General features: G+C 68.1%; 87 protein-coding genes and 3 pseudogenes (2 of these 90 cut by a window edge). 32 read left to right on the forward strand and 58 right to left on the reverse strand.

What is annotated here, in order from left to right:
* The 12 genes from hypF to AB0H50_RS13995 form a co-directional block, all read right to left on the reverse strand.
* Positions 1 to 1,737, reverse strand: the 5' portion of a protein-coding gene (hypF, locus tag AB0H50_RS13940) for a carbamoyltransferase HypF (RefSeq protein ID WP_357451195.1). It extends 576 nt beyond the left edge of the window; 1,737 of the gene's 2,313 nt are visible here — the first part of the coding sequence; its start codon is at positions 1,735 to 1,737; its stop codon lies off the left edge, out of view.
* A complete protein-coding gene (locus AB0H50_RS13945) occupies positions 1,737 to 1,979 on the reverse strand; it encodes a HypC/HybG/HupF family hydrogenase formation chaperone (protein ID WP_068067265.1) in 243 nt (80 codons plus the stop codon). The genes hypF and AB0H50_RS13945 overlap by 1 nt, the downstream gene beginning before the upstream one ends.
* Positions 1,980 to 1,982: 3 nt before the next feature.
* Positions 1,983 to 2,498, reverse strand: coding sequence for a hydrogenase maturation protease (locus tag AB0H50_RS13950; RefSeq protein WP_357451197.1), 516 nt, complete (start codon positions 2,496 to 2,498; stop codon positions 1,983 to 1,985).
* Positions 2,458 to 2,775 (reverse strand): hypothetical protein, encoded by a 318-nt coding sequence (locus tag AB0H50_RS13955; RefSeq protein ID WP_357451200.1) that lies wholly within the window; start codon positions 2,773 to 2,775, stop codon positions 2,458 to 2,460. Before AB0H50_RS13955 ends, AB0H50_RS13950 begins: the two co-directional genes overlap by 41 nt.
* A 153-nt stretch (positions 2,776 to 2,928) precedes the next feature.
* Positions 2,929 to 4,281 carry a hypothetical protein gene (locus AB0H50_RS13960; protein ID WP_357451203.1) on the reverse strand — a complete coding sequence of 451 codons (1,353 nt, stop codon included), beginning with the start codon at positions 4,279 to 4,281 and terminating at the stop codon, positions 2,929 to 2,931.
* Positions 4,278 to 4,925 carry a DUF6084 family protein gene (locus AB0H50_RS13965; protein ID WP_357451206.1) on the reverse strand — a complete coding sequence of 216 codons (648 nt, stop codon included), beginning with the start codon at positions 4,923 to 4,925 and terminating at the stop codon, positions 4,278 to 4,280. Before AB0H50_RS13965 ends, AB0H50_RS13960 begins: the two co-directional genes overlap by 4 nt.
* Positions 4,922 to 5,554 carry a DUF5947 family protein gene (locus AB0H50_RS13970; protein WP_357451208.1) on the reverse strand — a complete coding sequence of 211 codons (633 nt, stop codon included), beginning with the start codon at positions 5,552 to 5,554 and terminating at the stop codon, positions 4,922 to 4,924. The genes AB0H50_RS13965 and AB0H50_RS13970 overlap by 4 nt, the downstream gene beginning before the upstream one ends.
* On the reverse strand, positions 5,551 to 6,459 hold the full coding sequence (locus tag AB0H50_RS13975; RefSeq protein WP_357451578.1) for a NifU family protein: 909 nt from the start codon (positions 6,457 to 6,459) through the stop codon (positions 5,551 to 5,553). Before AB0H50_RS13975 ends, AB0H50_RS13970 begins: the two co-directional genes overlap by 4 nt.
* Before the next feature lie 24 nt (positions 6,460 to 6,483).
* A complete protein-coding gene (locus AB0H50_RS13980; protein WP_357451211.1) occupies positions 6,484 to 8,280 on the reverse strand; it encodes a nickel-dependent hydrogenase large subunit in 1,797 nt (598 codons plus the stop codon).
* 10 nt (positions 8,281 to 8,290) lie between these two features.
* On the reverse strand, positions 8,291 to 9,346 hold the full coding sequence (locus AB0H50_RS13985; protein ID WP_357451214.1) for a hydrogenase expression protein HypE: 1,056 nt from the start codon (positions 9,344 to 9,346) through the stop codon (positions 8,291 to 8,293).
* Between the two features lie 82 nt (positions 9,347 to 9,428).
* Positions 9,429 to 10,286 carry a hydrogenase nickel incorporation protein HypB gene (hypB, locus tag AB0H50_RS13990; protein ID WP_357451217.1) on the reverse strand — a complete coding sequence of 286 codons (858 nt, stop codon included), beginning with the start codon at positions 10,284 to 10,286 and terminating at the stop codon, positions 9,429 to 9,431.
* On the reverse strand, positions 10,247 to 10,618 hold the full coding sequence (locus AB0H50_RS13995) for a hydrogenase maturation nickel metallochaperone HypA (protein ID WP_357451220.1): 372 nt from the start codon (positions 10,616 to 10,618) through the stop codon (positions 10,247 to 10,249). Before AB0H50_RS13995 ends, hypB begins: the two co-directional genes overlap by 40 nt.
* Positions 10,619 to 10,835: 217 nt before the next feature.
* On the opposite strand from AB0H50_RS13995, the gene adh reads away from it, so the two are divergent.
* From adh to AB0H50_RS14010, 3 genes are all read left to right on the forward strand, one after another.
* Positions 10,836 to 12,353, forward strand: a complete 1,518-nt coding sequence (gene adh, locus AB0H50_RS14000) for an aldehyde dehydrogenase (protein WP_357451223.1) — start codon at positions 10,836 to 10,838, stop codon at positions 12,351 to 12,353.
* On the forward strand, positions 12,353 to 12,775 hold the full coding sequence (locus AB0H50_RS14005; RefSeq protein ID WP_357451226.1) for a DUF779 domain-containing protein: 423 nt from the start codon (positions 12,353 to 12,355) through the stop codon (positions 12,773 to 12,775). The genes adh and AB0H50_RS14005 overlap by 1 nt, the downstream gene beginning before the upstream one ends.
* 198 nt (positions 12,776 to 12,973) lie before the next feature.
* Positions 12,974 to 14,185 carry a transcriptional regulator gene (locus tag AB0H50_RS14010; RefSeq protein ID WP_357451228.1) on the forward strand — a complete coding sequence of 404 codons (1,212 nt, stop codon included), beginning with the start codon at positions 12,974 to 12,976 and terminating at the stop codon, positions 14,183 to 14,185.
* 62 nt (positions 14,186 to 14,247) lie between these two features.
* Here AB0H50_RS14010 and AB0H50_RS14015 read toward each other — a convergent pair whose 3' ends face one another.
* Entirely contained in the window at positions 14,248 to 14,478 is a 231-nt protein-coding gene (locus AB0H50_RS14015; protein WP_357451231.1) for a hypothetical protein, read from the reverse strand.
* A gap of 129 nt (positions 14,479 to 14,607) precedes the next feature.
* Here AB0H50_RS14015 and AB0H50_RS14020 point away from each other — a divergent pair, with 129 nt between their 5' ends.
* Positions 14,608 to 17,583 (forward strand): tetratricopeptide repeat protein, encoded by a 2,976-nt coding sequence (locus AB0H50_RS14020; RefSeq protein ID WP_357451233.1) that lies wholly within the window; start codon positions 14,608 to 14,610, stop codon positions 17,581 to 17,583.
* A 780-nt stretch (positions 17,584 to 18,363) separates the two neighbouring features.
* On the opposite strand, the gene AB0H50_RS14025 is transcribed toward AB0H50_RS14020, so the two are convergent.
* The 3 genes from AB0H50_RS14025 to AB0H50_RS14035 form a co-directional block, all read right to left on the reverse strand.
* The gene (locus AB0H50_RS14025) at positions 18,364 to 18,756 is read right to left on the reverse strand and encodes a hypothetical protein (protein WP_357451236.1); all 393 of its coding nucleotides are present in this window, start codon (positions 18,754 to 18,756) and stop codon (positions 18,364 to 18,366) included.
* A gap of 333 nt (positions 18,757 to 19,089) precedes the next feature.
* Complete coding sequence (locus AB0H50_RS14030) at positions 19,090 to 19,893, reverse strand: class I SAM-dependent methyltransferase (RefSeq protein ID WP_357451239.1); 804 nt, start codon at positions 19,891 to 19,893, stop codon at positions 19,090 to 19,092.
* Between the two features lie 118 nt (positions 19,894 to 20,011).
* Complete coding sequence (locus AB0H50_RS14035) at positions 20,012 to 20,947, reverse strand: MerR family transcriptional regulator (protein WP_357451242.1); 936 nt, start codon at positions 20,945 to 20,947, stop codon at positions 20,012 to 20,014.
* Positions 20,948 to 21,018: 71 nt separating this feature from the next.
* On the opposite strand from AB0H50_RS14035, the gene AB0H50_RS14040 reads away from it, so the two are divergent.
* Positions 21,019 to 21,672: a maleylpyruvate isomerase family mycothiol-dependent enzyme gene (locus tag AB0H50_RS14040; RefSeq protein ID WP_357451245.1), complete on the forward strand. Its 654-nt coding sequence runs from the start codon at positions 21,019 to 21,021 to the stop codon at positions 21,670 to 21,672.
* A 159-nt stretch (positions 21,673 to 21,831) separates the two neighbouring features.
* Here AB0H50_RS14040 and AB0H50_RS14045 read toward each other — a convergent pair whose 3' ends face one another.
* Entirely contained in the window at positions 21,832 to 23,082 is a 1,251-nt protein-coding gene (locus AB0H50_RS14045; RefSeq protein WP_357451248.1) for a helix-turn-helix domain-containing protein, read from the reverse strand.
* Positions 23,083 to 23,205: 123 nt separating this feature from the next.
* Between AB0H50_RS14045 and AB0H50_RS14050 the strand changes: the two genes are divergently transcribed.
* Positions 23,206 to 24,378 carry an alpha/beta hydrolase gene (locus tag AB0H50_RS14050; protein ID WP_357451251.1) on the forward strand — a complete coding sequence of 391 codons (1,173 nt, stop codon included), beginning with the start codon at positions 23,206 to 23,208 and terminating at the stop codon, positions 24,376 to 24,378.
* Here the strand turns inward: AB0H50_RS14050 and AB0H50_RS14055 are convergent.
* A pseudogene (locus tag AB0H50_RS14055) lies at positions 24,375 to 24,677 on the reverse strand (SDR family oxidoreductase); the annotation flags it as partial. The gene AB0H50_RS14050 and the pseudogene AB0H50_RS14055 sit on opposite strands and share 4 nt — an antisense overlap.
* A 57-nt stretch (positions 24,678 to 24,734) precedes the next feature.
* Positions 24,735 to 24,869, reverse strand: coding sequence for an SDR family NAD(P)-dependent oxidoreductase (locus tag AB0H50_RS14060; protein ID WP_357451254.1), 135 nt, complete (start codon positions 24,867 to 24,869; stop codon positions 24,735 to 24,737).
* A gap of 589 nt (positions 24,870 to 25,458) precedes the next feature.
* Here AB0H50_RS14060 and AB0H50_RS14065 point away from each other — a divergent pair.
* Entirely contained in the window at positions 25,459 to 26,130 is a 672-nt protein-coding gene (locus tag AB0H50_RS14065) for a hypothetical protein (protein WP_357451257.1), read from the forward strand.
* A gap of 363 nt (positions 26,131 to 26,493) precedes the next feature.
* The gene (locus AB0H50_RS14070; protein WP_357451260.1) at positions 26,494 to 27,516 is read left to right on the forward strand and encodes a hypothetical protein; all 1,023 of its coding nucleotides are present in this window, start codon (positions 26,494 to 26,496) and stop codon (positions 27,514 to 27,516) included.
* 157 nt (positions 27,517 to 27,673) lie between these two features.
* Here the strand turns inward: AB0H50_RS14070 and AB0H50_RS14075 are convergent, their stop codons facing one another.
* Together AB0H50_RS14075 and AB0H50_RS14080 are read right to left on the reverse strand one after the other, a co-directional pair.
* Positions 27,674 to 28,597, reverse strand: a complete 924-nt coding sequence (locus tag AB0H50_RS14075; protein ID WP_357451263.1) for an NADP-dependent oxidoreductase — start codon at positions 28,595 to 28,597, stop codon at positions 27,674 to 27,676.
* A 73-nt stretch (positions 28,598 to 28,670) separates the two neighbouring features.
* Positions 28,671 to 29,408, reverse strand: a complete 738-nt coding sequence (locus tag AB0H50_RS14080) for an SDR family oxidoreductase (RefSeq protein WP_357451265.1) — start codon at positions 29,406 to 29,408, stop codon at positions 28,671 to 28,673.
* A 105-nt stretch (positions 29,409 to 29,513) separates the two neighbouring features.
* Between AB0H50_RS14080 and AB0H50_RS14085 the strand changes: the two genes are divergently transcribed.
* Entirely contained in the window at positions 29,514 to 30,353 is an 840-nt protein-coding gene (locus tag AB0H50_RS14085; RefSeq protein ID WP_357451268.1) for a LysR family transcriptional regulator, read from the forward strand.
* A gap of 192 nt (positions 30,354 to 30,545) precedes the next feature.
* Here AB0H50_RS14085 and AB0H50_RS14090 read toward each other — a convergent pair whose 3' ends face one another.
* The 3 genes from AB0H50_RS14090 to AB0H50_RS14100 all read right to left on the reverse strand — a co-directional run bounded on the left by AB0H50_RS14090 (position 30,546) and on the right by AB0H50_RS14100 (position 32,923).
* Positions 30,546 to 31,469: an NADP-dependent oxidoreductase gene (locus AB0H50_RS14090; RefSeq protein ID WP_357451271.1), complete on the reverse strand. Its 924-nt coding sequence runs from the start codon at positions 31,467 to 31,469 to the stop codon at positions 30,546 to 30,548.
* A 104-nt stretch (positions 31,470 to 31,573) separates the two neighbouring features.
* On the reverse strand, positions 31,574 to 31,960 hold the full coding sequence (locus tag AB0H50_RS14095; protein WP_357451274.1) for a MerR family transcriptional regulator: 387 nt from the start codon (positions 31,958 to 31,960) through the stop codon (positions 31,574 to 31,576).
* 564 nt (positions 31,961 to 32,524) lie between these two features.
* Positions 32,525 to 32,923 (reverse strand): VOC family protein, encoded by a 399-nt coding sequence (locus AB0H50_RS14100; RefSeq protein WP_357400931.1) that lies wholly within the window; start codon positions 32,921 to 32,923, stop codon positions 32,525 to 32,527.
* Between the two features lie 103 nt (positions 32,924 to 33,026).
* Here AB0H50_RS14100 and AB0H50_RS14105 point away from each other — a divergent pair, with 103 nt between their 5' ends.
* Positions 33,027 to 34,022 carry a YafY family protein gene (locus AB0H50_RS14105; protein WP_357451277.1) on the forward strand — a complete coding sequence of 332 codons (996 nt, stop codon included), beginning with the start codon at positions 33,027 to 33,029 and terminating at the stop codon, positions 34,020 to 34,022.
* Positions 34,023 to 34,384: 362 nt separating this feature from the next.
* Here AB0H50_RS14105 and AB0H50_RS14110 read toward each other — a convergent pair whose 3' ends face one another.
* Positions 34,385 to 34,984 (reverse strand): TetR/AcrR family transcriptional regulator, encoded by a 600-nt coding sequence (locus tag AB0H50_RS14110; RefSeq protein ID WP_357451280.1) that lies wholly within the window; start codon positions 34,982 to 34,984, stop codon positions 34,385 to 34,387.
* Between the two features lie 84 nt (positions 34,985 to 35,068).
* On the opposite strand from AB0H50_RS14110, the gene AB0H50_RS14115 reads away from it, so the two are divergent.
* Positions 35,069 to 35,806: an SDR family oxidoreductase gene (locus tag AB0H50_RS14115; RefSeq protein WP_357451283.1), complete on the forward strand. Its 738-nt coding sequence runs from the start codon at positions 35,069 to 35,071 to the stop codon at positions 35,804 to 35,806.
* Here AB0H50_RS14115 and AB0H50_RS14120 read toward each other — a convergent pair.
* Positions 35,803 to 36,018, reverse strand: a complete 216-nt coding sequence (locus AB0H50_RS14120) for a hypothetical protein (RefSeq protein ID WP_357451286.1) — start codon at positions 36,016 to 36,018, stop codon at positions 35,803 to 35,805. The genes AB0H50_RS14115 and AB0H50_RS14120 overlap by 4 nt on opposite strands.
* 140 nt (positions 36,019 to 36,158) lie before the next feature.
* Positions 36,159 to 36,650 (reverse strand): DUF6326 family protein, encoded by a 492-nt coding sequence (locus AB0H50_RS14125; protein ID WP_357451288.1) that lies wholly within the window; start codon positions 36,648 to 36,650, stop codon positions 36,159 to 36,161.
* A 162-nt stretch (positions 36,651 to 36,812) separates the two neighbouring features.
* On the opposite strand from AB0H50_RS14125, the gene AB0H50_RS14130 reads away from it, so the two are divergent.
* Both AB0H50_RS14130 and AB0H50_RS14135 read left to right on the forward strand, forming a co-directional pair.
* Positions 36,813 to 37,952: a sensor histidine kinase gene (locus tag AB0H50_RS14130; protein ID WP_357451291.1), complete on the forward strand. Its 1,140-nt coding sequence runs from the start codon at positions 36,813 to 36,815 to the stop codon at positions 37,950 to 37,952.
* Entirely contained in the window at positions 37,949 to 38,605 is a 657-nt protein-coding gene (locus tag AB0H50_RS14135) for a response regulator transcription factor (protein ID WP_357451294.1), read from the forward strand. The genes AB0H50_RS14130 and AB0H50_RS14135 overlap by 4 nt, the downstream gene beginning before the upstream one ends.
* Here AB0H50_RS14135 and AB0H50_RS14140 read toward each other — a convergent pair.
* Positions 38,602 to 39,092: pseudogene (locus tag AB0H50_RS14140) on the reverse strand (integrase core domain-containing protein); the annotation flags it as partial. The gene AB0H50_RS14135 and the pseudogene AB0H50_RS14140 sit on opposite strands and share 4 nt — an antisense overlap.
* A 580-nt stretch (positions 39,093 to 39,672) precedes the next feature.
* Here AB0H50_RS14140 and AB0H50_RS14145 point away from each other — a divergent pair.
* Positions 39,673 to 40,221 (forward strand): ferredoxin, encoded by a 549-nt coding sequence (locus AB0H50_RS14145; protein WP_357451297.1) that lies wholly within the window; start codon positions 39,673 to 39,675, stop codon positions 40,219 to 40,221.
* A 55-nt stretch (positions 40,222 to 40,276) separates the two neighbouring features.
* On the opposite strand, the gene AB0H50_RS14150 is transcribed toward AB0H50_RS14145, so the two are convergent.
* On the reverse strand, positions 40,277 to 40,636 hold the full coding sequence (locus AB0H50_RS14150) for a hypothetical protein (protein ID WP_357451300.1): 360 nt from the start codon (positions 40,634 to 40,636) through the stop codon (positions 40,277 to 40,279).
* Between the two features lie 53 nt (positions 40,637 to 40,689).
* Positions 40,690 to 41,688: a hypothetical protein gene (locus AB0H50_RS14155; protein WP_357451303.1), complete on the reverse strand. Its 999-nt coding sequence runs from the start codon at positions 41,686 to 41,688 to the stop codon at positions 40,690 to 40,692.
* A 287-nt stretch (positions 41,689 to 41,975) separates the two neighbouring features.
* Here AB0H50_RS14155 and AB0H50_RS14160 point away from each other — a divergent pair.
* The 15 genes and pseudogenes from AB0H50_RS14160 to AB0H50_RS14230 form a co-directional block, all read left to right on the forward strand.
* Positions 41,976 to 42,080 (forward strand): annotated as a pseudogene (locus AB0H50_RS14160) (transcriptional regulator); the annotation flags it as partial.
* A 42-nt stretch (positions 42,081 to 42,122) separates the two neighbouring features.
* A complete protein-coding gene (locus tag AB0H50_RS14165) occupies positions 42,123 to 42,950 on the forward strand; it encodes a hypothetical protein (protein WP_357451581.1) in 828 nt (275 codons plus the stop codon).
* Positions 42,951 to 42,972: 22 nt separating this feature from the next.
* Positions 42,973 to 43,647 (forward strand): SnoaL-like polyketide cyclase, encoded by a 675-nt coding sequence (locus AB0H50_RS14170; RefSeq protein ID WP_357451306.1) that lies wholly within the window; start codon positions 42,973 to 42,975, stop codon positions 43,645 to 43,647.
* A 329-nt stretch (positions 43,648 to 43,976) separates the two neighbouring features.
* Positions 43,977 to 44,255 (forward strand): acyl carrier protein, encoded by a 279-nt coding sequence (locus AB0H50_RS14175; protein WP_357451308.1) that lies wholly within the window; start codon positions 43,977 to 43,979, stop codon positions 44,253 to 44,255.
* On the forward strand, positions 44,252 to 45,382 hold the full coding sequence (locus AB0H50_RS14180; protein WP_357451311.1) for an acyl-CoA dehydrogenase family protein: 1,131 nt from the start codon (positions 44,252 to 44,254) through the stop codon (positions 45,380 to 45,382). The genes AB0H50_RS14175 and AB0H50_RS14180 overlap by 4 nt, the downstream gene beginning before the upstream one ends.
* 5 nt (positions 45,383 to 45,387) lie before the next feature.
* Positions 45,388 to 46,395 (forward strand): 3-oxoacyl-ACP synthase, encoded by a 1,008-nt coding sequence (locus AB0H50_RS14185; RefSeq protein WP_357451314.1) that lies wholly within the window; start codon positions 45,388 to 45,390, stop codon positions 46,393 to 46,395.
* Positions 46,392 to 49,238 carry an amino acid adenylation domain-containing protein gene (locus tag AB0H50_RS14190; protein WP_357451317.1) on the forward strand — a complete coding sequence of 949 codons (2,847 nt, stop codon included), beginning with the start codon at positions 46,392 to 46,394 and terminating at the stop codon, positions 49,236 to 49,238. Before AB0H50_RS14185 ends, AB0H50_RS14190 begins: the two co-directional genes overlap by 4 nt.
* Positions 49,235 to 53,608 carry a condensation domain-containing protein gene (locus AB0H50_RS14195; protein WP_357451320.1) on the forward strand — a complete coding sequence of 1,458 codons (4,374 nt, stop codon included), beginning with the start codon at positions 49,235 to 49,237 and terminating at the stop codon, positions 53,606 to 53,608. Before AB0H50_RS14190 ends, AB0H50_RS14195 begins: the two co-directional genes overlap by 4 nt.
* A complete protein-coding gene (locus tag AB0H50_RS14200) occupies positions 53,605 to 54,459 on the forward strand; it encodes a 3-hydroxyacyl-CoA dehydrogenase family protein (RefSeq protein ID WP_357451323.1) in 855 nt (284 codons plus the stop codon). The genes AB0H50_RS14195 and AB0H50_RS14200 overlap by 4 nt, the downstream gene beginning before the upstream one ends.
* Complete coding sequence (locus tag AB0H50_RS14205) at positions 54,446 to 59,431, forward strand: amino acid adenylation domain-containing protein (RefSeq protein ID WP_357451326.1); 4,986 nt, start codon at positions 54,446 to 54,448, stop codon at positions 59,429 to 59,431. The genes AB0H50_RS14200 and AB0H50_RS14205 overlap by 14 nt, the downstream gene beginning before the upstream one ends.
* A complete protein-coding gene (locus tag AB0H50_RS14210; protein ID WP_357451329.1) occupies positions 59,428 to 63,837 on the forward strand; it encodes an amino acid adenylation domain-containing protein in 4,410 nt (1,469 codons plus the stop codon). The genes AB0H50_RS14205 and AB0H50_RS14210 overlap by 4 nt, the downstream gene beginning before the upstream one ends.
* A 434-nt stretch (positions 63,838 to 64,271) precedes the next feature.
* Positions 64,272 to 65,789: a hypothetical protein gene (locus AB0H50_RS14215; RefSeq protein WP_357451332.1), complete on the forward strand. Its 1,518-nt coding sequence runs from the start codon at positions 64,272 to 64,274 to the stop codon at positions 65,787 to 65,789.
* Positions 65,790 to 66,184: 395 nt separating this feature from the next.
* Positions 66,185 to 67,129: an RNA polymerase sigma-70 factor gene (locus AB0H50_RS14220; RefSeq protein ID WP_357451335.1), complete on the forward strand. Its 945-nt coding sequence runs from the start codon at positions 66,185 to 66,187 to the stop codon at positions 67,127 to 67,129.
* Between the two features lie 81 nt (positions 67,130 to 67,210).
* The gene (locus tag AB0H50_RS14225) at positions 67,211 to 68,470 is read left to right on the forward strand and encodes an FAD-dependent oxidoreductase (RefSeq protein ID WP_357451338.1); all 1,260 of its coding nucleotides are present in this window, start codon (positions 67,211 to 67,213) and stop codon (positions 68,468 to 68,470) included.
* Positions 68,471 to 68,673: 203 nt separating this feature from the next.
* Complete coding sequence (locus tag AB0H50_RS14230) at positions 68,674 to 69,216, forward strand: hypothetical protein (protein WP_357451341.1); 543 nt, start codon at positions 68,674 to 68,676, stop codon at positions 69,214 to 69,216.
* 19 nt (positions 69,217 to 69,235) lie between these two features.
* Here the strand turns inward: AB0H50_RS14230 and AB0H50_RS14235 are convergent, their stop codons facing one another.
* The 19 genes from AB0H50_RS14235 to AB0H50_RS14325 form a co-directional block, all read right to left on the reverse strand.
* A complete protein-coding gene (locus tag AB0H50_RS14235) occupies positions 69,236 to 70,843 on the reverse strand; it encodes an AMP-binding protein (RefSeq protein WP_357451344.1) in 1,608 nt (535 codons plus the stop codon).
* Between the two features lie 212 nt (positions 70,844 to 71,055).
* Complete coding sequence (locus AB0H50_RS14240) at positions 71,056 to 73,407, reverse strand: arylsulfatase (RefSeq protein WP_357451347.1); 2,352 nt, start codon at positions 73,405 to 73,407, stop codon at positions 71,056 to 71,058.
* A gap of 112 nt (positions 73,408 to 73,519) precedes the next feature.
* Positions 73,520 to 74,044 (reverse strand): hypothetical protein, encoded by a 525-nt coding sequence (locus AB0H50_RS14245; RefSeq protein ID WP_357451350.1) that lies wholly within the window; start codon positions 74,042 to 74,044, stop codon positions 73,520 to 73,522.
* A gap of 122 nt (positions 74,045 to 74,166) precedes the next feature.
* Positions 74,167 to 76,584 carry an excinuclease ABC subunit UvrA gene (locus AB0H50_RS14250; RefSeq protein WP_357451352.1) on the reverse strand — a complete coding sequence of 806 codons (2,418 nt, stop codon included), beginning with the start codon at positions 76,582 to 76,584 and terminating at the stop codon, positions 74,167 to 74,169.
* Between the two features lie 216 nt (positions 76,585 to 76,800).
* Complete coding sequence (locus tag AB0H50_RS14255; protein ID WP_357451355.1) at positions 76,801 to 77,211, reverse strand: VOC family protein; 411 nt, start codon at positions 77,209 to 77,211, stop codon at positions 76,801 to 76,803.
* Positions 77,212 to 77,216: 5 nt separating this feature from the next.
* Positions 77,217 to 77,663 carry a helix-turn-helix transcriptional regulator gene (locus AB0H50_RS14260; protein WP_357451358.1) on the reverse strand — a complete coding sequence of 149 codons (447 nt, stop codon included), beginning with the start codon at positions 77,661 to 77,663 and terminating at the stop codon, positions 77,217 to 77,219.
* An 87-nt stretch (positions 77,664 to 77,750) separates the two neighbouring features.
* A complete protein-coding gene (locus AB0H50_RS14265) occupies positions 77,751 to 78,530 on the reverse strand; it encodes an SDR family NAD(P)-dependent oxidoreductase (RefSeq protein ID WP_357451361.1) in 780 nt (259 codons plus the stop codon).
* A complete protein-coding gene (locus AB0H50_RS14270; RefSeq protein WP_357451364.1) occupies positions 78,527 to 79,480 on the reverse strand; it encodes a diacylglycerol kinase family protein in 954 nt (317 codons plus the stop codon). The genes AB0H50_RS14265 and AB0H50_RS14270 overlap by 4 nt, the downstream gene beginning before the upstream one ends.
* Entirely contained in the window at positions 79,465 to 80,202 is a 738-nt protein-coding gene (locus AB0H50_RS14275) for an HAD family hydrolase (RefSeq protein ID WP_357451367.1), read from the reverse strand. Before AB0H50_RS14275 ends, AB0H50_RS14270 begins: the two co-directional genes overlap by 16 nt.
* Positions 80,199 to 81,599, reverse strand: a complete 1,401-nt coding sequence (locus tag AB0H50_RS14280) for a nucleotidyltransferase family protein (protein ID WP_357451370.1) — start codon at positions 81,597 to 81,599, stop codon at positions 80,199 to 80,201. Before AB0H50_RS14280 ends, AB0H50_RS14275 begins: the two co-directional genes overlap by 4 nt.
* Positions 81,596 to 82,897, reverse strand: coding sequence for a pyridoxal phosphate-dependent aminotransferase family protein (locus AB0H50_RS14285; protein ID WP_357451373.1), 1,302 nt, complete (start codon positions 82,895 to 82,897; stop codon positions 81,596 to 81,598). Before AB0H50_RS14285 ends, AB0H50_RS14280 begins: the two co-directional genes overlap by 4 nt.
* Positions 82,894 to 85,635, reverse strand: a complete 2,742-nt coding sequence (locus tag AB0H50_RS14290; protein WP_357451376.1) for a PEP/pyruvate-binding domain-containing protein — start codon at positions 85,633 to 85,635, stop codon at positions 82,894 to 82,896. The genes AB0H50_RS14285 and AB0H50_RS14290 overlap by 4 nt, the downstream gene beginning before the upstream one ends.
* 61 nt (positions 85,636 to 85,696) lie before the next feature.
* A complete protein-coding gene (locus AB0H50_RS14295; RefSeq protein WP_357451379.1) occupies positions 85,697 to 87,082 on the reverse strand; it encodes a cytochrome P450 in 1,386 nt (461 codons plus the stop codon).
* Positions 87,079 to 88,800 (reverse strand): fatty acyl-AMP ligase, encoded by a 1,722-nt coding sequence (locus tag AB0H50_RS14300; protein WP_357451382.1) that lies wholly within the window; start codon positions 88,798 to 88,800, stop codon positions 87,079 to 87,081. The genes AB0H50_RS14295 and AB0H50_RS14300 overlap by 4 nt, the downstream gene beginning before the upstream one ends.
* Entirely contained in the window at positions 88,797 to 89,048 is a 252-nt protein-coding gene (locus tag AB0H50_RS14305) for a phosphopantetheine-binding protein (RefSeq protein WP_357451384.1), read from the reverse strand. Before AB0H50_RS14305 ends, AB0H50_RS14300 begins: the two co-directional genes overlap by 4 nt.
* Positions 89,045 to 89,890, reverse strand: a complete 846-nt coding sequence (locus AB0H50_RS14310; protein ID WP_357451387.1) for a hypothetical protein — start codon at positions 89,888 to 89,890, stop codon at positions 89,045 to 89,047. Before AB0H50_RS14310 ends, AB0H50_RS14305 begins: the two co-directional genes overlap by 4 nt.
* A complete protein-coding gene (locus AB0H50_RS14315; RefSeq protein WP_357451390.1) occupies positions 89,887 to 95,895 on the reverse strand; it encodes an aminotransferase class III-fold pyridoxal phosphate-dependent enzyme in 6,009 nt (2,002 codons plus the stop codon). The genes AB0H50_RS14310 and AB0H50_RS14315 overlap by 4 nt, the downstream gene beginning before the upstream one ends.
* 4 nt (positions 95,896 to 95,899) lie before the next feature.
* Entirely contained in the window at positions 95,900 to 96,139 is a 240-nt protein-coding gene (locus AB0H50_RS14320) for an acyl carrier protein (RefSeq protein ID WP_357451393.1), read from the reverse strand.
* Between the two features lie 999 nt (positions 96,140 to 97,138).
* Entirely contained in the window at positions 97,139 to 97,621 is a 483-nt protein-coding gene (locus AB0H50_RS14325; protein WP_357451396.1) for a hypothetical protein, read from the reverse strand.
* Positions 97,622 to 97,797: 176 nt separating this feature from the next.
* On the opposite strand from AB0H50_RS14325, the gene AB0H50_RS14330 reads away from it, so the two are divergent.
* A complete protein-coding gene (locus tag AB0H50_RS14330; protein ID WP_357451399.1) occupies positions 97,798 to 98,619 on the forward strand; it encodes a helix-turn-helix transcriptional regulator in 822 nt (273 codons plus the stop codon).
* 138 nt (positions 98,620 to 98,757) lie between these two features.
* On the opposite strand, the gene AB0H50_RS14335 is transcribed toward AB0H50_RS14330, so the two are convergent.
* The 6 genes from AB0H50_RS14335 to AB0H50_RS14360 form a co-directional block, all read right to left on the reverse strand.
* On the reverse strand, positions 98,758 to 99,903 hold the full coding sequence (locus AB0H50_RS14335) for an FAD-dependent oxidoreductase (protein WP_357451402.1): 1,146 nt from the start codon (positions 99,901 to 99,903) through the stop codon (positions 98,758 to 98,760).
* Positions 99,904 to 100,340: 437 nt separating this feature from the next.
* Positions 100,341 to 100,973, reverse strand: coding sequence for an HAD family acid phosphatase (locus AB0H50_RS14340; protein ID WP_357451405.1), 633 nt, complete (start codon positions 100,971 to 100,973; stop codon positions 100,341 to 100,343).
* Between the two features lie 397 nt (positions 100,974 to 101,370).
* Positions 101,371 to 106,098 carry a tetratricopeptide repeat protein gene (locus AB0H50_RS14345; RefSeq protein ID WP_357451407.1) on the reverse strand — a complete coding sequence of 1,576 codons (4,728 nt, stop codon included), beginning with the start codon at positions 106,096 to 106,098 and terminating at the stop codon, positions 101,371 to 101,373.
* Complete coding sequence (locus AB0H50_RS14350) at positions 106,095 to 106,412, reverse strand: CU044_2847 family protein (RefSeq protein WP_357451410.1); 318 nt, start codon at positions 106,410 to 106,412, stop codon at positions 106,095 to 106,097. Before AB0H50_RS14350 ends, AB0H50_RS14345 begins: the two co-directional genes overlap by 4 nt.
* Positions 106,413 to 106,794: 382 nt before the next feature.
* Complete coding sequence (locus AB0H50_RS14355; protein WP_357451413.1) at positions 106,795 to 107,520, reverse strand: helix-turn-helix domain-containing protein; 726 nt, start codon at positions 107,518 to 107,520, stop codon at positions 106,795 to 106,797.
* Positions 107,521 to 107,553: 33 nt separating this feature from the next.
* Positions 107,554 to 108,774 carry a helix-turn-helix domain-containing protein gene (locus AB0H50_RS14360; RefSeq protein ID WP_357451416.1) on the reverse strand — a complete coding sequence of 407 codons (1,221 nt, stop codon included), beginning with the start codon at positions 108,772 to 108,774 and terminating at the stop codon, positions 107,554 to 107,556.
* An 891-nt stretch (positions 108,775 to 109,665) separates the two neighbouring features.
* On the opposite strand from AB0H50_RS14360, the gene AB0H50_RS14365 reads away from it, so the two are divergent.
* A complete protein-coding gene (locus AB0H50_RS14365) occupies positions 109,666 to 110,142 on the forward strand; it encodes an HAD-IIIC family phosphatase (RefSeq protein WP_357451419.1) in 477 nt (158 codons plus the stop codon).
* A gap of 51 nt (positions 110,143 to 110,193) precedes the next feature.
* Here the strand turns inward: AB0H50_RS14365 and AB0H50_RS14370 are convergent, their stop codons facing one another.
* Both AB0H50_RS14370 and AB0H50_RS14375 read right to left on the reverse strand, forming a co-directional pair.
* Positions 110,194 to 111,783: a GMC family oxidoreductase N-terminal domain-containing protein gene (locus tag AB0H50_RS14370; RefSeq protein WP_357451422.1), complete on the reverse strand. Its 1,590-nt coding sequence runs from the start codon at positions 111,781 to 111,783 to the stop codon at positions 110,194 to 110,196.
* 101 nt (positions 111,784 to 111,884) lie between these two features.
* Positions 111,885 to 113,309 (reverse strand): MFS transporter, encoded by a 1,425-nt coding sequence (locus AB0H50_RS14375; RefSeq protein WP_357451425.1) that lies wholly within the window; start codon positions 113,307 to 113,309, stop codon positions 111,885 to 111,887.
* 102 nt (positions 113,310 to 113,411) lie between these two features.
* Between AB0H50_RS14375 and AB0H50_RS14380 the strand changes: the two genes are divergently transcribed.
* Entirely contained in the window at positions 113,412 to 114,314 is a 903-nt protein-coding gene (locus AB0H50_RS14380) for a helix-turn-helix transcriptional regulator (RefSeq protein WP_357451428.1), read from the forward strand.
* Positions 114,315 to 114,490: 176 nt separating this feature from the next.
* Here AB0H50_RS14380 and AB0H50_RS14385 read toward each other — a convergent pair whose 3' ends face one another.
* A protein-coding gene (locus tag AB0H50_RS14385) for an NAD(P)/FAD-dependent oxidoreductase (RefSeq protein WP_357451431.1) crosses the window boundary here: on the reverse strand, positions 114,491 to 115,343 show its 3' portion. The gene runs 611 nt beyond the window's last position; the window shows 853 of its 1,464 coding nt (coding positions 612-1,464); its start codon lies off the right edge, out of view — the gene reads right to left on this strand; it ends in the stop codon at positions 114,491 to 114,493.

Genomic DNA, 115,343 nt, shown 5'->3' on the forward strand with positions numbered 1-115,343 from the left:
GGTCCAGTCGATGCCGGCGGCGCGCAGGTGCGCCAGTGCCATGCGATAGGGCCGCCGCACGCTCAGGTCGCCTCCGGCGAGGGGGACGTAGCGCAGATGCGCAAGCCGCCGGTAGCCCTTGTACCCGGCGGCGAGGATCTCGGCGCCCCAGATCGCGCCGTCCGGCCCGAAACCGGTGCCGTCGAAGGCGATTCCGAGCACCGTCGCGGCGGGGTCGAGACCGTTCTCGCCCATCACCGCGGCGATGTGGGCGTGATGGTGTTGCACCGTCCGGATCGGACGCCCGTCCGCGTGCTGCTCGGCCCACGCGGTGGACCGATACCGTGGATGGGCGTCGGCGGCCAGCTGGATCGGCCGCACGGAGGTGAGCTCCTCGAGATGGCGCTCGGCCTCGGTGAACGCGCGCAGCGTCGCCAGATCGTCCATGTCGCCGATGTGCTGGCTCAGCCACGCGTAGCGCCCGTCGGCCACCGCGCAGGTGTTCTTCAGGTCGGCGCCGACCGCGAGCGTCGGCGGCATCGGCGCGGGCAACGCCAGGGGCAAGGGCGCGTATCCGCGCGAGCGGCGCACCGGCAGTTCGACGCCGTCGACCAGCCGCACCACCGAATCGTCACAGGGCACGACGATGCGCCGGTTGTGCGAGAGCCACGCGTCGGCGAGGCAGGCCAGTCGCTCACGTGCGTCGGCGTCGTCGTAGCAGATCGGTTCGCCGCCGAGGTTTCCCGAGGTCATCACCAACGCCCGCGGCCCAGGTGGATCGCCGGGCAGCCCGAACAACAGCAGATGCAGCGGTGAGTACGCGATCATCACGCCGAGGTCGGGATTGCGCGGGGCCACCGAGGGCGCCGGGGCCGGGATTTCCTCGGAGACAGGTGATTTCGAATCGGCCCCGCGACGCGGCAGCAAGACGATCGGCCGGGCGGGGCCGGTCAGCAGGTCGGCGGCGGCGTCGTCGACCTCGACGATCGCGCGCGCGGTCGCCAAGTCCGGCGCCATGATCGCGAACGGTTTGTCACCGCGCCGTTTCCGGCGACGCAGCTCGGCGACGGCGTCCTCGTTCGCCGCGTCGCAGGCCAGGTGATACCCACCGATGCCTTTGACGGCGAGAATTCCGCCGCGGCGCAACAACTCTCGTGCCGCCGCGATCGGGTCCCCCGCGCCGGGACCGGTGTAGCCGAGGGTCGGGCCGCAGGCGGGACAGGCGATCGGCTGCGCGTGGAAACGGCGATCGGCGGGATCGGCGTACTCGCGAGCGCACGCGTCGCACATCGGAAACTCGGCCATCGACGTGCGGTCGCGGTCGTAGGGCAGGCTCGCGATGATAGTGAACCGGGGGCCGCAGTTGGTGCAGTTGACGAACGGGTGCCGGTAACGGCGGTTGGCCGGATCGCGGAGTTCGCAGGCGCACTCGGCGCAGATCGCCACATCCGGTGAGGCCAGCGTGCGTCCGCCGCCGTCGCGGGTGGTGTCGGCGATGTGGAATCCGGTGCCGCCGCGCACCGGCGTCTCGGTCGATTCCAGGGATTCGACGACGGCCAGCGGCGGCGGTTGGCAGCGGACGCGGCGCTCGAACTCGTCCAGCGCCCTCGCGGCGCCCTCTACCTCGATGACGACCCCGGAGCTGTCGTTGGACACCCGGCCGGTCAGCGACAGCTCGGCCGCGGTCGTATAGACGAACGGCCGGAAGCCGACGCCCTGCACCACGCCGCGGACGAGGATCCGGCGCCGGGTCCGCATCACGGCTCCTCCCCGCGCCCGAGCAGCTTCAGACCGGTGAGCGCCTCGGCCGCGCCCGCCTCGTCGGTCTTCTCGACCGCGAAACCCATGTGGATGATCACCCAATCGCCGGGGCCGACCGAGCCCTCGTCGAGCATGCCGATGTTCACTTTGCGCGTCTCACCCGAGACGTCGACCAGCGCGATCTGATCGTGGTAGCCCTCGGCCAGCTCCACGACCCGGCCCGGAATGCCGAGGCACATCGGTCACACCTCCTGTCGATCGAGCAGCTCCGCCACGACCGAATCGACCGCGTCGGCCGCGGCCGCGAGCGCCGCCTCGACCGGATCGGTGAGCCCGATCCCCTCGGCCACCGACCCGATCTGGCAGCCGACGACCACCATCGGCGGCATCGTGCCGCCGAGCGTTCTGACCATCGAGAACACCGCCTCGGGATTCATGGCGTGCGCGTCGAGCTGGGTGATGGGGTCGTTCGTCTCGTTGGTGTGGAACACCTCGACCCGGCCGGGAGCGCCCCGATCGGGCAGCGCGTCGACGAGCACCAGCGCGTCCCAGCCGTCGAGCAGGTCGTAGGCGAGGTGCATGCCTCGGATTCCGTAGTCGGTGATGCGCACGCTCGGCTCACGGTGGGGCGGCAGTCGCCGCACCACCGCGGGGCCGAATCCGTCGTCGCTCAGGAAGATGTTCCCGATTCCGGCGACCAGCACCTTCTTCGTAGTCTCACCCCTGTCCCTCGGTCGGCGTCGTCGCGCCGCCGACATCGGCGCCGCCCACCTCGCCGGTGGCCGTCTCGTCCGGTCGGTTCGCGGTCTCCTTGCGCCCTTCGTAGGGCGGCACCGCCGCCTCGGTATCGCTGGGCGGCTCGGTGGTGAAGCGCTTTTCGCGCTCGGTACGCACCTCGTCGGCGGAGGTCTGCTCCTCGTGCCCGATATCGCCGGGCTCGCGGTCCGCGGGACCGCCTGCGACGGCTTCCGACCCGGTATCGCGCGAACCGGGTTCGCCGCGTGCGGATTGTGACTCTTCGTTCTTGTCACCCATGACTCGTCCTCCCGATCGCTACATGTGGCGGATCTTCAGATAGCGGCGGATGTCCGGTATCGACCGCAGCCCGATGAGGGCGAACACCGCGGCGATCGCCGCCAGGATGACCACCGCGATCACTCCTACCGTTTCCATGGCCGACCCTTCCTTTCATTTCCTTCGGTCTTCGTCGGATGGTCTGTCGAGCGGCTCGATCTCGTCGGGCGCGAAGTAGAGGTAACGGCCGTACCACTCGTGCAGGTCGGCGGCGGGGTCGTTGTCGATGACCACCCCGACGTGCACGTCGCCGTCGACGTCTTCGTGCACCGACACCACCCGCGCCCGCTCGCCGTCGTAGAACAGATCGTGGGCGTCGGCGCGCCGGGATGGATGCAAACGGACCCGGCTGCCGCGGCGCACCAGCACCCCGGCGACCACGATCGCGTCGGATTCGGGTCGCACGGCGTTATCGGCCGCGGGATCCCACCAGTCGAGATCGTCCGGAACCTCGGGAAGCACGCGCGGCCGGTCCGCCGGTTCCCGCAGCTTGCCGTGCAGCCGGTCCAGCTGCTCGGGGGTGGTGGCGTCGCAGCGGTCGACGATCCGCGCCGCCAGCGGATCGGTGGCGCGCGCCTGGTCCTTCTCCTCGTCGGTCAAGGTCATCACGCGCAGGGTCAGGATCTCGTCGATCTCCGTCGAGTCGAACAGCGGACCCTCGCTCTGCTCGGCGATCTCCGGGTGGTCGTAGAGGATGATCGGTGAGACGAGCAGCAGGGTACGGTTGCCCGCCGGTCCGGCCAGGACGGGGAAGCATCGGTGGTGGGTGCATTGCTCGGCGGCCGCGGCCGCTTCCTGTGGCGGCTCCAGCAGGGACGCGAACTCGCCGCCCTCGACCTCGGCGATCACATGCGCGCCGAGCATCGAGCACGCGAGCGCGTCCTGCTTGTCGCGCGGCGCGGCGGCGGCGTTGCGGACCGTGACCGTCACGCGGCGGCAGCCCGCCACGTGGTCGACCGACAGCTCCAACCGGCCGTCGATCGGCTCGCGGGTCCGAACGAGCCTGCCCGCGACAGTGCCCGCGGCGTCGTGCACGTCCTCGACGTCGACGCCGCCCGGGACGTGTACACGAAACACCGTGTGTTCCAGCGGCATCGGCCCGTAGTCGATCTCGTGCTCGACAGCCTCGTCCCAGCTGACCGAGGTGCGGCCGTCGACGTCGAGCTCGGCGACTTGCCTGCCCTGCGGGTCTTCGACCGTGCGCCGCTGTAGTTGCAGGAACCGCACGGCGAGGCCGAGTGTGGCATCGTCGCCCGCGACGATCGGGAACTGTGCGCGCAGCTCCGGTTCCTCGCCGATCCCGGCCTCGGCGGCGCCTTCCGGGCCGAGCACGCCGAATTGCCAGCGGCACTGATTCTTCCGGGTATTCGCCCGGTACGGGTACAGCAGGTACCCCTCGTACAGCACCGCGTCGGCGACCGCGCGGGCCCTGGCGCGCGCGGACCGGACCGATCGTCCCGTGGTCATGTCGCTTCCCGGCCTGCCGCGAGAAGTTTGGTCACCGCGTCGTCGTAGCCGAGCAGGCCGCGTTCGGATTTGAACGCCGACAAGGCGTCGAGCGTCTCGCGGGACAGGCGGATCCAGCCGGAATTGGGGAAGTGCGCGGCCATCAGGTCGCGCCACACCGAGACCGGCATGTCGAAGGTGTCCTCGCGATCCCACGGCACCTGCTGCACCGCGAAACCGCCCTCCCCCCTGATGAATACCGTTCCGCTGAACAGAAACCGCAGCGGCACCGTGCCATCGCGCAACGCGTGCAGGTACTTCGATCCCGCCACCTCGAAGTCGTAGGTGCACTGCATCGGCAGATCCACCTCCGCGCCGCCGGTGAACCCGGGAATCGTTGTCGCGCAGTGCATCCAGAGGAAGGTGCGCTGCGTGTCCTGCCATCGTTCGCGCGCGCCGAAGAGGTCGGTCAGCCCCGCCGCTTCCTCGTCGGTGTAGGACCGGCGACGCGGTTCGATCCTGACCTGCGCCCGCAGCGCGATGGCGTGCACGGGCTCCTCGGCCAGCGCCGCGATGCCGACGCGCGCCGACAGAATCGGCGTCACCGCGTACGGCTCGGGCTTGATGCCGAGCACGGCGAAGGTGATCGAATAGGCCGGACTCATCGCGCACCGCCCGGCCGCGCCCGCGTCGTCATCGCCGCGAAGAAGTCCTCGATGTACCGGTGCGCCTCTTGGCCGCCGTCGAAGCCGTGCCACAGCAGCCGCATCCGGCCGACGAACTCGTAGCAGGCGTCGATGGGCAGCAGCAGGCAGGCGCCGGGACCGCCGCGGTGCGGCATCCGGATCAGCAACGCCTCGACATCGTCGGCCGCGACGTCGAGCTGTGGATGGCGCTCGAGAATCGCGTGCCAGCTCGGCAACGGGAGCTCGGACTCGGTCGCGCCCGCCGGGCCGGGATAGAAGGCGACGGTGCGCCCGAGCGTGGAGTTGCGGAAGAAGAAGGCCAGTCCGACCGGGATCTCGAGCGCGTCCCACTCCGCCTGGTCGACGACCACGTCCGGAAACGCCAGGTAGCGATTCGGCACCGCCCGGTACCGCAGGTCGGCCGCGCTATCGGTGAACAGCAGATAGCAGGCGCGGCATACGCACATGAGCTGCCTGCCCTCGATGCTCACCACGTGCTGGTGCTGCTCACCGATGGGTTCGGCGCACATTTCGCAACGCTCACCGGCCGGGGCCGGAGCCGGTCGCGGCGCGGTGAGACGTCGCAGCACGCCGAACGGTGACGTCATCCGGCCACCTCCGCCGGAATCGCCACCGACAGCTCGCCCGATCGCACCAGCACCGGCAACGGTTCGAGGTGACCGTCGCCGTCGACGCGCGCACCGGCGTGGACCGCGTCGAAATGCGCCCCGCACGACGGACATCGCAGCACGGCGTCGCCCACCGGGAAGCCGAGGCGACGGTGCAGCGCCGCGCCCGCCATGGAACCGCCGCAGGCCGCGCACCGGTCGCGGTAGACGAACAGCTCGTCGCCGACCCGGCAGGCCAGCACCGCGATCCCGGCCACCGCGAATCCGCCGACTTCGCCGGACCCGATCTCGTCGAGCTCGGGCACCGCGATCCAGCTGCCCTGGTGCTCAGCGTGCACGCGCGCGAACAACGACTCCGCCGCGATCACGCCCGAGCCGGACGCGGGCTCGGCCGCGACCACTTCGATCGCCGTGATCTCCGGCGCGGCGGCGTGCACCGCGTCCTCCACGGCCAGCTCCAACGTCACCGACGACGACGGGCAGCTGCGGCAGCTGCCCGCGAACTCGAGCCGCACGACACCGTCCTCGATGCCGCGCAGCTCGACGTCGCCGCCGTGCGAGCCGAGGTAGGGCCGCACGCTGTCCAGCGCGGCACGCACCCGCGTCGTCAGGTCGTGCGGGTGCAGTCCGTGCACCAACAGCAGACTCGCGACCAGGTCGTCACTCGCCAGACGTTCGATCGCCGCGTCGTCGAGCAGGCCGACGATGCGCTCCAGGCCCGCGCCGTAGAGGTCGGCGACCTCGCGGACCAGCTGCTCGGCCCGCTCCCTTGCCGCGACGCCGCCCACGGAACTCGATTCGAGCAGGGTCTCGATGCGATCGCCCGCGTCACGCCAGCGATCGCCGTCGAGTGCTGCCTCGTCGTGTCCGTTCACAGTGCCCATCTCTTCTCGCGGGCGCGTCATCGGCTACTCCGCGGTGAGCGACTGGGTGGGGGAGTGCAGCGTCTCCAGCGTCTTTCCTTTGCCGAGGTACATGTGCACGCCGCACGGCAGGCACGGATCGAAACTGCGCACGGTGCGCATGATGTCGATGCCCTTGAAATGCTCCCGGTCGTTCTCCTCGAAGATCGCCTGTCCCTGCACCGCGTCCTCGTAGGGCCCCGGCGTGCCGAAGCTGTCCCGAGGGCTGGCGTTCCACGGCGTCGGCGGATACGGGTGGTAGTTGGCGATCTTGCCGTCCCTGATCACCATGTGATGGGAGAGGACGCCGCGCACGGCCTCGGTGAAACCGCAGCCGATGCTCTGGTCGGGAACCTCGAACGTCTCCCAGGTCTTGGTGTGCCCGGCACGGATCTCCTCGATCGCCTTCTCGCAGAAGTGCACCGCGCACGCCGCAGCGTAAGCCTGGAAGTAGGTCCGGGCGCGGTCGCGTTCGATGGTATTGCTACCGGCAGCCGGGATCTTCCATTCGAGCTCGACCGGTCCCTTCAGGGCGGTCTTGGGCAGGTTGATCTGCACGCTGTGCCCGGTCGACTTCACGTAGCCGATGTCGACCAGCCCGGCCAGCGCCGTCGACCACAGCCTCGCCAGCGGGCCGCCGCCGGTGTCCAGCGCCAGATGGTCGGTGCCGTCGAACCAGCGCGGCGACATCACCCAGCTGTACTTGTCCTCCAGGTCGCGCTTCTGCGGCTTGGGGTTGGTGTGCTGGTTCCACGGGTGGCGCCGATCCACCGGGTTGCCGAGCGGATCGGTCTGCACGAAGGTCTCCTGGTCGGTCCAGTCGTCGTAATACGAACTGCCCAACAGGATTCGGATACCGAGGTTGATGTCGACCAGGCTGGTCGTGATCAGCTTGCCGTCCAGCACGATGCCGGGGGTCACGAACATCTTGCGACCCCAGTCCTCCATGTCCTTGTACTCGAAGTTGCAGACCTCAGGGTCCTGGAACGAACCCCAGCACCCGAGCATCGTGCGGCGCAGGCCAACCTTGTCGTAACCGGGCAGCGCTTCGTAGAAGAAGTCGAACAGATCGTCGTGCATCGGCACGGTCTTCTTCATGAACTCCACGTAGCGCATCAGGCGCGTCATGTAGTCGGTCATCAGCTGGATGGTGGCGACCGTGCCGACGCCGCCGGGATACAGCGTCGACGGATGCACGTGCCTGCCTTCCATCAGGCAGAACATCTCCCGCGTGTAGCGGCTGACCTGGAGGGCCTCGCGGTAGAAATCGCCGCTGAACGGGTTGAGCGCCCGCATGATGTCGGCGATCGTCCGGTATCCGTGCGCGTCGGCGTGCGGGGCTTCGGTGCGCTCGGCCCTGGCCAGCACGCCGGGATTGGTCTCGGAGACCATCTTCTCGCAGAAGTCCACGCCGACCAGGTTCTCCTGGAAGATGTTGTGGTCGAACATGTATTCGGCGGCCTCGCCGAGGTTGACGATCCACTCGCCCAGGTGCGGCGGCTTCACCCCGTAGGCCATGTTCTGGCAGTAGCACGAGCAGGTGGCGTGGTTGTCACCGCAGATGCCGCAGATGCGACTGGTGATGAAGTGGGCGTCGCGCGGATCCTTGCCCTTCATGAAGATGGAGTAGCCGCGGAAGATCGACGACGTGCTGTGGCACTCGACGACCTCCCGATTCTCGAAATCGATCTTGGTGTAGATACCAAGGCTGCCGACGATCCGGGTGATCGGATCCCACGCCATCTCGACGAGGGCGTTCGGGTCGATCTTGCGGTGCGACGGCTCCGGAATGATCTGAGTCATCGAAGTCCTCCTACCACGTACGGGTCGCGCCGGATTCCAGCTTTTCGCCGCGGTGCCGCCAGCGCGGCTCCTTGTCCACGGTGCGGCCGGTGACGTTGCGCAGGCTCCGGATCACCGACCCGTACAGGCCCGAGGCCACCGACGAGAACTTGCCACCGGGTGGCTCGTCCATGAACGGCATGAACTTGTCCGGGAAACCCGGCATGGTGCAGCCGATGCAGATGCCGCCGACGTTGGGGCATCCGCCGATGCCGCTCATCCAACCTCGTTTGGGCACATTGCATTTCACGACCGGACCCCAGCAGCCGAGTTTCACGATGCACTTCGGCGATCCGTACTCGGTGGCGAAATCGCCCTGCTCGTAGTACCCGGCGCGATCGCATCCCTCGTGGACGGTCGCGCCGAACAGCCACTTGGGCCGCAGCGCTTCGTCCAGCGGGATCATCGGCGCCTGGCCCGTCGCCATGTAGAGCAGGTAGGTCAGGGTCTCGGAAAGGTTGTCCGGCTGGATCGGGCATCCCGGCACGCACACGATCGGAATACCGGCCTTGCTCTTCCAGTCCCACCCGAGATAGTCCGGCACACCCATCGCCCCGGTCGGATTTCCGGCCATCGCGTGGATGCCGCCATAGGTGGCGCAGGTGCCCGCGGCGACGATCGCGGTGGCCTTCGGTGCGAGACGATCCACCCATTCGCTGGTCGTCATCGGCTGGGCGGTCTCCGGGTTGTTGCCGAACCCGCACCAGTAGCCTTCGGTGTGGAGCTTCTCGTTGGGAATCGATCCCTCGACGACCAGGACGAACGGTTCGAGTTCGCCGCGGTCGGCCTTGAAGAACCATTCGAGGAAATCGTCGGCCCCACCATTCGGGCCGCTTTCGAAATCGATCAGAGGCCAATGGACGGCAACCTTGGGGAGACCGGGGAGTGAACCCAGGGCGATCTCCTCGATGCTGGGCTGGGAGGCGGCAGTCAGCGCCACCGAGTCACCGTCACAACTGAGGCCGGCATTGATCCAGAGAACGTGGATCAACGTATCTTCGGCTTTGACTGCTTCCTGAGTAGGCATCAAATGCCACCTTTCGAAGCTGGAGCGCCGTACAGACGTCTCTGTGAAAGACCGTACGGAATGTGACACTCGTCACGACAGTCTATGCGGGGGTTGTAGCTTCCTCAAGGGAGGTGGACGGCGAGGACTTGTGCCCCGAAATCCACGTGTACCAGCTAGGCAAGCCCTCGCCCGTGATCGCGGACACCGGCAGAATCGGCACGCCGGGATTGATCGAGTGCGCGTACTCGGCGCACCGATCGAGATCGAAATCGACGTAGGGAAGCAGGTCGATCTTGTTGACGACCACCAAGTCGGCGGCCGCGAACATGTGCGGATACTTCAGCGGCTTGTCGGTGCCCTCGGTCACCGAGAACACCACGACTTTGGCGAGTTCTCCCAAGTCGAAGAGCGCGGGGCAGACCAGGTTCCCGACATTCTCGATGAACAGCAGGGTGCCCGGCGCGGGGTCGAGCTCGTCCAGCGCGTGGCGCAACATTTCGGCATCCAAATGGCAACCGGAGCCCGTATTGATCTGCACGACCCGGCATCCGGTCGCCTTGATGCGCTCGGCGTCGAGCAGCGTCTCCTGATCGCCCTCGATCACCGCGACGGGTCGAGCGTCCAGATTGCGGATGGTGCGCTCGAGCAGCGTCGTCTTCCCCGCACCCGGCGAGCTGGTGATGTTCAGGGCCACGATGCCGCTGCGGCGCAGTCGCTCTCTGTTGTGCTGTGCCAGCCGGTCGTTCTTGGCCAGCACCTTCTCCTCCAGGGTCACCGTCTCGGTGACCGGAACGTGCACGTGATCCGCGTGGTCGTGGTCGTCGTGCCCGTGCTCATGGGAGTGGTAGTGGCCTTGGTGGTCGTGGTCGTTCTCGTGGTGGTGGTCGCGCTCGTTCGGCTGGTCGCGCAGGACCGTGATCATGGCCGCCGAATCGCCGCATCCGCAGGTTGCGCACATGGTTCGCTCACCTCCATCGTTCGGATTCGAAGCTCCCGCCCGGATCTGATCTCGACGTCGGCACTGCCGCACGGGCAGAGCAGGATCAGATCGGCGAGGGCGAAATCGGCGCCGCAAGAGCGGCAGACCGCGGTGCCGGGCACCGTCTGGATGACGAGCGCCGCACCCTCCGCATCGGTCCCTTCGGTCGCCAGCTCGAAGCAGAACCGCATCGCCTCGGGCACAATCGCGCACAGCGCGCCGACCTCCACGGTCACGCTGTGCACCCGCCGGCCGGCCGCATGCTCACACACGGTGTCGACGACACTCTGAGTTATCGCCATTTCGTGCATCGTGGCCTCGGCTTTTCGGAGATGACCCCTTTCGAGGCTACTCCGCAGCACATCGCGCTTGCGCCGTAACGGAGAATCCTCCGCGTGGCCGCGGGCGCCGAGGTTCGACTGGCGGCGGGCGCGAGGTTCAACCTTGTCTCAACCCTCGCGCGCGAGAGTGATCCGCACCACGACATGTCGTGTGATCCGAACCGTGACCCAGCGAGGAGTAACAGCCATGACCTACGCCAAGCCCGGTGCCGAAGGCAGCGTCGTCGACTACGCGCGCCGCTACGACAACTTCATCGGTGGTGAATGGACCGCGCCGGTGGAGGGCCGCTATTTCGAGAACCCGTCACCGGTGGACGGCGAGGTGTTCTGCGAGGTGGCGCGTTCGACCGCGCCCGATGTCGAACTGGCCCTCGACGCCGCGCACCGTGCCGCCGACGCCTGGGGCGCGACCTCGACCACTCAGCGCGCCAAGCTCCTCAACAAGATCGCCGATCGGATCGAGGAGAATCTCGAGGCGCTCGCGGTCGCCGAGACCTGGGACAACGGCAAGCCGGTCCGCGAAACCCTGGCCGCCGATCTGCCTTTGGCGGTCGATCACTTCCGGTATTTCGCCGGAGCGATCCGCGCCCAGGAGGGCAGCATCTCCGAAATCGACGCCGACACAATCGCTTACCACTTCCAGGAGCCGCTCGGTGTGGTCGGTCAGATCATCCCGTGGAACTTCCCGATCCTGATGGCGGTGTGGAAGCTCGCGCCCGCGCTGGCGGCGGGTAACGCCGTGGTGCTCAAGCCCGCCGAACAGACGCCCGCGTCGATCATGAAGGTCGTCGAGCTCATCGCGGACCTGCTGCCGCCGGGTGTCGTCAACGTGGTCAACGGTTTCGGCGTCGAGGCGGGCAAGCCGCTGGCGTCCAGTGCGCGGGTGGCCAAGGTGGCGTTCACCGGTGAGACCACCACCGGCCGCCTGATCATGCAGTACGCGAGCGAGAACATCATTCCCGTCACGCTCGAGCTGGGCGGCAAGAGCCCCAACATCTTCCTGCCCGACGTGGCCGCCGCGGACGACGAGTTCCTGGACAAGGCGGTCGAGGGTTTCGTGATGTTCGCGCTCAACCAGGGCGAGGTGTGCACCTGCCCGTCGCGGGCGCTGGTGCACCGCTCGATCTTCGACGAGTTCATGGGCCGCTGCGTGGCGCGCACCAAGGCCATCAAGGGCGGCAACCCACTCGACGAGAGCACCATGATCGGCGCGCAGGCCAGCAACGACCAGTACGAGAAGATCCTGTCCTACATCGACATCGGCAAGAAGGAAGGCGCCGAACTGCTCACCGGCGGCGGGCCGCGCAAGGTGGAGGAATTCGCCGGCGGTTACTACATCGAGCCGACGATCTTCCAGGGCCGCAACGACATGCGGATCTTCCAGGAGGAGATCTTCGGTCCCGTGGTGTCGGTGACCGCGTTCGACTCCGTCGACGAGGCGCTCACCATCGCCAACGACACCCTGTACGGCCTCGGCGCAGGCGTGTGGACGCGCGACGGCAACACCGCCTACCGGCTCGGACGCGGCATCAAGGCGGGCCGGGTGTGGACCAACTGCTACCACGCCTACCCCGCGCACGCCGCGTTCGGCGGCTACAAGAAGTCCGGCATCGGCCGCGAGAACCATCGGATGATGCTCGACCACTATCAGCAGACGAAGAACCTGCTGGTCAGCTACTCGCCGAAGAAGCTCGGATTCTTCTGATGGCCGACGGCGTCGAGCGGGTCGCGCTGACCGAACGCGCGGAAGCGTTGCTGCGCACGCTGATCGAGCGGCACGGCCCGGTCATGTTCCACCAGTCGGGCGGATGCTGCGACGGCAGCGCGCCGATGTGCTACCCGCGCGGCGACTTTCGCGTCGGAGCGTCGGACGTGCTGCTCGGCGTCCTCCCGCAGGAGACGCCGTTCTGGATGAGCGCCGATCAGTTCCGGTATTGGCGTCACACCCATCTCACCGTGGACGTGGTGAGCGGGCGCGGCAGCGGGTTCTCGCTGGAAGCGCCCGAGGGAGTGCGGTTTTTGATCCGCTCGCGGTTGTTCACCGACGCCGAGACCGCGGCGCTGGAGGCGCAGCCGCCACCGCCGTGCGGTGCGGATCCGGCGGCGACGGACGCCGCGAACTCCTAGCGAAGGGAACACGCTCGGTTCCGGCATCGGCCTCGCGACCGGTGCCGGCACCGAGCGCGCGACCACCTTTCTCCGACCTCCGGTATTCGCGGCGCGCGCGAGTTACCCTCGGTGCAGCGAGGATCGCGCCTTCCTGCGTGCGACGACGAACGCAGCGAGGACCGTCGACGATCGAGGACGGAGGGAAGCAGTCGCGACATGGCAGGACACGACTTCCTCTCACAGCGACGCGCCGCGCTGGAGAAGGAATGGGCGCGTTGGGTTCCCACCCGCGCGGCTGCCGCGGGGATCGACAGCTCCAAGCTGCGCGGCGAAGTCGCCCAGTCCTGGATGAGATCTCGGCACACCGTCGATCCCGAGCGGGACTGCGCTCCGGCCGCCGCTGACGACGTAGGCGTGCGCTGGTCCGAGTCGCCGCTGCGGGCGCCGATGTCGGACCTGTCCGACCACCTGCACGCCATCACCCACGACTCCGATTTCGTCGCCGCCGTCACCGACGAGGACGGCACCATTCTGTGGTCGCACGGCGGGGCCGTCATGCGCAGGCGCGCCGAACGCGTCGGTTTCGCGCCGGGTGGTCGATGGGACGAGACGCACATGGGCACCAACGCGCTGTCGCTCACGCTGCGCACCGGGCGGCCGAGCAGTGTGTTCGCCGCGGAGCATCTGGTGGCCGCGCTGCACGAATGGGTCTGCTACTGCGCGCCGATCCGCGGCGCGGACGGGCGACAGCTCGGGGTGCTCGACCTGTCCACCACGTGGGACCGGTCCCATCCGCTCGCCATGTCGACCGTGCGGACCCTGGCCACCGCCATCGAGGCCAAACTGACCCAGAGCACGCGGGCGCCCGGTCCCCGGCTCACCTGCCTCGGCGGCGCCGAACTGATCCGCGAAAACGAGCGAATTCCATTGCGGCGCAGGCATTTCGAGATTCTGACCTTGCTCGCGCTCGAGCCCGACGGTTTCACGCCTGAGCGGCTACAGCTGGCGATCTACGGCGACCGCGCGTCCGCGGCGAGCACCGTGAAGGCCGACGTTTCCCATCTGCGCCGGACAGCGGTCGGCGACATCACCAGCCGCATCTACCGTTTGGCCACCCCGCTCTCCTGCGATGCGGCCGACGTCCTCGCCGCACTGGCAGCGGGGGACACCGCCACCGCTGTCCGCTTGTATCGCGGTCCCTTGCTTCCCGGTTCGCAGACGCCCGGCATCGTCGAATGGCGCGAGTACCTCGAGGTCGGCGTCCGCACCGCGGTCCTGGCCTCCGACGACCCCTCGCTCGCGCTGCGATACGGCGCGAAAGCACTCGAGGACAGCATGATTCACGAGCACGCCTGCCGTCTGCTCCCCACCGCCGACGCGCGGCGAGCGATCGCGACCGCCCGCCTGCGCGCGGCGTCCCGCAGCTGAGACGCACCGGCGTGGCAGCGGGGAATGTCGACCCGCACCGTCGCCATCGTATGCGACTCTGTTCATAGAACCGCGTAGGTGGTGATGGTGAGCATGAGGAGAGTCAGGGTGGCGCCGAAGCCGATGCCTCCGGCGCGGATCGCCGCCCACACGGTGGCGCCGTCCGCCTTGTCGAGGAGGGCGGCGACGACACCCGCGAGGAGGGCGATCGATACGGCGGTGGTCAGCAGCAGGGCTTTCGTGATGAGCGACATGGCTTTCCGTTCGGGAGAGGTGACGTTGCCGGTCTCCATACAGCCCGCGAATCTCGACGCCTACCAGTCGCCGGATCGGATTTCGTGCGACTGTGCCCAGGTCGGCGGGTGTTTCCCGGCTTCGCGACTCGTACCGAGCCGGGCCGAGCCGAGGCGGACGCGGCGCCGGTGAGCGACAGGGATTCTGCGCGGGCGGTATTCCTCGCCGGATGGCGCGAATTGCACAGGGCGGCAGGGTCGCCGTCACCGACCGCGGTGGCGCGGGCGATCGGCGGCGCGGTCCCGATCAACACCTTGTCGGGCTGGTTCCACGCGGACGACGACGCGGTGGTCGTGCCGCGCGACGAACGCGGATTCGAGACTGTCTTGCGCTACCTCTACCGCAGGTCGGGGCGCGTGCCCGCCGGGCGTGCCGTGGACGGGCGGACGATGTCGAGCTGGCAGAAGCTGCGCCGCGATGCCCGCAAGCGCGCTCGCACGCCGGAGCCGGTCGAACCGGAGGCCGTGCGCTCGGTGGCGCCGACGTCGCGTCCCGTCGTGACGAGCGCGTTGCGCAGGGATGTCGCGGCGCTGCTCGGCCGAGACGACGTGCTGGAGCGGATTCTGCGCCTCGCGGATCCGGAGAGCCCGTCGCGGATCGTCACCGTCGACGGAATGGCGGGCGTCGGCAAGACGGCATTGGCCACGCGCGCCGCGCATCGGTTGGCGCCCGCGTTTCCCGACGGCCGATACTTCGTGGAACTGCACGCCCACACGCCGGGCCACGGCACGGTCGACCCCGACGACGTGCTGGCACGGCTGCTGATCGGTGTGGGCATGGATCCGCGGACCATTCCGGAGACCTTGCCTGGTCGACGCGACCTGTGGCGAGATCGGTCCAGCGGCAAGCGGATTCTGCTCGTGCTCGACGACGCACGAGACGTTCACCAGATCGAACCCCTGCTGCCGTCCGGTGGCGGCTGCTTCACACTGGTGACCAGTCGCAGGCGGCTGGTCGCACTCGACGGAGCGACGCCCCTTCCCCTGCCCATGCTCGAACCGGAGCCCGCGGCGAAACTGTTCGCGGCGATCGCGGGCCGGGAGCAGCATCGCGCTGCCGACGACGCCGCGGTGCGGCGGATCGTGGCACTGTGCGGGTACTTGCCGCTGGCCATCGTGTTGCTGGCGGGTCGCGTCGCACACCATCCCGCCTGGAGCATCGCCGAACTGGCCGAGGAGTTCGCGGCGTTCGACAACGACCGATTGGACGAACTCGATGTCGGCGACCGCGCCGTGCGCATCGCGTTCACCATGTCGTACGAGCGGCTGCCCGCTCGACGGCAGCAGTTGTTCCGATGGCTCGGGCTGCACCCCGGAAGCGAGGTCGACGTCGCCGCAGCGTCAGCGCTGTGGGACTGCGCGCAAGGCCGGGCGCGGCGCGAATTGGAAGCCCTGTATGCCGACCACCTGCTCGAGGAGACAGTTCGCGGCCGCTACCAATCTCATGACCTGCTCAGGGAATACGCGCGCACACTGTGCGCCTCGGACCCGGCCGAGGCGGTCGACCGAGCCTTGTCCAGGCTGCTCGACCACTTCGAGTCTCGATCGGCCGCCGCGAGCCGGCTACTGACCCGCCTGCACCAACCCACGACGACACCCGCCGACCCCGCGCCGCGCGCCGAACCGGGCCCGGAATTCGACGACGAGCGCGCCGCCCTCGCGTGGATGCGCCTCGAACGCGCGAACCTGCTGGCCTGTCTCGACCTCGCCGCGTCGAAGCACCCGCGGCGGGTCGCGATACTGGCCGCGTCCCTGGCGAGTCTGGTCGAACGGGACGGCCCGTGGGGCGAAGCTGTTCGGCTGCACCGATTGGCGGCGGAAACAGCGCGGCGGCTGCACGATCGGTCCGCGGAAGCCGATGCATTGGACAGCCTCGGCGTCGTCTACCGATTCACCGGCAGATACCCCGAGTCAGCGGACGCGCACCGAGCGGCGCTCGCGATCTATCGCGAGCTGGGGCATCGTCACGGTGAAGCCAACGCGCTCAACCACTTAGGGGCGACGCGCTGGTTCTCGGACGATCAGGACTTCGCGGAGGCGGCCGATCTACACGGTCGAGCATTGGCGATCTATCGCGAAACAGGCCACCGCTGCGGTGAAGCGCTCGCACTCAACAGCCTCGCCATCGTGCATCGGTTCGGAGGCCGGCACGCCGAAGCTTCGAAGTTGCATGAAGGAGCCCTCGCGATCTACTCGCAACTCGGCGACCGCCGGGGAATGGCGAACGTTCTGGAAGGCATCGGCATCGTGGCGAGACTGACCGGGGATCACGCCGAAGCGTCGCGCTCGCACGAACAGGCATTGGCCTATTACCGCCTGCTCGGCGATCGTTACGGCGAAGCCAGCGCACTGAGCAATCTCGGAGTCGCAGGCAGACTGACCGGCGACGCGACCTCGGCCGTCGAGTTGCACAGGCAGAGCAGATCGCTGTGCCGAGAGGTCGGTGTGCGTCTCGGCGAGGCTTACGCCGTCCTGCAGCTCGGGGCGGACTACGCTGCGCTCGGCGATCACCGTGCGGCGAACCGGTATCTCGGCCAAGCCGCCGAGCTCTATCGCGACTTGGACCATCCGGAAGGTCGAGCCGAAGCGGCGAACTATCTCGGAGTCGTCGCGCGGTCCAGCGGAAACTACGGTGCGGCAAGGGATCTCCACGAGCAGGCGCTGCGGATATGCCGCGATCTCGGCCATCGGCACGCCGAGGCCGAAGCGCTGGCCGAGCTCGGCTCGGTGCACGTGGCGACAGCGGAGTACGCCGACGCGGCCGCTTGTTTCGACGAATCGCTGCGCATCTACGCCGAACTCGGCGACGTGTTCGGCCACGCTACGGTCTCGAACAAGCTCGGCGCGCTCTGCGCCGCCACCGGTGAGCACGAACAAGCCTCGTCGCACTACGCCGAAGCACTCGAGCTCGGCCGCCGAACCGGCGGACGCGTGGAGGAGGCTCGCGCGCTGGAAGGCCTCGCCCGCAGCCGATTCGCCCTCGGCGATCGAGAACAGGCTGTGAACGATCTACGGGCTGCCGTCGAAATCTACCGTCGCGCCGGTGTTCCCGAAGCCGCCTCGGCGACAACCTTTCTCGCGACCATCACCGGCGGCGCAGAGTAATCCGTCGGGATATCCTCCAGCGTGCTGCGATCGGTGATCGGTAATTCGGACCGAAACCGCCGAGCAGTGCCACATAGTGTCATAGAAGTGCGCCAACCGGACCACGGTCGGTTGGCGCACTTCGCGGTGTTGAGACTGGCGGCCTTTCGCTCAGCGGCCTATCGCCGCAGTCCTCGGACAAACGTGCGGTCGTCGGATACGCAAGTGTCGGGCAATGCCCCGAGCACGACCGCGTAAGCGAGCGCTAGCTGTTGCTGCTGCCAGTGCCGGCGCCGACCGATTGGCCGGTGATGATCGACCTGAGAAGCGTCAAGATCCACGCCATAGGGTCGAAACTCATAGGTACCCCTTTCTGTTTCTTCGAGGAGGTGGACCCGTCGAGGCAGAAGGCTTCCGCCCTGTGTCTCGGCGTCCCAGCTTTGAACCCTGAATAGACCCACCCATCTCGCTGCGGCATCCCTCCGAGTGCGGTGGGTCTGTGATTCATTCGGAACTGCGCCGTTGCTGGATGAGCGATCATCTCTCGCCCTCACAGCCAGCCTCGCCGGTTACCGGACAACTACGGTTATCGGGCAGTACCTTGCAGCCCTCTGGCCGTCGAGGGGGGCCGAGCGCCACGGTCTGCCCGTTCCGGGCTACAGGGCAGACCTCGGCGTCCTCCGGAACCGAAACCATCGATTTACGCAGACCAGACGGGCGTCGAGAGCGATCCGTCCTACGACACTGTGTGGAGCTGGAAGCGATGTCATCTCCGCCGGCTACTCGTGGAGCGCGCCGCCGTCAGGGCGCATCCAGCACACTTACCGGAACCCCATAGGGCAGAAACCGCACCCGACGGCGGGCATCGGTGTTGTCGCGATGCGCGCGCAGGGCCTCGAGCTCGCTCGGGAAGACCTGGTCAACCCTGGCCTCGCCGTTGTCATCGATGCTGTAGATCGCCCACACCCCGCTGCCGGTCTCACCGGTGGTCTCGCCCTCGGATTCCGGTGGACGTGGCCGTTGCGGTTGGACGAACTGACCGAGCAGCGACGCCAGTGAGCTGACGCTCGCGTGATCTACGCGATCCAGGTATATGCCGGCTTTCCCGAGCAGGTCGCGGAGCTCGGTTCCCGCCTCACGCAGTGCGCGTTCGAAATCTTCCGGATCGATGCCGAAAGGCCCGTTGGTTGGCATCGCATGTGCTCCTCGGGACGAGTTGGGCGCTACGTACGTCCTCAGTGTCCTCGCGAAACGCTGACTTCGCCACGCTGACCTCGCCCGTCCTCGACGCCGTCACGCTTCCCAATGTGCGGGCGATCTCACCGGTGGGTCCCGACCTAGGTGATATCTCGGCGCTTCGTCGGAGAGAACGCCCATCGGTGCGCTGACAGGTCGTTCGGGCTACTGCGCGTGTCGGCTTCTGCGGATTCGGTGGACGACCGAGTTCATGGCGAAGGCCGTCGACAACCATCAGGTGTACGAGGGAGCAGCAGCCGGCTCGAATCCACGTGGTGATCGGCCGCGCCTTCACCGCGGGCTTCTGGTCGCTGTCAGCACTTCGAGACTGACCGGTTCGACGAACTGTCCGCTGGGATCGATCGCCAGCAGGGCGGCGGTGACCTCTTCTTCGAAGGCATCGCGCCGGTCGCCGAGCAGGCGGCGCAGCGGTAGTGAGGTCGAGTAGAGGTAGCCGATGGCCTGATCGATCGTCCATGGACGGTCGAATTCGTACACCCGTCGCCGGACGTACGGGAACGGTGAGCGAGCCAGGATCTGCTCGTGCGATTCGCGGGCGTCGGCCACGGTCGGGGTGCCGGATCGCTGGTCCGGTGGGAGGAAGCGGTGCTGGACCTCTTCGATGGCCAGTTGCCATGCGGTGACCGGCCGCACGAGGCAATGGTCGTTGGCGATCACCAAGCCGTCCTCGACCATGCTATCGAGGGCCGCCAGGACCTGTTCGCGGTCCATCCAATGGAAGGCGCGGCCGATGGTCACCAATCTGAAGCGCCCGAACTCGCCCGGAAGATCCGACGAACTACCTTGGGCCCACGTCACATTCGTGACGTCGGCTGCCCGGGCCTGCCGGTCGGCCTCGATGAGCATCTCGGGCTCGGGGTCCACGCCGACCGCTGCGCCGACGTGTTGGGCGAGCGGAAGGGTCAATTGGCCGGTGCCGCAGCCGAGATCGAGCAGACGCCCCGTGCCGTCGAGGCCGAAGGACTGGATCACGTCGCCGATGAACGCGTCCGGATAGCCGGGCCGATAGCGGGCGTAGTGCCAGGCGGTTCCGGTGAACGGGCCGCCATTCGGGTTTTCGAGTGAATCGGTCATGGTGAACTCCCACGAGAGTCGGTGAGCTGCTTGCGAGTTCGGGAATTCGATGGCCGTCGGTGACTTTTCCGGCGGGCGTCTCGCCGTGCCTGTCGATCCCGGGCGAGGTGCCGAGAATTCACGGCACCGGTGCCGCAGGCCTGGTTGCTCGCTCGAGCGCCCGGTACAGCCAGTACTGGGCGGCTCCGGCGGTGGTTTCTCCGGTGATCTCGGTGGTGAGCTTCCAGTACCGGTGGATGCGCGGGTCGGTGTCGTTGCCGCCGTGCAGAATTCGTTGCCGGAAGCGCGGTGTGTCGCCTTCGCGGCGGGCGGCGGCGTGGGCGGCGAGGAATTGGTCGAGCTCGATTCCCGGCCGCGGTTCGACGCGGGCGACGACCAGCGGCCCCGCGATCCCACACGCTTCGGCGACTCCGGTGAGGAGTACCCGTTTGTCGTGGATGCCGACGGGATCGGGCCGCCATAGCTGGCGTGACATCGCGGGAGCCGACGCCGGATCGGCTGTGACGGTGACGAGTTCGGCGTAGGCGACGACTTGCCGCGCAGTGGGGTCGGCGGGCGGTTCCGGGATGTTCATGGCGACGAACCCGTCGAACATGTCCGAGGGCAGGGGAGCGAGCAGTCGTCGCCAGAACGTGACGAGGCTGTCGTAGGCGGCGTGGCGGTCGTGCACTGCGGCGAGCAATGCCAGGCGCGCGGCTCGCCGGGACGGCGGTGCGTCTTCGACCGCGACCAGCGAGGCCCGCCGCCAGGTAAGCGTGCCCAATTCGGTGTCGAGCGCGGCCCGTTCGATGGCCACCGCCTCGGAGATCGACACCCTGGCGGTGAGAACGTCGACGATCGCGGTCAGGCTCAGACCGAGCCCACGGAGCCGGCGCACCAACAGCACCTGGTCGACCGTGGTGACGGGATCGAACAGCCGATGACCGCCCGAGCTGCGCCGCGGCTCGAGTATGCCCTCGTCGCAGTAGAAGCGCAGCGTGCGGACGGGCACGCCGGTCTGCCGGGACAACTCTCCGATGCCCACCAAGCCGTCACGGCGCGTGTTCTCGGTCACAATCGCTGGAACCTCCACCCCACTGGAATTCCTACCGTACTGGAACATCCACCGGGAGAAGGAGAATGCGAATGGCCGCCAACGAACCGATGACCACCGAGCAGATCTGGCGGGCTGTCGCCACCGAGCGCGTGACCCTGGTCGAACTGCTGGCGTCCCTGCCCGAAGCGGCATGGGACCATGCCTCCCTGTGCGCGGACTGGCGGGTGCGTGATGTGGTCGCGCACGTGATCCTCTCCGCCCGGCCGAATCTCGGCTCGATCCTGGTCGATCTGATTCGCGCCCGCGGTGATCTGCACCGGCTGATCCGCGACACCGCCGTCCGCCACGCGCAGCGCCGCACGACCCGGCAGCTGCTCGCCGAGCTGCGCGACAGCATCGACGCACAGGTCGCGGCGCTCGGCACCACGCCGACCGACCGGCTGATGGATGTGCTCGTGCACGGCCAGGACATCGCCGTCCCCCTCGGCGTCGAGAGGGAGATGCCGGTCGCCGCTGCGCGATCCGCCCTCCAACGCGTCTGGGATATGGGGTCCCCGTTTCACGCTCGCGAGAAGCTCGGTGGCTACCGGCTCGTGGCGACCGACGACGAGTGGGCCGTCGGTGACGGACCGGTGATCGAGGGATCGCTGACTGCGTTGCTACTGCTGACGACCGGTCGCGACGCTGCGCTGGATCAGCTCACGGGGGATGGGGTGGCACGGTTGATCTCGGAGCGGCGGTAGTCGGCGCAGGTCGTTCGGCGTGGCGGCGGCCGGTCGGTCGGCGTCGCGACCGAGTCGCCGCCCCGGCAGTACGGTCTCGCGCGGTCGGGCCGTCGTCGTCTCGGCGCGGCTCGACCACTCCGCCCCGCGCCTTCAGGTCGGCGTGGACACCGGAAACCGTTAGCGGGGTTGTCCTTTCGTCTCACCGGGCGGCGGCATCCCGCGCCAGTGCAGGACTTCGAGTGCGGCGGCGACCGCGATCGGATTGGTCGCGAGCGGGCGTGGGAGGAGGGCTTTGGCGTGGTCCAGTCGCCGGATGACAGTGTTGCGGTGGGTGAAGAGGCGTTCGGCGGTGCGCGAGGTGTTGCATTGTTCGCGCAGGTACGTCGCGAGCGTGCGACGGGTTTCGGGATCGGCGTGCAGGAGAGCGCCGAGCGTGTCACGGACGAATTCGTCTGCGCGAGTGGGGTCGCCGGTCATGAGGGCGACGAGCGCGACGTCGTCGTAGTGGGCGACCCGTTGCGGCGAGGTGAGTCTGGCGAGCATGCGTTGCGTGGTCAGCGCGTCGAGGTGGCTCCGGCGGAAGCCGTCTACGTCGCGGCCTGGGCGCCCGATCGCGACGTAAACTGCCGCGTCGGGGTCGAGCCGTTCCGTCACGCGCTCCGTGGTCACGGCCGTGCCGACCGGCAACCACACCCAGAGAGCCGCGGACGCGGCGACGATCGTCAGCCTGCGTGTCGCGTCGCTCACGCGGGTGAGCGCTTCGGCGGCGGACTCGAGCGCACCCGCGTCGGCGCCTGTGCTGCTCCAGACGATCGCGGCGGTTTGCGGCCCGGTGAGGTTGTAGCCGAGCTGCATCTCGGCGCGCGCCCGGTGGATGGGCGCGCCCTCTAGCAGCAGCGTCACCGCGGACAGGCGATCGACGGTGCCCCCGAGCCGGACGAGTTCGCGGTCGAGCTGCTGCCCGATGGCGTCGATGGTGTCATCGATGTAGGTCGAAATGGATCGTTCGGAGACGTCGAGCAATTCGGCGAGTTCGGCTCGGTCGTCGGTGAGGTCGAAACACAGTCGCATCCAGCGGCGCCAGGCCACGCTCTGCCCGAGGCGGTAGGCGTCGAGCGCGCCCGGATCCATGCCGCGCCTGGCCAGGTCGCGGGCGATGTGCAGCGTTTCCGGGGCGAGGTTCGGCGGGACGCGGCGACCCGGGTTGCGCACGTTGAATTCGGCCCAGTGGCGCAGGATGGCCGCGCTTCCGGTGCGCATGCTGGCGGCGAGCGCGGGGTCGTCGACAGGGGCATGCGCTTGGAGGCGGTCGAGCGTGGCGGTGTACAGCTCCTCGAGCCAGTCCGCGCTGGGGTCGAGCATGATTTCCGCACCGCGCCGGATCAGCTCTCGCACCGCAGTCGACGGAGACGGCAAAGGCGCGGTCATGGTGAACACTATGCACCGAATTCCGGGCGAATGAGAGGCGGATTGTTCTAGCGATAGGCCGGGCTCGAGGTGCATCGTTGAACGTACGGGATTCGAGTCGCCAGGTACCAAGGAAGGTTCTTCGTGAGCAGCAGTGAGAGCGAAGCGGTGATCGGGTCTGCGCGGGCCACTCCAGGGCCTGCGCGCATCGAGGAGCTGCCGCCGCTGCCCGCGGAGGCCGTATCTGTCGCCGACCGGTTCGTAGCACGGATCGGCAGGCGGCTGTTACACGCGCCGTCCTGGTTTCGGCTGTGCCTGTCGGGAAGACCGCAGGTCCGGATCGACGGTCACAAGCTCGATCCCGGAATCCAGCTGGCGCTGCGACTCTTGCGGCTTCGTGGTGCCGCGACGCTTGTTCCCGATTCGCGGCGCGGAAGTCCCGATGTCGCGGACACGCGCGCGAGGGTGCGGCGTACGGCGGCGGCGTTCACACTCGACAAAACCGAGGTAGGCGGCGTTCGGGATATCGAGATCGCGGGTGCGCACGGCCCGTTGCGCGCTCGGCACTACCGGCCGCTCCCGTCGAGTACCTCCGACACACCGCCCCTGCTGGTGTTCTTCCACGGTGGCGGGTACGTGCTGGGCGACGTGAACACCCACGACGAACCGTGCCGCATGCTGTGCCGCTACGCCGAGGTGCAGGTCCTGTCCGTCGACTATCGGCTCGCGCCCGAGCATCCGTTCCCGGCCGGAGTCGACGACGCGCTGGCCGCGTTCCGGTGGGGCGTCGCGCACGCGTCGGCACTCGGCGCCGACGCGGACCGGGTCGCGGTCGGCGGAGACAGCGCCGGTGCGACCCTGAGCGCCGCGGTCGCCCAGATCACCACGCGCGTGGGCGGTCCGGTCCCCGCGCTTCAACTCTTGCTATATCCCTCGGCCGATCTCACGGAGGCCAGGACCACCTCGGACGAACTGTTCGCCGAAGGCTTCTATCTGACCGAGAACGATCGGCAGTGGTGCCGTGGGCACTACCTGTCGGGGGCGGTGAACTCCGACGGCACCGACCCGCGCACCTCACCCGCGCTGGCCGAGGACCTCTCCGGTCTGCCGCCGACCATCCTCATCTCCGCCGCCTTCGACCCGTTGCGCGACGAGGACGAAGCCTATGCCGACGCACTGCGCGCAGCCGGGAATCGGGTTGTGCTGCAACGCATGCCGGGATTGATTCACGGCTTCCTCAACATGACGGTGGTGCCGAGCGCACGCGACGCCGTCTTGCAGATCACCGGAATGCTCCGCGCGGGACTCGCCGTTTAGAGCGGATTTCTCTCAGTACGGCATGTCCGCAGCACGGCGAGCTGGGCGATATTGACCGCCGATCGCCTGCTGGCGATGAAGGCGACGATCTCGGCGATATCCTCCGGCGACATCATCGTCACCGTGCCCGCCATCTCGGTCAGTTGCGCGGCGAAGTCCGGGTCCGCGACATGACCCCCGATCTCGGTGCCGGTCATCCCCGGTTCCACCGCGCTGACGCGAATTCCCTTCGGCCCCAGGTCGGTACGCAGGTTGCGTACCAGGTGGCTGACGGCCGCCTTGGTGGCGAAATACACGCTGTAGCCGGGTGGGCGACCTGCACGCCCAGCGAGGAGATCGCGACGAGGTCCACCGGGTTACCCCGCTCGGCCGCGGTGAGCAGGGCGGGCCGAGGCGCCGACTGCGGCCAGCTCGCGTGCCGTCGCGGCGCCGATGCCCGAGGACGCACCGGTGACGACGGCGACGCGTCCGGCGAGAGGCTGAGTGGTCATAGTTCGCACCGTTTCGATTCGGCCCGGCCGGTGCCGGTGACACCGCCATCGTGTCGCCGGGTGACCAGGGCGAACCAGGTCCGCCGTGAACGAGGGTCGGGTGCGCCTGGGTCTGGCAGTACCAGAAAGGCAGGCCGGGTGGGAGTCGGGCTTTCTGCGCCGTCCAACCGGCTCGTAGCTCGTGCCGGGAGTCTGCTGGGCCGATGCGATCCTGCCCGACCGCGCCTCTCACGATCACATTTAGAGCAACTGGGAGTGATAGAGCGGCGCATCCACGACAATGAGCTAGGGCCGCTTGCCGGGCCTCATAGGATCCACAGCGCTCGGCCTCGGCCCTCCTGCGAGGCCGGTACCGAAATTGCCGCCGTAACCGCCTCACCGAGTGCGATCTCTGCGCGCCCCGAATCAATGGCCGAGCGTTCTCGGAATCCCCTGCAGGACAGGATGCGGGGGTAAGGGGTGGTTCGGAACAGCCATTCTGCGAACGAGGACGTCATCCAGCTGAAGCTGCTGCGATGGCAACGAGAAATATGGGCATCGTCGAATGCCCTCATCGGATCCGTTTTCATGGAAAGGGAGTGAGCGATAGATGGCCCAAAAGGGAGCGGTACTGGAGAAGATCGGGTTCGAGTACGGTGTCGACGCCGTGGCGCAAAGCGGCTATGACGGGCACTGGTGGTTGTTCAGAGGAAAATGGACGGTCAAGTACGGCAACAGCGGGGTCGAGAAGGGGCCGATGCTCATCACAGCAGAAGAAGCATGGCCTGGGCTCAAGGACACAATCTTTGAAAACGGTATCGATGCCGCGGTGCAAAGCGGTAACGGTGGCCACTGGTGGTTCTTCAAAGGCGACCAGACAGTGAAGCACGGCATGAACGGGATCGAAGAAGGGCCGATGCCCCTCACGGCAGCACCGGCATGGCCCGGCCTCGCGGGTACGATTTTCGAGGTTGGTGTGGACGCCGCCACCGAGAGTGGCAGCGACGGCCACTGGTGGTTCTTCAAGAGGGACCAGACAGTGAAGCACGGCATGAACGGGCTCGAGAAAGGGCCGATGTTGATCACAGCGGCCGAAGCATGGCCCGGACTCAGGGGGACGGTGTTCGAGGATGGTGTGGATGCCGCAACTCAAAGCGGCAAATCTGGCCACTGGTGGCTCTTCCGAGGGGACCAGACAGTGAAGCACGGCAACAGTGGGATCGAGGAAGGGCCGATGCCCATCACCGCACAACCAGCGTGGCCGGGTCTGAAGGGAATCTAGCCGTTCGGTGATTCGGGTCGGTGATCCTGCTCCCGATTCCGGCATGGGCGCAGGATCACTGGACTCGTACGGCCATGCGCGTGATCAGGGTTGCAGGTATAGTGCCGCGTCCAGAAAGGTTGATGCCGTAACTGCCCGAATTGGCGGGCGGGTTGATCCGTGGCCGGTGACCGGTGATACCGTTGACGCAACGGGATTTTTCGCCGTATCGCGCTGCGACGCAGACGTACTCACGTGCCGATTGCAGCAGAGCCGAAGGCTTCGCGCACCTAGAGCTCTTGGGCCAGAACCGCCGCACAAGGACATTCGAGACTTCCTTCCTCAGCCACCTGGCACACGTCGGCTGCTGGCAGGATGAACGCTATGCGCTTCACCGTCCCCACCGTGATATCGATGATGGTGGCAGTCCTGGTGACTGGATGTTCTTTACCGGCACAAGGGCCCGACCAGGCCGAGCGTGACAGCTGGTCGCGGGTGATCGAGACGGCCATCCAGGCTCTTCCCGGGGTGGTCGATGCGTCACATTGGTTCGATTACGAGGGCAAGTCCCGCACGTACGCATCCCGGCTCGATGTGCAGCTCGAGGATGGCGCCACGCCGGACGAGGCCGCGTCCGTGGTGCGTGCCATGGGCGCCCAGCAGCTTCCGCCGCGCTACCAAGGCGACTACACCGATGTCAATCTCGACCGGATGACGGACTCCTATTCTGCGCGTTGGGCGTTCGGTCGGGACGTGAGCAGGGAAGCGAACTCGGCACACACCTGGGCGAGAGTCTCGGCCCCCGGCACACAGGTGCACTGGTCGTCACGCGGCTTCGACGTAGACCAGATGAGCAACGCCATCGGCGTCGGAGCGGGCTCCGAGGCGGAACCCCACCGTGCCACCGCGGCGATGCGCCGAATCATCCAGGACTTTCCCGAACTGGCGCCCAACCATTGGACGGTGTCCACCGTTCCTGTGGAGAGCGGGTTCAAGAATCGCTCGAGACTGGAACCCGGGTGGCTCAACACGGACTGGCCCCCCTTCCCTCCCGGCCGACCCCGCTTCCCGTCCAATAGCGAACTCGAGCTCTGGGAGTGGTTCCTGACCGATCAACCCACCCCATTCTTCGTCGAGATATCCGTATACGACCCGCCCGGCAAAGCAGGCCGCACCCTGGACGTCGCGATACACCCTCCTGTCGGAAAGCAACTCACCGCTGCGCAGGCAACACAACTCGCCGAACGGCATCTTCCCTACTTGGCCCAGCCCGGTGCCGTGGTCGATTACACAATCGAGACACGCAACGGCCCCGCTTTCGCGGTCTTCATCGGCGGTTGCCAGCCGTCCTGGCGCGATGTTTCACCGGAGTCGAAGGCCTACGCGAGTCAGTATGAACGCTGCTAGTGCAAGCCCACCCACCAGTCTCGAGTAGCCGAATATCGGATGTGTCGTCCGGGGTTGTAGCAATCCCTAGGGTGGTGGCCGACCGGGCCGTGTTGTCGGGATTTATCGTGTAGTGGAGCAGTGCCGCTGGGAGCGGGCTGCATTGTGTTGGTGCGGGTTAGGGCTCGAGCACGATTTTGCCGTGGGTGTGTCGGCGTTCGAGTTCGGTGTAGGCCTGGCGGACGTCTGTCAACGGGTAGACGTTGGCGATCGGGACTTCGAGGTGTCCCTCGGCTATCAGGGCGGCCAGTTCGGCGAGTACCTCGGCGCCCGGCCTGGCGTTGGTTCCGGGTTCGGTCATGACTCCGTACTTCGCGGCTGCTGCGAAATCGGCGATGGTGTCGATCCGCTCGACCGCGACGCCAAGAGCAAGGGCCAGTTCGACGTACCCGCCGCCGTGGGTGTCGATGAAGGCATCGATGCCGCCCGGTGCGGCGGCCTCGAGCCGGTCGATGACGCCGTCACCGTACACGACTGGGATCACGCCGTGGCTTTGCAGCCACTCGTGGTTGTGCTGGCTCGCCAGGCCGATGACCGTGGCTCCGGCACGGCGCGCGAGCTGAACAGCGAGCGAGCCGACTCCTCCTGCTGCGGCGGAGACGACAACGGTCTCCCCCTTGTCGAGTTGCACGGAATGTACTGCCCCCCATGCCGTCACGCCGGCGACGTACAGGCCGCCCGCCACCTCCCATGAGACGTTGCGTGGTTTGGGTGTGAGGTTGTCGACGTCGACCAGGACCAACTCGGCCTGGGCGGCCCGCTTCTCGGAGAACCCGATCACCTCGTCGCCGATCGAGAATCGGTCGACTCCGACGCCGACCTCCGCGACAACCCCGGCGAGATCGCTGCCCTGCCCGGACGGAAAGGTCGAGGGAAAGATGTCAGCCATCGCGCCGGTTCGGATGGCTGCCTCACCGGGGTTGATGCCTGCCGCTTCGACCCGCACGAGGACCTGCTCGTCCCCGGGCACAGGGCGGTCGATCTCATCGACCCGCAAGACCTCGATTCCGCCGAACTCGTCGTATCTGACTGCCTTTGTCATTGTCGTGCTTCTCCTCCGACGCGCGATGCGCGGCTGACTTCGAGAACGGGAATGGTGGCCACCGGTGCGCCCGTCACCAGGGCACCGTTCCCGCATCGTCGAAGAATCCTCCGGTCGGGCCGTCGTCGGGCAGGGTCGCGAGGCGAATCGCGATGGCCGCACCCTGTTGCGGTGTACGGACGCCGCGAAAACCGTTGAGGTCGGTGGCGGTGAAACCCGGGCAACCGCTGTTGATCAAGATATTGGTGTCGCTGAGCTCTTTGACGTATTGGATCGTGACGGCGTTGAGAAACGTCTTCGATGCCATGTATGCGGTGATGGCAAAAGAACCGATCTCGGTACCGGGCAGACCGGGCGTCGTTTGCAGGGTGAGAGAACCGACGCTACTGGACATGTTTACGATGCGCGGAGATGCGGAATCGCGCAGCATCGGCAACATCGCGTTGGTAACGCGAAGGACACCGATCACATTGGTTTCCACGACGGTCCGCAGGGTCGCGGGATCTACCGTGGTGGGTGTCTGTGGATGATCGCCGACGATTGCCGCGTTATTGACCAGGACGTCCAGACCTCCGGCGTGGTCGGCGATAAAATCGGCCGCCTCGGTCACACTCGTATCGTCGGTCACGTCGAGCGGCACACCGAACGCATCGGTCCCAGCGGCGCGCAGCTTCTCCACCGCGGTGTCGCGGCGTTGCCGATCACGCGCACCCACACCGATTCGCCAGCCGAGCGCGCCAAGGCCAGCGGCGATCTCGTATCCGATTCCCTTGTTCGCGCCGGTCACCAGCGCAATCGTCTGTTCACTCACACCGCCGATCCTGCTGCGATTCCGGGTGCAGCGTCCAAGACCGATCGGGTGGGCGGCGATACCGCACGGGTATTGGTCGTGGTCATCGCCGGATACCATGACCTGGTGGAGACGCGGGAGATGCGATACTTCGTCGCCGTCGCCGAGGAGTTGCACTTCGGGCGGGCGGCACAACGGCTCACGATCGCGCAACCACCACTATCGCGAGCCATCCAGCAGCTCGAACGGCGGCTCGGAGTCGTCCTGCTGCACCGCACCGCTCGCGCAATCACTTTGACCGAGGCCGGGTCGGTGCTTCTGCAGGAGGCCCGGCTCGCCCTCGAAGCGGTCGAAGCCGCCGAGCGCCGCACCCGGCGCGCCGCTGCCGACCGGCCCGGTGTGGTGCTGGCCACCAAGGCAGGAGCGTCCAGAGAACTGTTGTCGAAGCTGCTGGACGCCTACGCCGCCGACCCCTCCGCTGTCGCAGTCGAGGTGATGCTCTGCGGGCCCGGCGAACCGGAAAGCCTGCTACGCAACGGGCGTGCCGACGTTGCTCTGCTCCACCGGCCCTACGACACGACGGCCGGATTGGACACCGAGGACCTGCACACCGAACAGCAGGTCGTGGTCCTGCCCGCGGGGCATCCCCTCGCCAGCCGACCCCACATGTCGATGGCCGAGGTCAACGCCCTGACGGACCTGCCCCTGCCACGCTGGCCTCGACGGGATGGGAGTTATCCCGACGGGCCCGGCCCGCAGGTTCGCGACCATACCCAGTTGACCCAGCTGATCACGCTCGGACGGGCCTGCGCGCTCATGCCCGAGTCGCTCCGAGCCCAGCTACGCGACGATCACGCCATCGTGCCCGTGCCGGACGCACCGGCCGTCACGACCGTCATCGCCTGGCCACCACACAGCAGATCCAAAGCCGTCGCCGACCTTGTCCGTACGGCGATACACCTCTAGCCGATAACATCCGCACATGCCGCCTATCGCGCGGTCGGACAGCCTGTCTGGCACTCGAGGAGACGACGATGTCACCTCTCCCTACCGCAGCCCCGTGATCGGCGCGGCGAGAGCACGAATCCGCGCATGCCGAATATCGCCTGTTCGGAGGCAGAGTGCGGCCCGCTCTCGAAGTCGGTCCGCAGACTCTTCTCATGCCACCTTGATGACGACCTTGCCTGAACTGTGACCGTTCTCGACGGTGGCGAGGGCGGCCGGGGCGTCGGAGAGCGGATGGACCGAGGTGATCATGGGTGCGAGGATTCCGTCGAGGGCCAGCCGGGCAGACCGCGCCAGGTTTTCGCGGTCGAGGCGTCGCTCGACGAAACGCCCACCGAGATCGGGTACGGACGAATCACCCACCGCGATGACGTTGCGGGGATCGCGGGCCAGCGGAGCGACCGTCCGCAGGGAGGTACCTCCGACCAGGTCGACGATCCCGTCGAAGCCGCCAGGGACCAGCTCGCGTGCCGCGGCGGCGACGTCCCCGGCGGCGTAATCGATGAACCGTACCCCGAGGGCCTCGGCGTGCTCGCGCTTGGCATTACTCCCGGTGCCGATCACCCGCACCGCGCGTCCGACGGCCAGCCGGGCGACTGCGAGGCCGACCCCGCCCCCGACCCCGTTGACCAAGACCATGGCACCGGCCGGGAGATCGAGCTGGTCGAGTACATCGACCGCGGTCGTCCCGGCCACTGGCAGGGTCGCCGCCACGGTCGCGGACAGACCCTCCGGGATGCGCGCGGTGTTCGCTGCGGACAGCACCGTCGTCTCGGCGTAGGTGCCGCCGCCAGTGAGCGCGAGACCGAAGACCGCGTCGCCCACCTCGAGTCCGTCGACGTCCTCGCCAAGGGCGAGAACGATTCCCGCTGCCTCCATGCCCAACACGCGGGGAAACGGACGCCCGCCGTCGAGTCCGGAGACCAGACCCGAGCGCAGCATGTGGTCGAGGGGATTCACGCCTGCGACGTCGACCCGGATCAGCACCTCGCCGCCGCGAGGGTCGGGATCGGGACGATCGAAGAACTCCTGCACTTCGGGTCCGCCATACCTGCCGAAACCCCACGCCTGCCCCATTTTTCGCTGCCTCCTGTGATCGACCCGGTGGTTCCGGGCCCTCTAGGCATCCTCACCGCTTACACCGATGTAAGGGGCAACCGACTGAGGCGCAGGTCACAACATCAGATCGACGATTCCGAGGCGGCAGCCAGGTCCGCCCGGTGTTGACTGTTGGCCTTGATCAGCACGTCAAGCGCGTTTCGAGTCTCGATCAGGTGCGCGATAACGGCATCGATCCTGTCGCGCTCGCGCGTCATCGTCGCGAACGCGAGCTCGACGACGCCTGGGTCGCTGGGGGTCTCCACACACGGCAGCACCGTCGCGATCACCCGGCTGGACATACCCGCGTCGAACAGTTGTCGGATGAGCGACACACGCTGGACCTCGGCATCGGAGTAGTGACGCTGCCCGGCGTCGGAGCGTGCGCTGGTCAGCAAACCCTGGTCTTCGTAGTACCGCAGTGAGCGCGGACTCACGCCCGTGCGCTTGGACAGCTCGCCGATCCGCATCCCTGGGAGACTACGCCTCACATGCTCGATGCTCCGACCATCGACGACGGTGGCGACGCGGGCGCGGATCGGCGGTGGCGTTCGGCCACAAAGTCGTTGTGGCCGCGATGGCCGTCGGCGTGGGCGGCGTAACGCCGATGATGTCGCCAGGGCCCGAGAGGTGCTGAAGCTGTCCTGGCGCCGTTGGCCGCGATCTCCATTTGGCTCCAGACCCTGTCCTGCTGACTTTGGTCAACGCGAGTGCGCTCTCATGCCGCTGATCGCGCGGGCTGCTCCGGGCCATGGGAGTGCAGAGTCGGCCCCGCTCGCCGGGGTGACATGTTGGTTACGCACTCCTCAAATGCCCGCTTGCGGGAGGGAGACGACGATGTCGCCTCTCCCTACAGCAGCCCCGTGATTCGGGGTGGCGAGAGCACGAATCCTGATGGATCGGTTAGGCAGTGGTGGAACCGCTGCCGCCGGTCCGCGGACCCGGGACAGGCGCGGACGGATGTCTCCAGATCGGTCTTCGACCACATCGCTACCACCAAGTCGGCAAGCATCCTGAAATGCCGATGAGCGATGTCAACCGGCGAATTTTGCGACGGCCTGCACGGTGACCGGGGTGAAGAGGTTGATCAGGTTGCCGTCGGGATCGCGAAACAGCAACGACCGGTTCCCCCACGGCATCGTCGTGGGCTCGTTGACGAAATCCTCGACCGTATCCCGCAACCGCCGGTAATCGGCATCGACGTCGGGGACCAGGAATTCGATGATCGCGGTGTGATTGTCGGCTGGGCGGGCGCTGCCCGCCGCGAACAGCGCCACGGTACGGGCGCTTCCGATCGCGAGTGCACCGGCGGGTGTGGCGATTTCGGCGAAATCCGGTGTAGCCCAGATTGCTTCGACGCCGGTCACGTGCTGATAGAAGCTGACCAGCCGTTGGATGTCGTCGGTGATCAGACGGATCGAGACGAGCTTCATTGTGTGCTCCTGCTGTCGGATGAGGCGGAGGTTCCGCCGCCGCATGCCACGTTAGAGTCGATACCGGACAGTTTCCGCCCGGTATAGATGCGAGAATTTCCCGATGACGCGCCCCACCGCCCGAGTGCTGGCCTTGCTCGAGCTGCTGCAGACCGGCGGTACGCATACCGTCGGCGAACTCGCCGGACGGCTCGGCGTCGATGAACGCACCGTCAGGCGATACGTCACCCATCTCACCGACCTGGACATCCCGGTCCGATCGGTGCGAGGCCGCTATGGTGGGTACCGGCTCGCCCCCAGCTACCGGATGCCGCCGCTGATGCTGACCGACGACGAGGCGGTGGCCGTGTTACTCGGGCTCCTCACCAGCCGCGGCGCAGACCGGTCGACAGCTTCTGCCCGCGCAGCCGACAGCGTGACGGCCAAACTTCGCCGCGTCCTGCCCCCACGTCTGACGGCCCGGCTCGACGCACTGATCAACACCGTCGAATTCACAGCCGACACGCACCCGGAAGTCGCTGTCGAGACCGCCGTCCTCCTCCGGATCGCCGAGGCCACACGCGAGCACCGACCGGTCGCGATCGGTTACACCGACCGAAACGGGCGACCCAGCGAGCGGACCGTGCACCCCTATGGGCTCGTCGACCACTCCGGCCGGTGGTACCTGACAGGGAAGGACAGCAACAGCGACGAACTACGCCAGTTCCGGCTGGACCGCATCACGACAGTGATCACACTGCCCGGAACATTCGCTCCGCCCACAGGATTCGAGCCAGCCGCTCATCTGCTGTCCGCACTTGCCACGGCGCCCTATCGGCACGAGGTATCGATCCGAGTTCAGGGCACGCTCACCCAGGTCCGCCCGCTGCTCCCCGAGACGATCGCGACCATGCACGAGATTGACTCGCCGCCCCCTGACACCCGCCCGTGGGTCCGGGTCCGAATCCGGGCCGAACAACTCGACTGGATTCCCCCCGTCCTCGCCGGCCTGAACCGTCCATTCGTAATCGAACACCCCGACGTACTCAATGACGCCGTACGCGCCCTGGCTCGCCGACTTACCGCGGCCGCCAACGGCCGATTCCAAACCCACAGGTAGACCCACACCGCCACATGGCGCGAACGCACGGTAATGCCGCTGATCGCGCGGGCTGCTCCGGGTGTCAGCGCTCTTCGGAAACCCGGCCACTGGCGCTCTTTGAAAAGAGAGTGTGTTCAGCCAGCCGGTGACGACGCGTTTGGATCCGGCGAGTATGGCCGCAAGCTCACGACTGATGTTGGGTATCTACCGCTATATCCACGTACAGTTGCTACCTTGGCCGGACGCCGCTTCCCAGCGCCTTGCGACACAAACCACTACTGAGACACGGCCTAGACTAGGCACTGTCCGGCGGATCACGTGACCGTGATGGCACCGAGTTAGTTCTCGCGGGCCGGACTGTGCCCGGTTGCGAGGCGTTTCTACGCCTCGGGCATGGGCAGGACCGCCAGTGCGGTGTCTGCAATGTTCCGCAGCGTCTCCGGGTCCAGGCCGGCCTTGCCTACCGCCTCGATACCGCGGACCACCGTTAGCAGCAGTGCCGCCAACCGCTCCGGATCCGCGGCGCTGTCGATGGCGCCGTGGCGCTGGGCGGCGCTGATCTCCGTCCGCAGCAGGATCAGCAGCGCCGTCATGGTCTCGGCCGACCGCCCGGCGACCGTCGGATCGTGCTGGGCCAGTTCCGCCGCGCCCTTGGCCAACAGGCACCCGCGGCGCTCGGTGTCGGAAGCGGTGTTCTCCGCCATTAGGTGCACGTATCCCGACAGCCGGGCCAAGGCCTCTGCGTCCGGGCCACCTGCCAGCCGCCCTTCCGCCACCTCGACGACTGCGGTGCACCAGTCGCCGAACACACGGTGGAACAGCTTGCCCTTGTCGCCGAAGGCGCCGTACAGGCTGCCCTTGCCCAGGCCGGTCGCCTGGGCGATGTCGTCCATCCGTGTCCCTGCGAAGCCGGTCGCCCAGAACTGCTCCCGTGCCCGCTCCAGGACTTGGCGTTCGTCGAATGCGCGTGGTCTCGGCATGGTGTCAGCGTACTGATTCTTGACTCGTTCGTCCATTACTGGCTATATTCTGGACGATCCATTCCATAACTGAAAGGGTTGTCCATGCCAGGCGTACTGCAGGAGAAGGTAGCCGTGGTCACCGGAGGGACCAGCGGGATCGGGCTGGCCATCGCCCACCGCTTCATCCAGGAGGGCGCACGGGTCTTCGTGACAGGCCGGGATGCTGACCGCCTCGAAGCGGCGGTGAAGGAGATGGGCCCGGCGGCAACCGGCGTACGGTCCGACGTCTCGGTCCTGGCCGACCTCGACGCGCTCTACGCGCAAGTTCGCGAGGAGGCCGGGTGCATCGACGTGCTGGTGGCCAACGCGGGAGTCGTCGCGGACGCGGCGCTCGGCGCCCACACCGAGGCGAACGTCGACCTGACGCTCGCCGTCAACGTCAAGGGCCCCCTGTTCACCGTCCAAAAGGCGCTCCCGCTGCTGGCAAAGGGCGCCTCCGTCGTGGTCATCGGTTCGAGCAACAGCGTGCGCCCCAACGAGCACCTCGAGGTCTACAGCGCCTCGAAGGCGGCGGTGAGCAACCTCGTGCACAACTGGGCTCGGCAGTCGCGGGAGCGTCAGTTCCGGGTCAACGTGCTCAGCCCGGGGCCCACGCGGACCCCCGGCCTGCTGGGCGCCGCGGGGCCGGACGTCGATCAGTTCGCCGAGGCAGTCGTGCCCCTGGGGCGGCTGGCCGATGCCGAGGAGATCGCCGAGGCGGCCCTCTTCCTGGCCTCGGACACCTCGTCGTTCGTCACCGGCGCCGAACTCTTCGCCGACGGCGGCTACACCCGGGCCTAAACGACGGCCGGTGGTGCGCATCCGGTTCCCTCGAAGCGATCAGGCGCACTACCGGCCGCGGTGTGGTGATCATGACCGGGGACCTCCTGGGTGTTCGGTAGGGACTGGCGGACCTGATACCTCGGCTCGTCGTGGCGGGTGCCAGTGACGCGGACGACGACGTTGCCGCGCTTGAGGTCGGTGTCGACGATGCGGTAAGCCTGTGTGCGCATCCGATGACCTGACCTGCCGGTAGGGGCCTTGGAAGGCCCCTACGCGACGTCCCAGTGGTAGTTGGTGTCCCACCGCCAGGAGGCCCACACCGCGGCACCGAGGCAGATGGCTCCGAACAGGACGGGGACTGCTCTTGGGTTCACGCTTGCTGTTGGGCGCGAACGGTTTCACGGTCCGGGCTGGTCGCCATGGTCGCCGACGGTGCGGTGCGGGGCCAGGTCCAGGCGTACCGCACGATGAGGGCGAGCAGGATCAATTCCAGTACGATGCCGAGGCCGTAGAAGTACAGCCAGGACTCGCCCACCGCGTTGAATGCCGTGACGGGGACGTAGAGCGAGGCCACGATGAGGTTCGTGATGCGGTTCGCCCGGGCGGGCAGCGTCATCGACAGCACGACCATGAGGATCGGGATGGCCATGAGGGTCAGCGCCGTGGTCGAAAAGGTCTGGGAGAGGTCGAACTCGAAGACCTTGCCGTCGAGGATATCTTCGATGACGCCGGGCGTGAAGAAGTTGAGAATGTCCACGTAGGCGTATAGGAACATGAAGCTTGTCCAGGTTGCGGCGAGCTTGGCTCTCACCGGGATCGGCTGGTCTTCCAGTGTGGCGGTGGTGGGTTGACCTGTTCTCATCATGGGCTCCGTTGTTGTGGTGAGGATCGGTAGGTCTACGATCGCTGAGCCCGGCGGCGGGCGCCTCGGCCCGGAGGCTGGGGTTCGCCTGGCCGATGGCATGGTCTCTCTCTCGTTCTTTCGGCGGGTACGCCGAGGCGCGCCGACCCCTAGGCTGGAGCCGTGGTCACTGTCCGGCGCTCCATCTGGCATGAGCCGCGGCCTGCTGACGCCCCACCCATCGGTCGGCTCGACTGGCTGCTGGTGGGCGTGTTCGCGGCCGCCGCCTTGGTCGAGGGCATCGCTCGGCCGGGCTTGGCCTGGCGACCCCTTGTGACGGTGCTCGCCCTGGCGCTGCTGCCTGCCCTGCTCTGGCGGCGGGGTCGCCCCCTGATGGCCGCCCTGGTCGGGTGGGGCGTCGCCGGGCTGCTCTCGGTCCTCCAGCTGACTGCGCACGCCGGGGACCTCGGCCTCTACTCCACGATGGCCGTCCTGATCCTGCTCTACTCCCTGGTGCGGTGGGGCTCGGGCCGGGAGATGGTCTTGGGGACGGCGTTCGTGACGGTCGTCGTCGCGCTGGGGATGTACGTCTCCTCCGCGGGCTGGGCCGACGTTTTCGGCGGGAGCGTCCTCTTGCTGTTGTTCGTCGCCCTCGCGGCGGTGTTCCGCTATCGCGCGGACCTCTGGCATCGCCAACAGCGCGAGATCCGCAATCAGGAGCGGGTGAGGCTGGCTCGCGAGCTGCACGACACCGTGGCCCACCACGTCTCGGCCATCGCGGTGCAGGCGCAGGCCGGTGGCGTGGTTGCCGGCGTCGAGCCTGAGAAGGCTGCCGAGATCCTGGCCGCGATCGAGTCCGAAGCGTCGCGAACCCTGGCGGAGATGAGATCCATGGTGCGGGTGCTGCGTGAGGAGGAAGCCGTCGCCTACTCACCGCAGCTGGGTGTCGCGGACCTGCCTGCTCTGGCGCGCGCCGACGCGACGCCCACCGTCGAGGTCTCGCTGGACGGTTCGTTGACCCGGCTGGCACGACCCGTGGATGCCGCGCTCTACCGGCTCGCGCAGGAGTCGCTGACCAACGCCGTACGGCACGCCCGGAGCGCGACCCGCGTCGGGATCGACGTACGCCGGGAGGGCGACGCCGTCAGGCTGCGTGTCAGCGACGATGGACAGACCGAGCCGGGGCCGGCCCCGGAGCCTGGGTTCGGCCTGCTGGGCATGGCCGAACGCGCCCAGCTCCTTGGCGGATCGCTCTCCGCGGGGCCGGGGCCCGAGGGTGGCTGGGTGGTCGAGGCCGTGCTGCCGGTGGAGGCGCTGGCATGAGCATCCGTGTTGTCGTAGCCGACGACCAGGACTTGGTCCGGACCGGGCTGGTGATGATCCTCGGCGCGCAACCCGACCTCGAGGTCGTGGGGGAGGCAGCAGACGGGCTCGCAGCGCTCGACCTGGCGACCCGGCTGCGTCCCGATGTCCTCCTCGTCGACATCCGGATGCCTGGGCTCAACGGCGTCGAGGTGACGCGGCGCCTGGCCGGGCCAGACGTGACGGACCCGATGGCGGTCGTCGTGATCACCACCTTCGACCTCGATGAGTACGTCCTCGGCGCCCTACGCGCCGGCGCCCGCGGCTTCCTGCTCAAGGACGCCGGGCCGGAGCTCCTCGTGCAGGCTATCCACGCGGCGGCCAACGGGGACGCGCTGATCGCCCCCAACGTCACCCGCCGTCTGCTGGCGACCTTCGCCGGCCAGGCGCCGGTGGTACCGGTCCAGCCCATCGACCCGCTCACCGAGCGCGAGAAGGAGGTGCTCGCGCTGGTGGCACGGGGCCGGACCAACGCCGAGATCGCCACCGAGCTCTTCGTCGGCCTGAGCACGGTCAAGACCCACGTCGCATCGTTGATGACCAAGCTCGGCGCCCGCAACCGCGTCGAGATCGCGATGTGGGCATACGACACCAGACGCGTGAGAGCCGATTAGTGGGTACAGATCGCAGCGTAGGCCCGTGGGGTTCGGTAGCCCAGCGATGAGTGCGGCCGGTCGTGGTTGTACTCCTCCTTCCAGTCGCTGATGGTGACCTTGGCTTGGGTCAGGGACAACAGGTGGATGTCGAGGCATTCGTCGCGCAGGCGACCGTTGAAGGACTCGATGAAGGGGTTGCGCCACGGCTCCCCGGGTGGGACGAACAGCATCCCGGTCTTCGTGCCAGCCCAGTCGGTCAGCGCAGCAGCGATCATCTCCGGACCGTTGTCCAACCGCAGCACCGCCGGGCCACCACCAAGAGTGGCCGTGATCCGGTTCAGTTCGGTGGCGAGCACTTCGCCGGTGATGGAGCGCTCGACCAGCCGCCGAGACATTCACGGGTGTGCTCGTCAACCACCGACAGGATCTTGACCGGCCGACCGTCGGTGGTGGAGTCGAACTGGAAGTCGATGGCCCACACCATGTTCGGGCTTGTCGCGGACGGCACCGGATGGCCAACAGATCGGCACTGTTGGCACCAGTCGCAACTCCACCCGCCGTCACCGGCGTTTCGAAGTGCATCCCGGCGGCAGCAACGCGATCGACCCCCAGTCCTGGCTGGCCGCACGAGGAATCAACTGCGGCAGCAACTGATGCGCGGTGCAAAGCCCGGCCCGCTCGTTTGATCTTGTGGCCCTGCTTCTTTGCCATCCCGATGGCGCGGCGGCAAAATGCGGAGTGTGTAAGTCGTCGCGCTGGCCGGGATGACATGTCGGTTACGCACTCCTCAAATGCCCGCTTGCGGGAGGGAGACGACGATGTCGCCTCTCCCTACCGCAGCCCCGTGATTCGGGGTGGCGAGAGCACGAATCCTGATGGATCGGTTAGGCAGTGGTGGAACCGCTGCCGCCGGTCCGCGGACCCGGGACAGGCGCGGACGGATGTCTCCAGATCGGTCTTCGACCACATCGCTACCACCAAGTCGGCAAGCATCCTGAAATGCCGATGAGCGCATTCGGACCGTAGGGCCGGAAAGTCGACACACTCGTCAGCGGCATGCCGTGTGGCTGGGGAATGCTGGCACTATGAGCGACCTACCGCGACGCTGGGATCCGATGATGTCGGTTCCGCACGATCTCGACGACTTCGCCCACGGCGGCGAGAAATGGGAGGGCAGGCACTGGATGAACGTGCCAGGCCCCTTCTACACGGGTCAGACCGATAACTGTTGGACCGGAAGGGTTTACGCGCCTCGGAACGTTCTCTACGGTGGTGAGTACTACAACGAGTTCGTGTACCGCCAGCCGACCTCGCCGGCCGAGGTCGAAGGTCTGCTGGAGGCAGCAAACGATGACCCCTACGGCGGCTATGCCTGTGATGGGGACTCGCGTTGGACACCCGCAGCCGTTCGCGCGTGGTGGAGCAGTCGCAGCAAGGTCGAGGAGCACCTCGCCGAGTTGCTGGCCAAGTACACCAAGGAAGGCGCTGACGCCCAGGAAGCCGATGCGGCAGAAGGTGTACGGGACTTCCTCACTTACCTGGCCACGGATCTCGAGAACGATCTGCGGGCGTATGTGTTCAGGTTGGAAAATGGTCGATACCCGGCCGTGAATGACCCGCTGCCGAACCTATGAGCAGAGGCTCTTTCGAAGATCCGCCAGCCGACGAGCCGCAGATCATCGCGGCGTGTCAGGTAGCCACGTTGAGCTTGGAGAGCACGCCGTCCGGGTCGCTGATGTAGGGGTATCCCTCGACCGGCGGATTGAACTGGCCGAGCAGGTTGGCCACGAGGTCGCGCTCGACCGGCGTGATCTTGATCTGGCGCTTGACGAGAATCGCGCACAGCTCGTCGACCAAGTTTGCCCACTCCCCAGCGTCGCTATCGCTCCGGCAGGAGGCGACCAGGTCCAACGGCAACCGGTCGGCGACGCTTTCAAGGAGCTCGCGCGAGTCCTTGTTCAACTTGTTGAGCCGCTGATTACGGGCTTCGACGGCTTGGGGATCCCCGTGTCGCCTCCGGGCCTCTCGCGCTGCTCTGTTCGAATTCATTTGAAGTCCTGCCCAATTGATCGGTTGAGGGTTGCCTTGCGCGTCGTTCCGGGTTACCCCCTTACCTCCGAGCGGGTAGGCGGTGATGACGTTGCCGTTGTGCTCATCGCCGTGATCGGGGTGCCGTGGACGGTTTCGAGGAGCCTCCCGGCGTTGGCTATGGCCCAGGCTCTGATCGCGGCCGATTGCTGGGCCCGAACTCCGCGCCGCATACTTGCAGCGTGCAGGCCGTGTCTTTCGAGGAGCCGGGAGAGCTCTTCGAACTGGGTCGGTGTCACGAAGACCAGGTAGTAGTCTTGCCCGGTCAACGACGCCAGTACAGCTCCGAGGGCGAACGCGTGCTCACCGATCTCCTCGAGGAACTCGGCCAGGTAGCCGGCTCGATCGTCGTCGGAATGGGCGATGTCGAAGGCGGCGACCCAATCCCAGGACAGCGCCGCGGGATAGGACCTCAGCGACGCCAACTGCTCGCGAACAGACTGGGGATCGGCCTCGCGGGAGATGACCGCCATACCCGCCATCTCGTCCGCAGATTCGGCGTCGCGCAGCGGTTCGGCCAGACCCGGGGTGCGATATGCCAGTAGTTCCGCCATGACGGATCGCACGCTGAACTCGAAATCGGATTCTCTCGCAACCGCTTCCCCGCGGTAGATGCCGTCCGCTCCTACCCTGCTCGTGTAGTCCTCCCAGCTCAGGTTCGAGTGGTTGATGTTGTTCTCCACGCTCCACAGCTGGGCGGACGCGACCCGGAACGGCTTGTAGTGGTCTTGATCGTCATCCTGGGATGGCAGGACCCAAACTGCGAGGATGGGATGGTCGGGGTGGGTGAGGGTGGTCTCGTCGGCGAGGAAGGACACGACCGCTCCGCCCGGTTGCTTCGCCGCAAGTGCCTCGGGGCTCAGGTCCTCGAACTCCGGGTCGTTCACCAGGGTCACATAGGCCAGGAACCCTTCTTTGCTGGGCGTCAGGGTCTCTCGGACCAGAGACCACCACGCGCGGTCGTCACCGAACCAGGTGCGAACGAGGGCTGTATTGCTTGGTAGGTCTGCCATGTCCGAACCGTAACGGCAGGGGCCGACACACTTTGGTGTCAGTTCCTGTCGATACCAACCCGATCGGACCCGCCCTGTCAGAGCGGTAGCGGTGAGACCGGACGCGGCGCAGAAGCATCCGCTATTGCCGCCTATCGCGCGGTCGGACAGCCTGTCTGGCACTCGAAATGCCTCCTGGGCGCTGAATGAATCGGCTGACCCGGTTGGTGGTGGAACTGAGAGAGGAATTCTGAGCTGTTCTTCGCGCTGTTCAGGCGACATGGAGTACGTAGTGCGCACATCTCGCTGGCATGAGCGTCGACTACTACGTGCGGCTCGAACAGGGCCGGATCGGCGCCGTGTCCGAAGAAGTGCTCGACGCTGTCGCCAGCGCCCTGCGCCTCACCGATACCGAACGCGCACATCCGTTTCGGCTGGCCGCCCGTCGGCGGTCCGTGCCGGGCCGGGAACACCGCGCCCGGATCGATCCCGGTCTGCAACGACTGCTCGACTCGTGGCCGACCACGCCCGCGCACATCCTCGACCACCGAATGAACGTGGTGGCCGCCAACGGCCTGTGTATCGGACTGTTCGCCGGTGTGGGCTGGGACCTGGCCGGTGAATCCAACGGCGCGCGACTGGTATTCCTCGATCCGGTCGCGCGCGAGTTCTATCTCGAACGGGCTGAGAAGGCGGAGTTGATCGTCACCTACCTGCGGCTGGCCGCGGGCCGTCATCCCGGCGACACCGAATTATCCTCTCTCGTGGGCGAACTCGCCGTCGCCAGCCCCGAGTTCGCGATATTGTGGGCGGCGCACCGGGTGGCGGAGAAGGGCCCTGGGACGATGCGGGTGCGCCACCCCATGGTCGGGGTGATCACGCTGCTGTTCAACGGTTTCCCGGTGCCCGGCGACACCGATCTCACCCTGGTCACCTTCACCCCGGCCGCGGCTGCCGACGAAGAGGCGATCCGCCTGCTCGGCAGCTGGACCGCACCGGAGCCCTCACTGGACGAGAGGGAATCGGCTGTTGCGGAAGGTGATCCGGCCATGCGGCGCGACATCGGATATGGCTCGGTCGAACAGTGCGGGTGCCGGTCTGTCCGGGCCACGCCGACGTGGTCGGTGGATTCTACGCAACCCTGCACGATGATGCCCCGCTACGCCGCCTTGCATGAACTGGCACACGAATATCGCAGGTGCCCAACAGTATTCGAGCTCCATGGCGCTTCGCCATGCCGCGACAACATATCGACCGACTGTTACGGTCTTCGCGTCCAATAGCTTCAACGGGATGAGAACCGAAATGACAGTTGACGCAACTGATTCGACACCCACGGACGAAACGCCGCTGTGGTTGCAGGGCCGGGATGCCGTGGTCGCGGCCGCCGCCGACGAGGACTGGCGCAACGGCGCACCGGACTACCGGCTGACCGATGAGATCGTGCCGCGCGAGCGCATCACCGAACACGCGCCGGGATCGCTGGAAGCGATCGTCGAGGATCTGGTGCGGGTCTTCGAGATGGAGGTCTCGCACAAGAAGGATCCGGCGACATGGGTGTCGCTGGTGGCCGAGCACTACCGCGGCCGCGTGAACGGCGGACCCTGGCAGGATGCGGAGGAATTCGCGCGGATCGGCAGCTACAACATCCTGATCGGCGACAACCCCTACTACGAGGCCGCGGCCGAGACCTTCGAAAGCTCACACAAGATCTTCCACACCGCCTTCCCGAACGGTTTCTTCTGGGAGGTGCTGGAGGTGCTGTCCGGCCCGCCCACCGTCAGCTTCCGCTGGCGGCACTGGGGCAGCTACGACGGCCCGTACCGGGAGCACCAGCCCACCGGAGCGACGATCGAGATGTTCGGCGTCACGATTGCCAGGGTCAGTGAGGATCTGCGCATCCTCGAGCTCGAGCATTTCTACGACAACAACCAGCTGCTCGGCCCGCTGGCCCACGGCTGCCCGGTTTCCAGGTCCTGACCTCGCCTTCCGGATCGGGCGTGACGCTGAGCCCGTTCCGGGAGTTCAGGATTCGCGGCGGCAGTTCCGCCGCCGCGAATGTCGGCACCCGGCACACGTTGCCGGCGCTGTCGCAGCTCGCGGTGATCCGACACGGACAGCCGGGCGTCGCGGTCGAAAGCCTTTGGTCTCCAGCGTAAGACAGGCTTCAGAATGCTACGTGCGCGCCGCGGGAAGACCGATCCCGAAGCGCCGGTGGCAGACGAATTGGGGGCATTCGCGACTTACCGCCAGCCGGTAGCTTTCCGACGGGATATCCGGCGGTGATATCCGGCGAGGACGGGCAATAGATGAGCGACGAAGGCACCCCACCACATCCGGAGCTGGTGGAGCGGCTGGTACGGCATTTCAGCGTGGTCACGGCTACCCAGCTCGGACCGGACGACGACTATTTCGGTATGGGCCTGGTGAATTCGCTGCGGGCACTGGAGATCGTCGCCTATCTCGAGCGCACCTTCGACTTCGAGATCGATATCGACGACCTGGATCTGGACAATTTCCGGACCGCGCGGCGGGCCGCCGCCTTCGTCACCCGCAAGGGCGCCGCCGACCTCGGGGCAGGCAGGTGAGCGAGCTGGAGTCCTTGCTGCGCCGCGCCGCCTGGGGTGCGGCCGAATGGGACAGCGCGGGGATGCCGCGTGAAATGGTCGCCGCCGCAGCGGAGGCGGGCGTGCTCGGCATGGATCGACCGGCCCGCTCCGGCGGTCGCGGCGCGGATGCGCTGGCAACCGGCCGGACGGCCGCCGAATTGGGTGCGGTGTGCACGTCGCTGCGCTCGTTGTTCACGGTGCAGGGCATGGTCGCCGCGACGATCGATCGCTGGGGCACCGCCGAGCAGCGCACGCGCTGGTTGCCCGCGTTGACGGGCGGCGAGCTGGTCGCGGGCCTGGCGGCGACGGAATCCGGTGCTGGCAGCGACCTTTCGGGAATTTCGACTCGATTCACCGGTGCCGGACCGGAGCTCCGCGTGTCGGGCCGCAAGATGTGGGTCACCTTCGGGGCGCTGGCCGATGTGGTGCTGGTGGCGGGACGATCCGACGACGGCCCGGTCGCCGCGCTGGTGGAGACGGATCAGTCCGGCGTGCTGGTGGAACCGGTGACCGATCAGCTGGGCATGCGCGGCGCGCGCATCGCGCACCTGACCTTCGATGCGGCACGAGTGCCCGCCGAGAACATCGTCGCCCGAGCTGGTTTCGGTCTGTCGCACGTGCTGGGAACCGCACTCGACCACGGCAGGTACACGATCGCGTGGGGCTGCACCGGAATGGCGCGAGCGTGCCTGACCGATGCCGCGGCGCACGCGCACGACCGGATCCAGCGCGATGTCCGGCTTGCCGACCACCAATCGGTGCGCGCCATGCTCGGGCGCAGCTGGGTGGACGTCGCGGGTGCGGAGGCGCTGTGCACCCGCGCGGCCCGCGACCGCGACGAGCGCGAGCCGACCGCGCAGCTCACCACCATCGCCGCGAAATACGCGGCGGCGGCGGCAGCGGCCGCGGCGAGTGAGCGCGCGGTGCAGATACTGGGCGCGGCGGGCTGTGCCCCCGGCAATCGGGCGGGCCGCTTCTACCGCGACGCCAAGATCATGCAGATCATCGAAGGCGCCCGCGAGATCGCCGAGCAGGATCTGGGTGAGTTCGTGCTGCGGTCCGTCGGGGAATCCCGCGCCGCGTCGGCCGTCGCGGCAGGGAGGTGACGGCGATGCCCGCGATCTCCCTCGGTCCGGTGTCGACCGCGTTTCCTGAATCCACTGTCGCGGTGGCCGATCTCGCCGAGCTGTCGGAATTGCCGCCCGCTCGTCGCGCGCACGCACTGTCGCTCGGCATCACCACCGTGCGCTGCGCCGAGGACGCCGCGGAACACGACCTCGCCGCCGGGGCGGCCCGCGAGGCCCTCGAACGCGCGGGACTGGCAGCACGCGAACTCGACGCACTGCTGGTCGTCGGCGGGCGCGCACCGCGCTACCTGCTCGCCTCCGAGGCCACGCGCCTGCAGCAGCGCCTCGGCGCGGATCGCGCGTTCGTCGCGGGGATCGGCGAGCTCGGCTGCGTGTCGATCTCGGCAGCGTTCACCCTCGCGGCGGCGCTGCTCCGCGGCGACACACGCTGCCGCACAGTCCTTGTCGTGGCTGCGGCGACCGCGCCGACCCGATTCCGCTATCGCGCGCCGATGACGATCCTCGGCGACGGAGCCGCCGCCGTGGTGCTCAGCGCCGGACGCGGCGGCCGGTATCAGTTGGTCGACCACGAGGTGCGCAGCGACGGCCGCTACGCGGACCTGTTCCGGATCGACTACCGCGATGTGCGTTCGGATCAGTGGCGCGAAACCTGCGCCGACGAAGCCACCTACAGCTTCCGGCTCGCGGTCGAGAGCCGCAAACGTCTCGCGGCGATGAACGACGACGTGCTGTCCCGCAACGGATTACGGCTCGTCGATATGGGTTCGGTGCTGATGCAGAACCTGTCGGCCGGGGCGTTCGCCTTCTGGGAGGAGGCGCTCGGCGTCGGCATCGATCCGGCCTGCCAGCGCAACCTCGCGGGATTCGGTCACCTCGGCTCGGTGGACATGCTCGTCAACCTCGACCTCGCGGCGCGGACGCGTGCGCCGGGGGATCACGTGTTGTTGCTGAACAGCAGTCCGGTCGCGGCGTGGAGCACCAGCCTGCTGCGCCGTCTGCCGGACGGCGATCTGGGAGGGGCGTCATCGTGAACGCGATCGTGAAATGCCTGGTGTGGGATCTGGACGACACGCTGTGGGACGGTGTGGTGCTGGAGGACGACGCCCGCGCGCCGCGTCCGGAAGCGCGCAGGACGCTGCGGCTGCTGGACGAGCGCGGTATCGTGCACGCGATCGCGAGCCGCGGCGAGCCCGCTCCGGCGCTGGCGCATCTGTCGGCGCACGGTGTCGAGGAGATGTTCTGTGCGACGCAGATCGGCTGGGACGCGAAATCCGAAGCGGTGCGCCGGATCTCCGAGTCGCTGAACATCGGCCTCGACGCCATCGCCTTCGTCGACAACGACCCGGTCGAACGCGCCGAGGTGGCGTCCGCGCTGCCGCAGGTCCGCTGCTATGCCGCCGAGGACGTGGCGGGTTTGCCGGATCTCGCGGAGTTCAGCCCGGCGGTCGTCACCAGGGACGCGCGCGAACGCAGGCAGCGCTACCGCGCCGAAGTGCGCCGGCGGACCAGCGAGGAGTCCTTCGCCGGTTCGAACGCCGAATTTCTGCTCGGCCTCGGTCTGGTGATGACCGTTCGCCGGGCCTGCGAGGCGGATCTCGAACGCGCGCACGAACTCACGGTGCGCACCCACCAGCTCAACACGACCGGCCGCACCTTCGATATCGAGCAGCTGCGCGAGCTGAGCGCCTCCGCCACGCACGAAGTGCTGATCGCGACCCTGCGCGACCGGTTCGGCGAGTACGGCGCGATCGGGCTCGTGGTCACCGAATTCCGCGGCACGGATTCGGTGCTGCTGCTGATGCTCATGTCCTGCCGGGTGATGTCGCGCGGGGTCGGCGGCGCGCTGCTGGCGCACCTGATCGACCGGGCGAGCGCGCGCGGACAGCGCTGCGTCGCGGAATTCGTGCCGACCGAGGTCAACCGGGTCATGCTCGTCACGCTGCGCTTCGCCGGATTCGTTGTGCTGGAACAAGATCCGGAGGGTGTGCGGCTCGGTCACGACGGACGAACCGCGGTGCCGAACACCGCCCACGTGCTCGTGCGGTCGGCCGATGCGCCGACGCCGCCCGGCGATCTGATCAGCGGTCTGCTGCGCCGGGTCGCCGAGTTCCCGGACAGGAGCGCGCTGATCTCCGGTGGGGAGACTCTCACCTATCGCGCACTCGACAGCCGCACAGCCGTTCTCGCTGGTCGACTGGTCGGGGCGGGCGTGCGTCCTGGCGACGTGGTGCTGTGCCTGCTGCGGCAGGACGCGTGGACGATGGTGGCGATGCTGGCCGCGCTGCGCGCCGGGGCGGCATGGTGCCTGGTCGAGCCGGGGCGGGCGAGCGCGCAGGTGCGCGCCCTGGTCGGCGACTTACCGTGCACCGCAGTGGTATTCGACGAGCACGCGCCGCACACCTCGATCGACGAGGTGGCGGCACTGCTCGCGCCGGCCCAGCCCGCCCTGGTTCCGCTTGGCGCGATCTCGCCGACCGGCCCGTTGCCAGCGCCCCCGCCCGCGACGGCGCCCGCCTACGTCATCACCACTTCGGGATCGACCGGCGCCCCCAAAGCCGTCGTGGTCAGCCGCGGCAATCTCGCCGCGATGATCTCCGGACGCGATTATCCGTGCGCCGACGGCGAATTGGTCACCCTGTCGACCTGCCCGCTCACCGCCGACGCCGCACTGCTGTTCGGACCGTGGGCGCTCACCCGTGGCGGCACCGTGGTGGTGCCGACCCACCGGGAACTGCCCGACGCCGCCGCGGTCGGCGCGCTCGCGGCCCGGTCGCGGGTCAGCCATCTCGTCGCCACGCCGTCGTACTACCGGCTGCTGCTGCCCAGGCTGGCCGAGACGGCGACCGCGCCGACGGTGGTCGCCCTCGCGGGCGAGACGCTGTCCCCGTCGCTGGCAGCCCGGCATCGCGAATCGCTCCCCGGCACCGTGCTGATGAACGAGTACGGCCCCACCGAGGCGACCGTCACCTGTGTGTGGCACGTCGTCACCGATACCGGGACGGTGCCCATCGGCAGGCCGCTGCCGGGCAATACCGCGCGGGTGCTCGGGCCGAAGCTGACGGTGATGACCGACGGGGACGTCGGCGAACTGTACGTCGGCGGAGATCAGATCACCCTGGGCTACGCTGCCCGTCCCGGACTGACCGCCGCCCGTTTCGTCGCCGACCCGTTCGCCGACGAACCTGGCGCGCGGATGTATCGCACCGGCGATCTCGCTCGGCTCACCGCCGCTGGGGACATCGACTACCTCGGCCGCGCCGACGGTCAGGTGCAGATCCGCGGCGCGCGGGTGGAGCGTCATGCGGTGGAGTCGGTGCTGGAGACCCATCCCGGCGTCGGGCACGCGGTGACGGTGGTGCGCACCGGTCGCGACGAGATCGACGAACTGGTGGCGTTCATCGTGCCCGCCGCAGGCACCGCGCCTCCCGGTCGCCGGGAGCTGGCTCGGCACTGCGCCGAACGGCTGTCGCCGCTGGAGGTGCCGAGCCGGTTCGTGCCGATCGACACGATTCCGATCGCCGCGGCGGGCAAGCTCGACGAAGCCGCCCTGCTGGCCAGGGCCGACGATCCGCCGCTGCCGGGGCCGTCGCGCCACGACTGGACAGCTGAGCAACGCGAGATCGCCGAATTGTGGTCCGCCGCACTCGAACACGACGACTTCGATCTCGACGACTCGTTCTTCGAGATCGGCGGCAACTCGCACCGGGTGGTCGTGCTGCATCTGCTGCTCGAGCAGCACCGGCCGGGCGCGGTGCGCGTCGGGCAGCTGTTCGATCTGCGCACGATCCGCGACCAGGCCGACGCGCTCGCGGCGAGCGCCGCCGTGGCGGCCGAATCTTCCGTACCCGTCTCCACTCGAGCCTTCGAGCTGTGACCCCTCAGGAGCACGCCTTGCCGGACCCCGGCATCCATGACATCGCCTACGCGCGTGACACCGACATCGCGATCGTCGGTATCGGCGCGCGTTTCCCGGACGCCGCCGACCTCGCGGAATTCCGGGCCAACCTGGCCGCAGGGCGCGATTCGGTGGGGCCGATGCCGCCCGAACGAATCGCCGCCACCGGCCTGGACGACGCCGTCACGTACCTGCCGATGGGGCACCTCGCCGAGATCGACGGATTCGACTACCGCTTCTTCGGTCTGTCCCGCCGGGAGGCGTGCGTCACCGATCCGCAGCAGCGGCTCGCCCTGGTACTGGCCCAGCGTGCGATCGAGAACGCCGGATACACCACGGACCGGCTGGCCAGGGCGGTCACCGCCGTCGCGCTCAGCGCCGCGCAGTCGAGCTATCACTCCGCCGCGGTGGACCCGGGCCCGTTGAGCCTGCTCGGCAACGCCACCTTCGCGGGCCCGGCGCGAATCGCGCACCGGTTCGGATTCACCGGCGCCTGCTTCGGCGTCGACAGCGGATGCAACAGCGCGCTCGTCGCGGTGCACCAGGCCTGCCGCGAATTGCGCAGCGGTGACGCCGATTACGCGCTGGCGGGCGGTGTGATCGTGCGGGTGCACGGCTCCCCGTCGTGGGGCGGGGCGAGCTTCTCCGAGATCATGTCGCCCAGCGGCGTCTGCCGCGCCTTCGACGCCGACGCCGACGGCACCGTGAACGGCGAGGGCGGCGCGATCCTGCTGCTCACCACGGTGGGCCGGGCACTGGCCGACGGCGCACCGATCCACGCGGTGATCCGCGGCAGCGCGACCCGGCACAACGGAGCGGCCGCCGCCACCATCAGCACACCGAGCGCCGCCGCCCAGAGCGCCGTCATCGCCAAGGCATGGGAGGCTGCCGGACTCGACCCGCGCACGGCCGGTTATCTCGAAACCCACGGGTCCGGCACACGGCTCGGTGACGCGGTGGAGCTGGAATCGATCGGCACCGTCTTCGGCGGCGGCCCCGGCCTGCCCATCGGCTCGGTGAAGACGAACATCGGTCACCTCGATCACGCGTCTGGCATCGCCGGTCTGGTCAAGGCGGTGCTGAGCGTATCGGAGGCGCAGCTGTTCCCTTCGCTGCACTTCACCCGTGCGACCGGCGGCTTCGACCTGGCGGCGGCCGGTATCGACGTGCTGACCGAGAGTCGTCCGTGGACCGGTGACGCGGTGCGCGCCGCCGGAGTCAGCTCGTTCAGCCTCGGCGGCAGTATCGCGCACTGCGTGGTGTCGCAGGCTCCGCCGGTCCCCGCCGCGCCGCCGTCGCACCACGCGCGCCTGATCGGCGTCTCCGCGCGCACGCCCGAAGCGCTGAGCGAGCTGTGCGCCCGCCTCGCCGAGGCGGTGCGCGGCACCGACGCTTCGCTGGACGAAGTGGCCGCGACGCTCACCCTCGGCCGCGACCAGTACGAGCACCGCGTCGCCGTGATCGCCTCGGACACAGCACAACTCGCCGAGGCGCTGGACAAGGCCACGGTGCGCGCGCACCGCGTGCCGACCGCGCCGCGCGTGGTGCTGCTGATGTCTCCCGACGCCGTCCCGGTCGCATCGGGACAGGCCGGCACCGCCGCGGCGCAGCCGCCAGGACTGCCCGCCGAGTTGCCCGCCACCGGCGCGACGGCGACGGTGCTGGCCGGGCAGATCGCGGTGCACGAACGGCTCACCGCGTGCGGAGTCCCGCTCGCGGCGCTGCTGAGCGCGGGATCGTCACGCTACGCCGCCCGGTACCTGCTCGGCTCCCGCGACCGGGTCGACCCGGCCGAACTCGCCGACGCGCCGCCCACCATCGACAGCGACCGGCTCCTCGGCGCGGTACGCACCCTCATGGCCGAGGGGCCGGTGGTGTTCGTGGAGCCGAGCCAGGACGGCAGGCTGGCCGCGCTCATCGCCGAAGCGGTGCCGGAGGCCGAGATAGTCTCCGCCGCAACCGATACCGCCGACTTGGACGAACTGCTCGGCCGGTTGTACGAATACGGTGTCGACCTCGACTGGTCGGCCGTCGCGCCCGTTCGCGCCCGGCGGGTACGGCTGCCGGGCCATCCGATGCGCGAATCCCGCTGCTGGGTCGACCTGCCCCGCACCACGGCGCCCGTGCTCGTGCCGTCCGCCGCGCCTGCCGCACCGCACGACCACTCCGATCCGGTGCGCTGGCTGCGCCGCACCCTCGCCGAACTCCTGTACACCGACGACGAGATCGACGAGGACGCCGACTATTTCGCCCTCGGCGGCAATTCGCTGATCGCGGTGCAACTGGTGGACCGGATCGAGGAGACCTACGGCTTCCGGCCGAAGCTGCTCGACGTCTACGAGCGCCCGCGGCTGGCCGACTTCGCCGAACTTCTCGCCACCGGGCGCGCGGGCGGCGCCGAGCGCGCACCGATTCCGGCGCTGGTCGCGCACGACGAACCGGTCATGTCCTCGGGACAGGAACGGATGTGGTTCCACCACCAGTTCGATCCGCGGACGACCCTGTACAACTACCCAGTCGTCCAGTTGTTGCGCGGACCGATCGACCCGGACGCGCTGCACGGCACCTTCGACGACCTCGTCGAGCGTCACGAGACCCTGCGATACAACTTCGCCGAAGTGGACGGCGTCGCGGTGCTGCGCATCCGGGATCGGCTGGACGACTACGTCCGCCGCGTCGACGTCTCCGCCGAACCCGATCCGCTCGCCGCGGCCCGCGCCCTCGTGCACGTCGCCGCCACCGAACCGTTCGACCTCGCCGAAGACGCCTTGCTGCGGGTTCTGCTCATCACCGTGGGACCGGATACCCATGTGCTGCAATTGACCTGCCATCACGCCGTCACCGACGGCGCGACGCCCACGATCCTCGGTCGCGAGCTGCCGGAGCTGTACGCCGCACGGCGCGAGGGCCGTCCGCACCGCCTGCCGCCGCTGCCGATCCGATACCGCGACTACGCGGCCTGGCATCGCGCGCTGCTGGCGAGTTCGGCGCTCGACCACGAACTCGACTACTGGCGTGACACGCTGGCCGACGCGCCGGTGCTGCGGCTGCCCACGGATTTCCCACGACCCGATCGCAAAACCTATGTCGGCGACCTGCATCCGTTCACCATCCCCGCGGCGCTGCTCACCGACCTGCGTGCGCTGGCGGGCCGCGAATCGGTCTCGCTGTTCGTGGTTCTGCTCAGTGCCTTCTATCTGACCCTCGCGCGGCACAGCGGCCAGCGCGACATCGTCGTCGGCACGCCGACCACCGGACGCGGCCGACGCGAATTCCAGGATCTGATCGGCTATTTCAACAGCACGGTCGCCTTGCGCACCGACTTCACCGCCGACACGGCGCTGCCGGACCTGCTGACCCGGGTGCGCTCGGTCGTCTTCGGTGCGCTCGAACACCAGGAGATCCCGTTCGACCGGGTGGTCAACGCCCTGGCGCCGCAGCGCGACCTGTCGCGGACCCCGCTGTTCGATGTGCTCTACATCCACCAGGTGACACCACGGATGGAGCGAATCGACGAGGCGGGCGCGGAACTGTTCGACCTCGATCACGCGGCGGGCAACGAGTTCGGCGGATTGCCCACCGGCACCGCGAAATTCGACCTCACCCTGGTGACCTTCGAGTACACCGACGACGTCCCGCGCGATATCGGCGCGTGCCTCGAGTTCAGCACCGAGCTGTTCACCACGCAGACGGTGGCCGCGATCGGCGACGCGTTCCTGGAGATCCTGACGACGATGGCGTCGGACACCGGCGCGCCGCCGATCGAGGCGCTGATCGCCGGACCGCGGCGGGAATCGGACGCGACGACGTCGATCCCCACCGACCATCCGCACACAGGGAACACCGTCTTCGACCACGAAATCATCACGCGCTCAGTAGATCTGGAGAGCTCCGAGCTCGAGCGCTACGACGCCGCGCTGTTCGATGCCTACGCAGTGCTGCTCGGTTGGTACAGCGGCGGTGACCGGGTGCGCATCGGCCTGCCAGACGGACCCGATGGCGCGCGGGATGTCATCGTGACCGTCCGCCCGGACACCACATGGCGAAAGTTGCGCGACAACCCGCCCACATCGGCCACGAGCACGGGCGTGACGCCACTGCGGTACCTCGGTCACACACGGGTTCCGTTGGGGGACACCGCGACCGAAATCGCTCTCTCGTGGACGCACCACCCCGCCGAGTTGCGTCTGCATTACGCGACCGAGCTGTTCGACCGGTCCTCGGTCGAAGCCATCGCCGACGAACTGGTCGCGCTGGCGCGGGCGGCGCTCGACCGGCCGGACGAGCCGGTGCGCGACACCGTGCTCGGCATCGAAACCTTCATGGACGAACAGGAGATCCACCCGTGACCGCACAGCACCGGGTCGGCGTGGTCGGCGCGGGCACGATGGGCGCGGGAATCGCCCAGTGCGTGGCCGAGGCAGGCATGCCCGTCACCGTGGTCGATACCGACCCCGCAGCCGCCGAACGCGCGCGGCGCAGCATTCGCGCGTCGCTGCGTTCCAGCGTGCTGCTCGGCCGGGGGCCGCGCCCCGGCGAGATCGCCGAGATCACCGACCGCATCCGGTGGTCGCAGCGCGTCGAGGACCTGTGCGATGCCACCTTCGTCATCGAATCCGTCACGGAGCGAGTCGAACTCAAGTACCGCGTGTTCGCCGAACTCGACCGCGCGTGCGCACCGTCGGCCGTGTTCGCCTCGGGCACTTCGGCCATCCCCATCGCGGACATGGCCGCCCGCACGGGCAGGCCGGAGCGGATGCTCGGACTGCATTTCATGAATCCCGCGCCGCTGACCGAGGCGGTGGAGGTGATCACCACCGCACACACCGCGCCCGGCACCCTGGCCACCGCGCTCGACTTCCTCGGCGCACTCGGCAAGCGCGGCATCGTGGTCGGCGACGGTCCCGGATTCGTCGTCAACCGGGTGCTCATGCTCGCCATCGCGGAGGCCGCCGCGATCACCGAATCCGGCACCGACGCCGCCACGGTCGACGCCTTGTTCGAGGGCTGCCTCGGCCATCGGATGGGGCCACTGCGCACCGCGGATCTGATCGGCCTCGACAACGTGGCCGACACCCTCGCCGTCCTGCGCGATGCCACCGGCGACGGCCGCTATCGGGTGCCGGACGCGCTGGCCGGGCTGGTCAGGGACGGACACCTGGGCCGCAAGTCGGGAAGGGGATTCCATGCCTACCCGTGAGACGAGCACACTCGACTACCCGCTGGAGCAGACGCCGGGACTTGGTCCGCTGGCTCGGCGCAGCGGGGGAGGGACAGCGGCGGTCGTGCTGGCCGCGCTGGCGGTGTACACGCATCGCCGGACGGGCGCGGCCGAGGTGACCGTCGGCTACCGGTCCGGTGCCACGGCGGTCGAGATCCGCGTGACAGTGGCGGCGCGGCACGACTTCCGCGCCGTCGCCGCACAGGTCGGGGCGCTGCTGCGGCAGCGTGCAACCGGCGCGGCCGGAGGGGAATGTCCGACCGCCGTTCACGACGACGACGGCTGGCGGATCGGCGTGCCCGACGCCGAGTTGCCGGTGTTCACAGGACTTTTCGCCCGGCTCGTCGCCGCGCCCGCAACTCCGATCGCCCGCGTCGATCTCACCACCGAGGAGGAACGCGCGCGCATCCTGCGCCGCGGCGGCCCGGCGCGCGCCAGGGACCCGCACGCCACCGCACTGACCGGTTTCGAGTCGGTCGCTCGCCGGTCGCCCGATGCGATCGCGCTGGTGTACGGCGCGGAGTCGGTCACCTACGGTGAGCTGGACGCTCGCGCGAATCGACTGGCGCGCAGTGTGATTCGGCGCGGCGTCGGGCCCGACACCGTGGTCGGCGTGGCGATCGGTCGTTCGATCGAGGCGATCGTCGCGGTGTACGCGGTGCTGAAGGCGGGCGGTGCGTATCTGCCGCTGGAACCGGGCCATCCAGCCGGGCGGCTGAACCGCATCCTGACAGTGGCCAAGCCGGTGTTGGTGCTGAGCACGCGAAACGACGGATTCACCACCGATGCCGCGCCCGTCCACTACCTCGGCGAACCGGGTGATATGGACGACGACGGCACACCGCTGCACGACGCCGACCGACCCGCGCCACTGCGTCCCGGCAATCTCGCCTATCTCATGTTCACCTCCGGCTCGACCGGCGTGCCCAAGGGCGTCGCGGTGCCGCATGCGGCGGTGGTGGACCACCTGCGGTGGATGAGCGAGCACATCGGCCTCGACGAGACCGACACCGTCCTGCAGAAGACGCCGGTCACCTTCGACGTCTCGATCTGGGAGCTGTTCTGGCCCTCGAGTATCGGGGCGACCCTTGCCATCGCGCCGCCGTCGGCGCACACCGACCCGGCCGAACTGACCCGGCTGATCGCCGCGCACGCGGTGACCACCCTCCAGTTCGTGCCCTCGACGCTGAGCAACCACCTCAACGTGGTGTCCAGCTTCCCGGCCTGCGTTCGCCGCGTGCTGACCATCGGGGAGACTCTCACACCCGCGCTGGCACAGCGGTTCGGTGCGGCGGCGCCTGCGCGCCTGCACAACCTCTACGGGCCGACCGAGGCCACCGGCGCGGTCACGGGATATCCGGTGAGCGTGCGGGATTCGGCGTCGATACCGATCGGTTCGGTCGCGTCGAACACGCGGGCGTACGTGCTCGACGCCCGGCTGCGCCTCGTTCCCGACGGGTTGCCCGGCGAACTGTATCTGGCGGGAGCGCAATTGGCGCGGTGCTATCAGGGCGATCCCGCGCGCACCGCCGAGCGTTTCGTCGCGGACCCTTTCGAGTCCGGCGCGCGGCTGTACCGCACCGGCGACATCGTGCGCTGGAATGCGGCGACCGAACTGCTGGAGTACCAGGGCCGAGCCGATTTCCAGGTCAAACGCCACGGCGTGCGCATCGAACTCGGGGAGGTGGAGGCCGCGCTCTCGGCGTGCGCAACGGTCGCGCAGGCGGCGGCGACGCTGCGACCCGACGGAAGGCTCCTCGGTTATGTCGTGCCAGTGGCCGAAGCCGTCTGCGCCCCGGACCCACTGCGCACGGAGTTGTCCCGCACCCTCCCCGCGGCCATGATCCCCGATGACATCGTCGTGCTCGACGGGTTCCCCGCCACGGCGGCGGGCAAGGTGGACCGGGCGGCGCTGCCCGAACCGGCGCCGCGGCACACGCCGTATCGTGCGCCGTCGACACCGGTGGAGCAGAACTTGGCCGAGGTGTTCGCGCAGGTGCTCGGCCGGGATCGGGTCGGTGTCGATGAATCTTTCTTCGCTATGGGCGGCGACAGCGTCATGTCGATTCTCCTTGTCTCCCGGGCGAAGTCGCGGGGCGTCTACTTCACCCCGGCGCAGGTCTTCGAACAGCGCACCGTCGCGGGACTGGCCGCGGTCGCCACGACGGGAGCGCCCGAGCGGCGCGTGCTCGCCGAACTACCCGGTGCCGGTGTGGGGGAGATGCCGCCGACTCCCGCCGTCCTCGCGCTGATCGAGCGCGCCGAACACGGTGGCGTGCGGTTCGACCGCTATGCCCAGCACATGGTGCTCGACCTGCCCGCGGGCATCACCGCGACCACGCTGCGGGGGGTGATCGGTGCGGTGGTCGAACAGCACGACATGCTGCGCGCACGGCTCTACCGCGACGCGGGCGGTGAGTGGCGGCTGTTCGCCGACGCCCCCGAATCCTTCGACCCCGCTTCGGTTCTCAGCCGCGTCGACGTCTCGGCCGCGGATGATCTCGAAGAGGCCGAGATCCTCGCCCGCGAGACGGAAGCCGCGACCGACCGTCTCGATCCGGCGAACGGCGCTGTGCTGCGGTGTGTCTGGCTCGATCGGGGTGCGGGAGAACGCGGTGGGCTCCTCGTTGTCGTGATCCACCACATCGCGGTGGACGGCGTCTCCTGGCGCATCCTGATCCCGGACTTCGTCGCGGCGTGGGCGCAGCTCGAGTCGGGCCGGTCGCCGCGGCTGCCCGCCGGGGGCACCTCCGTGCGGCGGTGGGCGCACGCGCTGCGCGAAAAGGCGTACGGCGCTGAGCTTCTCGCCCAAGACGACCAGTGGCGAGGGCTGCTGCGCGGGCCCGATCCGCTGTTCACCGATCGTCCGCTCGACCCGCGCATCGACGTGTCGTCCACGATGCGCCGCATCGTCCTCGAATTCGACGAGGCGACGACCTTCGCCGTCGTGACCGCATTGCCCCCGCGCTACGGCACCGACACCAACACCATCCTGCTGACCGCGGTGGCCGTGGCGATGGTCGCGTGGCGCGGCGGTCACAGCTCGGTGGTCCCGGTCCGGATGGAATCCCACGGCAGGCATGACGATCTCGTCCCCGGCGCCGAGCTCTCACGCACGGTCGGCTGGTTCACCGCCGCCTACCCGTGCCGCTTCGATCTGGAAGGAATCGACATCACGGACGCGATCGAGGGCGGGAACGGCCTTGCCGGCGCAGTGAAAACCGTGAAGGAACAACTACTTTCGGTACCGGATGGCGGCATCGGTTACGGACTGCTGCGCTACTTCGGCGCCGGCATCGATCTGCCCGCCGAGACCACTCAACTGTCGTTCACCTATCTGGGCGCGATCTCCGCGGCGAACGGCCCGTGGCTGCCCGCGGCTCTCACGAACACGCCGCCCCCCGTCGACTCCGGCCTACCCGCCGACGCGTCCCTCGCGATCGACACCGCGGTGATCGGTGATCGGCTCACCGCGGGCTTCTCGTTTCCCGAAACCCTCATCGGACCCGACCGCGTCCGCGCCTTCACCGAGCTGTTCGGAACGGTCCTGGGCGCCCTCGCGCGCCACGCGGCCGATCCCGCCGCGGGTGGGTGGACACCCTCGGATTTCGCGCCCGCCGGTCTGCGCCAATCGGAGATCGACCGCTGGGAGCGCCGCTACGGCAGGTTGTGCGATATCCGGGCGCTCACACCGATCCAGGAGAAGTTCGCCGACCTCGCACCCACGGACCAGGACGCACCGGAGATCCACACCCTCCAGGTCGTGCTGACCTGCGAAGGAACTCCCGATCTCGCACGGTTACGCACGGCCGCCCAGCACGTCGTGGACCGGCATTCCTCGCTGCGGGCAGCCTTCGTCCGCGACGGCGGCGGCCGGTGGCGTCAGCTCGTCATCGCGACCGCGCCGATCGACGTCAGGGAAGTCGACCTCCGCGAGCGCGGTACGGAACTGGACGACATCCTGGCCGAGGAACAGGTGCGCCCGTTCGACCTGGAGAGGCCGCCGCTCATCCGGTTCCTGCTGATCCGGACAGACGAGCGCCGCTGGGTGCTGTCGGTGACCAACCATCGGCTCATCCTCGACGGCTGGTCCGCGCCGATCCTGATGCGAAACCTACTGAGCGCCTTCGCACTCGGCGTGGACGCCCCCGGCGACGTGGACGACGGATTCGCCACCTTTCTGCGCTGGCGGGCCGCGCAAGACCGCGAACCCGCCGCCGCGGCATGGCGCGATGCCCTGCACGACCTCGCCGCGCCGACCCTCGTCGCCGCGCCGGGCGCCGCGCCGCGCGATCCGGCGCGGTCGCACACCGAACACGTCGTGACGCTGACGGCGGCGCGGACCGCCGCGCTGTCGGGCTTCGCCGCCGCGTGCGGCGTCACGCTGAACACCGTTCTGCAGTATGCGTGGGCGTCGGTGCTGGGGGACATCACCGGGAACGACGACATCGTGTTCGGCACGGTGGTCTCCGGACGGCCCGCGAGCATCCCGGGCATCGACGCCATGGTGGGCTCGTTCATCAACACCGTGCCGGTGCGTGTGCGTCGCCGCGACGACCAGCCGATCGGCGCGCGATTGCGCGCGGTGCAGGCCGAACAGGCGGCGCTGCTCGACCACCACCATCTCGGTCTTGCCGAGATCGAGGACGCGGCAGGCGTTCCCGTGCGCGACTACTTCGACACCCTGCTGGTCTTCGAGTCGTATCCGGTCGACGTCGCGCAGACCCCCATCACCGTGGGTGACCTGGTATTGACCGACCTGTCGTCGCGGGAGATCACCCTGTTCCCGCTGACCGCGACGGTATGGCCGCGCGAACAGCTGACGGTGGCATTGAACTGGCACCGCGATCTGCTCGACGACGAGCTGCCGCGCCGGGTGATCACCCGGCTGGAAACCGAACTCGAACGGCTCGCGACCATGCCCGCCGACGACGCGAACGGAGTGAGATGACCCAGACACCGCATCGCCGGACCGACTACCCGCTGACCCTCGCGCAGCAGGAGATCTGGGCCTACACCAGCCTGTACGGCGCGGATCATCGCTACCTCATCGATGGTTACGTCCACCTGCGCGGCCGCATCGATCCCGGCCTGTTCGAACGCGCGCTGCGCGGTGTCGTCGCGGCCGCCGAGACGTTGCGCGTCCGGCTCGACAACGACGGACCCGAGCCACGTCAGGTGGTCGAGGAATGTGCCGAATGGCCGTTGCGCCGTGGCGATTTCGGTGACGAATCCGACCCGGTCGAGGCGGCGCTCGCCTACCTGCGCGCCGCGCCGCCAGCCTTCGACCAAAACGTCGCACCGCTTTTCGAACATCATCTGCTGGATCTCGGTGCGGCGGGCCATCTCTGGGCGATCCGCGCCCACCACATCGTCCTCGACGGCGGCGCGTCGCTGGCTTTCATCCGGGCGGTTGCACGCGCCTACACCGCGTTGCTCGCCGGTGAGCCCGCGCCGGAAGTCGCCGATACCGTCGCGGGATACGTCGAGCAGGATCAGCGGTATCGCGCCTCGCGCCGGTTCACCGACGACCGCGCGTTCTGGTCCGGACGGCTGGCCGGGCTGCCCGACGCTCCGATGTTCGCCCATCCGCCTGTCACGGCCGGTGCGTCCGGGCCGATCCGGCACTCCGGTCGTCCAAGCGACGAAGACTGGCGGGAGTTTCTCGGTGCCGCAGCACGATTCGGTGTCGACTGGCCAGCACTGCTGGCTGCGACGACGGCGCTCCTGCTGCACGCCGACTCGGGTGCGCGGACCGTGGTCCTCGGTCTGCCGGTACCGGCCAAACGATCCTGGCGCGCGCTCGGCATGACCTCGAACGTCGTCGGACTGCGAGTCGAGGTCGACCCCGGCGCGTCCATCGGCGCGCTCGCCATGGCGACGCAGGCGGAGCTGCGAACGGTGCTGCGCCACCAGCACTATCGGCGATTCGACCTGCTCGCCGACGGCACGTCCCCGGGCGGCGAGCACCGGATCACCGGCCCGATGATCAACATCCTGCCCGTTCCGCCCGATATCCACTTCGGTGACGTGGTCGCCACACTGATCCCGGTATCCACCGGATACACCGAGGCATTCGGCATCGGCGTCTATCTCGGCGACGGTCCGCCGCGCATCGATATGGACACCACCGCCGATCGGTGCGACCCCGCGGCGCTGGCGAGTCTGCACAGCCGCTTCCTGACAGCAATGAACGAAGTGGCGGCGGCTTCCGCGGACATGCCCGCCGGGCGGCTCACCCGCGTGCCCGCTGTGACAGCGGCGCGCAGCCCGCACGAGGATCCGACGGGCGCGACCGATCGCGGTATCGCGGAGGTCTTCGATTCGGTCGCGCGCCGGTTCCCCGAATGCCATGCGCTCTGGTATGAGGGCGAGCACGTCAGCTATCGCGAATTGCAGGTTCGCGCCGAACGATTCGCCTACCATCTCGCTTCTCGGCATGGTGTCCGACTCGGGACGCCGGTGGGTCTGCGCCTGCCGCGCACCCCGGAGTTGGTCGTCGCGGCGCTGGCGCTGATGCGGCTCGGCGCGATCTGCGTCCCGCTGCACGAGCAGGATCCGCCCGACCGCGTCGCCTGGATGCTGGCCCACACCGGCACCGAACTCGTTCTCGACGACATCGCGCTGGTGCGCGCCGTCGCGCTGTCCGACGAGCCGGTCCTGACCACACCGGCCGACTCGGTGCCCGCCGACGCGGCGGCCTGGCTGATGTTCACCTCGGGGTCGACCGGCGCGCCGAAAGGCGTGCTCGCCACGCATCGCGCGATGGTGACGCGCGCGATCGACCGGATCGCCGCGGGCCCGGAATACGCACGGATGCTGATGCATTCGCCGTACGCCTGGGACATGGTCGTCTGGGAACTCTGGATGCCGCTGTTGCAGGGGCACACCGCGGTGATCGCGACACCGGACCGCCTCGGGGCCGAGGACTTCCGCCACGTCCTGCGGGCCGGGGAGGTGACCGCGATGCTGTTGGCGGCCGGGCTGTTTCAGGTGCTGGTCAACGACATCCCGGAAAGTCTCGCCCAGCTGCGCACGCTGTCGAGCGCCGGTGACATCCTGCCGCTCGATACCGTGCGGGCGATGCGCGCGGCGGCGCCAGGCATCTCCATCGTCAACATCTACGGTCCGGTGGAGGCGACCGCGTACGCCACCGCGTACTCGATTCCGACCGGACCGCTGCCCGACGAGGCGATTCCGGTGGGCCGAGCCGTGGACCACACCGAGGTACTCGTCCTCGACGCGTTGCTGCGCCCGGTGCCGCCCGGGATGGTCGGCGAGATCTACCTGACCGGTGCGGGCCTCGCGCGGGGGTATCACCGGATGCCCGGCCGCACCGCGACGGTTTTCACGGCCAACCCCTTCGGCGCCCCGGGGTCACGGATGTACCGCACCGGCGATCACGGCAGCTGGGGCGCCGACGGCACCGTGCGGTTCCTCGGCCGCGGTGACCGGCAGGTCAAGGTCAACGGCATCCGCGTGGAGCCCGGCGAGATCGAACACGCGATCCGGAGCATGCCGGGGGTCACCGCGGCGGTCGTCACGGCGCATCGGATGGCGGCGGGCAAGACCTTGGTCGCCCACGTGGTCGCCGCCGAGCCGATCGACACGGCGGACATGCGGACCCGGCTCGCCCGAGTCCTGCCCGCCTATCTGCTGCCCGCCGTGATCGCGCAGATTCCCGCGCTGCCGCTCACCGCCAACGGCAAGGTCGACCGCGCAGCGCTGACCATGCCCGCCTCGGCGGCCGCGGATCCGCCACGGACACCGCGCCAGCAGATTCTGGCCGGGCTGTTCGCCGATGCCATCGGACTGCAGCGGGTCGGCGTGCAGGACGATTTCTTCCGTATCGGCGGGAACTCGCTGGCGGCCATCCGGCTCGCGGCGTCGGCGAGCCGGACCTTCGGGGTCGTCGTGAGCCTGCGCGATCTGCTCGACGCGCCCACCGTCGCCGCGCTGGAACGGCGCATCGCCGATCGCGGCGGTGATCCCACCGCCGTCGGCCGGGACCCCGTTGGCATCGCGTATCGGGAGAGCGACGGCAACGCCTCCCTTTCGGACGACGCGATTCCGCTCGCGCCGAGCCAGCAGCGACTGTGGACGGTCAACTATCTCAGCGAAGGCGCCGCCGACTATTTGATGCCCGCCGCTGTAGACCTGATCGGCCCCCTCGACGCGGCGGTCGTGCGGGCGGCGGTCGGCGATGTGGTGCGTAGGCACGAGATATTGCGGACCACACTGCCTTTCACCGCTGCGGGGCCGGTCCAGCGGATCGAGGCGTTCGACCAGGACGCCGTCGACTACCGCGAGATCACCGACGTCGAGGATCTGAACCGGTTGCTGGAACAGGAGATGGACCGCGGTTTCACGCTGCTCACCGAGGCGCCTCTGCGGGTTCGGCTGTATCGGCTGACGCCCGATCATCACGTTCTGCTCGTGGTCCTGCATCACTGCGCGGGTGACGCCGAGTCACTGGCGCTGCTGCTGCGCGAACTCGAATTCGCTTACCTGGCACGCGCCGAAGGCGCGGCGCCCAACTGGCCGACGCCCCCGGTCCAGTTCGCCGATTACGCCCGGTGGCTGCGCGGGCACGGCGGCGAGCCAGCCCAAGCCCGGTACTGGGGCGACATGCTGTCCGGACTGGAATACGCCCCGCCGCTGGCCGTCGACCACCCGCGGTCCGCCGCCGGTGGATACCCGGCGGCGCTGCTGCCGTTCACCCTCGACGCGGCCACCCACGCCCGTCTGCGGGACACCGCCCGTCGCTGCGGCGCGACCACCTACGCCGTCCTGCACGCGGCCCTTGTCCACGCCCTCACCGACCTGGGCGCCGGACCCGATCTGGTCATCGGCACGGCACTGAGCGGACGCGATCGCCTCGAATTCGACACCATGCTCGGCTGCGCGGCCGACATCGTGCTGATCCGCACCGACCGCACCGCCGCACCGACCGCCGGACAACTGATCGGCCAGATCCGCGACCGGGTCCTGGAGGCCCACGAGAACAAGCGCTATCCGTTCGAGCGGTCCGTCGCCGCCCACACCGGACCGGACCGTCCGCTGCCTCAGATCGTCACCACGTTCTTCCGCGATATCCCGGTCGCGGGCGGCGCAGGCGACATCGAGGTCCGACTACGCGAATTGCCGCCCCAGCGAGCAGAATTCGAGATTCTCATCCAGCTCAGAGAATCCGTCGGCCCAGATGGCGAACCGGACGGCATCCACGGCGAGATCCGCTATGCCGCACCCCTGTGGGATGCCGCGACGATCACCGCGCTCGCACACGGCCTGCAATCCGCGATCACCGCACTGCGCACCGACCTCGACGCCGACCTGTTGGTGCCGATGCGTCCATGAATGCTGTAGCAGGACACGCTCTCTCAGAGCTGAGCCCGAGGCGGAACTCGAAAGCCGCTGCGGCACAGTGGACAAGATGGCCGTGCCGACAGGCGCGGCCGATGCCTATCCATGCGTGGCAACGCTTCTCATCGACGAACCAACTCCTCGGATGCAGGAGGAGATGAAATCCGTTGTTTTCGAGAGTAATTGTTCCCGAGACGTCGAGGCGATGGTTCTGGTTCGAATGTGAAGGTGAGGACATATACCGCGGTGTGCATCGAACCCGGATAGAAGACACTTCAATATTGCATTACAACCTACTTTGCGCTTCTCGCGACGGACCGTAGTTGTGGTGCGTTCGAGTGCGCTACCTTTGTTATGGGACTACTGGCCACATCCGCATGGCGTAATCACTCATCTCACGGCACATCCAGCCCGAGGAGGATTCGACTATGACGACGTATGCACCAGCACCAGTCACCATCCAGCAGGCACAGTTCCCGATCGTTGAATCGTTCACTCACGAGACCGTGACCAACCCGCACTGGCAACTGCTGGGCAGCGCGCGGCTGAACGCAGGCAGCCTGGAGCTCACCCCCAACGCCAATTCCAAGGCCGGGACGGCGTTCCTCGATCAGCCGTTCTCGTCCAGGCTCGGCGTGACCATCGACTTCGACTACTCCTGCGAGGGAGGGGCCACGCTCGGCGACGGCTTCAGCGTCTACGTGATCGACGGCGCGCGCACGACGCAGCCCGGCGGCATCGGCGCCGCACTCGGCTACTCCGTTACGAAAACGGATTCGGGGCAAATCGTCGTACCGGGAGTCACAGCCGGATTCGTGGGAGTCGGCTTCGACAATCACGGAAACTTCGGCACGCCACTCGCCGGTATCGGAGGCGGCGCGCAACGGCCCAATACCGTCGGAGTACGCGGATCCGGCAGTCTGCAGGAGGGGTTCCGCTGGCTCACCGGCGTTCAGGTGCCGGGCGGATTCCACGCCGCGTGGGAGCGCGGTGCGCACATCCAGGTCTCCATCATCGGCGGCCGACTGACCGTGCGCCACGCCGACAAAGCCAACCCGAACGGCACCCTGCTGATCGACAATTTCGATCTCGCAGGCGCCGACGGCCAGCCACCGGTGCCCGAGACCTTCAAGCTGGGTTTCGCGGCCGGAACAGGCGCCGCGACCGCGTCGCACCGGATCAGGAACCTCAAGGTGACCCTGCCAGCGGAGATGCCGCTGGAGATGAGCGGCCCGCGGACGGCGCAGTCGGGACAGCGGATCACCTACACCATCGGCGTGCAGAATCTCGGCCCCAACGACGCCCCTGACGCGGTGCTGGAGGGTTCGATTCCGACGGAACTGACCGACGTGGAGGTGTCCTGCCAGGCCGAGAATGGGGCCGTCTGCGGCATCGCTGCCGTCCGGGACGGCTTGCACCTGCCGATCGACCTGCCCAAGGGCGGCAGGGCGACCATCAACTTGGCGGGCACCATCGACCCGCAGTACGAGGGCAGGCTCACCTGCGCCAGCATGATCACGTCGCCGACACGCGCCAATACCGCCGAGCGGCACTCCGGCGGGGTCACCACCGACGTCGAACGGCCTCCCGTCACAGTCACCCCCGTGATCGTCGGACAGTGGCCCCAGACATGGCCCGAGGACGCGAGGGGGTGGGTCATCAGCTACGAACTGACCCTGGCCGCCCACCAGCAGCGGGTGGTGTGGTGGGAGATCCGCTTCGACGTGCCCGCGCGAACCCGCATCAATCCTCAGCAGAGTCAGTGGTACAACGTGATCGAGGACGGCACCGGCGGATCCGTTGTCATCGCTACGCCGGACGACACCCACACCATCGAGCCCGGCACGCCCCTGACCGTGGCCGTACAGGTGCTCTATCCGTCCCAGTACGAGGCGGGTGACGGCACTCTGCGCAACCTCCGCGCCACCGAGGTGGCGCGCCCATAGCCCCCGGCGCGTGCCGCTTCCCGAGAACCTGGTCGCCCGCCGGGGTGGAAAGAACCAACCCGGCGGGCGTTCCAGCGCCCGGCGATGGGCCGTGCTCCGGGCCGATACGGCGGCCACCTGCCAACTCCCGCGCCGAGGACGCTCGCCCGGCCTCGTACAATGCGATGAGCGCGGCCGAAGCCGTCGCGATGTCAGCGTGAAGCATTGTGCCGCTGGTTTTCAGCGCGGCGGTGATCCGCCCGTGGTAGTCCGAGCCTCGATCGGTCCAGCCAGCACTTGTCGTGGCTGCGATCGGCGGGCCGGACCACTCGGCGGACGCGATGTTCAGTCGATCGCGCGTGGGCCGAGGGTGGGGCGGGTGGACGAGGCACGCGCGGATGGCCGACGATGGGGCGATGCCACTCAGTACGTACGAAGCCGACCTGTTCGAGCGTTGCCGGGGTCGCTTGGAGGCGATCGCGTACCGGCTGCTGGGATCGGCCGGTGATGCCGAGGACGCGGTGCAGGACACCTATCTGCGGTGGCACGCGGCGGATAGGGAGCTGATCGAGACGCCCGAGGCGTGGCTGACGAAGGTGCTCACCAATGTCTGCCTCAATCAGCTCACCTCGGCGCGGGTCAAGCGGGAAACCTATGTGGGGCAGTGGCTTCCGGAGCCGGTGCTGACCGGCGACCCGATGCTCGGTCCGGCCGACACCGTCGAGCAGCGCGAGTCGGTGTCGCTCGCGATGCTCACCCTCATGGAGCGGCTGTCGGCCAACGAGCGCGTGGTGTACGTGCTGCGCGAGGCGTTCGGGTACTCGCACCGCGAGATCGCGGAGATCCTCGATCTCACCGAGTCGAACTGTCAGCAGGTCTACCGGCGTGCCAAGCAGCACGTCAGCACCGGCCGTTCCCGGACCGAGGTCGGCGCGGACGCCGCGCGGAAGCTCGTCGAGGAATTCCTCGCCGCGACCCTCAGCGGCGACACCGAGCCGCTGATTCGGCTGCTCGCCGACGACGCGGTCAGCATCGCCGACGGCGGTGGCCGGGTCACGGCCCGCAAGACCCCGCTCGTGGGTGCGCTCGGCATCGCGCGATACCTGCGCGGGGTGTTCCGGCCGACCGAGGCCAAACGAGCCCTCGTCGGCGGCCGCCCAGTCGTGTACGCCGCCGTCGTCAATGGCGGTCCCGCCGCGCTGGTCGAATTCGACGGGCGGGTTATCGGCGTCGTCTGCCTCGAGGTGACCGCCGACGGCATCGCGGCGATCCATCTCCAGGTCAACCCCGACAAATTGGCACGCGTCACGCGCCAGTGGGCGGCCGCGGGCCCGCACCGCCCCCTCTTGCAGCTCTGGTGACCCACATCACAGCCTTTTCCTGTCAGGGATCGCGCGGCTGTCCGGTTCAGGAGGTGAGCGCAACCCAGATAGGAGCAAGCCATGAAGCACCGCATTGTCGTCCTCGGAGCCGGGTACGGCGGAGCCAACGCTGCCGGTCGGCTCGCTAGGCGACTGCACCGCGACGACTTCGAGATCACTCTGGTCAACGGCGACCCCGAGTTCGTGGAACGGGTGCGTATGCACCAGCTCGCGAGCGGGCAGGATCTGCCGCACCGTCCGTTGCGTGATGTCTTCGCCGGCACGGGCGTGCAGGTCAGGACCGCGTGGGTCACCGCGGTCGACGTGGACCGCCAGACCGTCGATCTCACCGGCGAGCACGGCGCCGAGACCCTCGGCTACGACACCCTCGTGTACGCCCTCGGCAGCGCCGCCGCCGACCACGGCGTCCCCGGTGCTTCGGAGTACGCCTACAACGTCGCGGGGAAGCAATCCGCGCTGCGATTGCGGGAGCGCTTGCGCGAATTGGCGCCGGGCGGGACAGTTCTGGTCGTCGGCGGCGGCCTGACCGGTATCGAGGCGGCCACCGAGATCGCCGAGGCCCACCCGGACTTGGATGTCGCGATCGCGGCCCGCGGCGGCGTCGGCGGCTGGCTCAGCGAGAAAGCTCAGCGTCACCTGCGCGTCGTCTTCGACCGGCTCGGCATCACGGTCCACGAGCACGCCGAGATTTCACGGGTCGAAGCGAGCGGTGTGGTCACCGCGGCGCGAACGTCGGACCCGAAGGACGCGGCCGGCGTGAAGGGCCAGAGGGCGGCGCGAATCGAACATGGTGCGGTAGGGGAGATTCCGGCCCAGTTGACCGTGTGGACAGCGGGTTTCACCGTGCATCCGATCGCGGCCGCCACGACCCTGGCCGTGTCCGACACGGGGCGGATCGTCGTCGACGGCACCATGCGCTCGATCTCGCACCCCGATGTGTACGCGGTCGGCGACGCCGCGTTCGCCGAAGGAGCGGGCGGTAAGCCACTGCGGATGTCCTGCGCCATGGCGACCCCGATGGCATGGCAGGCCGCCGACGCCCTCGCCGCGCGCCTGACCGGCCGCAAGGTTCCCGAGACCACCATCGGCTACCTCGCCCAGTGCATCAGCCTCGGACGTCGCGACGCCATCTTCCAGCGCGTGACCCCGGACGATCAGGTCACCTCCACTGTCATCACCGGCCGGACCGCCGCTCGCATCAAGGAATTCATCTGCGCGGGCGCGGCTTGGGGCGTCTCCCACCCGACCATGCTGCTGCCGACCCGCCGCCGCCACCTCGCGACAACCGGCGCGGCGGAGACCACGTTCGTCACCGCATGATGCGGACCGACTCCCGGCGTGCCGAACTTCCTGAGTCCGGCACGCCGGGCACGCGCGCAGCAGTTGCCGCTGGGGTCGGACACGTTCCATACACCGAGCTGGTGATGCGGCGGTGGTGTGAGTTGCTGAGCCACGCGGCCTGAAGGCGGCGGTAGCGAATCGTCCGGTGGCCGAGGCGCAGCCGCGCCGGTATCGTGCGGGGCGTGGCGGATCGGGGGATCGAATTCAAGCCGGATGCGGAGGACCCCAAGCGGGTGAAGCTGACGAGGGGCTTGCCGAAAGGGGTTTCGCGGGCGGAGATCACATTTCGGGTCGAAGGTGGGCTCAGAGGTACGCGGGTGGTGCGGCGGTCCGAAGCGCACTTCGCCGCTCTGCGGTCCGCCGTCGACGCTGTGTACGAGGGCCCGTGGAGCGAGCCGAAGCGACTGTCGCTTGCCGAAGCCGGACACTACATCGACCAAGCGCGGCAGCGGATAGCGCTGGTGGAGAACGAGATTCGCCGTCGGCGCGAGGCCGTCGATCTGACCTGCCAGTGGTGTGCGCGGCAGCGGACTTACGTCGGCGTCCTCGGCTTCGTCACCGGACACAGCGGGCTGTTGACCGATCATCCGAGCGAGCTGGGTCAACAGGTCGTCAAGCAGCACGCCTATCGGTGCGGTCAGTGCGGGTCGATGATGTTCTTCGCCGACGGGTTCATGGAACATCCGCTGCCCGGCCGGCCAACCGACGCGGAAACACCGGACTGATGCCCGCGGCCGCGTGTTCCTATCCCGCCGCGACCTCGGCCGCCCACCGGTAGTCGGCCTTGCCAGCGGGCGTCCGCTTGACCTCGTCCACCACGACGATCGCGCGCGGTATCTTGTACCCGGCCAGCGACTTTCGGCAATGGTGCTGAACTTCGTCCAGTTCCAGCGCGGGCGCGTCCGGATAGGTCGCGATGACGGCGGCGACCTTCTGTCCCATGCGCTCGTCGGGCACGGGGACCACGAGGGCGTCGGCGATCGACGGGTGGGCGTGCAGGGCGGCCTCGACCTCTTCGGCGAACACCTTCTCGCCGCCGGTGTTGATGCATTGCGAACCGCGCCCGAGAAACACGATGGTGCCGTCGGCCTCGACGCGCCCCATGTCACCGAGCACCGACATGCGCGTGCCGTCGGCCCGGGTGCGGAAGGTGCGGGCGGATTTCTCCTCGTCCTTGTAGTACCCGAGCGGGACGTTGCCGACGCGGGCGATATAGCCGATCTGGTCGCTGCCCGGCGGGATGTCGGCGAGGTCCTCGTCGACGAGCAGCATGCCCGGTGCGGGCGGCATGCGCAGGTTGCCCTGTTCGTCGACGGTGAAGGCGCCGTCGTTGCCGGATTCCGAGGCCCCGAAGTTGTCCCGCAGCAACAGATCCGGCTTGACCGCGAGCATGCGTTCGCGCACACCGACCGACCAGATCGCGCCACCCGAGGTGATCGAGAACAGCGAGCCGAAGTCGATCTCGCCCTTGCGGCGCTCCATCTCGTCGACCAGCGGCAGGCCCATGCCGTCGCCGACGATGAGGATCACCTGAAGTTTCTCCTGCTCGATCGCCTCGACGACGCGCCGCGAGTCGAAGTCACGCATGAGCACGACACGGGCCCCGAGGGTGAAGAAGGTGAACAGCGAGTACAGCGCGGCCCCGTGCATCAGCGGCGCGGCGATCAGGAAGGACAGTTCGGGGAATTCTTTTGCGGCTGTGGCGATCTCGGCAAGATCCTTGCGAGGACTGTCACCGTAGGGGTTGCCGCCGGAGAGGGGCTTGCGGAAGAAGTCGTCGTGCCGCCACATCACGCCCTTCGGATACCCGGTGGTGCCACCGGTGTAGAGCACGTACAGCTCGTCTCCGGTGCGGGGGGCGAACTCGGCTGCGGGGGAGACAGTTTCGGCATCGGCGAAGGACGCCACGGCGATCGAGCGGGCGGCCGCGGCGGAGCGCAGCTCGCCGTCGATCTCGCCGACCACGATCACGGTCCGCAGCAGCGGGCACGCCGCGAGGAGCCCGGCCAGTGTGCGCTGGTGCTCGGGCAGTTCGACGACGACGGCGACGGAGTCCGAGTTGGTGAAGATGTACTCGAGCTCGGCGGGCGTGTAGCGGTAGTTGACATTGATCGGCACCGCGCGAATCTTGATCAGGCCGAGCAGGGAGGTGACGTGCTCGACGCTGTTCTTCAGGAACAGCGACACGTGTTCTCCCGCGCGGATGTCCGCGTCCGACAGCAGCGCCGCCACCTTGTCGGCTTCGGTGTCGAGCCGGGCGTAGGTGATGTGCTCGCCCTCGTAGGTCAGCGCGACACGGTCTGGGACGGTGGCCGCGACCGTCTCGAAGACATCGGCCAGATTGAACTGCACAACCACTCCTCGCAGACCGTCGGCATGGTCCACGCGCACCCTGTGAACGCGTTCTACTCCCACGTCGGCTGCGTCGTCGGCGAAGCTGGATCGACCAAGCTTCGGCGACGCGAGCCGACGAAGGAACTGTAGAACATGTTCTAAATATTCGGAAGATTCTCGGATTGCTCGACGTGACAGCCGCCCCGACGCCGGGGTCGACGTGGCGATCGTCAGTCTCTGGAGAACGCCGCCGCGAGCTCCCGCTCGACATCGATATACGGGGTCCCCGACGTGTCGACGACGACCTTGGTCACCGCGCCGCCGGTGAACGGGTACGGCGCCGTGTACGCACTCGCCACCGCCTGTCCGCCGTTGCGCCCCACGGCGATTCCGCCGCCTGCCAATCCGAATGTTCCGGGATGGGTGCGCATGTCCGGCAGCGACGCGACGACGGCGTCATCGACGAACAGCGAGAGCTCGCCGAGCGGCGTGTGGCTGCCGTCGACGGTGCCGTTGCGCTGGTAACGGACACCGAAGACGTGGCTGCCCAGCGGCACCGGCTCCGGCGCGGATACCCGCTGTTCGTCTTCTCCCATGAAGTTGTAGATGTAGTGCAACCGGCCGCCTTGGACGAACAGGACGTGGCCGCCGTGACCCGCGCCCTGTTTGAACAGCACGCCCTCGGCCGAAGAGGAGTGGATGGCGACTTCGGCCAGCACCGAATACGACTGGCCGCGCATCTCGACACCCGCCCCGATGCCGACCTCGGCGGTGTCCGGGTAGTACGTGAAATTCGTCCGGTCCACCACCAGGTAGGGCCGCCATCGGCCCAACATCTCCATGATGTTGAGATCGGCCAGCGGCAGCCCGTTGTACTTCGCGGCCTCGGAGAACCACAGCGCCTTCAGGTCTTCCAGCTTCTCCGGGTTCTCGGCGGCCAGGTCGTGGTTCTGGCTGCGGTCCCGCTCGATGTGGTACAGCTCCCAGCGGTCCTGGTCGAAGTGACTCCAGCCGGACGGGGTTGCGGCGTGCACGGTGTTGGCGAACCAGCCGCGATGCCAGATGCCCCTGGTGCCGAGCATCGTGTAGAACTGGGTGTCCTTGCCCGTCTGCGCCTGCGGATCGGTAAGCGCCGCTGCGAAACTCACGCCTTCCAGCGGCTGCTGCGGGATGCCCTTGACGGTGTCGGGCGGGGTGATGCCGAGCAGCTCGTAGACGGTCGGTGTCACGTCGCAGACGTTGATGTAGGTGTCGCATACCGTGCCGTGAGCGCGAATTTCCTTGGGCCAAGAGATAATCGCGGGATCGGCGATGCCGCCTTCGTGCGAGGCGTAGCGCTTGTAGAGCTTGTAGGGCGTGTTGAACGCCATCGCCCAGCCGATCGGATAGTGGTTGTAGGTCTGCGGGCCGCCGAGCTGGTCGTAGAACCGCATGCTCTCTTCGACGGTATCGATGTAGCCGTTGAAGAACTTCACCTCGTTGACCGAGCCGTTGGGCCCGCCTTCGCCGCTCGCGCCGTTGTCGGAGATCACCACGACGATCGTGTTGTCCAACTGCCCCGACTCTTCGAGGTAGTCGAGAATCCGCCCGATCTGGTCGTCGGTGTAGCTCTGGAAACCGGCGAACACCTCGGCCATTCGGGTGAACAGCCGCTTCTCCTCCGTGTTCAGCGAATCCCACGGGCGCACGGTGTCCAGCAGCGGCCACGGTTCGCCGTTGGGGCCTTTGGCGCTGAGATACGGGTTCACCGGCGACATCTCGGTATCTGCCGGGACGATGCCCATCCGTTTCTGGTTCTCCAGCACGATGTCGCGGTACGCCTCGTAGCCCATGTCGAAGCGACCGGTGTAGCGGTCGGCCCACTCGGCGAATACGTGGTGCGGTGCGTGGCCCGCACCCGGGCAGACGTAGGAGAACCATGGCTTGTCGGGCGCGATGACCTTGGCGTCGCGGATGAACTCGATGGTCTTGTCCGCGATGTCCTTCGACAGGTGGTAGCCGTCCTCAGGGGTGGCGGGCGGCGCGGTGGTGTGGTTGTCGTAGACCAGCTCCGGGTACCACTGGTCGGTCTCGCCGCCCATGAATCCGTAGAAGCGTTCGAAGCCCCGGCTCAGCGGCCAATGTCGTTTGGTGGACGCCAGATTCGACTCCTCCAGCGGCGTCAGGTGCCATTTGCCGACGCAGTAGGTGTTCCAGCCCCGTTCGGCCAGCACCTCCGAGAGCAACGCGGTCTCGAACGGAATCCGGCCGCTGCAATTGGGGAAGCCGTCGGTGAACTCCTCGATCGTCGCCATGCCGACGGAGGTGGCGTTGCGCCCGGTGAGCAGCGACGCGCGTGTGGGCGAACACAGCGCAGTGGTGTGGAACTGCGACAGGCGCACGCCGCGCTCGGCGATCCGCGTCATGTTCGGCATGTCGACCAGGCCGCCGAAGCAGTCCCAGGTGGCGATGCCCACGTCGTCCCAGACGATGTAGAGCACATTGGGCGCCCCCTCCGGCGCGGTCGGCGCCGCGAACGGGCCCCAATCCGGGGTGGAGTCGCGGATGTCCAGCTCGATCTTGCCCTTGAAATCGGTCGCCATTGCGCACCCCGATCGTGGTTGGGAGATTGCTGCCGACATGCTGGGTTGGAGAATATCTCGCACAACGCCGTGTTCGAGGCGGAAAAGCGCCGAATCGATGCGGTATTGGCAACTATTCAGTTACGGGCTCGTCGGCGTCGCTGCGGGCGAGTGAGGCGCGGCGCTGCCGTCCGACGACGATCGCGTAACCGATGACCGCGGCGAGCAGCGCCGCGAACGCCGTGCCCAAGGCCGGCATGGCGAACTCCTGTGCCCGATTCAGGTACTCGGGAGTCGAGCTGTTGTACCCGTCCACCCCGAGCACCCGCCCGGCCGGTGATTGCCAATCGTCGGCGTCCCCGCCGTCCGACATGAACCAGCAGAAGAACGTCAACCCCACCAGGTACACCCACAGCAACCCCAGCACGATCGCCCGGTGCGCCTGCGGTGCGGCGGCGAAAGCGCTGTCCCGCGACAGCATGCCGGACGCCATCCAGACCAACGCGACGAAACTGATCAGCCATATCGGCGCGCCGAGATAGAACACGAAGACGAAGATCCACCCCGGCGTCCCCAGAAATCGGGCCACCACATCCAGTGCCGGAATCACCAGCAGTGCGGCTCCGGTGACCGCTGTCCACGTCCTCGTCCCACCCATCGCCGCGCCCCTCCCGCGCTCGGATCTTCTCCGGCTCCGAGTATTCGCCGATGGGGCGATCGGATCATGAGTATTCCTACGCAGGCGCGCAACGGTGCTTCCACCGTGCGCGCCCGCGAGGGTCAGGCGCCGACGTACTCGGCGAGGTGTTCGCCGGTGAGGGTGGCGCGGGTGCCGACGAGGTCGGCGGGCGTGCCCTCGAAGACGATCTTGCCGCCGTCGTGGCCCGCGCCGGGGCCGAGGTCGATGATCCAGTCGGCGTGCGCCATGACCGCCTGGTGGTGCTCGATGACGATGACCGACTTGCCGGAGTCGACGAGGCGGTCCAGCAGGCCGAGCAGGTTCTCGACATCGGCGAGGTGCAGGCCGGTCGTCGGTTCGTCGAGGACATAGACGCCGCCCTTGTCGGCCATGTGGGTGGCCAGCTTGAGCCGCTGCCGCTCGCCGCCCGAGAGCGTCGTGAGCGGCTGGCCAAGGCTCAGGTAGCCGAGCCCGACGTCGGCGAGCCGGTCGAGGATGGCGTGCGCGGCCGGGATCCGGGCCTCGCCCGAGCCGAAGAACTCCTCGGCCTCGGCCACCGACATGGCGAGCACCTCGCTGATGTCGCGGCCGCCGAGGCGGTACTCCAGCACCGCAGGCTGGAAGCGCTTGCCCTCGCAGTCCTCACAGGGCGTCTCGACACCGGCCATCATGCCCAGATCGGTGTAGATGACGCCTGCGCCGTTGCAGGTCGGGCACGCCCCTTCGGAATTGGCGCTGAACAGCGCGGGCTTCACCCCGTTGGCCTTGGCGAACGCCTTGCGGATCGGTTCGAGCAGTCCGGTGTAGGTCGCCGGATTGCTGCGCCGCGAGCCGCGGATCGGCGCTTGGTCGACCGACACGACGCCCTCCGACGCGGGGATGGATCCGTGGATCAGCGAGCTCTTGCCGGAACCGGCGACGCCGGTGACGACGACGAGCACGCCGAGCGGGATGTCGACGTCGACGTTCCGCAGGTTGTTCGCGATGGCGCCGCGGACGGCCAGCGTGCCGGTGTGTTCGCGCACCTCCGGCTTGAGCGAGGCGCGGTCGTCGAGATGGCGACCGGTGACCGTGTCGCTGGACCGCAGCCCTTCGAGGGTGCCTTCGTAGCAAATGGTGCCGCCCGCCGAACCGGCGCCGGGGCCCAGATCGACGACGTGGTCGGCGATCGCGATCGCCTCCGGCTTGTGCTCGACGACCAAGACGGTGTTGCCCTTGTCCCGCAGCCGCAGCAGCAGGTCGTTCATCCGCCGGATGTCGTGCGGATGCAGGCCGATGGTCGGCTCGTCGAAGACGTAGGTGACATCGGTGAGGGACGAGCCGAGGTGGCGAATCATCTTGACGCGCTGCGCTTCTCCGCCCGACAGCGTGCCGGCGGGACGGTTCAGCGAGAGATAGCCGAGCCCGATCTCCACGAAGGAGTCGAGGGTGTGCCCCAGCGCATCGAGCAGCGGCGCGACCGACGGCTCGTCCAGCCCGCGGACCCATTCGGCGAGGTCGCGGATCTCCATCGCGCACGCGTCGGCGATATTGATGCCGTTGATCTTCGAGGCGCGGGCTCCCTCGGCGAGCCGAGTGCCATCGCATTCGGGGCAGGTGGTGAAGGTGACCGCCCGCTCGACGAACGCCCGGATGTGCGGCTGCAGCGATTCGGGATCCTTGGACAGGAACGACTTCTGCACCTTGGGAATCAGCCCCTCGTAGGTGAGGTTGACGCCGTCGACCTTCACCTTGACCGGTTCCTTGTAGAGGAAGTCGCGCATCTCCTTCTTGGTGTACTTGCGGATCGGCTTGTCGGGGTCGACGAAGCCCGACTCGGCGTAGACCCGCACCGTCCAGAAACTGTCCGACTTCCAGCCGGGGATGGTGAACGCGCCCTCGGCGAGCGACTTGGAATCGTCGTAGAGCTGGGTGAGGTCGATGTCGGAGACCGAGCCCCGGCCTTCGCAGCGCGTGCACATGCCGCCGGTGCGGGTGAACGTGACCTTCTCGGTCTTGGTCTTGCCCTCGCCGCGGTCGACCGTGAAGCCGCCGCTCGCCCGGACCGAGGGGACGTTGAAGGCGAACGCGCTCGGCGGGCCGATGTGCGGATCACCGAGCCTGCTGAACAGGATGCGCAGCATCGCGTTGGCGTCGGTGGCGGTGCCGACGGTGGAGCGCGTATCGCCGCCCATCCGCTGCTGGTCGACCGAGATCGCGGTGGTCAGCCCTTCGAGGACGTCGACCTCGGGCCGCGCCAGCGTCGGCATGAAGCCCTGCACGAAGGCGCTGTAGGTCTCGTTGATCAGCCGCTGCGACTCCGCGGCGATCGTGCCGAACACCAGCGAGCTCTTACCGGAGCCGGAAACGCCGGTGAACACCGTGAGCCTGCGCTTCGGGATCTCGATGCTCACGTCCCTGAGGTTGTTCACCCGCGCGCCGTGCACACGGATCAGATCGTGGCTGTCGGCCGCGGGCAACGCGGGCGACGCGCCCTTCGCCGTGGCGTTTCTGCCGTTCTTCCTCGTGGCCGTGGTCATCGTGTCTCCCTCTGGTGCGGGGTTGCTGTCGCGGTCTGCCGTCGACGCGGACCGATCTCGATCCAAGCAGCTTCGACGTCGGTTCTGTTCGGCGCGGCCGCATCGGAAGCAGGCGCGGCACTCGCCGAGGGCGGCCGTGTGGTGACGGCCGCCCTCGGCGAGCGGGACTGGTTCACGTCTCGTTCGGGCGGATCAGGGCGTTGATCGCCGGAAGGATCAGGCGACCTGCTGGATGCGGACCATGTTGCCCGCGGGATCGCGGAAGGCGCAATCGCGAACGCCGTACGGCTGGTCGGTCGGCTCTTGGACGACCTCGGCGTCGGTGGCCTGCAGCCGGTCGAAAGTGCCGTCGACGTCCTTGGAAGCCAGCAGAATGCTGGCAAAGGTGCCCTTGGCCATCATCTCTTCGATGGCACGGCGCTCGTCGTCGGTGATGCCGGGGGAGGCCTCGGGCGGGTACAGGACGATGTTCGTGGCGGGCTGGTCGGCAGGACCGACCGTGATCCAGCGCATCCCCTGGTATCCGACGTCCTTGCGGACCTCGAAGCCGAGGGCGTCGCGGTAGAAGGCCAGCGCGGCGTCCGGGTCGTTCTGCGGCAGGAAGCTCGAGTGAATGGTGATATCCATGCTGATCAGGCTAATTGCGTCCCGGTGGCCGATGCTTCTCGATTCCTGATCGGTCTGGTGACCTGTTTCGCCACGCACGACGGGATGCCCTCGGTCGACTGCGCCGCCTCCCGCCGATAGACGCTGGGCGGCACACCGACCAGCTCGGTGAAGCGGGTGCTGAAGGTGCCCAGCGACGAGCAGCCGACCGCGAAACAGACCTCGGTGACGCTGAGGTCGCCGCGCCGCAGCAGCGCCATCGCGCGCTCGATGCGGCGTGTCATCAGATAGGAGTACGGCGATTCGCCGTAGGCGAGACGGAACTGGCGACTGAGATGGCCCGCCGACATGTGCGCGTCGCGGGCGAGCGCCTCGACGTCCAGCGGCTGCGCGTACTCGCGGTCGATCCGGTCGCGGACGCGCCGCAACCGCGCGAGGTCACTGAGGTGCGGCGTGGCTGGTTTGCTGGTCACCTACGCGATCGTCCCACGTCACGCCGACACTGCCTAAAGGGGCCCGGACGCCGCGTCGCCCGGGCCCCGCGATCGAGGAAGACGCCGTCACAGTCCGTAATAGTCGCGGACCAGACGTTCGTACACCTTGGCCGGGACCAGCCGCCTGGTCCAGAAGGACAGCCGGACGTCGTTGCCGCAGAGATAGGTCTGGCGCGGCCGTCGGGTCTCGAGAATTGCCTGCACCTTGCCGGCGACCGCGTCGGCCGGTTGGCCGTCGGCCAGATATCCGCTGACCCGCTCCAGCACCGCCCGCCGATCGGCGTCGTATTCCGGCAGCGGAGCCGCTACACGCACGGCCGAGTCGATGATCGGAGTGACCGTCCACCCGGGCGCAAGCACGGACACAGCGATGCCGAATCGGGCCGCCTCCATCCGCATCGCCTCGCCGATCCGCTCCACCGCGGCCTTGGTCGCGGAGTACCAGCCGCCGTACGGTTCGGCGATCGCGCCCGCGCCGGAGCTGACCACGATCGCCCGCCCGCGGCCTTGCGCGCGCATGATCGGCAGGACCGCGCGCAGCACCCGGTGGGTGCCGAGGACATTGGCGTCGAACAGCGCAGCGGCCTCGTCCGGGCCGGTCTCTTCGACCGACCCGACCACGCCGTAGGCGGCGAAGGTGACCACGGCGTCGATGCGGCCGTGCCGCGCCGCCATCTCCTTCACCCAGGCGTCCACGGACTCGGTATCGCGAACGTCCACCGTCGCGTGCGTCGGTCCAGGGACGAGGTCGCAGCCCTCCACGGTGTAGCCGGCTCGCGCCAGATGCCGCACGGTCGCCGCGCCCATGCCGTTGGCCGCGCCGGTGATCAGGACGACTCCGGTCATGCCGCACACACCTTCAGCGCGCGGGGCAGCACCTCGAGACGCGCGGATTCGACCAGCGTGATCTCGCCGTCCAACTCCAGCGGGGCCGGCCGTTCCGGGCGCAGTTCGACGGTGGTGTCGCGGTGGCAGATCGCGAGCGGCGAGCTCGCGAACGTGCCGCGGTAGAGCCCGGCGATCAGCCCGAGGATGCGCAGTCGTCCCGAGGACGCCCAGATGTTCACGTCGAACCTGCCGTCGGTGCGAGTGACCGGCGTGTCGTAGTACATCCCGCCCGCGAAGTGCACGCTCTTGAGCACACCGATATTGGTGATCGGCGTCGTGTGCACCCAGTCGGTGCCGCGCACCTCGAGCCGCAAGGGCCGGTGGGTGGCGATATTGCGCAGCGCGGTGGCCACGATGGCGGCCTCCACGTCCCGTGACTTGAGCCAGGCCAGCGCGCCGGTCGCGTGATTGAACGAATCATTGCCCGCCGCAACAAGTCCCATGCTCGCGTTGAGCAGGAAGTAGCGCACCACGCGGGTGCCGTCGGGCAGCAGCATCGTCGCCTTGCCGACGTCGACGGTCTCCGCGCCCGCCGCGTCGACCCGGACCGCGACGCCCGCGATCGCCGCCGCCGGGCGCAGCGGCTTGTGGAAGTCGTTGGAGCTGCCGAGCCCGATGGCCCCGAGTGCGATGCGTTCCGCGCCGCGGCGCGGCCGATCCGTCTCCGGATCCATGATCGCGTTGAGCACCAGATTCACCATGCCGTCGCCGCCCGCCGCCACGATCACCTCCGGCGCGCTGCCATCCTGCGTTTCGATCTGGGCGCGCACCAGTTTCACGGCTTGGTCGGCGTCGGCGGGCAGTTCGACCGTCAGGCCGGGGTGCCGCTCCCGCAGCGCGCGCTCCACCGGCTGCCAGCGTTGCAGGGCGGTCCCCGCGTTCGATTGCGGATTCAAGATGACGAGCATGACTTCTCCTCGATGCCCAGCCACTCGCGCAGCCGGGTCCACTCTCCCGTGGTGACCAGTCCGGTCCGCGCGCACTCCGGCGGCACAGCGGATTCCGCGGCGCCGAGCAGGAAGACCGGGATGCCCGCGCGGGCGGCGGGCGCGTCGTTGGCCGCGTCGTTGCCGATCATCACGCAGTCCGGCGCCGCGAGACCGAGCCGATCGAGCAGTTCGTGATAGAACTCGACGCGCGGCTTCGACCGTCGCATGGTCTCGCCGCTGGTGATGAACGCGAAGACGCCGGGATCGTGCCCGCCCCAGCGCAATCGGGTGGTGGCGGTGCTCGACGGCCACAGCGGGTTGGTCGCGACGACCTGCGTCACCCCCGCCGCGCGCAGCTCGCGCACCGTCGACACCGCCTCGGGCAACGCAGGGAAACAGCGGCGCAGCCGGACGAAATCACGGTCGGCCAACCGCTGCAACCGTTTACCCACCAGCTCCGGTGCGATGTCCAAGCGATCGGCGAGCAGGCCGACCATGAATTCGGTATTGGTGCGGTCGGTTTCGTTGCGGCGCACCTCCGGAAGGACGCCGGAGAGCGCTCGCAGGAATCGGTGCGGTGGCGTCAGGTCGCGGAACGCCAGCGCCGCCGTCAGCGGCATCAGCGTCTGGAAACTGCGCTTGCGCAGACCGACCAGCGTGCCGTCCAGATCCCACAACACGGTGCGATGCGCCGCCGTCATTCCTGACTGTCCAGCACTGCTTGCAGGTCGGCGCGGGTCAACCCCAGCCCCGCGGCGAACTCGTCGATCCCGGGCCGGGCGGCCACCGCGCGCACGCCTGCGCGCTGCGCCAGTTCCGTGCCGTAGGCCGCACCCAGGTCGAAGACCGTCTTGGCCAGCGCCGCCGGGAAAAGCCAGCGGCCTAGATCGCGCTGGAACACCCGCGTCAACCGATAGGGCGCGGCGACGCGGGCGCCGAGCGCCGAGAGCGCCGACGGTTCCCGCAGCGAGCTCATTCGCGCCGCCTCCGTGGCGGGCACCAGCAGCAGATCCGACCAGAGCCGACCGAAGCTGGCGCGCTTCTCGTCGGCCAGTGCGGTCATGTTGAACTCGGTGTAGGCCTTCTCGATCCGCGAGGTGTGCGTCGACCGGCTGCGCAGCAGCGCGTGAATATCGGCGGTCTTGCGGGTGGTGTCGTAACGGGTGAAGCGGTTGATCCTCGGCCGCACCCGGTCGGTCAGCGCGGCGAACGCCGGGTTCGGCACCAGGCGGTCCGCCAGCGAAAGGGCGTGATACATCAGGTTTTCGGTGCCCGCCTTCGTGATCTCGCCCGCGAGCAGGTCGTAGTCGAGATCGGTGGCGTGGCGCGCGAGATTCCAGATGTCGCCGAGCTCACGCACCCCCGTCTTGTAGTACGGCAGATGCACGCCCAGGTGGTGCAGATTGTCCTCGTGCGCCATGGCCCACGCGGGCACGCCGTAGAAGTCGATGCGGCGCACCCGATCCCAGATCGCGCGGTAGTCGATGGTGTACGGGGCCAGCGGGGTGATCAGGCCCCAGTGGGTGCCGACGACCAGCGCGCCGTCGCGCGAGACGAACGAGGGCAGGTGATGCGACCGCTCGGCTCGCACCTTCGGCGCTTTGCCGAGCAACTCCGAGGTGGCGAAAAGGCCGAGTTCCCGATAGATCTCGATGGCCGTCTCGACCTGATCCAGCTCGATCAGGATGTCCAGGTCGTTCATCCGCTTGTAGCGCGGATCGTGGTAGATCTCGGTCGAGAACAGCATCCCCTTGAGCACCACGCACCGCACGCCGCGTTCGTCGAAGCGCCGCAGCAACTCCAGCACCCCGGCCAGGCGCCGGTCGTTGACCGCGCCGATGTGCTCGGTGACGGCGGCGAAGTCCGCGCGGACGGCGTCCGGCACGAGATCGTAGAGTTCCTCGGCCTCCAGCCTGCGCTGCACCAGCGGCACTGTCGCGTTGAGCTTTGCCAGCGCGAAGAATTCGGCCCAGTCGGTGACGTCGTGGGCCAGCTTCGCCGTCTCGGCGCGTTCGTCCGCGCTCGGCGCGGCAAGCGACGCGTGCACCAGCAGCCGTTCGGCCGCGGAACCGCCCGCGGCGATCTGGGTTCCGGTCATGCCGCACCCTCCTGTTCTGGATGGAATCCGAAGCTCCTGGCGACGGTCGAGATCTGTTCGAGCGCGAAGTCCAGCTGGTCGCGGGTCAGCGTGGCCATCATCGACACCCGCAAGCGCTGCTGTTCCCTTGGCACCGCGGGGAATTCGACGCCGTTGACGAAGACGCCCGCGCGGTGCAGCGCGGCCACCACCTCCGCGACGGCCAGTCGCTGCGGAACCAGAATCGGGATGATGGCGGTCTGCGGGTCGACCGCGAAGCCCATCCGGCGCAGTTCCCGCGCGAAATAGGCGGTGTTGTCGTGCAACTGGCGGACTCGTTCGGGGTGGGCGTCGATGAAATCGATCGAGGCGAGCACCGCGGCGACCACCGCGGGAGACAGCGAGGCCGAGAACATGTAGGAGCGGGCGAAGAAGCGCAGCGTGTCTACGAGGTCCTTCGATCCGGCCACGAAACCGCCGGTGGTCGCGAACACCTTCGAGAAGGTCCCCATGTACAGCTCCACCGAGCCGTCGCCGAGGCCGAAATGCTCGGCGGTGCCGTGGCCGCGCGCGCCGAGCACTCCGGTGCCGTGCGCGTCGTCGATGGCCAGCCAGGCGCCGAACGAATCGCACAGCGCGCGGATCTCCGGCAGCGGTGCGATGTCGCCGTCCATCGAGTAGACGCCCTCGACCGCGACCACGATGTTCGCGCCGGGATTCCGCCACCGAATCTGCATCAGGCGATGCCGCAGATGCCGCAGATCGTTGTGCTGGAACGCCATCGACCTGACCCGGCCGAGCTGGATGCCGTCGTAGAGGCTGGCGTGGCTCTGCTCGTCGTAGAGCAGGGTGTCGCCGTTGCGCAGCAGGCCGGTCACCCAGCCGACGTTCGCCGCGTAGCCGGAGGAGAACACCATCGCCGACTCACAGCCTTTGGTCTCGGCGAGGCGCTCCTCGAGACGCCGGTGCAGCGAGGTGGTGCCGTTGAGCAACGGCGGCCCGCCGTGTCCGACGCCGAACTCCCTGGTCGCTGCGATCGCGGCCTCGATGATCTCCGGTTCGCTGCCGAGCCCGAGATAGTTGTTGGAGCCGAGCATGATCAGTTCGCGGGTCTCGCCGCCGTCGGGATCGCGCACCTGGACGACCGGACCGGCCGGACCGGTGATCTCGCGGAGCACGAAGCCGCTGCCCCTGGCGTTCGTGACGTACGGCCGGAATTCCTCGAAGCGCTGTTCGAAGGTGTGCGCCGCGGGGTCGAGATAGTGTTCGAGACTGAAATTCTCGCCGTGACCGGCGGTTTCGCTCCGCGCAAGTGTCATTGTTCGTCCTCGTGCACGATGGTTGCGGTGCCCGCGCGCCCGTCGAGCACCACCCGGTCCCCGGTGGCGACCAGGCGGGTGACGCCGGGAACGCCGACGACGGTGGGGATGCCGAGTTCGCGGCCGATGATGGCGGTGTGCGAGAGCACGCTGCCCTTCTCGCTCACCAGTCCGCCCGCGGCGACCATGAGGAAGACCCAGCCGGGATCGGTCGTCGAGGCGACGAGGATCTGGCCGTCGATCTCCACCTCGGGATCCGGCGTTCCGAGCACGAGCGCGGGAGCCTCGACACGCCCTGGGGCGCAACCGATGCCGCGCAGCACGGTCTGCGCCGTCGCGTCGACCGCCGTACTCGGTGCGTCGAAGGCCGGATCGTCGATGCTCGCCGCGGCGATACCGGTGGTGACGATCCGGGTGGGCAGTTCGGTGGCGCGCCAACGCTCGTGATCGGCCTTGCGGGTCGCGACGATGCGGGCGGCATCGGTGTCGACGGCGGTGCCGCGGGTCAGCGCCGCGATCTCCTCGTAGGTGAGCCAGAAGATGTCGCGCGGATCGTTCAGCAGGCCCGCGGTGTGCATCTGCCTGCCGAACTCCCGGAACACCCGTTTGACCAGGCCGAAGGAACGGCTGCGGCCAAGGCGCATGTTCTCGCGCTGCTTCACGTGCTCGCGGGCGCGGCTCAGCGCAAGACGGAAGGCGAGGCGTCGCGGGAAGCTGTCGCGGAACAGCGTTGCCGCGGTGGCCTCGGCCTCGCGGCGGATGGCCTTTTCCCGCGCTGTCATTTCGTCGATGTTCTGGCCGCCGCGCAGATAGTTGCGCAGCATGGGCACCAGGCGTTCGGGATGTTCGCCGAGCGGGTCGGTTTCGAGCTTGAGCTCATCGACCGTGCGATCGCCGAACAGCGCGATATGACGCAGGCACGCCGCACGGAACGCGGCGAACTCGCCCTGGGCCAGCGTCTTCCACACCTCGTGCGGGTCCAGCGGACCCTCGAACAGTGCGCGCAGCGCCGCGTCGTCGCGAATCGTCGCCGTCAGCGCCAGCGCCGAGCGCACCGGGTCGACGCTGTCGACACCCTCCTCGCCGCAGAACAATTCGTTACGCAGCGTGATCGCCTCGGTCGGCTCCAGACCCTGCTGTTCCAGCAGCAGCCCCACGACGTGGAACAGCTGCTGGGCCAGGAAATCGTTGAAGATCTGCACCGAGTACGCAGGCACGAGTTCGTGCAGGCAACGCTCCATCCACTGCAGCAGCGCCTCCGGATCGCGTTCCCGTTCCGGCGTCTCGGGGGACAGGCGCCGGTCGAGGTCGGCGGTGAAGGCGGCCAGCTCGGTGAAGAAGGCGCGCAACCGGCGCGGCAAGCGCACCCAGCCCGAGGCGATGATCGCGAAGACCCGCACCCGCAGCGCGTACATCCGCAGCCGCGCCACACCGCGTTTCGGCGCGGCCGGACGCTGGTAGCGGTTCTCGATGTTGAGGGCGGCTTCCCAGCCCTCGATCGCGAACTCCATGCCCGGGATCTGCAGGAACAGCCGGTACCAGTTGCTGATGTTGTAGTAGATCCGCCCGTGCGCGGTGCCTACGAGGTACGGGTACAGACTCGCCGCATTGCGGTCCACGATCGCGCCCGTCGCGCCGAAATCCCGGTGGCAGGCGCGAAAGACCTGCTCGTAGGCGGCGCGCAGGATCGAGAAGGTCAGCGGGCTGGACAATCCCGGGTAGGACTCCGCGACATTGACGTTGTCGAAGATCGTTTCGCGTGCTCCCGTCGCGGTGACCGGGCGGGCCTGCAACAGGAACAGTGTGCCGTCCGCGTCGTAGGCCCATTCGACGTCCTGGGGTCCGCCGAAGACGGCGGCGAGCGCGGCGGCGGTGCGAGCGAGCTCGACGATCCGTTCGTCGGTGAGCGCGGGCTCGGCGCTGCCGCCCTCGATCTCCGCCACCGCGGTGCCGGATCCTAAGTCGGCGACTACCCGGCTCCGCTTGTCGACGACGGTGCGGGAAACGACGGCGCCCGAGGCGTTGTCGACGAAATACGTGTCGCATTCCACCGTGCCCGCCACGACGCCCTCACCGAGACCGAGCGCCGCCGACACCACCGATTCGGCCGGATCGCCGGTCTGCGGATTGCAGCTGAAGACCACGCCCGAGACAGCGCTGTCGACCAGCACCTGCACCAGCACGGCGCAGTCGACGCCGCCGTTGTCCAGGCCGCGATGGGCTCGATAGAACAGCGAACGCTCCGAATAGGCCGACGCGAGCACCTCGAGGATGGCGCGCGGCACGTCGGACGGCGCCACGTTGAGAACCGTATCGAGCTGGCCCGCAAACGAATCCGTCGCGGAATCTTCCCCGCTGACGGAGGAGCGGACCGCCAGTCGCACCCGGTCGCCGGGCCATTCGGCGATCGCCGCGTCGAGTTCGGCCGCGACCGCGCCGGGCAGGGAAATGCCGGAAATCAGGCCGCGCACGGCCGCCGACACCGAACGCAACGACGCGGGGTCGGTGTGGTCGAGGGTCCCGAGCAGCTCGGCGATGCCGTCGGCGGCGGGCGCCAGGATCTCCGCGCACGCCTCGGTGGTGACCACCGCGAACGGCGGCACCCGGTAACCGGCCGCAAGCAGGCGGCCGAGATTCGCGGCCTTGGCCCCGAATCGCGCGATGTGCTCCTGCACCGCGTCCGGCCGCGCGGCCAGCGTCGCGGCGGGCACCACCGCGCCGGTGTTCGTTGGGTTCATAGATCTGTGCCTCTGCGTATCGAAAGACAATGGGGGCGTGCGCCACTCGGGCGGCGGGCGCTCATCGGGCCGACTCCGCCAGTGCGCCTGCGGCAGACGCCGCGGGCTCGCGCCGCGTGAGTCGCACCAGCACCGGGTCGGGCGTGTTGGAGATCTCCGGGTTCTCCCGCACCCGCAGCCCGTTCACCAGTTCGATGTCATAGCGCGCCAAGAGCATCGCCAGGCCGACGCGCAATTCGGTCAGCGCCATGTGCTGGCCGACGCACAGGTGCGCGCCCCAGCCGAACGGGAAGTAGCGGAACGGGGGACGAGCCCTGGTGCGCTCCTTGGTGAAGCGGTCCGGGTCGAAGGTCAACGGCGAGTCCCAGAACTGGGGGAAGCGGTGGTTGACGAACGGGCTGATCACCACGATCGCCCCCGGCTCCAGGTCGAAGCGGTCGAAACTGTCTGCCTCCAGCGCGGTACGGCTGAAAGCCCACGCGGGCGGATGCAGCCGCATCGCCTCGTCGATGGCCCGGCCGGTCAGCTCCAGCGCGGGCAGCGCCCCCGCTATTCCGGTTTCGCCGAATGCACCATCGATCTCGGCCCGCACCCGATCCAGTACCGCCGGGTTGCGGCACAGTTCGTAGATGGTCCAGGCCAGCGCGCCGCCGGTGGTCTCGTGCCCGGCGAGCAGGAAGGTGAGCACCTCGTGGCGCAGCTGTTCGTCGTCCATGGCGTGGCCCGCGTCGTCGCGCGCCGCGAGCAGGCGGCTGAGCAGCGAATCGGGCGCGCCGGTCGCGGCGGCGCGGTGCCCCTGGATGACGTCGTCGACCACCCGGTGCAACCGGGTCAGCACGCCCTGAAAGCGCCGGTTGGCCGGGGTCGGCACACTCGGCGGCAGCTGGATCGGAGCCGACATGTGGTTCATCACCCAGGTGACGCCGTCGCGCACGTCGTCCTCGATCTGCGGCAGCACACCGTCGATGTCCGCGCCCATCACCGCGTGGCACACCACATCGGCGGCGAACCCCATCACCTCGGGCACCAGATCGAACGCCGCGCCGTCGGCGGCCCGCGCGTCCAGACGCTCCAGCATCCGCTGCGCGCAGGCGATCATCAGCGGGATCTCGGTGTCCACGTGCCTGCGGGCGAACGCCGGTTTGATCAACGCGCGCTGGCGTTTCCAGAGTTCGCCGCCACTGGTCAGCAGACCGGGCCCGAGCAGATAGTTCAGGCTCTGGTAGCTGATGCCCTTGGCGTATTTCGCCGCGTTCGTCACCAGCACCTGGTTGATGTGATCCGGCTCCACCAGCAGGTGCAGCTGCTGGTGCACGAGCCGCAGCCGCACGCTGCCGCCGTGCGCGACGGCCTGCTCGTAGAACAGCGTCAGCGGGTCGGCGCGGTAGTCGAGGTAGGCGCCGAGCGGATGCCGCAGCGCCGGACCGGCGAGAGCGCGAGCCGTCATGCGCCGCCTCCCACATCGACCAGTTCCGGTTCGCTCCGCCCGAGGAACAGGCGACATGCTTCCGCGCGCTGCACCTTGCCGCTGGTGGTCTTGGGGATGCTGCGCGGCGGCACCACCAGGACGTCCGCGGCCAGCACCCCCGTCCGCTTGCTCACGGCGACCCGCACCGCGCGCCGCAGCGCGTCGTGTTCCCCGGGGGCGAGCGAGCTTTCGACGATGAGGTGCAGTTCCTCCGACAAGCCCGCGGCGTCGGCGTGCCCGACCGCCGCGACCCCGCCGAGCCGCACGCCGTCCACCTGTTCGGCGGCGATCTCGAAGTCGGTGGGCAGGTAGTTCGCGCCGCGGATGATGATCAGGTCCTTCTGCCTGCCGGTGATGCGCAGCCTGCCCGCCCGCAGATACCCGATATCGCCGGTGTCCCACCAGCCGTCGGAGCTCGCCGACGCGGTGGCGCCGGGGAGCCGGAAGTAGCCGACGGTGGTCGACGGGCCGCGGAACTGGATGCGCCCGACCGTGTCGGCGCCGCAGGGTGCGCCGTCGCCGTCGACGATGCGCACCTCGGTGCCGAGCACCGGCTCGCCGCAGTCCACGATCAGCATCGCGTCCGTGTCGTCGTCCGGAACATCCAGCACCACACCGCTTCCGGTGAGCGCACGACGGGAGACCGAATCGTAGGCGACCGGAGCGTGCGGGCGCGCGACTGTCACGGCCAGCGAGGCTTCCGCCATGCCGTAGCAGGGCACCAGTGCGTCCGGGGGAAGGCCCCACGCGCGGAAACGATCCACGAAGCGCTGCACGGTGGGCGGGTGGATCGGCTCCGCGCCGCAGAACAGGAACCGCCAGCTCGACAGGTCCACCCCGGCCAGTTCTTCGTCGGACACCCGCGCCGCCGCGTAGCCGTAGGCGAAATTCGGTGCGGCGGTGAAGGTTCCGCGGTACTTGCTGACCGCACGCAGCCAGTCGCCCGGGCTGCGCAGGAAGCGGCTCGGCGGCATCAGCACGGCATCGATGCCGCGAAACATGGGGGTGAGGAAGCCGCCGATCAGTCCCATGTCGTGGTGCAGCGGGAGCCAGCCCACCCAGGTGTCGCCCGGCCCCATCGACGCGGCGAGCGCGATCTGCTCGCAGTTCGCGGCCAGGTTGGCGTGGGTGATCTGCACCCCCTTCGGCGTGCCGGTGGAGCCCGAGGTGGCCTGAATGAAGGCCAGATCGCCGGGTTCGGGCAGCCGCGGCGCCAGCGCGGGCGCGTCCGGTGATCCAGCCACCGCGTGCAGTTCCGCGCCGTCGATGCCGGTCGCGCCCGCCGGGAGCTGTGCCGCCGCCAGCACCGTCGCGCCCGCGACGACCGCCTTCGGCTCCAGGTAGGCGACCAGCCGGTGGAACTTCTCGTAGAACAGCTCGGCCGAGCCGAATCCGCCGGGCGTCGCCACCGCCGTCGGCACCGCGCCCAGCGTCAGCGCACCGAAGAACGCGGTGACGAACTCCGGGGAGGTAGGCAGCGACAGCACCACCCGATCACCGGCCCGCACGCCCGCATCGGCCAGCGCGGCCGCGGCCCGCCCGGCGGCGAGCGCGAGATCGTCGTGCCGCCAAGCCAATTCGTCGTCAGCGCCGCGCTCGGGCACGAAGATGGTCGACGGGCCATCGGCGCCGCGTCCGGCATTCGCCAGCAGCGCGTGCACGATGCTCGGAAACCGCGGCGCCAGCCTGCCGGTCACGACTCGCCCCGCACGTAGTCGACGATCTCGGCGACCGTATTCAACTGCGCCGCAGCGTCTTCGGGAATTTCGACGTCGAAAGCCCGTTCCAGCTGGATGGTCAGCTCGATGGCGGTCGGCGAGTCGAGCCCGTAGTCGATCAACTGGGCGGCGGCGTCGATGTCGTCGGCCGCCACCCACAGCACCTCGCCGACGATGGCGCGCACTCGCGTCTCGATCTCGGCAGCGGTCTGGGTTCGTGCACTCATCCGAAGAGTTTTCCTTCCGTGACGCAGGCGCGGACGGACTCGTCCAGGTCGACTCCGTCGGCGGTGTCGATGCGATGGAAGCCGACCTCCGGGTAGGCGGCGGCCAGGGTGTCGCGCACCCGGAGATAGCCCTCGCGCAGGGCGGTGAGGCGTTCCGCGGTTTCGTGTGCCTCCTTGACGCCGCCGGCGGAGCGCTCCGCGCAGCGTGCCGCCGCCTGCTCTGGCGGCACGTCGAGCCACAGCACGGCATCGGGCAGGGTGGTGCGGAAGCGGGCCGCGAAGCCCGCGACCGAGGCGGTGATCTCGCGGCCGACCAGGTCGGCGATCTCCGAGAGCAACATCCAGATGTCGGGGGAACTGCCCAACCTGCTCGACTCCGAGCGCTGCCAGGCCAGGATGTCGTCGAAGGTGCCTGGGCGGTGCCGTTCGAGCACCGCGGCGATCTCGGCTTCCCGGTCGTGGCCGTTCCACTCGGGGCGGGCGAGCGCCACGTACAGCGGACCGTAGACCAGCAGCTCGATGAGCGGATGCCGCTCGAAGACAAGGACATCCGGGGCCCAGGTGTCCAGGAAGTGGCGCTCCACCGAACCGAACAGCGTCATCTGCAGGTACATCGCCGTGGCCTTCATCTCCAGGCTGGAGATCTCGTCACATCCGACGCTGAATGCCTTGAGCTGCTTGGACAGATCGGTGAGCGGGACGTCACGGGTGTTGTGGAAGTCCGGGCAGGTCATCGAGGCGAACGCGGCGTGATCCCCGGCCGGGGCCAGCTCACGCAGCCGGGCCATGACCGACGACTTGCCAGCACCGTCGATACCGACGATGGCGACGCGACGGGTCATCGGTCGTCCTCCCGCAGCTGGGCCAGCACGGCCTTGGTGATCTCGGCGGGCGCCGCGGTGCCGTCCAGGCGGACCCACGCCAGCTCCTCGGCCAGCTCCTCGAGCGCGTCGTGGCTGCGCTGCTGGAAGTCGATGAACGCCTTCTCGTCCCCGTAGCCGCTCTCGTAGTCGCTGCGCAACTGCTTGCGCCCCAACGCATCCTGCGGGCTGACGGCCAGATAGAAGGTGCGGTCCGGCTCCGGGAAGCCCGCCGTCAGCTGACGCAGCACCGCGGGGTCGCCGCCGTGCGCGACCTCGGTGGCGTAGTACTTGTACCAGTACGCGTTCGCGAGGACGATGTCGACGCCGCGCGCGGCCGCCAGGTCGAACGACAGCTGCATGGCATGGAACAGGAAGTGCGCGCGGCTCAGCGGCGTGAGCAGCTTCAGGTAGCCGTAGATCTCCGAGGGGCTTTGCCACGGCAGCTTCGAGGAGACCTTCGGATCCAGGAAGGCGTCCCAGATCGTGACCGCGGCGACGCTGTGTCCCTGGGCCTCGAACTCCGCGGCGATCCGCGCCACCTGGGTGGTCTTGCCCGAGCCGTCGCCCCCCGCGATGCAGATCAGGCGTTTGCGTGCGGTCAGTGGTTCATCCCTTCTCGGCGCCGGGCGCGGAGGCGCCGGGCGAGTTGTTTCTTCGGGGGGTGCGACGATTCCGGCGGGAGCGCTCTTCGCCTCTGCGGCCGTCGCGAGCGCGAATTCCGTCGCACTGTCTGCTCTTTCGGATTCCGTAGGCACGGAGTCGTCCGTCGAGACCTCGGGTGTCGAGCCGGTTGTGCCGGCTGACGGGATGGCTGCGGCCGCATCGTCTGTCGCCGTGGTGTCATCGAGCACGCTGATGACGCCCGCGCTGCCGTCGACCCGGATTCGCTGGCCCGAGCGCACCGCGGTCGTCGCGCCCGCGACGTTCAGCACGGCGGGAATCCCGTACTCGCGCCCGATGACAGCGGCGTGCGAGAGCATCCCGCCGACCTCGGTGACGACGGCGGCCACCAGTCCCAGCGCCGGGGTCCAGCCGGGATCGGTGAACCGGGTGACCAGGATGTCGCCTTCGCGCAGCTGATCGATATCGGACAGCGCGGTGATCACCCGCGCGGTGCCCTCGGCGACGCCGGGGCTGCAGCCGAGCCCGGTGAGGTCGCCCTCGCCGATCTCGCGCACCGCCCCGACGGTGACTCCGCCGCCGAGTTCGTGCGGCGGCGTCAGATCCCGGTATCCGGCGTACAGCGCACGGCGATAAGCGATCTGCGGCGCCAGCTCGGCGATCTCGACGTGACCCGCGACCAGGTCGCTCAGCTCGTGGATGCTGAGCTGGAACGCGTCGTCGGCGTCTTCGAGCGTGCCTGCCGCGGCCAGCCGGGCGCCCGCCTCCACCACGTAGGCCCGCACGATCGCGTAGCACTGCGAGGAGAACTCGCGCATCCGTTCCCGGGCAACGAGATAACGCCGCATTCGTTCGACGTGCTTGTCCACGGACTTGGCGAATTTGACCCGGGTCCTGGTCTTGGCACGCACCCGGCCGCGCAGCGCGGCCAGCTCGGCCTCGTAGCGCTTACGCTGCTCCACCAGGGTCACGTCCGGATCGGCCGGCGCGGTGCCGTGTTCGAGCATGACCGCGATCATCGAGCGCACCCGCTCGGGCGCCTCGGACCAGCGCGGGCAGGTCAGATCCAGCTCGGCGTCGGCGTGGAAGCCCTGCTCGGTGACGAATTCCACGAGCGCCGCGTCCCATTCGACGCTGTCGAGCCCGTGTTCGCTTGCCACCCGGTGCAATTCGACGATGCCGCGCTGCATCTGCATGTGGCTGATCTCGGCGAGGCCGCCCATCAGGTCGATGGCCGAGGTCGAGCCCGCCGTCGCGGCGTCGACCTTGTCCAGCAGCTGCTTGAAGTCGGTCTGCACGCTCGAGTTGTTGTAGATGGTGGTGAAGTAGGTGCGTTCGGTGGTCGCGTGGAAGGTGAGCAGGCAGTCGGTCAGGTCGGCGGCGAAGGTGGCGTCGTCGGTCTGCGCCAGGACACCGGCACGTTCGCGCCAGAGCGCGTACTTCGCGGGCCATTCCGCCGCGAAGGCGTCCACCGCGGCCAGCTGGTCGCGATAGCTCTGCTGCACGGCCAGCGCCGCGGGCAGTGCCTTGGCGATGGTCTTGGCCGAGGTCGGGGTGCGATGCGGCCCGTCGGGGCCGTAGTCGTTGAGCACGCCGAGGTCGTCGTCGAAGTGCTGCTCGTCGAAGCCGGGAATCTTGAAGAAGCAGTTCTTCACCGCGCTGACGTTCCAGTAGGCGCGGCCATAGTACATGGCCATCCAGTCCGGTTCCACGCCGGGATCGGCGAGCTTCAACCGTTCGAAGAACCGTTGCATCGAATGCTGGAATGCGTTGTCGTACAGCGAGAACATCATCGGCGTGCAGACGCGCGCCGAGACGCCGCCGTCGCGCAGGTCCGCGTCGGAGAACTGGTCGATGTCGGTGCGCCAGGCGATCGCGGTGATGGCGCGCGCCTGCAACAGCCACAGCTTGCCCGCGCCGTCGATCGCCCACTCGATGTCCTGCGGGCGGTGCCGGTGCGCCTGTACGGCCAGCATCAGTGCGGCCAGCTCGGTGGTGGCGGTCTGCTCCAGCTCGATGTCCTCGCCGCCCGCGTCGCGCTCGATCACCGCGCCGTCGAACAGGCGCAGGGTGTACCGCGTGGGCGTGACTTGGCCCGAGACCAGTCGTTCGCCCAGACCGGCGCAGCATTCGACGACGGCGTGTTCCTCGATGCCGGTGAGCGCGTCGATGCTGAAACCCACACCGGCGTAACGGGCGTCGACCATCCGCTGCACCAGCACCGCCACCGAGGCCTTCGCCTCGGTGTAGCCGTGCTTGGCCAGATAGGTGCGGACGCGATCGTTGTGCACCGAGGCGCGGCACTGCCGGATGTACTCGCGCAGCGCCGAGACGTCGGTGATGTCCAGATAGGACTCGTACTGTCCGGCGAAGCTGGCGTCGTCGAGATCTTCCAGCACACCGCTGGAGCGAGCGGCGACCGGGAACCCGCCGAGCGTCCGCACCCAGCGGGTGAGGTCGTCGTCGCCGACCGCGTCGAGATCGAGGTCGGCGGGCACCACGAATCCGGGCGGCACCTCGAAGCCCGCGGCGATCAGTTCATGCAAGGTGGCGGCCTTGCCGCCGGCTCGCTCGGGAGCGAAATCCGGCGCGCCGAGGAACATCGGCGCGGGTGTCGGGCTGTCGGACACGGTAGTGGCTCCTGTCGGAAGCAGAACCGGGCGCACCTCGTGACGAGCCGCCAGTTCGCGCGCGGCGTGCACGCCCGCGACGGTGAGTCCGCCGTACGAGGGACTGGCGGTGCCGGGCTCGAAGCCGAGCAGCACGGTCTCGGCCATGCAGGCGTAGACCACGCCGGGGGGCAATCCGGTTTCGGGGAAGGGGGGTGTCTGGCCGAGCGGCAACAGCATTCGCCCGCCGGAGACCAGGGTGATGTTCGGGCGCTCGGCGACGGCGGGATCCACATCGCCAGGGACCGCCAGATCGCACACCAGCACCGGACGATCGGCGGCCAGCAGGTCGGCGGTGACGAGCGGGACCGCGGAATTGGTCGCGGTGAGCACCACGTGACAGTCACGCAGCGCGGCCATGTCCTCGCTGACCTCGATCACGACCGGCGCGGCCGAGGCGAGCCGGTCCGCGATCCGGCGCAGGCGACCGGCCGAACCCGGCCGCCCCACCAGCGTGATCGCCTCGGCGTGCGGCGCGATCATCTCCGCCATGACCGCGCCGATGTTGCCGAGCGCACCGAGGATGCCGACGCGCCGTCGCCCCGGCTCGAGCCGGGCCAGCTCACCGACCACCACGTCGTAGGCGCAGGCGGCGGTGAGGGAATTCCCCGAGGTCACTGTCACCGCGTCCTCCACCACATCGCGGGAGGCGTTGGTGACGATCGAGGTGTATCCGCCGAGCCCGATCACGGTGGCGCCCAACGTGATCGCTTGTTCGACGGCCTCCAGCACCAGATCGCGCGGCCACGCACGGTGGCCGGACCGCTGGTATTCGACGATCTGTTCGGCGGAGATCGGCACGGCGATCAGGCAGACCTCGACCGTGGCACCCGTGGGCGAGCTGACCAGCTGCCTGGTCAGCTCGAAGGGTTCGGCCACCCCGCGCAGCCGCTCGAACAGCGCGGCGAACTGCGCGTCCGACCACTCGGCCAGTTCCGGCGCGAACCGGCGCAGATCGGCGGGCTCCGGCAGATTCGCGAGGAAGACCACCCGGTTCGGCGCGCCGTGCTCCCGCGCAACCTGGTCGGTTCGCCGTTCTGGCAGCGGCTTACGGTCCGGCACTTGCCAATTCGTGGTCACGGGTGCCGTCAGGTGAGCGAGCAGCGTGGCCAGGTCGCCGCGGTGCAGCAGCTCGGCCAGCTCGTTCAACGCGGATTCCAGGCGGTTCAGATCGGTTTCCGCGAGGAATGCGGAAGGCTGGAGCCGCAGCGTGGTGGGCGCGGACAGGGTGGGCAGCATCCGGATCCGGTGGGTGTGCAGCAGGTAGCCCGCCACCACGTAGCCGAACATGTCCGGGTCGCAGATCTCCCGCAGCAGCGCCGATTCCGGTGTGGGCGGGATCAATTCGATGCCCAGCAACAGTCCCCGGCCGCGCACGCCCGCCAGTGCCCGCGGCCAGCGTCGCGCGACGGTCTCCAGTCGTGATCGCAGCCGCGCGCCCGTGTCGATGACGCGGATCTGGCTGTCGTGCAACAGATCCAGCGCGGCTTCCGCGACCGCGCTGGACAACTCGTCGTCGGCGAAGGTCGAGGTGTGGTACCGGCCGAAGTCCGACACCGACGCGGCGCGGTCGACCAGCAGCGCCGAGATCTTCACCAGGCCGCCGCCGAGCGATTTGGACAGCAGGTAGTAATCCGCGGTGACGCCCGACGGCGCCGAAGCCAGGAAGGTGCCGGTGCGGCCCATGCCGGATTGGATCTCGTCGAAAACCAGTGCGGCGGTGTGCCGGTCGGCGAGTTCACGCAGGGCGCGCAACGTCTCGGCGGGCACCTCGCGGACCCCGCCTTCGCCCTGGATGGGTTCGGCGAAGATCGCCGCGATCGGCGAGACGGACGTGTGGGACAGCGCCGGCCGTCCGGCGGCGTCCACGCTGATCCGGCCCACCGGTCGCAGCTCCTGCGCGAAGGCGGCGGCCACCTCGTCGGGCGTCCAGGTGTCGAGTTTGCGCCGCTCGGGGCCGGGCACGATCAGGTCGGCGGGTGTATCCGCCTGCTCGGTGAGCGCGAAGGCGCCCGCCGTCTTGCCGTGGAAGGCGTTCGCCAGCGAAACGAAGACGGGGCCCCGCCGCTCGACCTCCTCGACGACCCGCAAAGAATCTTCGAGAATTGCTGCTGCTGAACAGGTTTCGTCGCTTTCCTGATCGGATTCGGGCTTTCCGATCGAGACAGGCCGCACCGCGTGCAGGCCGTCGCGGCGCAGCTGCCGAAGCGTGCGCCGCAGCTCGGCGCGCAGGTCGGCCAGCCCGCGGGCGTGCGCGACGGCCGCGTGCCGGATGGCCGCCTCGACCGCGTCGGCGCCGGTGGACCCGAACGTCACCACGTACTCGCGCCCGGTGCTCGCCCCGACCAGGTCCGAAAGCCGGTGTGCCAGATGGGAAACGCCCGGACGGACACTGCCCTGGGAGACGAACGGCGTCTGCTGGTTCAACCGCGCCGTGGCCACCCGGACCAGCGCCGGATGGTTATGGCCGAACAAGGCCGCGCCGAAGCCGCCGACCATGTCGAGCACCCGCGTGCCATCCGCGCGGATCAGGTGGTCGCCCTCGGCGCCGACGTACACCACGTCCAGGTGACAGGCGCGCAGCAGTCGAGCCAGTCCGGGGCGGTTGTGCCGCGCGAAATCGTCGAACAACTGCGGCGCCTCGGCATCCAGTCCGGCCGAGGGTATTTCGTGGTCTTGTGCTCCCGCGTTCATGGGATTACGCACCGACCCCGGTGCGCTGGTTCGTTTTGTTCGTCACGCACTCGATCACGTCGCGCGCTGTGTGCAGCCCTGAGGCCTCCTCGTCGGAGATCTCCACGTCGAAGGCGCGCTCCAGTTCGATGATGATCTCAGCCGACCGGACCGAGTCCAGGCCATAATCCAGCAATGGCGTATCGAGGTCGATTTCGTCGACCCGCAAGCCGCTGCGAAACAGCTCTCGGACGCGCTCGGACACCGTGTTCGGGGCGTTCATTTCAGACCTCCGACCGGACTGGAGCCCGCTGCGCCGCCGAGCTCCGCGACCTCGGCCGCCGCGTTTGCCGACACCGCCGAGTACTTGCCTTTTCGCTGGTCAGTGCCGGATTCGGCGACAGCCGAGCCGGTGATCACATGCCTTCCGATATCGACAACCAAAACTGTTACGCCTCATATCTCGTCACCCTGCGCGACTGTCACCGTGCACAGTCGTGCGCTCGACCAATCTCTACACCGCTCATCTGGGCGCTGCAATGTGAAAAGCACTGTCCGGCAGCAGGTCTCGTCGATAAGCAATCTCATGGCTAACGGGCTGCGATTGTTGTGTTCGCTACGTGGCGTCGCCCGTGAAAATCGGGCATGGCGGCATGGTGTCTCGGACAATCAATGCTGCGATTCCTGGTTACAGGTATTTCCTCGGGCGGTGAGCGCGGACTCGGAGGGAGGGGTTGTCGGAAAGTTCGCTGTTCACGATTGGTTTACCGAATGGATAAAACCAACCCATTGGTACTTTCCAATTTGATTGGCCCCTACCACATCTCGGTGATCAATTCCATACTTGCGGGGAAATTTTTCACTCCGCAACGATGGCGTCGGCTGCTATCGCGAAGTGTGGCAAACCTTTTAGAGTTCGCGAGATTGTGACCTCTCTCATTGCAAGCAACCGGGGGAATCGACTATGTGGGGCATCACAACATTGCCCTGCGCCGATTTTCCGGCCCGCGAGGAATCCTGCCGCAGCGCGAGTCACTCGGCACGGCTCCGCTTGCCGTCGCGGCGAGACTTTGGTTCAGTTGGGGGGACTGGGCATTTGGATCTCACGCAGGGGGTGCGGAGGGGTGGAGTCGATGGGCATGGTGACGGCAACCGTTGACATGGGGATCGATCGAAGACGTTGTCGCGCATGGACGGTCTCGCAAACCCGGTGGATAGCCCAGGTTGGGCGGCGGGATGGCGGTGTCGGCCGGGATCCCGTGGACTAGCGGCCGGGCCCGGCCCAACGTCGTATCGCGTCGACGGTGGTTTCCGGTGAGGTGTTGAAGCAGAACCGCGCGCCAGGGGATACCTCGTTGACGGCGTTGACGATTCGTTCGAGCAAGAGGGTGTGCTCGAGCGAGGCGCGGATCCCGGCGCCGATCATCACGACATCGAATGGCTGGTCGGCGACGCATTCTCGCAGCACAGCCTCAGCGGCATCGGGTTCCGCGGGAACGAGGCATGGCACGAGATCGAACCCGGCATCGCGCAACGCCTGCTCGCCCGCGGCGATCCTCGCCGTCAGGGTGGCCTCGTCCAGGCCGGGTATCCGGCTGTAGTCGAGAGCGCCGGGATGCAGGCCGATCGAGAGCACGGTGCTCGAGGTTCCGGAATCGTCCACCAGCTCGGTTCTTTTCGATGTCTCGGCGAACCGGATCACGCCCAGCGTCGCCAGCAGGACCACCGCGGCTCCGATCGACAGCATCCATCGGGTCGTTCGGCTACCGGGTTCGGCAGCGGCTGGGTCGTGGGCCGTGCGGGAAGTCGTCGTGCGTGGCATGTTCGCAGCGTCGTGGACCGCGCGCCCGGCCACCAGGACTCTGCTGCCATGGGACTGGCGGTACCACCCCCCGGCGTCGGATCGCGCGGCACGATAGGAGTATGGATAGAGCCGAACTGGCCGCCGTGCTGCGCACCGCACGTGCCAGGGTCGAACCAGCCGAGGTCGGACTCCCCGCCGGATCGCGTCGGCAGGTGCCGGGGCTGCGGCGGGAAGAGGTCGCGCAGCTGGCCGGCGTCAGCGTCGACTATGTGGTGCGGCTCGAGCAGGGGCGCGGGCCGAAACCGTCCACGCAAGTACTGGGTGCGCTGACCCGAGCATTGCGACTCGGCGGCGACGACCGCAACCTGGTCTTCCGGCTCGCGGGCTCCGAGCCGCCGCGCGCCGGACACGTCCCGATGCTGGTGCGCCCCAGTGTGCTTCGAATCCTCGACCGCATGTCCGACCTCCCCGCACTGGTGCTTTCCGCCACCTCCGATGTGCTGGCCTGGAACCCGCTCGCCTGCGCACTTCTCGGCGATTTCTCCGTGCTGCCGCCGATGCGACGCAACCTCGTTCGCGAACGTTTCCTCGGCGACGGCCTCGGCCGGGTGCGGCTTTCCGAAGAAGACGAGGAGCGGACTGCTGCCCATTGCGTCGGCTGCCTGCGGACTGCCCGCGCCCGCTACCCCGACGACCGCGATCTGGATCGTCTCATCGCCGAACTTCGTTCAGGCAGCGGGCGATTCGACGAGCTATGGCGCATCGGACGGTCCAGCACGATCAGCGCGACCACACTGACTGTCGAACACCCCGTGCTCGGCCCGCTCACCCTCGACTGCGACACGCTGCTGGTGCCAGATGTCGACCAAACCGTCGTGATCTACTCCGCCGCACCCGGTACACCGGCGGCTGCCACCCTGGACCGGCTGCGCGTCGTGTGAGGAAGGGGTGGTCGAGCGGGCGGGCCGACTGCGCAGCGGCCCGATAGTGCGGCCATGGAACCCGAGTTCGGTCGGCACCCGGCGCGGAATGATCCACCACGTGCCATCCGTCGTCGCGTGCGAAGGTGCGCGTGTTCGCTAGACCGGGTGGTTCGAGCCCGGGAACCAGCGGTCCAACCGGGCGGCGGCCGCGGCGGCCTTCTCCCGCGCGAGTTCCTTCGAGGGCGCCGAGAACGGCGCGACCGGCGCGGGGCCCGACAGAAAATCCGCGTCGACCTTGCCGACCAGACCGCCCCCGAACTCGATATGGCACACACCCCGGCCTCGGTACCGCTCGGACCAGCCGGACCCGCGCACGGTCGCCGCGATGCCCGCGGCAACGGTGTGGGCGGCGTCCTCGGCGAACACTCCCGCTCGCGGGACAGGCGCATCGGCGCAGTCGCCGAGCGCGTAGACGCCCGGGTACGGCGTCTCCAGGGTGCGCGGATCCACGGCGATCCAGCCGTCCGTGCCGCCTTCGGTCAGACCGGACGCCTCGACGACGGCGGGCACCCGGTGCTTCGGGATTCCGATGAACAGGTCGTAGGGGAGATCGCCGGTGCGGGTCACCGCCACGTGGCGGCTCGGATCGAGGGCGTGGACCAGTCGGCCCGGTGAGTACTCGATGCCGCGGTCGTTCAGCGCCTCGACGAGCGCGGCGGAAGTGTCCGCCGAAACCGGGATCGGTGAATCCATCGGACTGATCATGTGCACGCGCGCGTCGACACCGCGCCCGGCCAGCTTCTCGTGCAGGAGCATCGCACCTTCGTAAGGCGCGGGCGGACACTTGAACGGCACTCTCAGGATCGCGAGGAGCACGTTGCCGCCCTCGAAGTTCGCCAGCCGGTCGCGCAACCGGCACGCGCCCTCGATCGAGTAGTACTCGTATCCGTCTTCGACGAATCCTGGGGTCGCGGCGGGATCGTAATCGGCCCCGAGCGCGACGACGAGAATGTCCGGTTCGTATTCGGACCGATCGGTAACGACGCGCCGGGTCCGCGGATCGATCGCGGTCACTTCCTCGCGACGGAACTCGACTCCTGGATGAGCCAGGTCCGTGTACGGAACACGAACGCGCTCCGGCGGAACATCTCGGAACAGGATCTCGAGCTTGGCGAAGCCGAAGGTGAACGAGTCGTTCCGATCGATCAGCACGATCCGGACCTCGCCGGCCAGCGAACGCGACAGACGGCTGGCCAACTCCAGCCCTCCGAACCCGGCGCCGAGAATGAGCACGGTTCGCATGCGCCCATTGTCCACCCGGTTGCCCTGTGTTCGCTGAGGAACCGGGGTTTGCAGTGGTGCGGGCTGTCGCACAGTCGGCGGAAACGAGAAAGTAGCACCCGGTGACAATGCGCCACCAGCGGTCGGTTCGTCTGCCAAGGATGCTGCGTCGTAGCGGCCGCGGTGCAAGTGCTGTCGCCGTCGCACCGCGGTGCAATGCCTCGACCGCTTGCGGGGATCGTCCGCGGGACCGGGCATAACACTGCCGCCGTCGCATACCTGATCAGCCGCGTCGCGCCGTGGCGCCACGGTGCGCCGCCTCGGGGGCGGACTGTCTGGCTCGGACCGTCCGATCTCGCACGGCGCGCGGCGTCGACGCGAGGGGCCGCACGCGGACGGTGCGGCCACCACGTCGCCGAGCTCGGTCGATTCCAGGGACTTCGCGGTTCTCCTGTCCGTCAGGAGAGCTTGCCGTTGTAGTCGGGCAGTTTGAAGGTCTTCTCGGCGTGCCCGCCCGCGAGATCGGAAGGGCTGTTCCCGATGTTCGCGACGATCGTGTACCCGTCGCTCTCGATGTCGATGCGGGCGTTGGTCTTGTATTCCTCGAGTCCCGCCGAGCCCGCGGACAGTGTGGTGAGCGGGCTGCCGTAGAGCCCATCCACCGGGTAATCGACTGCGGTGAGGTTGGTTTGGGTGTAGATGTTCATCAGTGCGGGGCGGCCGGTGACGAAAATGATTGCCGCGCCCTGTGATTTGGCCCATCGGACCAGTTGCAGAATGGGGGCGATGGCGGGGGTGACGGGGCTCGGGTTGTACTGGGTTTCCAGCGAGGTGTTGTCGATGTCGAGGACGATGGCCGGGCGCGTCGCCCCGGGCAGCCGCCCGGCCAGGTAGTCCCTGGCCTGCGCGGCAACGGTTTGCACCTCGGTGATCCACTGCGAATACGGGGGCAGGCCGCCGCCACCGGAAAGCGACGACGAGCCGGTGCCACCGGACAACGAGGACGAGCCGGTGTCGGCCTGCGCGACGGACAGCGGCGCGGCGACCGTGATGGTGATCCCGAGGGCGATACCTGCAACAGAACGTCTCATGACCAGGGGACGTTATCGCGCACGAAACAGACGCGCATGTGTTTCACATTGTCCCGCTGGGAATGTCCCACTCAGTGAGATGGTGGACGTTGAAGTCGTTGAGCGCTATACCGATTCGCGGTAGCGCCTTGCGGCAATGCGCCGCCGACTGGCATGCGGGACATATCACAATCCGGGGCGGTCCGCCGACCTCGACGTGCCTCGGGCCCCGGTTAGGTTGGCGGCGTATCGGATTCGAGCTGTCGGGGGAGGGCGCTGTGGACCAGGTCTCCGAAGCGCTGCGCGAAATGGCCGGTCGATTCGCGGAGTTGGCGAGCAAATCGCCGACGCCCGAGCGAGAAGTGACCGGCACACCGGGCTATCTGGTCACAAACCATCTGTCTGCCCGGGCCTCGGCCTACTCATCGATGAGTGAGTCCAGCCATGTGTCCAGTTGTTCGGATTCCTCGGCGGACAGCAACTCGGACACGTTGGCAAGGAAGCTTTCCCGCCCCGCCTGATCCCTCAGCCGCCGTAGTGCGTACAGGTTGTTTGCCGCTGTCTGTACATCGATTTGTGTGCGAAGCGCCAAGGCTTGGATATGCAGGCGGACCGCGGCGGTGAGCTGGTCGCGTTCTAGCGCCAGATCCCCCAGAGCCGAGTACGTGGTGGCGATGCCGACGCGGTTGCCGAGTTCCTCATCGATGGTGAGGGATTGCTGGTAGCGGTGTTCGGCTTCGGTGTAGTCACCCCCCAACTGGGCGAGCACACCCAGATTGTGGTAGCTGGTGGCCATGCCCGCGCGGTTGCCGAATTCCTTGCAGATGGTGAGGGCTTGTCGATAGCGGTGTTCGGCCTCGGCATAGTCACCCCTGGCCTGGGCGAGGGTACCCAGGCTTCCGTAGCTGATGGCAATGCCCGCGCGGTCGCCGAGTTCCTCACGAATGGTGAGGGCTTGTCGATAGCGGTGTTCGGCCTCGGTGTAGTCACCCCGCAGTTGCGCGAGGGTACCCAGCTGCCCGTAGCTGCTGGCCGTGCCGGCGCGGTCGCCGAGTTCTTCGTGGATGGTGAGGGCTTGTCGGTAGCGGTGTTCGGCCTCGGCGTAGTCACCTTGGTCCTGGGCGAGGACCCCCAGCTGGTGGTAGCTGATGGCCGTGCCGGCGCGGTCGCCGAGTTCTTCGTGGATGGTGAGGGCTTGTTGGTGGCGGTGTTCGGCTTCGGCGTACTCACCGCGCAACTGGGCCAGGACCCCCAGCTGGTAGTAGCTGATGGCCATGCTGTGGCGTTCGCCGAGTTCTTCGTGGATGGTGAGGGCTTGTTGGTAGCGGTGTTCGGCTTCGGTGTACTCACCGCGCAACTGGGCCAGGACACCCAGGTTGTGGTAGCTGGCGGCCGCGTTGGAGCGGTCGCCTAGTTCTTCGTGGATGGTGAGGGCTTGTCGGTAGCGGTGTTCGGCTTCGGCGTAGTTACCGCGGTCCTTGGCGAGGATACCCAGCTGCCCGTAGCTGCTGGCCATGCCCGCGCGGTCGCCGAGTTCCTCCTCGATGGTGAGGGATTGTCGGTAGCGGGGTTCAGCCTCGGCGTAGTCAGCGCGCAAGTGGGCAAGGATACCTAGCTGGTGGTAGCTGGCAGCCATCCCGTGGCGGTCGGCGAGTTCCTCACGGATGGTGAGGGCTTGTCGGTAGCGGTGTTCGGCCTCGGCATAGTCACCCCTCGACTGGGCGAGGATGCCCAGTTGGTGGTACCAGTTGGAGCGGTCGGGGGAGTCTGGCGGAAGTTGGGTCAGGGTGTGGTGAACAAGAGTGATTTCGTGGTCCCAGGCGCCAATGGTGTGCAGGCGTTTGCAGATTGCCTCGGTGATGTCGATCGCGGCGGGGATGTCGTCGGCTTGGATGTGGTGGTGGCGGGCTTCGAGCCGGTCGTGTAGGTCGGCGTCGCGGTTCTGGGGCCAGACCCTGACTCGCCATCTCCAATATCGGGCGGCACGCTGGTGCGCGGTCGCGTACTCCCTGCCGCGGTGGCGGTGGCGGAGGATGTCGTGGAGGGCCGTCGCTGTAGAGCGGTGTACGAACACCGAACCCCGGTCGGTGTCGATGCTGATCAGGCTCAGCGACGACAGCTGGTGTGTGAGAGCGGGCAGGTCGAGGTCGGTGGACACCGGTGGGCGAGGGTCAGCGTGGTATTCGGTGAGCGCCGGTGTGATCTCGGTGAGGATGTCGAGTGGAAGCTCATCGAGGCTGAATCCCTCAGCGGTGGGGTCGATGCCGTGGCCGGTCAGAATGGTGGTGATGGTCTGTCGCGCCTGCTGCCGGTCGGGTGTCCATGCTGCGTCGAGGTCGTCGGTGCCGATTTGATAGAGCAGGCCCGGGTGGTCGATGGGTTCGCGATAGACCGAGGCGCCGATCAGTAGTTGCTGGGCGGCGGGGGTGAGTTGGTCGAGGAGTTCGGTGAGCAGGATGTCGTCGGCGACAAGGGTGATCGCGGTGGCCACTGCCGCATCGAGAGTGGTACCGGTGGTGAGGGCGGGACGGGTGGTGGGGTCGGCGGCGAGCGCTTTCTCGAGTCGGGCGGTGATATCGCGGTAGCGGCCGACTCGGTTGCTCAGGAGAGCGTCGAGGTATTCCAGGCTGCGGGGATGCCCGCCGACCAACCGCCAGACATGGTCGAGTTCGGAGTCGTCGAGACGATCCAATGCCGGTAGCGCCCAGATCAGCTTGAACGTCTCCGCCTGCGACATCGGCCCTACCGCGTGAACCAGCAACCGCCGCTGTGCATTCTGGGGGAGGGTGAACGGATACCGGCAGGTCACCAACAGTCGGCTGCGGCCTGGGTTGTTCACCCACGCCGCCAGTAGCTCCGCCAGCGAGTCGTCGACAAGGCTGTTGGTGTCGGTGAGGTTGTCCTCGAAATTGTCGAGCACCACCAGCACGGGGAGTTGGTCGAAGACATACTCGCGCAGTGCCTGCCATCGGTCCGGCCACGGCTGGTCGACTCGGGTGAGGTATTGCAGTGCTTGGGAGACGCGCCGATCCGGTGGGGTTTCGGTCTCCATGGCGTAATAGCGGCGGATGCGACCGGCGACAGCCGAGAGGATGGAGTCGGTGTTGAGTTCACCGATTGCGACGACGACGAGTCGTGTCCAGCGTTGGCGGTGGACGAGTTGGGTGGCGAGGGTGGTCTTCCCGATACCGCCGAGCCCGTGCAACACGACTCCGGAGTACTGGTTTCCCGCCAAAAGGGCTGGCAGGGAGCGCAATTCGTGACGTCGCCCGACGAAATCGCCCGTCTCGCGCTCCACCAGCCCCGACACCATCACCGGTGCCGCCGAGGGCCTCGAAGCGGAGGATTTGCCGTCGGCGAGGGCCGGGGCGTGCGGGTCGTACACGTCGACCGCAGGGGTGGCGGCCAGGACGGTCACCACACTCCACTCGTCCAGCCCGGCGAGTAGATTCTCGCGGAGGACAGGGGAGTTCGACCATTGCTGGTGGACGACGCGGCGGGCTTCGGCGACCGCGGCGACCGCATCCGGAACGGGATGGTTGGCCAGATCCTGGTAGACACGAGCGAACAAGGCGGTCGCGTACCGGTCGGTGACCGAGGTTTCGGTGCCGATCACCACGCTTACCCCTTGCGTCAGCAAGGCGGCCGCAAAAGACGGAGCATCGGCCTCACTGGCGACATCGGTGTAGCAGGCGGCCAGACTGATCACCGGCGGCATTTTTCCTGGCGGGATCGCCTCGGCCAGTAGCTCTTTCGCTGTCACGGGCCGAGCGGCGCCGGTGTCGGTTTCCAATATCAGATGCCCGGGCTTACCGTGCCCGGACAGGTGCAGGATATGTGCCGGTGACTGCGCGAGCTCGGCGCGGATGGCGGTGGTGGTAGCGAATTCGACGATGCGGACTTCTGCGTCGCCTTGGCGGGCGCCCTTCACCGCTGCCAGTACATTACGCAGTTCACGCTCGTGGTCCAGGACCGTTCCGCCGCCCTCGGTGGGGGCGGCGATCGCCACCAGGATCCGCAACGGTCCCGCGATTGCCCGCACCGGTGCCGCTGGCGTCCGGCGATACAGGGTGATCAGTGGGTGCAGCGCCAATGGCTTCGATGTCACCGGATCTGGGAGCGCTTCCCATGGCGCCATGGCGAATGGACCCGGTTCGACTCCGATCCGCACCGGCACGAACGCCGCCGACGCCCTGATGAGAAGTTCGGCGAGTGCTTGGGAAATCGGTGGCGGCAGAAATGATTCCGCCGCCAGGGCTCCCGCGCGACGCAGCGACACGGTCCGCACACCGGTTTCCGGGATCAGCTCGTCGACGTGAGTACGCGCGACGGTGGTTTTCGCACGGCGGGCGCGTTCGCGATGGACATCGGTGAGCGCGCCGGCCAATCCGGGGCGGAGCCCGGAATGCGTTGCGGTGACGTCGATTCCGGTGCCGTGCAGGCGGACCTTGGTATCGCTGACGGTCAAGATGACGTCGACCGCGGCGGTCTGCGGTGGCGGTCCGGTCACCTCGATCCGCACGATCCCTTCCAACAGCGGCCGCAGATCCTCCACCCGCGCGATGAACACACTGTCACGCAGCCAGCCATCGGCGGTGTTGTAGCGCTGGGAGACAACCCCGATCACGTAATCGTCGGACTTGCGGCGCACCGGCCCGCCGCTCATGCCCTTGATCACCGCCCGGGATTCGAAGCGACCGAGGGGGACCTGATCATCGCGCATGGTGCCACCGGCCCACTGCCCGGAAGCGACCATGAATCGATAGCTGTAGGTGGGGTCGGGGACCTCCGATACCCCGGCCACCACCGCCGGTGTATCCAGTGGAATGAGGTCCGTGGCGGCCCATCCCTTCACCGACTCCGCCAGCGCGGTGGTCGAGGTGAGCACGGCCAGATCGTGCAGATCATCCACCCTGGCCACGGTTGCCTCGAACGCAGGCAGCGCACCCGACAGATCGTCCACCCGCACCACCGCGTCCTGGTAGCCGGCGCCGACCTCGTGCAGCACATGCGCTGCGGTCACCAATACCCCGGGCGCGGCCTGGAAACAGGTCCCCGCGGGCGCATTACCGGCGTAGAGGACGCGCCCCAGAAACCCCGGCACGCGCGCAGCGAGTGGTTCCGCGGCGGCGTCCGGGGTGATCACGGTCGATCGGTGTCGTCGGTGTGAGCGTCGTAGACGAGTTTGACCTTCAGGGTGGCATCGGCCGAGCCGCTGGCGACGATGACGTTGCCCTTCATCGAGAACCCGAGCCCGAACTCGACCTCCACACGATCGGGCCGGGTCTTCTCGCCCAGCTCTCGCACCGTGTTCGCGGTGGACGTCGCCGCAGCGGTGATCACGTCCCGCGCGCGTTCGAGCGCATCGATCACCCGCCCGGACCCGGTACCGGTGCTCGTCGGCTCGGCGCCGGGCACCTTCACCGTCTCCACGAGCACATCCACACCTCCGAATTGCATTTCGACCACCGGCCCACCGGCCACCGCAACCACCCCTCACCGAAATCGAAAATGCTTTGTTCCCACCGCTATCAGGCAGGTCGAGTCCTATCCGACGGACACCACACCGTACCCACTTTTCCCTTCGGCGTGCAGGGGTATCACCAACACCGACGACGGTCACGGCAGTTATTCGCCGCAATGTGTGACTCGCACTGAGAACCCCAATGCTGCAGTGGGTTTCGCTGCAAAGCAATCTCGGACGACCAGTCCGATTCTGCATCGATGCATTCCGACCGTGCGGCCGGAGAGGACTGATTTCGCCGTGCGAGTCGGCAGCGGAATCGTCGGGCTGCCTCGCGTGATGCCGCGCCCGCGCCAGGCCCGTCGAGCGCCCGCGGACTCAACGCAGGCGCTGCACGATTCGATCGGCCGTGTGCAAGACGAGATCGGAGAGCCCCGGCGGCGGGCAGGGGGTCAGGGTCAGCACGGCGACGACCGCCGGGCGACGCGTACCGTCGCTCGGCAGCGGCGCCGCAACGCAACTCAATTCGGGGACGCCCTCTTGGTGGACCGAGGTGGCGAATCCGCGGTCGTGCAGGGACATCGGCAGCCGGTGCGATCGCATGGCCGGTGCGACGGGTTTGCCGCCCGCGACGCGCAAAACGTGCCAGGCCGCGGTGAGCGGCGTGAAGGTCTCCGTCAGGTCCGGCGGCAATATCCAGCAGTGAGCGCCACGGGCGGCCGCGGTCACCAACCGGCCTTTGCCCCCGTGCAGCGAGTAGACGGCGGCCGCGTCCGCCGGACCGACCAGCGCGCGCACGGGATCGGCGGCGGCTTGGCTCAGCAGCGGATCGGGTTGCCAGCGGCGCCCGAGCTGAGCGGCGAGCGGGCCGATGAAATACCGCTGATCGATCTGCTGAATGGCCCCGACCGAGACGAGTTGTTCGGCGATGCGGTGGGTGGTGGTCTTGGCCAGTCCGGCGTTTCGGGCGAGTTCGCTCAGCCCGAGTCCGTCGTCGGACCGGCTCAAGACATCGAGCACAGCGAATGCCCGATCCAGCACACCCTGTTTGTCGTCGCCGCCTGCGACGAGTTCGTGCACACCCGGCATGGAGACAGTGTGCACGCCTCGGACGTTATCGCAGGGCAAACCCGCGGGTCATGGAGTGCGGTAGGTGCGCGCCACCAGCGCCGAACGCAGATACCAGAGCCCGGAGGGCTGCGACGGATCGAAACCGGTGAGCTGACCGATCCTCTTGAGCCGGTAGTCGACGGTGTTCGTGTGCACGTGTAGCACGCGGGCGGTGCGCTGGCGGTTGAGGTTGTTGGCGATGTGCCGTTGCAGCGTCTCCAGCAGCTCCGGGTGTTCGTCGAGCGAGTCCAGCAGTGAGCCGAGGTATTCCCGGCCGGGGCCGGGGCGGGTCAGCTGATATTCCAGCGCCAGCTCGTCGAAGCGGTAGAGACCGGCCACCGCTTGCAGTCGCTGCACCATGTCGAGCAGTTCGTGCGCTTGGTCGGCGGCGTTGGGTATCTGCTCCGGCGTCGCCTCGACCAGGGTGGCGGTGATGCCGACCTGCGCGGCCCTGGACAGCTCGGTGATCAGCGCGTCCAACTGCTCTTTGCCGAACGCGACGGACGGGATGAGGATGGTTCCGCCGTCCACGCTGAGCAACGACAGCGCGCTGCTGCCGCACCGGGTGGCCAGTTCGGCCTGCGCGCGGCGCAGCTTGCGCCTGGCTACCACTTGCCCGTCCACGGCCGGATTGCGTTCGTCGCGATGCTGCGGGATCGCGACCGCGATGACCGCGTACGAGGCGGCGATGGCGATGCCGCACTCGCGCGCCATGGTGGAGGTGCTGTGTCCACCGAGCAGCGCGGAGGTGAGCGTGTGCACGGCGGTGTGATGCTCGCTGACCACCGCGCGCAACTCGCGCACGTAGGCCACCGAGATCGCCGAGGTGATCTGGTCGAGCATTTCCACGACCATCTTCGCGCCGTCGACGAGGTTGCCGTAGTCCTTGGTCGAGGCGTTGGAGACCACCAGATCCAGGCCGATCTTGAAGCCCTCGTGGATGGAGTGGTGGATGGTGTCGATCGGCACCCCCTCGCGCGCCCAGCCCGCCGCGGCGTCCTGGAGCCGCTGCAATTTGGCGGGAATATCCTGCCCGTCGAGCATGCTGACGGCGAACTCCAGGCAGACCCGGGTGATGGTGGTGACGTCGCCACTGATCGCGTCGCCCGGTAGCGTGCCGCAGGGGACTACGTTCTCGACGAAATGTCCGACCATCTGGCGCGATAGGCTCCGGACATCCTGCAACGGCGAAGACATCGGTCGGCCGGACAGAGTCAAGCTCGGTCTGGCTCCACTGTCGACGGTCATCGGCGACTCCTTCCGCCCCGGGAAATTGCTGTGTGGCGCATTCACGTTAACCGCATGATCAATGGCGCGGAACGATTCGTCGGTTTCTGTGAGATCGCGACGGCACCGAAATCGGACCCTTGTGAGCGCTCACAGGTCACGAGGCCTCGACGTTCCTGGGAAATGCGGTTCGAGTCTTTTCCTGGTCAATTGTTCAGCTATCTGGGCAATGGGTCCGGGGCGCGTCTTTCGGGCAACAAATGGAGTATCGGCAATCGAACTCGCGCCGAAATCGGCTGGGACGCTGAGGGTGTCGACTTCCTCTTGGGGTGTTGTGCGCGGCGATCGACCTACCCGCCCGCCCGCGAGCCCGAGACAGGCGGTTGCACCCGTCGGGAAGTGCGGTGCATGGCCGCGTGGGGATGCGACGCACGCGTGTCGAATGGTCCCTGCCACGCGAGGATCCGGGGTGTGCACCGCCCGCGCCGACGGAATTACTCGCCGGTCGCTGGGTCTGCGGCGGGGGCGCGATGCGCGGGCTCACATGCACTCTCGCGCCCGCCGCCGGCAAAGGTCGTCCGCTCGAGAGTTGTAGCGTGCGGAATTCCGGCGCGGCCCGCGCAACTGCACTCCACGCCGAACGAGCGCTTGGTCGAGCAATTGGAGGGTACCCGTCGCGCCGACCGTCCCAGGGCGACAAGGTCGTTCGCGGGCAGCGAGTGCTGACGGTTTGCCTCCTCGGATCGAGTGGCGCTTCGGCGGGCTGGCGGTAGTATCACCCGGGCCGGACCGGCCACCCAGGAACCTGGGGCTTGCCCGGCACGTGTCGTGCCCCGGATGGTTGCAGTACCCCCGTCTGCCGGGCGCGCCGCGGCAGAGAAGGCAGCGATGACGAACCGATAGGGGCAGTCGATGAGACCGGCTCTGAGATGTCTTGTCTGGGAACTGGACAACACCTTGTGGGACGGTGTCGTGTGCGACGCGACGAGCGGCGCACCGCGGCCCGCGTCCCTGCGCACGTTGCGGACGCTGACCGACCGCGGCATCTGGCACGCCGTGGCGAGCCGCAGCGACCGCAACCTCACGCTGGAGCTGTTGTATCGGCACGGCCTCTACGAGATGTTCTCGGCGCTCGAGATCGGCTGGGGCCGCAAATCGGCCAGCATCGTGCGAATCGCCCGAACCCTGGGCCTGAGCCTGGACACCATCGCGTTCGTCGACGACGAACCGGTGGAGCGGGCCGAGGTGTCCCGCGCGCTGCCGCAGGTGCGCTGCTACGCGGCCCGCAACATCGATGTGCTGACCGCGCTGCCCGACTTCAAGCCCGTGCTCGGCACCGGCCCGACCCCCACGCCGCCGCTCGGCTTCGATCGCGTCCCGGTCTTCTAGCTCGGCCGCCGAGTCCGCGGAACCCGGCCTCGGCGGGCGAGTGGCGTCAGGTCAGGACTCCCGCAGGAACTTGGCGGCCTGCTCGCCGACGAACACGCTCGGCGCGTGCGTGTGTCCGCGAATGAGCAACGGCATCACCGACGCGTCGGCCACCCGAAGTCCTTGCACACCACGGACCTCCAGTCGCGGCGTCACCACACTGGCCGGGTCGGTGCCCATCCGGCAGGTGCCGACCGGGTGATACAGGGTGTGCGCGTAGCCGTTGATCGCCAGTTCGAGGGTGGCCTCCAGCTCGTCCGGCGCCTGCGGTGGATAGATCAGGCTGCCGAGCACCGCCTTCATCGCGGGGGCGTCGGCGATCTTCGCGCAGGTGCGCAGGCCGGCGAGCAGGGCGGCGCGATCGGCGCCCGCGGAGTCGGACAGGTAGCGGGGATCGATGACCGGCTTGGTCGTGGGATCGGCCGACCCGAGTGCGATCCGTCCGCGGCTGTGCGGGCGCAGCAGCACCGCCGCCAGAATGATGCCATGCTCGGTCGGATCGACCAGGCCCTCGTAGTAGAACGGGGCGGGCGCGTAGACCAGCTCCAGATCCGGCAGCTCCAGCTCGGGCTTGGATCGGACGAAGCCGTATGCCTCGCCGATATTGGAGGTGAGCATGCCGCGGTGGCGCAGCAGATAGTCGATCAGCTGGCGCGGTTTCCTGTCGGCGCCGAACAGCGAATCTTCGGCCACCCCATAGCCGATGCCCGCGACCAGGTGATCCTGCAGGTTGGACCCGACATCCGGCGCGTGCTCCACTACCGCGATGCCATGGCGGGCCAGTTCGTCGGCGTCGCCGATGCCGGAGAGCATGAGCAGCTGCGGGCTGTTGATCGCGCCGCCGCACAGCACCACCTCGCGGCGAGCGGTGACGGTGCGGGTCTCGCCGTTGTGCCGGTACTCGACGCCGATGGCGCGTTTGCCCTCGAACAGCACCCGGGTGGCGAGGGCTTCGCTGTGCACGGTGAGGTTGGCGCGCCGCAGCGCCGGGCGCAGGTACCCGTCGGCGGTGCTCCACCGCCTGCCGCTGTGCTGGGTCACCATGGTCTGGCTGAAACCGTTGGGCTGCGGCCGGTTCGGCGCCTCGACTTCGAAGCCCGATTCCTGCGCCGCCGTCAGAAACGCCGCGGTGGACGCGCGCGGGCTGCGCTGGTGCGAGACGTACAGCGGTCCTGCGGTGCCCTCGTCGGGGTATTGCGCGTCCTCGACGTTCTCGATTCGGCGGAACTGTTCGACCGCGGCGGCGAATCCCCACTCTTCACCGGCCAGCAGCGCCCATTCGTCGTAGTCGGCGCGGAAGCCGCGCACCCACATCATGGCGTTCATCGAGGACGACCCGCCATACGTGCGACCGCGCGGCCAGTACACCTGGCGGTTGTCGAGCTCCGGCTGCCGCTCGGTGAGGTAGTCCCAATCCAGTTCGGAGCGAAACAGTTTCGCGAAGGCCGCCGGTATATGGGCGAACTTGTCCTTGTCCGGCGGGCCCGCCTCCAGCACCACCACCTGGGTTCCGGAATCCTCGCTGAGCCGGTTGGCGATCACCGCGCCCGCCGACCCCGATCCGACGATCACGTAGTCGGCCGAGAGCTGCCCTGCTGCCATGTCCACTCCGATCTGCACCGCTTACGGCAAAGATACGGCCAACGAGCCCGCCCCGGCCCCGGTTTCGCGCAGACGCCGCCGGGCCGGACAGACTCTCGGCCTCACCGTGCCGCGCGGGACGCGAACGCGGCCGCGAGCAGCACCGTCGCTCCTTCCGCCATGCCGGTCACGCCGAGCGCCCGCGCCGCGGACAGCGTGGACGCGCCCGCGAGGCTCAGGAACACGGTTCCGAAGGAGGCGATGCCGACGACGATACCCAGCTGGACGTGCGTGACGAGAATGCCGCTGGCATCGGCGGCCACCGCGCGCGGAACGGCCGCCAGCGTGCGAGTCATCAGCGGTGTGAAGGCTAGGCCGAACCCCAGCCCCATCAGTCCGAAGACGATGAGGGCGAACGGGCCCGGCTCGGCGCCGCCGCGCAGCATCGCCGCGAGCACCGTCATGGTCACGGCGCCGAGGACGAGGGCGAGCGGAATCATCGCGCGGTGGAATCGATCGGGGACGCGCTGCCAGTTCAGGCTCGCTACGGCGAAGGTGGCCCCCATCGGCACGAACACCAGTCCCGCGTGCAGCGCGGAGTAGCCGAGTGTGTTCTGCAGGTGGATCGCCATGACGAACATCCAGCCGCCGAAGGTAGCCATCACCACCAGCAGTGTCGCCGCGGTGAGCAGCAGGCCCGGTGCGCGCAGCGCCTCCCGCGCGAACAGGGGCGCCCCGCCGCGACGGGCAACCCGGCGTTCGACCAACGCGAACGCCATGAAGCCGAACGCGCTGGCGCCCAAGGTAATCCACGTCCACGCGGGCCAGTCCTGCTCGGCGCCGAGCACCAGCGGTACCACCAGCAGCAGAACCGACACGGTGAGCACGATGAGCCCGGCCAGATCGAGCTTCCGATCGAAACGCGGTCCGTCGGCGGGCAGCACACGCGGCGCGAGTACCAGCAGCACGGCGCCGACCGGCACGTTCACCAGGAACACGCCCCGCCAGCCGCTGCCGAAGAGATCGGCGTCCACGATCAGTCCGCCCAGCACCTGACCGACGACCACGCCGCCGGAGATGATGGCGGAGTACACGCTCAGCGCCTTTGCCCTGGCCTGTCCGCTGAAGTCCCGCTGAATGACGGTCATCACCTGCGGAATCATCGCCGCCGCGCCCGCGCCTTGGACGAAGCGGAACACGATGAGCGACACCGCGTTCCAAGCCAGCCCGCAGACGAGCGAGGCGACGGTGAACAGCGCGAGGCCCGCGATGAAGGCGCGCCGCTGGGTGAAACGGTCGCCGAGGCGAGCGCCGGTGACCAGCAGCACCGCGTAGGCGATCACGTAACCGGCGACGATCAGCTGGAGTGCGGACCCGCTGGTGCCCAGCCCCGAACGGATCGACGGGATGGCGACATTGACGATGGAAGCGTCGAGCACGGCCATGAATTGACCGGTGAGGATGATGGCGAGAACGGCCGCGGCGCGCCACGCGCCGCGGGCCGGGACGGCCGTGTCGGCTGCCCGTGTCGGCAAGGTCTGGGTCATGGGATCGAGCTTGCGCGATCGCCGACACCGGTAACAGGAGCCCGACAAAACTAGTACTGGCACCACCTGGATAAGCCGGGCGCGATCGGTGAGGATCACCGTATGACCGATGCGGTGGATGCTCGCGCCCTGCGCAAGGCCCGGCGAAACGAGTTGGGCGCCTTCCTGAAATCGCGGCGGGCCCGCATCTCGCCGGAGGATGTCGGCCTGCCGCCCGGCCCGCGTCGGCGTACCCCGGGACTGCGCAGGGAGGAGGTGGCGCAGCTGTCCGGAGTCGGCGTCACGTGGTACACGTGGCTGGAGCAAGGTCGAGAAATTAATGTGAGCGTTCAGGTTTTGGAGGCGGTGGCGCGGACGTTGTCGTTGGATGCGGCGGAGAAGGCGCATTTGTACCGGATGGCGGATGTGCCGACGGTGCCTTCGGTGTCTTCGGGGTCGGCGTTGCCGGAGGAGTTGCAGGTGATTTTGGATCATTTGGAGCCGTTGCCGGGTGTGGTGTTGAGTGCGCGGTATGACGTGTTGGCGCATAACTCCTCGTACGAGGCCCTGTGCCCGGGATTTCTACTCGGCGAACGCAATGTCGCTCGCCGAGTGTTCCTCACTCCCGAGTGTTGCAATACCTATCACCGCAATTGGGATGATCTGCGCCGGATGGTGGGGTATCTGCGCGGCGCGTACGCCAAGAATCTCGGTGATCCGAGTTGGGAGGAGTTCATCGCGGAGTTGTGTTCGGAGAGTGAGAGTTTTGCGTCGTTGTGGGCGTTGAATGATGTGGCGGTGCCGGCGAATCGGACGAAGGTGGTGCGGAATTTGGCGGTGGGGGAGTTGGAGATGTTCTTGACGAGTATGTCGTTGCCGTCGGTGCCGCATGCGTGGATGCAGGTGTATACGCCGGTTGATGAGGTGGCGTGGGGGAAGTTGCGTGAGTTGTTGGCGATGAGTGAGGAAGAGCGTCAGGGTCCGTGGGTCGAGCACCGGGAGAGGTTTCACGCTATGGCGGGGTGAGTTCGTGTGTCGCGCTGCAACCGGGGCCACCGCGGGGAAATGCTGGAGGATTTCGGGGCTTGTTGTTGGCTCACGTCCGCCTCATGGTCGTTGGCGTAGTCGCCTTGCCGCCATCGGCGCAGCACGGCGAGTTGGTAATCAGCGTCGCCGAGATCGAGTAGCGAGTCACCAACGCGCTACTCTGGGGGAACCCAGGGCGTTGAGCTTCGTGAGCGCGTCCGCCGACGGCGCTCCTCGGTGACGCCGGAGTATCGGGCCGGAAGCAACGGGGTCAGATACTCGGTCATGAGGTTGCGCGTGCGCCGAATGCGCAAGCCCATATCGGCAACGAGCTCATCGATGTGGTGCGCCAGGAAAGGGCCCAACAGATATCCCTGCGGACTCGCGGGCAGGACATCGGGCAACCAGGCTCGGACACGGAGAATCTCGGCGTGCATCTCGTCGACGGTCGGAAGTGCGAGCTCGCCGCGGAAGCTCTGCGACAGCCAGTGGGCGGAAATTTCGGAGGTGAGCTGGCAAGCGGGTGATGATGCATAGCCGATCAAGCCGAGCCGATGCTCGGTCGGCGGGAGGATACGACGGTAGAGCTGGAGGTGGCCGTCGCGCAGAACGGCTGCTTCCAGTTCGGGAGCTAGAAACGGAAGGGATTGCCGCCACCCGGTCGCGAAAATCACCACATCGGCATCGATCCGATCGCCGGCGGCTAGCAGCAGTTCGTTGCCTTCCGGGAAGGTGGCGATGGTGTCTCGTCGCGTGAGCACACGGCCGGCGCGGGCCATCCGGTAGAACTCGGGCGCGACGCCGATATTCTCGATTCCCGTGGGCAAGGGTTTGTCGGGCACCATCGCTGCTGGCATTCCCAAATGCAGGCGAATCAACCGCGACATCACCTGCCAGATCAGTTGCGTCAACCTCTTGCCTGCCCCGTGTAGGAACTGCTCGATTCGGTTGAGACGGTGGTAGCGAAACAACGCCTCGTTCGCACGCGTTGTCAGCAAGCGGTCGGACGGAATCCGACCGAGCAGGTAG

Source organism: Nocardia sp. NPDC050793 (genome assembly GCF_040654065.1).
Classification (GTDB): domain Bacteria; phylum Actinomycetota; class Actinomycetes; order Mycobacteriales; family Mycobacteriaceae; genus Nocardia.

Excerpts from the sequence above, each read along its gene's own strand:
- AB0H50_RS14040 (WP_357451245.1), top strand. The coding sequence starts at position 21,019 with ATGGCCGCCAACGAACCGATGACCACCGAGCAGATCTGGCGGGCTGTC.
- AB0H50_RS14145 (WP_357451297.1), top strand. The coding sequence starts at position 39,673 with ATGAGCGACCTACCGCGACGCTGGGATCCGATGATGTCGGTTCCGCAC.
- AB0H50_RS14060 (WP_357451254.1), bottom strand. The coding sequence starts at position 24,869 with ATGACCACTCAGCCTCTCGCCGGACGCGTCGCCGTCGTCACCGGTGCG.
- AB0H50_RS14265 (WP_357451361.1), bottom strand. The coding sequence starts at position 78,530 with ATGACCGGAGTCGTCCTGATCACCGGCGCGGCCAACGGCATGGGCGCG.
- AB0H50_RS14120 (WP_357451286.1), bottom strand. The coding sequence starts at position 36,018 with ATGCGCACACAGGCTTACCGCATCGTCGACACCGACCTCAAGCGCGGC.
- AB0H50_RS14155 (WP_357451303.1), bottom strand. The coding sequence starts at position 41,688 with ATGGCAGACCTACCAAGCAATACAGCCCTCGTTCGCACCTGGTTCGGT.
- AB0H50_RS14070 (WP_357451260.1), top strand. The coding sequence starts at position 26,494 with ATGCGCTTCACCGTCCCCACCGTGATATCGATGATGGTGGCAGTCCTG.
- AB0H50_RS14370 (WP_357451422.1), bottom strand. The coding sequence starts at position 111,783 with ATGGCAGCAGGGCAGCTCTCGGCCGACTACGTGATCGTCGGATCGGGG.
- AB0H50_RS13955 (WP_357451200.1), bottom strand. The coding sequence starts at position 2,775 with ATGGGTGACAAGAACGAAGAGTCACAATCCGCACGCGGCGAACCCGGT.
- AB0H50_RS14240 (WP_357451347.1), bottom strand. The coding sequence starts at position 73,407 with ATGGCGACCGATTTCAAGGGCAAGATCGAGCTGGACATCCGCGACTCC.
- AB0H50_RS14365 (WP_357451419.1), top strand. The coding sequence starts at position 109,666 with ATGAGACCGGCTCTGAGATGTCTTGTCTGGGAACTGGACAACACCTTG.
- AB0H50_RS14015 (WP_357451231.1), bottom strand. The coding sequence starts at position 14,478 with ATGGAGACCGGCAACGTCACCTCTCCCGAACGGAAAGCCATGTCGCTC.
- AB0H50_RS14010 (WP_357451228.1), top strand. The coding sequence starts at position 12,974 with ATGGCAGGACACGACTTCCTCTCACAGCGACGCGCCGCGCTGGAGAAG.
- AB0H50_RS14315 (WP_357451390.1), bottom strand. The coding sequence starts at position 95,895 with ATGAACGCGGGAGCACAAGACCACGAAATACCCTCGGCCGGACTGGAT.
- AB0H50_RS14350 (WP_357451410.1), bottom strand. The coding sequence starts at position 106,412 with ATGCAATTCGGAGGTGTGGATGTGCTCGTGGAGACGGTGAAGGTGCCC.
- AB0H50_RS13960 (WP_357451203.1), bottom strand. The coding sequence starts at position 4,281 with ATGACCACGGGACGATCGGTCCGGTCCGCGCGCGCCAGGGCCCGCGCG.
- AB0H50_RS14325 (WP_357451396.1), bottom strand. The coding sequence starts at position 97,621 with ATGCTGTCGATCGGAGCCGCGGTGGTCCTGCTGGCGACGCTGGGCGTG.
- AB0H50_RS14335 (WP_357451402.1), bottom strand. The coding sequence starts at position 99,903 with ATGCGAACCGTGCTCATTCTCGGCGCCGGGTTCGGAGGGCTGGAGTTG.
- AB0H50_RS14030 (WP_357451239.1), bottom strand. The coding sequence starts at position 19,893 with ATGACCGATTCACTCGAAAACCCGAATGGCGGCCCGTTCACCGGAACC.
- AB0H50_RS14245 (WP_357451350.1), bottom strand. The coding sequence starts at position 74,044 with ATGGGTGGGACGAGGACGTGGACAGCGGTCACCGGAGCCGCACTGCTG.
- AB0H50_RS14150 (WP_357451300.1), bottom strand. The coding sequence starts at position 40,636 with ATGAATTCGAACAGAGCAGCGCGAGAGGCCCGGAGGCGACACGGGGAT.
- AB0H50_RS14215 (WP_357451332.1), top strand. The coding sequence starts at position 64,272 with ATGACGACGTATGCACCAGCACCAGTCACCATCCAGCAGGCACAGTTC.
- AB0H50_RS14205 (WP_357451326.1), top strand. The coding sequence starts at position 54,446 with ATGCCTACCCGTGAGACGAGCACACTCGACTACCCGCTGGAGCAGACG.
- AB0H50_RS14170 (WP_357451306.1), top strand. The coding sequence starts at position 42,973 with ATGACAGTTGACGCAACTGATTCGACACCCACGGACGAAACGCCGCTG.
- AB0H50_RS14380 (WP_357451428.1), top strand. The coding sequence starts at position 113,412 with ATGACCGATGCGGTGGATGCTCGCGCCCTGCGCAAGGCCCGGCGAAAC.
- AB0H50_RS13970 (WP_357451208.1), bottom strand. The coding sequence starts at position 5,554 with ATGACGTCACCGTTCGGCGTGCTGCGACGTCTCACCGCGCCGCGACCG.
- AB0H50_RS14250 (WP_357451352.1), bottom strand. The coding sequence starts at position 76,584 with ATGACCACGGCCACGAGGAAGAACGGCAGAAACGCCACGGCGAAGGGC.
- AB0H50_RS14295 (WP_357451379.1), bottom strand. The coding sequence starts at position 87,082 with ATGACGGCTCGCGCTCTCGCCGGTCCGGCGCTGCGGCATCCGCTCGGC.
- AB0H50_RS14275 (WP_357451367.1), bottom strand. The coding sequence starts at position 80,202 with ATGACGGCGGCGCATCGCACCGTGTTGTGGGATCTGGACGGCACGCTG.
- AB0H50_RS14100 (WP_357400931.1), bottom strand. The coding sequence starts at position 32,923 with ATGAAGCTCGTCTCGATCCGTCTGATCACCGACGACATCCAACGGCTG.
- AB0H50_RS14290 (WP_357451376.1), bottom strand. The coding sequence starts at position 85,635 with ATGAACCCAACGAACACCGGCGCGGTGGTGCCCGCCGCGACGCTGGCC.
- AB0H50_RS14135 (WP_357451294.1), top strand. The coding sequence starts at position 37,949 with ATGAGCATCCGTGTTGTCGTAGCCGACGACCAGGACTTGGTCCGGACC.
- AB0H50_RS14220 (WP_357451335.1), top strand. The coding sequence starts at position 66,185 with ATGCCACTCAGTACGTACGAAGCCGACCTGTTCGAGCGTTGCCGGGGT.
- AB0H50_RS13975 (WP_357451578.1), bottom strand. The coding sequence starts at position 6,459 with ATGGGCACTGTGAACGGACACGACGAGGCAGCACTCGACGGCGATCGC.
- AB0H50_RS14280 (WP_357451370.1), bottom strand. The coding sequence starts at position 81,599 with ATGACCGGAACCCAGATCGCCGCGGGCGGTTCCGCGGCCGAACGGCTG.
- AB0H50_RS14225 (WP_357451338.1), top strand. The coding sequence starts at position 67,211 with ATGAAGCACCGCATTGTCGTCCTCGGAGCCGGGTACGGCGGAGCCAAC.
- AB0H50_RS14285 (WP_357451373.1), bottom strand. The coding sequence starts at position 82,897 with ATGACACTTGCGCGGAGCGAAACCGCCGGTCACGGCGAGAATTTCAGT.
- AB0H50_RS14375 (WP_357451425.1), bottom strand. The coding sequence starts at position 113,309 with ATGACCCAGACCTTGCCGACACGGGCAGCCGACACGGCCGTCCCGGCC.
- AB0H50_RS13945 (WP_068067265.1), bottom strand. The coding sequence starts at position 1,979 with ATGTGCCTCGGCATTCCGGGCCGGGTCGTGGAGCTGGCCGAGGGCTAC.
- AB0H50_RS14255 (WP_357451355.1), bottom strand. The coding sequence starts at position 77,211 with ATGGATATCACCATTCACTCGAGCTTCCTGCCGCAGAACGACCCGGAC.
- AB0H50_RS14310 (WP_357451387.1), bottom strand. The coding sequence starts at position 89,890 with ATGACCCGTCGCGTCGCCATCGTCGGTATCGACGGTGCTGGCAAGTCG.
- AB0H50_RS14110 (WP_357451280.1), bottom strand. The coding sequence starts at position 34,984 with ATGCCGAGACCACGCGCATTCGACGAACGCCAAGTCCTGGAGCGGGCA.
- AB0H50_RS14185 (WP_357451314.1), top strand. The coding sequence starts at position 45,388 with ATGCCCGCGATCTCCCTCGGTCCGGTGTCGACCGCGTTTCCTGAATCC.
- adh (WP_357451223.1), top strand. The coding sequence starts at position 10,836 with ATGACCTACGCCAAGCCCGGTGCCGAAGGCAGCGTCGTCGACTACGCG.
- AB0H50_RS13985 (WP_357451214.1), bottom strand. The coding sequence starts at position 9,346 with ATGCCTACTCAGGAAGCAGTCAAAGCCGAAGATACGTTGATCCACGTT.
- AB0H50_RS14115 (WP_357451283.1), top strand. The coding sequence starts at position 35,069 with ATGCCAGGCGTACTGCAGGAGAAGGTAGCCGTGGTCACCGGAGGGACC.
- AB0H50_RS14005 (WP_357451226.1), top strand. The coding sequence starts at position 12,353 with ATGGCCGACGGCGTCGAGCGGGTCGCGCTGACCGAACGCGCGGAAGCG.
- AB0H50_RS13995 (WP_357451220.1), bottom strand. The coding sequence starts at position 10,618 with ATGCACGAAATGGCGATAACTCAGAGTGTCGTCGACACCGTGTGTGAG.
- AB0H50_RS14330 (WP_357451399.1), top strand. The coding sequence starts at position 97,798 with ATGGATAGAGCCGAACTGGCCGCCGTGCTGCGCACCGCACGTGCCAGG.
- AB0H50_RS13980 (WP_357451211.1), bottom strand. The coding sequence starts at position 8,280 with ATGACTCAGATCATTCCGGAGCCGTCGCACCGCAAGATCGACCCGAAC.
- AB0H50_RS14065 (WP_357451257.1), top strand. The coding sequence starts at position 25,459 with ATGGCCCAAAAGGGAGCGGTACTGGAGAAGATCGGGTTCGAGTACGGT.
- AB0H50_RS14305 (WP_357451384.1), bottom strand. The coding sequence starts at position 89,048 with ATGAGTGCACGAACCCAGACCGCTGCCGAGATCGAGACGCGAGTGCGC.
- AB0H50_RS14175 (WP_357451308.1), top strand. The coding sequence starts at position 43,977 with ATGAGCGACGAAGGCACCCCACCACATCCGGAGCTGGTGGAGCGGCTG.
- AB0H50_RS14090 (WP_357451271.1), bottom strand. The coding sequence starts at position 31,469 with ATGGGGCAGGCGTGGGGTTTCGGCAGGTATGGCGGACCCGAAGTGCAG.
- AB0H50_RS14045 (WP_357451248.1), bottom strand. The coding sequence starts at position 23,082 with ATGACCGCGCCTTTGCCGTCTCCGTCGACTGCGGTGCGAGAGCTGATC.
- AB0H50_RS13950 (WP_357451197.1), bottom strand. The coding sequence starts at position 2,498 with ATGTCGGCGGCGCGACGACGCCGACCGAGGGACAGGGGTGAGACTACG.
- AB0H50_RS14075 (WP_357451263.1), bottom strand. The coding sequence starts at position 28,597 with ATGACAAAGGCAGTCAGATACGACGAGTTCGGCGGAATCGAGGTCTTG.
- AB0H50_RS13965 (WP_357451206.1), bottom strand. The coding sequence starts at position 4,925 with ATGAGTCCGGCCTATTCGATCACCTTCGCCGTGCTCGGCATCAAGCCC.
- AB0H50_RS14125 (WP_357451288.1), bottom strand. The coding sequence starts at position 36,650 with ATGAGAACAGGTCAACCCACCACCGCCACACTGGAAGACCAGCCGATC.
- hypB (WP_357451217.1), bottom strand. The coding sequence starts at position 10,286 with ATGTGCGCAACCTGCGGATGCGGCGATTCGGCGGCCATGATCACGGTC.
- AB0H50_RS14105 (WP_357451277.1), top strand. The coding sequence starts at position 33,027 with ATGACGCGCCCCACCGCCCGAGTGCTGGCCTTGCTCGAGCTGCTGCAG.
- AB0H50_RS14210 (WP_357451329.1), top strand. The coding sequence starts at position 59,428 with ATGACCCAGACACCGCATCGCCGGACCGACTACCCGCTGACCCTCGCG.
- AB0H50_RS14095 (WP_357451274.1), bottom strand. The coding sequence starts at position 31,960 with ATGCGGATCGGCGAGCTGTCCAAGCGCACGGGCGTGAGTCCGCGCTCA.
- AB0H50_RS14340 (WP_357451405.1), bottom strand. The coding sequence starts at position 100,973 with ATGAGACGTTCTGTTGCAGGTATCGCCCTCGGGATCACCATCACGGTC.
- AB0H50_RS14360 (WP_357451416.1), bottom strand. The coding sequence starts at position 108,774 with ATGACCGTCGACAGTGGAGCCAGACCGAGCTTGACTCTGTCCGGCCGA.
- AB0H50_RS14025 (WP_357451236.1), bottom strand. The coding sequence starts at position 18,756 with ATGCCAACCAACGGGCCTTTCGGCATCGATCCGGAAGATTTCGAACGC.
- AB0H50_RS14270 (WP_357451364.1), bottom strand. The coding sequence starts at position 79,480 with ATGCTCGTCATCTTGAATCCGCAATCGAACGCGGGGACCGCCCTGCAA.